This is a genomic window from Mycobacterium deserti (assembly GCF_025345615.1).
In the GTDB taxonomy this organism is placed as follows: Bacteria; Actinomycetota; Actinomycetes; order Mycobacteriales; family Mycobacteriaceae; genus Mycobacterium; species Mycobacterium deserti.
This window is the reverse complement of sequence record NZ_JAODWD010000005.1, coordinates 458,147-572,563: the sequence shown is the minus strand read 5'-3', so window position 1 is coordinate 572,563 and position 114,417 is coordinate 458,147. Positions and strand designations below refer to the sequence as shown.

Here is a 114,417-nt window from a genome sequence, read left to right as displayed (position 1 = left end):
ATTGAGCTTCTGGGTCTGAAGGTCTCGGTGTGACGCAGACGGCTTCGCCGACGGAGTATGCGGGAATCGCGGCCTTCGAGGCACACGTCGGGGAGCACCTCGGGTACAGCGGCTGGCGAGAGGTCACCCAGAAGGAGATCGACCTGTTCGCCGAGGCCACCGGCGATCACCAGTGGATCCACGTCGACACGGAGAAGTCCGCGAAGGGCCCGTACGGCAAGACGATCGCCCACGGCTATCTCACGCTGTCGCTGGTGCCGATTCTCGTCCAACAGATCTATCGGGTCACGGGCTTGTCGATGCAGGTCAATTACGGCGTGGACAAGCTGCGGTTCCCGGCGCCCGTTCCGGTCGACTCCCGCATCCGCGCGGGGGCCGAGCTGATCAGGGTGGACCGCACCGGTACCGGGGCAAGGGCCACGGTGCGGGTCACGGTCGAGGTCGAGGGCTCCGATCGGCCGGCGTGCGTAGTCGACACCATCGCCGCGATGGTCGATTAAGTCTTTGGGATCAGCTTCAGGGGCATCTCGATATTGACTGGCTTGTTCACCCCACACGCCCCGCTGGGGCCGAGCGTGTTGTCCCAGCCCCGCAGGTTGGGCAGGTCGAAGTGGTCCACGAAGAATTTGAAGGTCTGCTCTCCCGGCGCGGCGGTGCCGTCCGGACACTTGACCCAGTCCGGCAGAGTGCGCGTGACGTACCACAGCGGATCGGTGTAGGAGATGTCAGCGGTCCAGCCCTGATCACTGGTCATCTGCCCCGAACAGTCGATCGCCGTCCGACACGACGTGGTGATGGTCCATGTGCTGACCACCGTGGCCTGCCGCTGCCGTCGTTCGCTGGTCTTCGCAAACACGCCGTCGGAGATCACGGTGAACGTGCCGTTCAACGCGAACTGCTCGAGATCATCGGCGACCGCGATTCCCGGCTTGACCAGCCCGGGACCACAGATCATGACCAGGAGCGCGACGAGCGCCGCCCGGTTCTGCCGCGACATGCCAACCCCTTCCTACTTCTGCGGTGGAAACATCATGTCCTGCCAACGTTTTGGACCCGGGTTCTCGACCAGGTCGGACTGGGTGCGGGGGAACCCGTCGGGGCCGAGGTAGCGCCCGGTCCGCGGGTCGTAGGTGGTCACCGCCGCGGCCGGGTCGGGCGGCGGGGGTGCCTCAGGTGCCGGGCCAGGTGCCGGAGGCTGGGTTCCCTCAACGGGACCGAACAGCAGCGGATCCCGAGTCACCCGGTCATCGGGCGGAATCCCCTGTGCGATCAGATTGGGATCGAGCGGGTACGGACCCACGGCATGCTGCCGGAGCGCGAGCGGAACGAAAGGCTCATCACCGTCACACATCTGGACCGTGGGCGCCCGCTTGCCGGGATGCGCCATGCACGGCAGATTGCGAAGGCCACGCACCACGATCGGTGAGTCCTGCGGCAGTTTGCAGTACAACCCGTCCGGCGTGTCGATCGTTGTGGTGTCGGCCGGAGACCGCCACTGTGACGGCGGAAGAAACCCGACGGTGCACGCCGGCGGGTCTCCCATGCCGACGCGGAAGTTGCCCAGCGGTAGGCCGGTGGCGTTGGCGATGTGCGACAACGCGCCAAGGCCGGCGAAGAACGACGGGACGAGTACCAACAACTGCTCCAGCGACGGGTTGTAGGTCACCGCGACCTTGCCGAGGCTGGTCATGTTGGCCAGGAGCACCGGAAGCGTCGGCTTCACCTCGCTCATCAGCCGGCTGACCTCGTTGAGCGCCGCGGGGCCGTCCTGCAGCAACGTCCGTACCTGGGCGTCGTTGTCGACCAGTTGGTCGGTCACGCCGGCGAGGCTGCGCACCCAAGTCCGAGTCGCGTACGCCGATTGGGCGGCGCCATCGAGGAGCGGCACGCTGTCGTCGATGACCGCCCTGGACTCAGCCGACACGCCGACAAGGCCGTCGGTCAGTGTCGACCCCGAATCGATCAGCGACCCGAGGTCGTAGCCGGCGTCGTCGAGGGCCTTAGCCGATTCGTCGAGCAGTGCGGTGAGCCGTTCCCGCGGAATGGTGTTGAGCAGCGTGCTGGCTTTGTCCAGCATCGCCCCGGTCGCCGGGGGGACCGTCGCAGCCGCGATAACGGACCCGTCCCGCAGATACGGTGGCGACGACGTGCGCGGCAGCAGGTCGACGTACTGTTCACCGACGGCCGAGATGCTATGCACCTCGGCCACGAGGTCGGCCGGAATCTTGGGTGAAGTACCCAGCGAGAGCGTGGCTTTGGCCCCCGCTGAGGTCAGCGACACGTCGGTGACCTTGCCCACCTTCACCCCCCGGTAGGTGACGTTGGCGAACTTGTAGAGGCCGCCTCCCGCGGGCAGTTCCACCGTGACGGTGATCCGGCCGAGCCCCAGCAGCACCGGTGCTTGCAGGTATCCGAACGCCATCACCGTCACGCCGATGATGGATGCGATGGTGAAGATGACGAGCTGTACGCGGATCTGCCGGGTGAACATCAGCGTCCGCCTCCCGGGGGTGGCGGCGGCGGTACGATTCGCAGCGATTCCTCGTACGATGCGGGCGGCGGAGATATCGGTCCGCCCAGCGGGTTCCGGGAATAGTATGCGTCGTAGCCGATGTCGCCCGGCGCAGGTACCAGTTGCGCGTACTGATCCTCCCAACGGGTACCGGCCAGCAAGGTGCGTTTCAACCGCGCGGTGGTGAAGTCGAGGATGATGAACAGGTTCATGTAATCACCGCGGACACCGCGGTCGATGATGTTCTGGTTGAACGGCGCGGTGGGAAGGTACGCAAGGACTCGTGCGAGCTCGGGTCCGACGTCGGCCAGCGACTTGAGCGTCGGATCGAGATTCTTGAGGTTGGCCACCAGGTCGGCCCCGGACTCGTTGACCAGCGCCGTGGCCGTCTCACCGAACGTGCCGAGTTCCGTCAACGCCGCGGTCAGGTTGGGTCGCTCGGCGATCAGCACGTCGAGCGCCGGAGGAATGTCCCGCAGCGCCGACGACAACACCTCTCGCTGGTCGACCAGGGTGCCCGTGAGCCGACCGAGCGCCTTCATCGCCTCAACGAGCTCGCTGCGCTGGGTGTCGAAGACCCCGACGAATCGGTCCAGCCGGGTCAGCAGATCCCGCACCTGCGGCTCGCGGCCCGACAGCGCGGAGTTCATGCTGCGCACGACGTCGCCGATCTGGCCGAGATTGCCCCCGTTCACCAACGTCGACAGCGAGGTCAGCGTCTGTTCTGTCGACGGATAGGACGACGTCGACGCCAACGGAATTGTCGAGCCCGGCGGCAGAACGCCTCTCGGTGGTTCGTTCACCGGCGGGTCGAGGGCGATGTGCATCGACCCAAGCAGACTCGTTTGCCCCACTGTTGCTTCGGCGTTCGCGGGAACGGCGACGTCGGGTAGCACCGAGACCTCGACATTGGCGTGCCAGTCGTCGAACTGCATCCTGCCCACGCTGCCGACGACCACGTTGTCGATCATGACCGGCGAGTTCGACTCCAACGTCCCGACGTTGGCCAGTTCCAGGTGGTACACCGCGGCGTTGGGGCCGCGCCCTACGGCGCCCGGCAGGGACAGTGAGTTCAGCCCGGTGAAACTGCAGCCGGTGGCGATGAGGGCGATGCAACAAGCCACCGCAGCAACACTTTTCGCATTCCCGCGTCCGGTCATGACGGCGGACTCCCGTGCGGTGTCGGTGCCTCGGCGGGCAGCGGTGGACCGGGTGGCGTGATCGTGGGCGGAAGCATCAGGTCAGGAAGGGTCGTGGGCTGGAACGGTGGGGGCGCAGGCGGTCCGTATCCGGGTGGAGCGGGCACGTCGTTCTGGAACCCGGTGTACGCCGACACCGCGGGCGGTGCCTCTGGCGGCCCCGGCTCCGGGCCTTCCCCGCCGGGCGCCAGGCGCGGTTCGGTGTAGATGTAATCCTGCGGCGGCGGCACGGCGGCGAGGAACGGGTTCACTGGCAACGGAAGGTAGTTGAAGTTCATCGTGGCCAGCGCCGGACCGAGGTACTTAGCACACAGATTCGCCGACTCCGCGGAGGTGACGTTCTCGACCGCGGCGATCGCCCCGCAGACCAGGTGCATCGGATTGGCGAAGTTCGCGAACGCGAACGTGCCGACGATACCGCCGTCGCGGGGGTCGAAGAAGTTGAGCGTGTTCGCGATTCCCGTCGGCCCGACGTGCAGAAGCTGTTCGAGATCGCGCTGATGATCGACGATCACCTGCGTGACGTTCGTGAGCCGTTGAACCTGTTCGACGGTCTGATCGCGGCTTCCCCGCACGAACCGCTGCACGTCGTCCACGACCTCGGCGACGTTGGTCAGTGCGGCATCCAGGTCCGACCGGCTTCCGTCCAGGACACTGGTCAAGGTGGCGAACCGGTCCTGGAACTGCACGATCTGAGTGTTGCTGTCCCGTAGCGCACCGATGAATGTCGCCAGGTTCTCGATGATGTCGGTGATGTTGCCGCTGCCGTCGGCGAGAATTCGGCCGGCTTGCGACAACTGAGTCAACGTCGTGCGCAGTTTGGCGGCGTTGCCATCCATGGCGGTGGCGGCGCTGTCGATGAAGCGGGCCGCCGCGGTGCCCGACTCGTCGGTGCCGGTGCCGAGTTCGGTCGCCAGGCGGGTCAGCTGCTCTTTCACCTGGTCCCACTCCACCGGTATCGCGGTGCGGCCGATCGGGATCGCCGCCCCGGCCGGCATTGTCGGACCGCTGGTTTCGTAAGCCGGGGTCAACGCGACGTAGCGCGCCGCGATCAGGTTCGGCGCAACGATGACCGCCTTCGCGTCGGCCGGTATCGGGACGTCGCGGTCCACTGCCATGGTGACCTTCACCTGCGGACCGTCCGGTTCGATCGACTCGATCAGGCCAACCTTGACTCCGGCCACCCGTACTTCGTCGCCGGGATAGATCGCCGTGGCTTTCACGAAGTAGGCCGTCAGGGTGGCCGGTGCGAAGAACGCGCCGCGCACCAGTAGCGCCGAAGCCGCCAGCAAGAGGACCAGTAGAGTCGCGGTCAGTGCAACCCTACGATTGCGGGGTCTCATTGTGGCTCCAACGGAATGCCGTTGTACGGGAACGGAAGTTCAGCTCTCGGGCCGGCGTTGTCCGGCGGCTGGCCGGCGTTGGTGCCGCGTCGGAAGCCGAGCAGGTAGTCCAGGAACGGCTGGGTGAACTGACCGGGGATGAGGTTCGGCACAAACGCGGTGTAATACGGACCGCTGGAGACGATCTCACTCAGGGTGGAGAGGTATTTGGTCAGGCCCGGCAGACCTTTCGCGATGTTGTCACGGTTCTTCTCCAGCACCGCCATCACGGTGTTCAACTTCTCCAGCGCGGGCGCCAGCGCCTGCTCATTGTCGGCGATTACCCCCGACAGTTGTTCGGCGAGCGCCGATGTCGAGTTCAGCAGTGCGACGATGGCCTGCCGCCGCTCGACGAGAACGGCCGTCAGATCGTTGGCGTTGAGAAACAACTGGTTCACCTGCTGACTGCGCTCGGCGAGTATGTCGGTCACCTCACCGGTGTGGTCGAGCAGGTCGGCCACCGTGTCGTTGCGACTGTTGATCGATTTCGACAGCCGAGACAGTCCGTCGAACATCGGACCCAGTTGTGGTGCGATCTGGTCGATGGTGGCCGACAGCGTGTCCAGAGATTGGTTGAGCGAGCCGAAATCGGTGCCCGCGGTGTTCCTGGCCAGATCACCCACCGCCTCGCTGAGCGAGTAGGGCGAGGCGGTCCGCGACGCGGGGATGACGTCGAGTGCACTCATGGAGCCGGACCCGGCCGACTCCAGGGTCAGGATCCGCTCACCGAGCAAGGTTCCGGTCCGGATGTGTGCCGTCGTCTCCGAGCCGAGCACGACGCCGCTGTTCACCGTGAAGGCGACCAACGCCTTGCCGCGCTGCAGCGACACATCGGTCACCGAACCGACCTCGACGCCCGACACCTTCACCTCGTTGCCGGCGCTGAGGCCACCTGCTTCGGCGAAGAGTGCCTGGTAGCGGATTGCAGTTGCCCAGTTGATGATTCGTTCGGGCTTTAATCCCACCGCGATGATCAGCACGATGAGTACCGCGCCGATTATTCCGGCGCGGATCAGGTTCGACTCGCGATACTTGATCATGGCTCCTCGGCGCACCTACCGGTTTCCTGTTTGATCCATGGGAAAACCGCGGTACGGCCCTGCAGGTCAGTGACCCGGACCTGGATTCCGCACAAGTAGTAGTTGAGGAAGCTGCCGTAGGACCCGATGCGCGCCAGCTTGCGGTAGTTGTCCGGCGCCTTGCCGAGTGCGGCGTCGAGCTGCTCGCGGCCTGCCTCCAAATTCGGTGCCAGTCGGCCCAATTGAGCGATGGTGCCCGCTAGCGGCGAGCGGGCCTCGGTGAGCAGGTCGGCGAGTGAGGCGGTGCCGCCGGCGAGCCCGTCGATGGCGGTACCGATCGGGTCACGCTGGTCGGAAAGTTCACCGACCAGCCGATGGAGGCGGTCGATGTTGGCGGTGAACCGTTCGCCGTCTTGCTCGAGCGTGGCCATCGCGCTGTTCAGGTTGTCGATGAGTTCCTCGACGATCATGTGGTTGTCGGCCAGCGCATTGGTGAATGACGAGGTCCGTGAGAACAGCGACTCCACCGTGCCGCCCTGGCCCTGCATGATCTGAATCAGAGATGCCGTCAGAGCGTTGACATCGGCGGGATTGAGGCTCTGGATGACCGGTTTGAGCCCGCCGAGCAGGACGTCGAGATCGAGCGCCGGCGACGTGTGGTCGATCGGAATCTGGCTGCCCGTAGGAATCAGCCTTGTGGACCCGGGATGGTCGACCAGTTCCAGGTAGCGGTCACCGACCAGGTTGAGATAACGCACCGCGGCCCGGGTACCGGCGGTCAGCGGTACGGTGCGATCGGCATCGAAGCCCACGACCACGGTTTTGTCCGGTTTGAGCTCGACGGCTTTCACGGTGCCCACCCGCAGGCCTGCCGCCCTCACCGAATCGCCCACCTTGAGCCCGGACGCGTCACCGAAAACCGCCGTGTACCCGTTCGAGGCGCCGCCACGGTGCTCGCTGAAGACCATCAGCAGGATTCCGGTCAACAGCGTCATGATGACGGCGAAGATGCCGAATTTCGCGAATGTTACCCGCGTTGCGGTCATCCCGGCTGTCCGATCTGCATCGAGTTGCGCGGGGGACCGTCGATGGGACCGAACAGCAGTTGCTTGAGCCCGTCGGAGTTGAGGACTATTCCGGAGTTCCCGTACCGGTAGGGGTTGGCGCCGGTGTCGGCGACCAGATACGGTGGCCGCTTCTCGAACGGCACCGGCAACCCGGCGCATTGCGGCCCACCCTTGGCCGCGACCTTCGGCAAGTCCTGCGGGTAGCGGTAGCGTTCCACACCCCAGGTGAAGCCGGTGCTGACCTCGGCGCCGGGTAACCGCAACGGTGGTGCCTTCGTCAGCGGTATCAATCCCGACAGCAGGCAGTTCAGCGCGGGGTGGTACCTGTTGAGCAGATCGGTGGTAGGAACCAGCAGGCGCAGCGTGTCACTGAGGCCCTGGCGATTGCCGCCGATGACGTCGTTGGCGGTGCCGGAGACACCGATGACGCTCACCAGGAAGCGATCGAGGTTGGCCTGCTGATCGACGATGCTCTCGCTGAGTTTGGTCGAGTTGGCCAGCACCCGCATCAGGTCGGGCGTCACATCGGCGTAGGTGTTGAGCACCACTGGCGCCGCGGCGATGTCGCGACCTAGGTTCTGCAGGCTCGGATCGAGTTCAGCGAGAAAGCGTTCCATGTTTGTGAGGGCTTGGCCAAGCCGCTCCCCACGACCGCTCAGCGCCGTGGCCAACGCGGTGAGAGTGGTGTTCAACTTCGTCGGCTCGATCGCCGAGACCAGGGTGTTGAGTTGCTGGAACAGCGTGTTGATCTCGACGGTGACATGCTCGGCCGTGACGACCTGTCCGGCGCGCAGTCGCTGTCCTGACTCCTCGGCCGGCGGCAGCAACTGCACGTATTTGGCGCCGAAGACCGTACTTGCGGCGACGTTCACATCGACGTTGCCTGGAATCGAGTCGATCTCGGCGGGATCGAGCGCCAGATGGATGGCCGCCCTTCCATCGGGTAGTTCCTCGATCGAGGAGACCCGGCCGACTTCGACGTCGCGCATCTTCACCTTGGCGTCGGCGTTCATCACGAGTCCGGCGCGCTCGGCCACCACCGTGACAGGAACGGTGTCGCTGAACAGCTCCCCGCGGAACAGTTGGACGGCAAGCCCGAAGATCGCGGCGACCAGAGCGACCGTCAACAGTCCCGCCAGCGGCCGCTTGTAGCCGGCCGCGCCGAAGCTGCGCCCCGGTGTCGCTGCCGCGGGAGCCGCCGCACTGGCGGTCTCCGACCGGTGCATCGGCCCGGGCCCAGCGTTGCGCATCGTCGATGCGTCCCCTCGCAAATACTGACTCTCTCTTTCGAGAGTTTTGTTAGCGGTGTTTGAGAATGGTCATTTTCAGCTCCCGTGGGCTGACTCTACAGCACTCGCGCCTGTCCAACACCGAAACGAGATCTAAGCGTTCAGGAGGCGTTCGCCGACGACATGCTGCTCGCGCAGGGCCGAGATTTCCTCCCGCGTCAGGCCCAACGCACGCAAGACCCCGTCGTTGTGTTGACCAAGCGTCGGCGACGGGGTGCGGTGGTGCCGCGACGGTCCCGGCGAGATGCGGAACGGCCAGCCGGGGAAGCGCTGTCGGCCCGCGATCGGGTGGTCAAGATCTTCGTAGAATCCCCGTGCGTCCAGTTGGTCGACGTCGTACATCCGATCACCTGTCATCAGTCGCTGCGCGGGCACCCCGTGTCGAAGCAGGGACTCGGCGGCCTCCTCTGCTGACCGCGCGGCGGCGTATGCCCCGATCACCTCGTCGAACTCGTCGTGATGCAGCAAGCGTGCGTGCGCCGAAACGAATCGAGGGTCATCGCGCAGTTCGGGACGACCGATGATCTCGGTCACGGCAACCCAGTCGGTGTCATCTCGCACCGAAAGGGCCACCCAATCGTCGTCCCCCTGCGCGCGGTAGACGCCTTGTGCGTAGTGGCGGTGCCGATTGCCCTCACGTTCTCGCACGCGTTTGGTCATCGAATACTCAATGACCGGTTCGGCCGTGACCGCGGCGCCGACCTCGATCTGCGCAACTTCGATCAGCTGGCCCTCGCCGGTCCGGCGTCGGTGTTCGAGCGCGGCGAGCAACGCCACCGTCGCGTGCACGCCGGCGATCGGATCGGCCGGGCCCTGCAGATTGCACGGCGGCCCGTCGGCGAATCCGGTGACTGCCGACATCCCGGCCAGCTGTTCGATGTTCAAGGCCCAGCCGACGTAATCCCGCCACGGGCCCTCCAGCCCGAAGCCGGGCATGCGAACCATGACGACCCCCGGGTTGATCTTCACCAACGAGTCGTAATCCAAGCCGAATTGTTCGACCACCCGCGGCGAGAAGTTTTCGATCACCACGTCGGCATCGGCCGCCAGTCGCAGTGCCAGCTCCCGGCCTGCGTCGGTGCTGAGGTCGAGGGTGATGTCGCGCTTGTTGAGGTTGGTGCCCTGCCATAGTGGCCCGATCTCGTACCAGTCGTCGCTGCTGCGCAGCAGCGAGCCCGAGTAGCGGTGCCCGTCGGGTCGCTGAATCGACTCGACCTTGACCACGTCGGCCCCGAACGCGCCCAGGTAGCACGTGAGATAGGCGCCGGCCCAGAAGGTACTGAGATCGAAGACCTTCAGGCCGGCGAACGGACTTGCCGCGTCGGCGGTGTCCGACCCGTCCCGCTCCCGGCCGGTCGACCACTGCACGGCGTCGACCGCCCCGCGGGTCGGCGCGGGCCGCGGCGCGGCCGCCGGCGTCCTCGACAGGCGAAACGGCGCACCGGGGCGCCGGAATCGCGCGCTCTCGGGACCGCTCTCGACGAAGAAGTCGCGATCACGGTACTGCGGGCAGTCCAGGATCGAGGACCCGTCGTTGATCGACGCCGCCGGAATGCGCATCGCCTGGCTCAACTCCACCAGGTCGGCCACTGGCATCGAGTCCAGCCACGGCTGAGCCTTGGCGAAGAACTCGTCGCGCTCCGGGCCGCCCAGCATGATGGCCAGTTGATGTTCCCCGAACTCCGGCAGACCCATCATCGCGCAGACGTCCAACCAGTGCTGGCCGGTCAGGCAATTGATCCCGATCCAGCCGTCGGCAGCCCGGACGATGCCCAGCATCGGAGCAGCCTTCGAATTGGTCGGAAGCCCCATGCTTTTCAACCGCTCAGCCATCAACATCGGATACGGCAGGCTGCATATCAGGGACTCGAACGCCGACACGTCGGCCTCTACGACGCGGCCCCGCACCGCATCTCCGACGCGCAGCGCGGTCAACGCCGCGAGCGCCGCGTAGCCGCCCGCGATGTACTCGGGTATGCGCGCTCCCGCCTGCACCGGCGCCCGGCCGAATTCTCGGGTGTTGACCCAGCCCGAGGCCGCCTGCAGCGTCAGCGACGTCGACGGCTGCTCGCGCCGGGGACCCTCCTGGCCGTAGTCGCTCACCCGGACGACGACGAGATCGGGATTGATCCGTTCGAGAGAGGCGCGGTCGAGCCCCCAATCGAAACGGTCAACCGGCCCGGGAGGCAGGTCCTCCACCAGCACGTCGGCCCGCGCGACGAGCTCGTGAAGCTTCGCCAGACCGGCCTGCGTCCCGAGATCGACTGTCAGCCCGAGCTTTCCGGCGTTCAGATACTCGAACAGCGCGCCGTTATCCTGCGACTCATCGGCGAACGGACCCCACCCGCGCAGCGGATCACCCGCTGGCATCTCGACCTTGCACACCTCTGCGCCGAGGTCGGCCAGAAGCTTGGTGCAGTACGGCGCCGCGATCTCCGTGCCCAATTCGACGACGCGCAGCCCGGCCAGCGCGTCGCCCGTATTCATAGTTGGCTCGTCGCTCACGTGGGCACCCCGATGGCCTTTGGCTCCATGTAGGCACGCAACCCCATCACCCCGCCCTCACGTCCGATGCCGCTCTGTTTGAAGCCGCCGAACGGAGCATCACCGGGGGTGGTGCCGTTGACCGAGACCTGGCCCGTCCTGATACGGCGGGCGACTGCCACAGCACGGTCGACATCCCCGCTCCACACCGCTCCGCCCAGTCCGTAGGCCGAGTTGTTGGCGATGGCCACCGCCTCGTCGTCACCGCGGTACTTCAGGACTGTGAGCACCGGGCCGAAGACCTCCTCCTGCGCGATGTGCGAATCCGCGCTCACCTCGGCCATGATGGTCGGTTCGAAATAAAAGCCGGCGGAGTGGGTTTCGGGACGAACGCCGCCAGCCACCACCTTCGCGCCCTCGGACTCGGCACGCCGGACGAAACCTTCGACCCGCTCGAGATGCTGGCGGCTGATCAAAGGACCCATGCCGACTGCGTCGTCGACGGGGTCGCCGACGGTCACCGCGCGCGCGAGATCGGCGAGCCGGGCGACCACCTCGTCGTGCAGTTCTTCGGGCACCACGAGCCGGCTGTTGAGGATGCACGCCTGACCCGCGTGCAGCGTGCAACCCTCGAACAACAGCCGCTCGAGCAGCTCATCGGTCAGCTCGACGTCGTCGAGCAGCACGCACGCCGACTTGCCGCCGCATTCCAGCAGGACCCGCTTCATCGTCCCTGCGGCCCCGGCCATCACGTCGCGGCCGACCGACGAGCTGCCGGTGAAGCTCACCATGTCCACCCGCGGATCGAGGGTCAGGACCTTGCTCGCGTCGAGCCCGGTGGGAGTGACGACGTTGACGACGCCCGGCGGAATGTCGGTCTCCTCCTCGATGATTCGTGCCAACGCCAAGCCCGCCAGCGGCGTGAGGGGCGAGGGCTTGAGCACCAGCGTGTTCCCCGCGGCGAGCGCCGCCCCCACCTTCATCACGTTGAGCGTGTGCGGGAAGTTCCACGGTGTCATGACCGCGACCACACCGAGGGGCTCGTACCGCAACAGCGTCGTACCTGCCGCGCCCCACGCGTCCATGGGCGCCTCCGCCGGCTCGAGCGCGAGTTCTGCGGCGTGTCCGGTCATGAACGCGGGCCCGTCGACGTGGATAAGCCGTTCGTTTGCTGTGCATCCCCACTCGGCCTGTGCGAGCGCGTAGATCTCGTTGCCATGGTTGAGCAGCGCATCGCTCAACTGCTGCAGGCACTCCGACCGCTCCTCCGGCGCCGCCGTCGCCCACGGCCCGGTGTCGAACGCGGTTCGCGCAGCGGCGATCGCCTTTTCGACGTCTGCCACCCCGGCGTCGGGCGCGGACGCGATGACCGTCCCGGTCGCCGGATTGACGACGTCGTATCGGCCGCTGTCAGGCGCCACCCAACTGCCGTTGACGAAGAGGTCATAGTTGTCGACGAGGTTGGACGCGGCCATCAGATCACTGGACCTTCCTGGTTGTCCGACTGAGGGCGACCGACCGTCCCTCCCAGGCGAGCAGTCCGACATTTATGGCTTCTGTGTACACCCGCTCGTGGCGCCACGTCAACGGTCGAACTCTCGATTCTCCTGCGAACAATGCTGATTGACACGGCCGCATTTTTTGCTGTAGACACAGAGCAACCGGACAGTGCTCTGCTATTTGTCCGATGGCCGATGCGTTGAGGAGACCCGGGTGCCCACAGAGTCCACGTCCCGACCGACGTCCGCGCACCCATTGCATTCCCCGGACTTCTATGCCGGCGACCCGTACCCGGCCTATCGGGAACTGCGCGACGCCACCCCGGTGGTGTGGAACGACGTGACGAATTTCTGGGCGCTTACCAAGTACGAGGACGTCCGCTTCGTTTCCGGTCACCCCCTGTTGTTTTCGTCGACTCACGGCATCACGATCCCGGATCCCAGCCAGCCGGAACCCGTTCAAGAAGGCAACCTGATCTTCACGGATCCGCCTCGACACCGACAGCTGCGCAAACTCATCAACGCCGGGTTCACCCGCCGTCAAGTGTCGTTGCTAGAACCCACGATCCGCAGGGTCGTCGAGGACATCGTCAAAGGCATCGACCCCTCGCGTGAGTACGAGTTCGCCGAAGAGATCGCCGCGCCCCTGCCCACGAGGATGATCGCCGAGATGCTCGGCGCTCCACCAGAAGACTGGGAGAAGTTCCGCGCCTGGTCCGACGCGGCCGTTGGGACGGCGGACCCCGACATCGAGATGGATCACCTGGTTGCGCTCGGCGAGCTCTACGAGTACTTCACCGAGCTGATCCAAGCCCGGCGCTCCGGCGAAACCGCCGGACGGGCTGATCTGTTGAGCATCCTCGCGGCCGCAGATGTCGACGGAGAGCGCCTCACCGACGCAGACCTACTCAACTTCTCGTTCCTGCTTCTGGTGGCGGGCAACGAAACCACTCGTAACCTCATTGCACTCGGCACGGTGGCGCTGCTGGATCATCCCGAACAGTTCGCGATGCTTCGATCGAATCCGACACTGGTGACATGTGCCGTCGAGGAGATGCTGCGCTTTACCAGCCCGGTGACGCACATGGCACGGAAAGCCACCGCCGACATCGACATCCGCGGGCAGAAGATCAAGGCCGGTGACACGGTGGTGATGCTGTATGGCGCGGCCAACCGGGATGAGGAGATCTTCGGCCCGACCGCCGAAGAGTTCGACATCACCCGGAACCCGAACCCCCACATCGCCTTCGGCGCCGGTGAGCACGCATGCCTGGGTGCTCAGCTGGCACGACTGGAGGCCAGGGTCATGTTCGAAGTGCTCCTGGGCACCTACCCGAGCATCGAACTGACCGGTGACGTGACCCGCCTGCGCGCCACGATGGTGCCCGGAGTCAAACGCATGCCGGTGCGGCTGGGAGCGAACGCCTGATGGACTTCGACTACACCCCGGAGCAAGAACAGCTCCGCACAGAGTTTCGGGAGCGGCTGGCAGCCGTGATGACCCCCGACAGGCGCGCAGCCGTAGCGGGCCTGATGGAGGGCGGCGCCGCGATGACCGAGTGCAGGCGGGCGCTCGGTGAAGCCGGCCTGCTGGGCGTTGCGTGGCCTGTGGAGTACGGCGGACGCGGACTGACCGCGTTGGAGCAGTACATCTTCAACGAGGAGGCGCGTCGCGTGAATGCGCCGTTGCCGATGATCACGCTCAACACTGTCGGCCCCACCCTCATCCAGTACGGCACCGAGGAACAGAAGCAGAAGTTCCTTCCTGCGATTCTCAGAGGTGAGGTCGACTTCGCGATCGGATACTCCGAACCGGGAGCAGGCAGCGACCTGGCCTCACTGAGAACCAGCGCGGTGCGCGACGGTGACCAGTTCGTCATCAACGGCGCCAAAATGTTCACCAGTGGCGCGGAGTTTGCCGATTACATCTGGCTGGCGGCGCGGACGGACCCAGAAGCCAAGAAGCACAAGGGCATCACTGTGTTCATCGTGCCCACCGACTCGCCGGGCTTCTCGTGGAAACCCCTGCACACCATGCCTGGAGTGTCGACTTACTACACGTTTTTCGACGACGTGCGGGTTCCCGAGAACGCCATCGTGCTCGGCGAGAACCAAGGGTGGAAGCTGGTGACCAACCAGCTGAACCTCGAGCGGGCCGCACTGGGCAATCTGGGCGCGCTGGAACCGTTGTTCGCCAAGACTTTGGAGTGGGCCTTGACCACGCCACTCGACGACGGCCGTGTCATCGACCAGCCGTGGGTGCAGCAGGCCCTCGCGCGCGTGGAGGCGCAGGTCGCCGCCTACCGACTGCTCAACCTACGGGTCAACACGAACATGAGCTCCGGCGCACTTGGTATGGGAGAGGCCTCGGCGGCAAAGGTTTTCGGCACCGAACTGACCCAGCAGGTGGCTCGCGAACTGCTCGACGTCGTCGGGCAGGCCGGTACCCGCAAGGGGGCGACCGCGCCCTTGAAGGGCGATCTCGAGAGCGCCTACCGGCTGGCCGTCATCAACACCTTCGGTGGCGGAGCGAACGAACTGCAACGCGACATCATCGCGATGGCCGGCCTCGGGATGCCCCGTGCACCCCGCGACATGCGAGCGTCCTGAGAAAGGAAATCAGCAGTGACCGACACAGCCAAAGACGAACTGCGCGAGCGCCTCGACTCGCTCATCGGCACCCCCACCGACGGGGTCGGCAGGCCGGTGCGGGCGCCCGATCCGGTGAACACGGCGATGATCCGGCACTGGGCCTACGCCCTGGGTGACATGAACCCGGCCTACCTGGATCCCGAGTTCGCGGAGAACTCCCGCTACGGCGGGATCGTCTCGCCGCCGGTGATGCTGCAGAGCTGGACGATGCCGCCGCCGAAACTGGAAGGCATCCACGAGCGCGGCGGGGTGCCGATCGAGATCAAGACCAACCCGCTGCAGTTCCTCTCCGACGCCGGCTACACCGGCATCATCGCGACGAACTCCGAGTTCGAGATCGAGCGCTATCCCCGGGTCGGGGACGAGATCACATCCGAGACGGTCTTCGACTCGATCTCCGACGAGAAGAAGACGGCGATGGGCAACGGCTTCTTCGTCACCTGGGTCACCACCTACCGCGATCAGAACGGCGACGTCGTCGGGCGTCAATGGTTCCGTACCTTGCGATTCAAGACGGGTGGAGCCCCCGCTGGAACGGCTGGGGACTGATGGCCAGCAGACTCGCCCCCTCGATCAGTCCGGATACGGAGTTCTTCTGGTCGGGACTCAAGGAGCACGAGCTTCGCATCCAGCGCTGTACGGACTGCAAGACGTTGCGGGTTCCGCCGCGACCGATGTGCGGCAACTGCCAATCGCTGAACTGGGATTACGTCGCGTCCACCGGGCGTGGCACGGTCTATAGCTTCGTGATGCCGCAGTATCCGCCGCTGCCTTTCATCGAATACCCGTACGTCGTCGCGCTGATCGAGCTCGACGAGGGCGTGCGCATCGTGTCGAACCTGTGCGAGATCGAACCCGAGGCGATCGAGGTCGGGACGGCCGTCGAGGTCTTCTACGAGACCTTCGAGGCCCTGCCCAGCGGGGACGAGCTGGTGCTGCACCAATTTCGGCTGGCCCACTGAGTAGGGGAACGACGAATGGACTTCAGCTTCACCGACGAGCAGGAGACGGTCGCCAAGGTCGCCCGTCAGCTCTTCGAGCACCTCGCGACGCCCGAGCATCTGACCGAGCTCGAAACGGGGGGCCTGCGTTACGACACCGCACTGTGGGCCGAGTTGGCGGCGGCCGACCTGTTGGGGATCGCCCTGCCCGAGTCCGTCGGCGGCACCGGCGGCGGGTTCCTCGAGCTGGGTGTGCTGCTCAGCGAGGTCGGGTACAGCGTCGCGCCGGTTCCGGTGTACGCGACGCTCGCTCTGGGCGCCGATACCATTGCCCGGCACGGCGATTCCGATCTGCAGCGACGCTTCCTTCCCGGAGTGGTCGACGGCAGCATCCAATTGACCGCGGCGCTGGCCGAACCCGGAAGCTCGGATCCGACCGCACCGCGGACCATCGCACGGGCCGACGGTGACGGCTGGCGGATCACCGGCACCAAGGAGTTGGTGCCCGCCGCTCAACTCGCCGCGGCCATCGTCGTGTCGGCCACAACCGACGACGAGCCGGGTTTGTTCGTCGTCGAAACAGGCGGCGGCGGAGTCGATGTGAGGCCGGTGGCGACGACCAATGGCGAACCCTTCGCCGACGTCGCACTGACGGACGCGGTCGGCTGGCGGCTCACCGAGCACACCGGGGCCGACATCGTCGGCGCGCTGTACACCAGGGCATTGGTGGGCCTGTGCGCAATGCAGATCGGCGTCGTCGAACGCGCGCTGAAACTGGCCGCGTCCTACACCAGCGAGCGCGAGCAGTTCGGCCGTCCAATCGGGTCGTTCCAGGCCGTGCAACAGCGTCTGGCCGACGCATTCATCGATACCGAAGCGATCAGGTGGACCGCCTGGTATGCGGCCTGGCTGATCGCCGAGGGCAGGCCTGCCGAACGGGAAGCGGCGATCGCCAAGTTCTGGGCAGCCGAGGCCGGGGCACGCGTCACCGCATCCGCCCAACAGGTACACGGCGGCATGGGCATCGACATCACCTACCCCCTGTCCCGCTACTTCCTGTGGGCCAAGCAAATTGAACTCGCACTCGGATCGGCGTCTCAGCAGCTGGCCCGGCTGGGCAACACATACGCGGAAGGACTGAACCGATGACCTCTACCCTCAAGCACACCTCCACGCTGGCGTGGAACGACGTCAATGTCGGCGACGAGGTCACGCCGATGGATGTTCCCGTCACCACCACGCTGATCGTGGCCGGCGCCATTGCCTCCCGCGACTACATGCCGGTGCACCACGACCGTGACTTCGCCAATTCCCAGGGCTCGAAGGACATCTTCCTCAACATCCTGACGACCAATGGGCTGTGCGTGAGGTTCCTGCACGATTGGGCGGGGCCCGAAGCGATGGTCAAGAAGCTGTCCATCCGGCTCGGCGTTCCCGCATATCCCAACGATGCGTTGCGGTTCGAGGGCAGCGTCACCGACAAGTCGTCGGCCAACGGTGAGGGGTTCGTCGAAGTCACGTTCAGAGGCACCAACAGCCTCGGCGATCACGTCAGGGGCACTGCGGTGCTCAGCCTGCTCGATGGGGTCGATGCATGACCGGTATCGGAGGCAAGGCCGCGCTCGTCGGCATCGGTCAGACCGAGTTCTCGAAGGAATCGGGCCGAACCGAGATGCAGCTGGCCTGTGAGGCCGTCAAGGCCGCCATCGCCGACGCCGGCCTGCGCCCCAGCGACATCGACGGCATGGTGACCTTCACAGTCGACGAGAACGAAGAGATCGAGGTTGCCCGCAACGTCGGCATCGAGAACCTCACGTTCTTCACCAGGGTCCCACACGGTGGTGGCGCGGCCGCGGGCACCGTGATGCAGGCCGCGATGGCGGTCGCGACGGGTGCCGCCGAGGCGGTGGTGTGCTACCGGGCGTTCAACGAGCGCTCCGGGTTTCGGTTCGGCGGCGCCGGGCGCCAACCCGGGGTCACCCCGCTGTGGATGGCGCCGTATGCGCCCTTCGCGTTGATGACGCCCGCCGCGTGGGTCGCGCTGCACGCGCAGCGATACATGTCGACGTACGGGGTCACTAACGCGGACTTCGGCAAGATCTCGGTCATCGACCGCAAGCATGCGGCGAAGAACCCCGACGCCTGGTTCTACGAAAAGCCGATCACCATTGAGCAGCACCAGGAGTCACGCTGGATCGTCGAACCGGTGCTCCGCCTGCTCGACTGCTGCCAGGAGAGCGACGGCGGCGTCGCGATGGTGATCACCAGCGTCGAACGCGCTCGCGATCTACCCAATCGCGCTGCGGTGATCGCGGCGGCCGCGCAGGGCGCAGCCTACGACGGCGAGGTGATGACCAGCTACTACCGGGAAGAGATCACCGGACTGCCCGAGATGGGTGTCGTCGGCAACAAGCTGTGGCGCGACTCCAGATTGCAACCGGACGACATCTCGACCGCATTCCTCTACGACCACTTCACCCCATTCGTGTTCACACAACTCGAGGAACTCGGCTTCTGCGGACGCGGTGAGGCCAAGGACTTCGTGTCGGTCGAGGAGCTCTCGCTGGGTGGCAGGATGCCGATCAACACCAATGGCGGTCTGCTCGGCGAGGCCTACATCCACGGGATGAACGGCATCACCGAAGGCGTGCGCCAGGTCCGCGGTACGTCGTACAACCAGGTCGACAACGTCGAGCACGTCCTCGTCACGGCGGGTACCGGTGTTCCGACCAGCGGCCTCATCCTGGCGCCCGACCATTGAGAAGTTAATGTCGTGCGGTGGCATCTGACGTGACTCAATCCATGGCGGTCGACACCCGGGATGCCATCATCTCGGCGGCTTTCACCTGCTTCCGGACACGCGGGCTGGCCAAGACGACCATCGTCGACATCGCCCGCACGGCTGAGGTGTCGCGCAGCACGTTCTATGAGTACTTCCGCGACAAGGAGACGATCGTCGAGGCCTGCGCCGAGGCGGCTTCGCAGCGGTTCTACCGCAACATGGCAAAAGCCATCGACCGCCACGGAGGCAGCACCCTCGAAGGCCGGCTGGTGCGCGCCGCGATCTTCGTCACGCAGGCGCGTCGGGTCGTCGAACCGGAAGTGTACTTCGATCAGGACGAAGTCAACCTCATGATGACGAAGAACGCCGCCACACTGCTGAAGGAGTGCGCCGACTTCCTGGCCCCTTACGTAACGGCGGCCAGGCTGACCGGAGAGGTCCGTGCCGACCTGGATGTCCCCACAGCCACGGAGTGGTTTGCACGAATGTTGTTCTCGCTGTTCACTACTCCATCTCCGACCATCGACATGCGCAACGACGACGCGGTGGCCGAATTCGTCCGGGCCTACGTGGTGAACGGATTCGTCGACGGCGGCCCGCGGCGGCGGTAGCGCTCATGGCCTTGACTCTGGCCCGGGGTCTCGCGCAGGACGGTGAAAATGGTTATTCTCACAATATGATACGGCCATTTTCGGGGGGGTCCGGGTGAAAATCACTGCGGCATCGGCGGCGGAAACGTCGCGGCAGTCGAACCGGGGCCACGCGGCGCCCTACAAGCTAGTGGTACTCGCATCCGATACGACGGATGCCGTATCGGCGGCCGGCGGGCTCATCGCCGACACGCTCCGCGTCGGCTGGCACGTCGAGGTCTATCTGGAGACCGGGAAGTACCTGGAAACAGAGTCCGATGCCCGGGCGCTGCAGATTCTCGGCGTCGAGGGCCGTCTTCTGCCGACCAGTTTCGATTTCGAACTGCAGTGGCCGGACGCAGTCGTGTTCGCCGCACCGATCTACCACCGGCATCGCGGGGTGCGCCGCTTCACCGCCGATGCCACGCGGCGACACGGCGCCGACGTGGCCGCGTGGGGCGGAACCTGGCCGACCGCAGCCGCTTCCGCGTCCGACATCGAACACCGTGTCAGCTGTGCCGCGCAGGCATTCAAGTACCACGCAATGAAGGCGGTGAACGCGACGGCCCCGCCCTCCCCCGTCGAGTCGTTCCACGGCGGGTTTCACCGCCTTGCCGTCGCTGCACCGCCCGCGCCGTGCTGACGAGGTGCCTCAGACCGTCCTGTGCACCGGGACGTTGGAAAAGCCGCAGACGTTCGACATCGCCACGCGCCGTAAGCCGTCGCGGTCGACCTCGTACTCGGGAACGAGGTCGAGCAGCGCGTTAAGCGCGATGCGACTTTCCATCCGCGCCAACGCGGCTCCGAGGCAGCTGTGGATGCCGTAGCCGAAGGCGAGATTGAAGCCCATCTTGCGTTCCCGGTCGATGTCCAGGCGATCGGGGTCGTCGAACATCCGCTCGTCACGCGTGGCCGCGCCGGTGACGAGCAGCACCGCGGCGCCCTCAGGAATAGTGGTGCCGTAGTACGTTACATCCCGCGTCGCGGTGCGGACCTGATACTGCGACGGCGCTTCGTATCGCAGTAGTTCCTCAACCGCGGCCGGGATCTTGCTGCGGTCCTCGCGAAGTTTCCGCCACTGGTCGGGGAAGTCGGCGAACGCCACCATCGCATTGCCCACCAGCTTGGTAACCGTTTCCGCGCCCGCACCTCCGAGCATCGTCGCGAAGCCCGTGATGTCGACATCGGTGAGCTTCTCCACTACGCCGTCACGCTCGATCTCGGTCTCGATGAGACGGCTGATCATGTCGTCTTGTGGCGCTGCCCGGCGCTGCTGGACGAGGTCGTAATAGTACAGGCCGGTGTTCATTGAGGCCTCGTATCCCCGTCTGGGAACGGCGATCTCACCGGGACGACGTTCGAGCAGAAGGTCCAGCCAGCGCCGGATCTGGTCCCGATCCTCCTTGGGCACCCCCAGCATGGTCGTGATGACCTCGTTGGGGAACAGTGCCGAGAAGTCGGCGACGACGTCGAAACTGTCCGGGTTCAACGCGTCAACGCGCTCGTAGACCTTCTCGCACACCATGTCTTCCAGCGCGGCGATGGCGCGTGGCGTGAACACGTTGCTCACCAGCCGGCGCATCTTCTGGTGCTCCGGCGGATCCATCGAGATGATCACCTTCGGCACCGGGATCGCGCCGTCGTGGGCCTTGACCATGTCGAGCGTGGCGCCCTTGGCCGACGAGAAGGTTTCGTAATCCTTCGTCGCGGGTGCCACGTCGTCGTAACGGGTCAATGCCCAGAAATCCCACTGTGCGTTGTAATAGATGGGCGCTTCGTTGCGAAGACGACGGTAGGTGTCGTAGGCACCGTCGAAGAAGTCCTGTGAGAACGGGTCGAATTCGACGGCTCCGTTGCCCACGTCGGCCGACGTCGCGCTCACAGGATCGCCCCCGACTCCTTGAGCTTCTCGATAGTGTCCCAGTCCATTCCGGCGTCCATTAGTACTTCCTCGGTGTGCTGGCCGTGCTCGGGCGCGCCCGGTGGAGTCACCGAATGCTCGTCGAACTGCACGGGATTGGTGGGCAACGCGAACGGTACGCCGTTGACCGTTTCAGTATGGGCGACATAGCCGTTGGCGGTGACGGCCGGGTCTTCGCAGACTTCGGCTGGTGTCTGCACGATGCCCCACGCGCCGGACAGCGCGGCCAACGTTGTGCGCCACTCGGCCAGTGTGCGCTTAGCGAACGCCTCGTCGAGCAACGCGATCAGCGCGACCCGATTCTCGAACCGCGACGCGGGATCGGCGAATCGATGATCGTCGATCAGCTCGGGCAGGCCGATCACCCGCATCGCCTCGGCGTAGAACTTATCGAGTTGCAGCATCATCAGTTGGACGTAGCGACCGTCCTTGGTGCGGTACGTCCCCACCAACGGGTTGGGTGCGTCGGCGTGCCCGAACTTGGGAATGGCGCTGCCACCATGAATTTGGCTCACCGCGACATCAGGGCTGAGATTCCAGGTGGCGAGTCCGAGCAGCGACACGTCGACGACCGATCCCTTACCGGTCGTCGCCTTCTTGTACAGCGCCGCGGCGATACCGCCGGCGATGGTCATGCCGCCGAGCAGATCCCCGAAGGCCGGTCGGGAGCGAACGAGCTCATTGGCATCCTCAGTCAGGACGGTGGCGATGCCGCCGCGCGCCCAGTAGGACACTCCGTCGTAGCCCGGCTTGTCAGCGTCCGGTCCTTTGGGTCCGTGGCCGGAGCCGCGGACGTACACGATGGCCGGGTTCACTTCCCGGATGTCGTCGACGTCGATGCCGAACTTCTTTCGGCGGTCCGGAAGATAACTGGTCAAGAACACATCGCAGGTCTTGGCCAGTTCGCGAACCACGTCCCGACCGCCCGGTGTGCTCAGATCCACGCCGATCGACTTTTTACCGCGGTTGGGAATCTCAATCATGTAGTTGACCGAGCCACCCCCCTCGTCGACGATGCCCATGGTGACGAGGCCGCGCTGCGGATCACCTCCGTCTCGTGGCTCGACCTTGATCACCTCGGCGCCCCATTCGGCGAGGACGGCGCCGGCCGATGGCACGAATGTCCATGCGGCAACCTCGAGCACCCGAACCCCGCTGAGCACCTTGTCGACGGTAATGACGTCCTCCTACAAGCGTTAACGAGCATTTACGGAAACTGAGAATTGCACTATCGGGCCTGTTTGTAAACGTATTACGGCCGCCGGGACAGCCGCGCGGGGACGGCCGCGTCTCCCCTTTCCCAAAATGCCCGCCAGGTCGGCATCCGATGCGGCATGGCCGCACGCAGGGGCACGTCGGTGGGCCATCGGATGAACTCCGGTCCGGGACGCTCGGTCGCGTCCACGGAGTACCACGGATGCTCACGTCGCTTGACGAAGTACCAACGGCCGTCGCGCCGCTCGTAGACGTCGTCGTAGCGCATTGTAATGACGTACCACCCGTCACCGTCCTCGTGCTCGGCCCGGCAGTAGATAGACCCGGTTGCATGATCCGCATCGACGAAATCGACTATGTGGCCGCAGATCAGGTGAATGCTGCGATAAAACCTGCGCAGCACCCCGTCGTACCACCGCGTGAGGGCCTCCCTACCGCTGCCCTGGGTCCCAGCGTCGACGTCGTCCACGAACAGTGCGACCAGGGCGTCGAGATCGCGCGCATCGAGCGCCATGGCGTAGCGGCTGGGCAATTGGGCGATCTCGAATCGAGACTCAAGCCGATCGAGCTGCTCCGACGACGACATGGCTGAAGTGTAATGGCCGGCCGATTCTATGAGAACAGATATTCTCGTTTTTCGACAAGGTAGCTATCCTGTTGAGACCAGCCTGTTCGAGCGGAGAACTTCGTGCCATTCCCGACAATCACGCCCACGATCCCCGCCCTCGTCAGGTCGTGCGCAGTGCGCTTCGGGGACAAGCCGTTCCTGATTGCGGACGGTCGGGTGCTGACCTATTCCGACCTGGAGCTGCGGTCGGCACGATTGGCGACGGCACTGCTGGCCGCGGGCATCGGCAAGGGCGACCACGTCGGGATCCTGATGCCCAACGGTGTCGAGTGGGCGATCGCGTGGTTCGCCACGACGCGCATCGGCGCGGTCGCGGTGCCGCTGAACACGTTCTACAAGGCCTCTGAGCTGGCGTGGACCGCCCGACATGCCGATCTGCGCGCGATCCTCGCCCAGTCGGGCTTTCGCGGCCACGACTTCCTCGATCGCCTCGAGGAGGCGCTACCGGAGCTCGCCGACCAGGACACCCCCGGCAAGCTCACCGTCCGCCGAGCGCCGTATCTGCGCACGATCGCGGTGTGGGGAAGGTTTGACCGCGCATGGGCGACGACCCTTCCCGCCGACCTGGCGGCCGGACACGACGCCGAGTTCCTGGTGGATGTCGAATCCTGCGTGACGCCGGCCGACGACGTGATGATCATCTACACCTCGGGCAGCACCGGCGACCCGAAGGGCCCCGTGCACACCCACGGCACGTTGGTGCGCCACACCTACAACCTGACCTTTCACTACGGCGTCACGAACGACACGGTGATGTTCACCGCGATGCCGTTCTTCTGGGTCGGCGGCCTGATCACCGGCATCCATGCGGTGATCCACCACGGCGCAACGCTGGTCACCCAACCGGCGTTCGACGCGGCCGAGGCGCTCGAGCTGATCGAGCGTCATCGCGCCACCATCACGCTGGGTTGGCCCCAACAAGGAAAGTCGCTTGCCGAGCACCCCGACTTCGGGAACCGCGACCTCAGTTCGGTGCAGCGCACCAGCATGCCCGCGATGGTGCCCCCCGAACGCCGGCCGAAGGGTCCCAATGCGCTGGGCATGACCGAACTGTGCGGCAATCACATCGGCGTCGACCCGTATCCTGCGCAGCCCGCCGATCGCAGCGAGACGGGCGGGTACTCGATCGAGGGGCTGTCGCATCTGCTGGTCGATCCCGCGACGGGAGATCCCGTCCCGCCGGGCACCGACGGCGAGATATGGGTGCGCGGCTACTCGCTGATGCAGCGGCTCTACAAACGCGAGCGCGAGGAGGTGTTCACGCCGGACGGCTACTACCGAACCGGCGACTGCGGGGTCCAGTACGAGGACGGCTGGATCAAGTTCACCGGCCGATTGGGCGACCTGATCAAAACGGGTGGTGGAACGAACGTCACGCCCGGTGAGGTGGAGTTGGCCCTCTCCGGTTGCAACGGCGTCCTCGAGGCCTACGTCGTCGGCGCCGAGGACGGGCACAACGGAACGATCGTGGCCGCGGCGGTGGTACCGCGCGGGGACGCGCAACTGGATGCCAACGATTTGAAAGCGGACCTCCGTGGCCGCCTGTCAGCTTACAAGGTGCCGAAGTTCATCTGGATCACGGGCAAGGAGGCGTTGCCGTTCACGGCCACGGGCAAGGTCAAGAAGTCCGACCTCGCCAAGCAGCTCAGCGGCCTCCTGTCAGACAATTGAACGTCACGGCAGGTTGGTCTCCAGCAGGGTCAGCGGGATTCCGTACAGGGGCTCCAGTTTCACCTCTGTGACCTGGAATCCGTCGCCCTCGACATGCTGGCGGAAATCGGACTCGACGCCGTGACGCATCGCGATGTGCTCGCCCGCTTGACAATCGGCGGTCCGCACGACCACGGAGAACAACCCGTCGCCGTGGCGGGCCAGGAAGTCCGCCGCAGTTCCCGCCTCGGTCGGCGCACCGGGCAGCGGCGAGATGATTTCGAAACCGCGGTCCCAATCGAGCCTGATCGCCAGGCCGAGTTCGTCGTGGTCGAACGCCTGGAAGTGAAACCCGAGATCGGTCAGGTATGCGGCCGCCCGATCCAGGCGCTCCCGTGCGATCGCGAAGACCACGTGGTGCAGCAGGGGCAATGGTTCGGTCATGCCGGTACCTTAAGCCCGTCGAGAAATCGGGTTTCTTAATTTCGGAAACTCTCATTCTCGTTCCGGTACATTCGCGGCGTGGCGCTAGAACAGTTCCAGTTGGACGGGCAGGTGGCAATCGTCACAGGTGCCGGGCGCGGCGTGGGCGAAGGGATCGCGAAGGTGCTCGCCGAAGCGGGTGCAACGGTGGTGGGAACCGCGCGTACATCGTCCGAAATCGAGTCGACGATCGCGGACATCCACGCGGCGGGCGGCAACGGTCTCGCATTGACGGCCGATGCACTCAACCGCGACGACAGTGAGCGCGTGGTGCAAACCGCGGTCGACGAATTCGGCCGCATCGATATCCTGGTGAACAATGTGGGATTCGCGACCTACGGCCCGTTCCTCGGCCTCACCTCCGACAACCTGCGCGAGACGTTCGACTACTGCGTCACCACCGCGTTCGACATGAGCCAACTCGCCGTACCACACATGCTGAAGGTAAGTAGAGGGTCGATCGTCAACATCTCCTCAGGTGCAGGGCGGTTCGGCATTCGCGGACTGTTGCCGTACTCGGTGGCCAAGGGCGGGTTGGAGGCGCTGACCCGGGCCATGGCACAAGAACTCGCACCGAAGATCCGGGTGAACGCCATCGCACTGGGCGCATTCTTGACGACGGGGTTGCAGTCGAGCTTCGATCTGATGCCCGGCTCGGAGGAGAAGCTCAAGGAGCGGACGCCGTTGCATCGCATCGGCGACGTGGCCGACCTCGGACGGCTGACCGTCTACCTGTGCACCCGTGACTGCTATGCCACCAATTCGACCTTTGTCGTCGACGGTGGTCTTCAGGGGCCGAACTCGGAACTGCCGATCCCCGATCTATGACCGATAGGGGGCTTGATCGTTGACTGCCAAACCATTACGGATCGCCGTCATTTCCACCGGGTGGATCAGCAGCCTGGCGATCCGCGCCATCGTGCGCCGGCCGCACCTGGACCTGATCGGGGTGTGGGTGCACAGTGCAGAGAAGGTCGGCCGCGACGCCGGCGAGATCGTCGGACTGGGCCAGATCGGGGTGACCACCACCGGCGATCTCGACGACATCATCGCGCTGAAACCCGACTGTGTCGTCTACGGTGCGGCGAGCGCCGAGATGGACGCCGCGGCGGTGCGGGACTACGTCCGCCTGCTCAGCGGCGGGCTCAACGTGGTGACCACCAACACCCCGGGAATGATGTTCCCCGACAGATGGATTCCGCAGCTGGCCGAGCAAGTCCGTGCGGCGGCGTTGGCCGGTGGGGTCACGATCTACACCTCGGGCATCGAGCCGGGCTTCGCCGGTGACCAGTTCGCGGTGCTGCTGACCACGTTGTCGAACACCATCCGGTCCATCCGCGCGCAGGAGATCTTCGACTACTCGGCGTATCCCAACCGGGACCTCATGATCGATGCGATGGGCTTCGGCAAACCGCTCGATTTCACCCCGCTCCTGGAACTCGAAGGCGCACAACAATTCGCATGGGGCCCGCCGATCGGGCTCGTGGCCAAGGCCCTCGGCGTCGAACTCGAGAAGGTCACCGAATCCTACGAACGGGTGCTCACACCGCGGGATCTGCACGTCGCATGCGGCACCATTCCCGCCGGGACATGCGGTGCGGTCCGCGCCGAAACCACCGGAGTGGTCGACGGCCACCCGGTGATCACGATCGAGCACATCAACCGGATGGCGCCCAACCTGGCGCCGGAGTGGGCGTCGGCGCCCAACGGCACCTACCGCCTCATCATCGAGGGTCAACCACATATGCAATGCGACCTGCGGCTCGGTACCGAGGACACACCGGAGTCGGCCAACGGCAATGCGATGGAGGCGACTGCCATGCGCGTCGTCAACGCGATCCCGTACGTCGTCGACGCGGCGCCCGGCATCGCGACGTCGCTGGATCTCCCGATCACGGCGCCGCGCAACGCGCTTGACTTCGGGTAGCACGCACGTGCCCGACATGACCGACAGGGTTGCACTCATCACCGGCGCCGCTCGCGGACAAGGACGCGCCCACGCCGTTCGGCTCAGCGCCGAGCGCGCCGACGTCATACTCGTCGACATCGCCGGGCCGCTGCCCCCGAGTGCTCCGTACGATTCGGCCACACCCGAGGATCTGGCCGAGACGGCGGCGCTGGTACGGCCAACGGCCGGCGGGCGGTGACGGCGATCGTCGACACGCGGGATCACGACGGGTTGTGCACGGCCGTCGAGACCGCGGTTGCGGAACTGGGGCGGCTCGACGTCATCATCGCCAACGCGGGCATCTGCGTGCCCGCAACGTGGGATCAGGTGTCCCCGCGTGACTTTCAGGACACCATCGACATCAACCTTGTCGGCACGTGGAACACCGTGATGGCGGGGGCGAAGCACATCATCGCCGGCGGACGCGGCGGCTCGATCATCCTCATCGGTTCCGCGGCGGGCGTGACGATGGAGCCGTTCATGATCGCCTGCACCGCCAGTAAACACGCCGTGACCGGTCTGGCCCGCGCGTTCGCCGCCGAACTCGGCAAGTACAACATCCGGGTCAACAGCCTGCATCCCGGCTCGGTGGCGACGCCGATGGGAAGCGGTCGGATGATCGAGGCGATGACCGCAGCGGCGACGTCGAATCCCGGACTGCGGCACGGCTTCACGAAGCAGCTTCTGCCCGATGCGATCACCATGCCCGAGGACATCGCCAATGCGGTCGCGTGGTTGCGTCCGATGACTCGAGGTACGTCACGGCTGCCGCGATTCCGGTGGACGTCGGCGTGACGGGCGGTTAACCGCCGGATCGCCGGGTGACGACCGACGGTCCCGCCAACGGGCTGGCGATCACACCGGGCGACGCCTCGACGACAGTGGGTATCGCGTTGACCGCCGCCATCGCGGTGGCCGAGACGCCGGGGTTCACCCGGTCGGTGGCCGACTGATCCAAATGCAACTCGAGGCTCATGCTCGGAGAGCCGTTGACGCGGAACACCATTCCGCCTTCGCCCTCGCGGGCCGGCTTGGGCCAGCGCTTCGGCCACGGCGTGGCACTGACGGTCGCGAAGTACTGGACCGCGACGGCCGGTTGCCCGCCGACGATTCCGGCGAGTTGCCATCGATGCGCGCAGATCGTTCCTTGCGGTATCACCCCGATCGCCGTCGGCAGGTCGGTGGGCGCCAGCGGCGTCTCCCAGTCCAGTTCTATTCCGTCGAGTTCGAATCCGAGGATATCGGCGAGGTAGCGCACCACGGTGCCCCAGTCCTCGTCCACCTTGCCCGATGCGATGCGGACCGGCACGTGACCGTCCGGTTTTCCGAATCCCATGGACTCGTGTAGCACGTCCCAGATCGGGTAGGTCTTGTCCAGGTCGAGCGCGTACTCGTCCATTCGATACGAGTCGACGCGCCCCGCCCCCGCGAGCAGGGCGGTGGGAATATTCAGGCTGATGAATCCCGGCTCACTGCCGGTGGCGTAGAACGTCGAATTGCCCTTCACCGCCGCTCTTTCCAACGCTTCCCGCCATTCGACGGGAGCCGCCGCCGGGTAGACCATCGGGATCGTGGAGATCGTGACGACGTTGATGCCCGCCTCGAGGTATCCGGCGATGTCGGCGATCGCCTCCTCCTCACGCCGGACGGCGGTCGCACAGTAGGCCACACAGTCGGGTTTCAACGCCAGGACTGCCGCGACGTCATCCGTCGCGGCAACACCGGTATGCGCCCCACCGTACAGCTGGCCCGCATCCACGCCGACCTTCTCCTGCGTCGACACCTTCACCCCGACGAGATCCAGCGCGGGATCCTCGATGATCGCGCGCAACGCCTCGCGGCCGGTCAGCCCGGTCCCGACGTGGACGACGCGGTAGCGTCCATTGCGCTCATTCGTCATCGGTAGAACGGCCCCTTCTTTCCGGCGTCCTCCAGATGTCCGTACGGATCGTAGAGGTTCATCTCGGGATAGAGATTCTTGTCGAAGGAGGGCCGCGACAGATCCGCTTCGCGCAGGCCGGCGAGCGCCGCCAACGGCACCGCGAACGACACCAGGCCCACCGTCATGGATATCAGCAGCTGCCGGGTCAGCGTCAGCTTCGGTCGACACCCCCGCGCGGGGAACCACCGCGCAATGCGGTTGATCAGAACCAGTTCCCCGTCCTCGTCACGCACACACATGACGGCAACCATCGCGAAGATCACGGAATCGTAGACCGCCATGATCAGCGGGAAGTGGACATGGCCGATCTGCAATACCGGCCCGACGGCTTCGGTGTAGAAGAAGATGCCGGCCAGCATCCAACTGAACTGGATCATGCCGTTGATCGGGATCGCGATGATCGTCGCGCCGATGAACACCCGGACCAGCCGGTGTGGTGCCAACCAACCGGCGCGCCGCATCAATGGGTCGAGAAGCCGGTTGTGCATCTTCAGGAAGCCGAGCCCGTTGAGCAGATAGTAGGCTGCGTAGCCGCCCAGGAATGCCAGTGCCGGTTCGAGATTCGGTGAGATGTTGACGTATCGCCACGACAGCGGGAAGTGCAGCATGCGCGGATCGAAGATCGCGAACGTCGCCCAATTGGCGAGTGGGTCCAGCGCACCCGTGATGAGGCCGGCGAAGGCGATGATGACCGCCCAGTGCACCTTGCGTTGTCGCCAGGACAGCCATCCCAGCACACCGATCAGACCGACCGCCAGCGGAATCGAACTGAGCGCCACGGCGAGCGGCCAGTTGTCAAAACCGAGGAACGGTGGGTACGGAGCCGGACCGGGATTCGGGTTGGTCTTCGTCGGGTGCCCGTGCAGGCCGGTCTGAATGGTCGCGATGGTCACGATCGCGAAAACCAGGTAGCCGGCGAAGAACACACCCCACCCGATCCTGGCTGGCCACGGCGAAAACCTGGCTTCGTCCGATGCGGCCGCGCGAATATTCTGGTCGCTGTCAACGGTATTCGTCATCTCACACGCTCGCCGGAAGCGTCGCCCAACCCCGGACACTGGTGGTGTGTGCACGTTTGGCCGCCTGGTAGTCGACTTCCCAGTCGGGCCAGCGGGTGAGCACCTCCTCGAGCGCCACGCGTGCTTGCATCCGCGCCAGCGCGGCGCCGAGGCAGAAGTGAATGCCGTGCCCGAAGGACAGGTGGGTGGCCTGCCGATGAATGTCGAACCGGTCGGCTTCGGGGTACCGCCGCTCGTCGCGGTTGGCGGATCCATTGAGCAGCAGCATCACCGAGCCTTCGGCAACCCTCTGACCGTGGTGTTCGACGTCACGCGCGACGTAGCGTGCCTGCACGGGTGAGGGCGCCTCGTAGCGCAACACCTCCTCGATCGCGCCCGGGATGAGACTGAAATCCGCCGCGAGTTGGCGGCGCTGCTCTGGGTGGTCAGACAGGAGTTGTCCGGCGAAACCGATCAACCGCGTGGTGGTTTCGTTGCCCGCTCCGACGACCGTGCCCGTGTAGGTCAGCACCTCGCCGCGCGTGAGCCGGCGCCGCGTGCCGTCGGGTTCCTCCACTTCGGCCTTGACCAGGTCGGTCATCAGATCGTCGGAAGGATGGTCGTAACGCCAGTCGATGAACTCCTCGAGCATCGAGCCGGTGCTGGTAAGCATGTCGTCGGCCACCTCGACGGGCCCGCCGTCTTTTAGCTCCAGGATCCGGTCGGTGTTCTGGCGGATCGCGACCTGCCTGTCCTCCGGTATGCCGAGCAGGTAGCCGATGGTGCGCATCGGCATCCACGCCCCCAGGTCGGCGATGAAGTCGAAGGTGTGGGCGTCCGCGAACGGCTCCAGGGCGCGCTGACAGAACTCCCTGGCCAGCGGTTCGATGGCCGCCATCCGTCGCGGCGTGAAGACTCCAGACAACAGCCGCCGGTGCAGGTCGTGGATCGGAGGGTCTTCGAAAAGGATGATGCCCGGCGGCACGTCGACCCCGTTGAGGATGATCTCGATGGTGGTGCCCTTGCCGGACCGATAGTCCTTCCAGTTCACCAACTCGCGGGCGACGTCTGAGTACCTGCTCAACGCGTAGAAGCCGTACTTGTCGTTGTGGTAGAGCGGCGCGTCATCCCGCAGTTGCTTCCACACGGGGTAGGGATCGTCATCGATGTCGAAGTCGAACGGGTCGTAGTAGGGCCCAACCTTCACCCTGTACGTCACATGACGAGAATAGGCGTTCCCGGTGTGCGTGATGATGCTTTTCCGAACAGGATGCCTACCCGTCGCCGTCGGCACTCCCACACGGGTAATACTGGCCATGTGAGAATGTAGATTCTCGACTGTGGAAGTGTCGCCCACGCGGCGTACCTGGAAGCGAAGGAGGCGGCTCATGGCTAGTCCCGCCGTTCGCAGCTTCGTCTTCGCCGTGGAGTTTCGGATCGCCGAATCCGAGCGTGTCGGACCGGTACTCGCACGGCACGAGGAAAGCCTGCGCGATCTCGGCGCGCGATACGCCTTCGTCTACGAGTCGATCGTCGAGGCGGGAAGAGTACTGGTCGTCATCGGTGTTCGCAGCGAGCAACCGCTACTGAACCTGCTCCGCTCGCCGAACTTCTTCGAATGGTTCGATGCCGTGGGCGTTGACGACCTTCCTGCCGTCTTCGCTGGCGAGACCGTGGAGCGATTCGACCTCGGCGAACCTCCCACGCCGGGAACAGAGGTGGTGGTTGCCGCCGTCACCCGGGTTGAAGACGTCGAGGTCTTCCTGGCTCGGGTGCGGGAATCGCTCGGCGATTTCGCCCGGTCGGGGATTCGTCGAACGCTCGTCTACCGCGCCTTCGACACCCCTCGCGAGGTGCTGTTCCTTCAACAGCTCACGAGTGCGCGCACCGCATTGCAGTGGGTCGCACGGTCGGACATCACTGCGGAGTGGCTGGCCTCCGCCGGCGTCGGCGCCTATCCGCCGGTGTTCGTCGGCCGGTTCGTGCATGCGATGCGGCTGGCCGAGACGGCCGGGACGGATCTGCACTGATGTACGTGTGCCTGTGTCACGGCGTCACGATCGAAACGGTCGCCGCTGCGGTCGCCGCCGGCGCCACGACCTCCCGGCAGGTGTCCGAGGCGTGCGGCGCAGGATCAGAGTGCGGCAGGTGCCGGCGCACGATTCGCGCGATCATCGACTCTCATTCAGTGACAACGAAATCAGGCAGGGGAAGCAGACCGTGAGCGATCGGCACTCCAATATCGAGGGCGCACGGATGCTCGTCGTCGGCGCATCGTCGGGCATCGGTCACGCGCTGACACGGGCCGCCCACGCCAGGGGCGCCAAGGTCGCGCTCGCGGCCCGGCGCGTGGAGCTGCTGTCCGAACTCGCCGAACAGCTCGACGGGTCCGCTTACGAGCTCGACGTCGCCGATCCGCCTGCAATCGAGCGGGTCATCGACGAGGTGGTCGCCCGGTTCGGCCAGCTCGACGCCGTCGTGTTCACCAGCGCCGTGGTGCCGTTCGCGCTGATCGAAGAGACCGACGTGACGACGTGGTTGCACGCGTACGCCGTCAACGCCGTCGGTGCATCACACGTACTGCGCGCCGCGCTCCCCCACCTTGCCGATGACGCGGTCGCGCTCGTGGCATCGAGCCATGACGTCGGAAGGCCACGCGCCGGTGTCGCGGCCTATCACGCAAGTAAGGCCGCGCTGGACGAGATCCTGCGATCGTGGCGGGCCGAACATCCGGAACTGGCTGTCATCCGCGTCAGCGTCGGACCCACCGAGGGCACCGAGATTCTGCGCGGCGCGGACCGCGACCTCCTGGCCGACCTGTACCGGGCATGGGCACAGAAGGGCCAGATTCCGGCGGAGATGTCCGCCGTCAGCGACGTGGCAAATGCGATGCTGTCGTTGATCGCCATGTCCCGCGCGAACCCCACAGTCGTCAGCGACGTCGTGCATCTGGCACCTCGGATGACCAAGACCCGATAGGAGGATTGCGCAATGGATTTGGGCTTTGCCGGCGCGACCGCCGTCGTCACCGGAGGCAGTAAAGGGATGGGCCTGGCGATCGCCGAAACGCTTGGCGCCGAGGGCGCATCGGTGGCGATCATGGCGCGTGGACAGCAGGGGCTGGATGCGGCGGCCGACCGGATCCGCGGCGCCGGTGCACCCGAGGTGCTCGCGCTGAGCGTCGACATGTCCGACGCCGGATCGATCGCGGCGGGGTACGCCGCAGTGAACGAGGCCTGGGGCCGCCTCAATGTGTTGGTGCACACGGTTGGGCCTGGTGCGGGCACCTTCGACGAACTCGATGACGACGACTGGCATGCCGCCTTCGACCTGGGCACCATGTCCGTGGTCCGGTCGGTGCGCGCGGCGCTGCCGATGCTGCGCGCCGCCGAATGGGCACGTATCGTCACCTTGTCCGCACACTCGATTCAACGCCAGAGCCCGCGACTCGTCGCCTACACCGCGACGAAGGCGGCGCTGTCGAGCTTCACCAAGAATCTCTCGAAGAGCCTTGGGCCCGAAGGCATCCTCGTCAACTGCGTATGCCCGGGCACCATCGTGACCGCGAGCTTCACCGAGATCCTCAAGGACGTGCTCGCTGCCGACGGACTGGACTCCGCGGACCCGCACGATGTGATGACATGGGTGGAGCGGACCTACGGCCATCCCTCTGACATCGGCCGGGCCGGACTGCCCGAGGAGATAGCTTCGGCCACTGCGTATCTCGCGTCACGCCGGAACGGCTACGTCACCGGAGCCACCGTCAACGTCGACGGCGGCTCCGACTTCATCTGACGATCGTCAGCGTTTCTCGGACATGATCCGTTCGGTGTCCTGAGCCCACTGCGCTTGGTGACGGCCCATCGTCATGGCGCCGTTCCAGCCGCCATCGGTCCACAGCACCTCACCTCCGACATAACTGAAGCGCGGGCTACCGAGGCAGACCAGGGGCCAGGCTTGTTCCTCCGGAGTCGAATACCGCCCGACCGGTCCGATGGCCTGATCCACGGTGTCCTTACCCATCAAGTCCTGAAAGGCCGGCATCATCGCCGTCTCGGTGGGGCCCGGGTTGATGCAGTTGATCCGGATGCCGCGGCGACCGAGTTCGGGATACCACCAGCCCACCCATGCGTCGATGATGTACTTCGAGTAGGCGTAACCGCTCCACGACCACTTCTTCTCGTTCGCCGTCAGCCACTCGACGGCCGCATCGAACCCCTTGGTCTCGAGCAGGCCGGTGATGACCTTGATGTGGTCCTGCCAGCCGATCGCCGCCGACGACGAGATGACGCTGATGGCCGACCCCTCGGGCATCTTCGGCACCAAACTCTCGGCCAGGTGGCGCGCTCCCACAAAGTTCACCAGGATCGTGTCCCATTCGCTGAACGGCGGACCGGGTAACCCCGCACAGCTGAAGAGCCCGTCGACGGGGCCGTCGATGGACGCCGTGACCTCCTCGATGCTGGCGCGGTCGCGTAGATCGATCTGCAGCGCACGCGCGACGGGAACCGTCGTCGGTTTGATGTCGAGTGCGGTGACCGTCGCACCGAGGTCGACGAGGATCTGTGTGGTCGCCTGCCCCATACCGGACGCCGCGCCCGTCACGACGACCGCCTTGCCCTGGTACCCGAGCACATCGTCCATGGCACACTCCTGTCGAGAACTTCATTTGCCGAATATGAGAACACACGTTATCACCGGTGTTACCGTGACATCGTGATCGCCCGGAAACCGGCCGCGTGACTGCAGGTACCCGTCCACTGCGGATCATCCAGTGGGCCACCGGCGGCGTCGGCACCGAGATGCTCACCGCTATCCTCGACCACCGTCCCGACCTCGAGTTGGTCGGCGCACGCGTGTACTCCGACGCCAAGAACGGGGTTGACGTCGGAACGCTCGTCAACAGGTCGCCGATCGGCGTCACCGCCACCACCGACGTGGACGCGATCCTCGCGCTCGACGCCGATCTCGTGTTGTACGCTCCGTCGTTCACCGACCTCGACGACGTCTGCACGCTGCTCGAGAGCGGCAAGAACGTAGCGACGCCGTCGTTCTTGTTCCATCCACGCCGCATTCCGGAGGCCGACCGCGAGAGGTTGATGGCGGCGTGCATGAAGGGCGACAGCACCATTCATGGCAGCGGCCTCAATCCGGGCAATCTTTCGGGCGTACTGCCTCTCGCGCTGTCGGGCATGAGCCGCACGATCGAGCGAGTCACCCTGCAGGAGAGGGCCGACTGGACGCTGTGGGAGAGCACCGAGATCACCTTCGACGGTATGTGGTTCGGCCGGCCGACCGATGAGGTGACGCCCACCGCCAACGCCTACCTGGGGTTCCTGACGAAGCTGTTCGTCGAGCAGACCTGGTTCCTCTCCGACACCTTGACCGCGGACATCGACGACGTCTCGGTGACCCTAGAGACCGTGCCGGCGAGCAAGGACCTCCAGATCTTCGATCACGTGGTTCGGCAGGGCACGACCGCGGGACAGCGCTGGAACTTCGTCGGCCATCGCGACGGGGTGCCGCTGATCGAGTTCGAGACGCTCTGGACCGTCGGTGGTGAGTATCCCCGCCACTGGCCCAAGCCGTTGGATGGTTGGACGTTGACCATCGAAGGCGATCCGTCCATGCGTACACATTTCTTTCCGCTGGCCAGCTTCTCGCGCGAGGCGTCGATCTCCGAACATGTTCGGGCCGGCCTCATCACGGTGGCGATGCAGGTAGTCAACGCCATCCCGGCCGTCTGCGCGGCGCCCGCCGGCTTCGCGACCATGGCGGATCTCCCCCTCGTCCGCAGCTATACCGGCTTCGGAAACGTCAGGTAGCCGTGCGGTTCGTCCAGTGCGCGACGAACGGCGCAATGGTGGACAGGTCGTAGAGTCCCGGTTCCACCGCGACGACGACAGGTATCGCGTTGATCGCATGCATGGCGGTGGCCAGGCAACCCTGTTCGGCGTGATCCTCTCCGTGAGACCCGATCGCGAGGTGAATCCGCAGATTCGGTTCGCCTTCGAAGGCTACCTCGTACCCGATCTCGGTCGGCCAGTCCGGAGCGAGATCGTCGGCCATGCGGGTGAGATGCTCGACCGACATCGTGGTCTCGCCGCAGTCGAGGGCGACACCGAATCGCATGGCACCGACGGTGCCCGCGGGGATCTCGCCCGCGGCGACGGTTAAGGCGCGCGGAGTCGTGACGACCTCGCGAAACCCGTTCACCGAACGAATCTTCAGTCCAAGCGCCACGGCGAGCACGGTCGCGCTGCCGATCCACGCGCTCGCCGCATACTCCGTGTTGCTCAGCAGCGGCGTGGTGTCGTCGGATGCATGCCCGAAGCCCATGGCATTGAAGATCAGATCGTGACTGGCGTACGTCGAGTAGTTGAGCACCTCGCGGACACTGATGCGGCTCGTCCGCTGCGTCAGCCGTGACAGCAGCGGCGCCAGCATCTCCCCCACGAAACCTGGGTACAGACCAAGCCCGAGAAACGATGATTCCCCCGCCGTGCAGGCGCTTTCGATGCCGTCGGCGAGCGATTCGTGCAATGACCGCGGGTGGATGAACCTGCTGCCGGTCGCGACCACGTTCTTACCCGATGCGAGCAGGTCGCAGACGTCGGCGAAGCAACCGGGCGTATCGGTTTCCACCTTGCCCATGTAGAGCACCACGTCGGCGTCGGTGTTGATGATCTCTTCGCGATCGGCGGTCGCGCGCAGCCCCGTCTCGCCCAACCCGCACAGCGTGCCCGCGTCCACGCCGGTTTTGGCGTTGTCGTAAACCCGCACACCCACGAGTTCGAGATCTTGGCGGCCGAGGACGTGGCGCAGCGACATCATTCCGGTGACGCCGGTCGCCCACTGGATAACTCGTGTCATGTCAAAGCTTCCTCAATCCCACACCACTTCGAGGCGTGGCGGCGATCGGAACATGGAGCCGGTGATGTAGGGCGGCGGCGCGTCGGGGTCGAGGCGCAGCCCCGGCAACTCGTCGAACAGCGCGTTGAAGATCTTCGTGGTTTCGAGGCGAGCCAGATGCATGCCCAGGCAGACGTGGGCGCCGTGGGCGAATCCGATGTGCGGCTTGCGTTCGCGAAAGATGTCGAACTTCTCCGGTTCGGTCCACCGCGCTTCGTCGTGGTTGGCGCTTCCGAGGCTGAGCATCATCGTCGCGCCCTTGGGCACCTGGACGTCGGCGATCTCGGTGTCACGGGTGACCTCCCGCATGAAGTTGAGCAGCGGGGTTTCCCACCGGATGCCTTCCTCAATGGCATGTGGCAGCAGTCCACGGTCATCGCGCACGGCGTCGAGCTGATCAGGATGTATGAGCAACGCATACGCCAGGCTGGCGGTCGAGCGCGATGTGGTCTCGGCGCCTGCCGGAAGCAGGTTTCGCATGAAACCGTAGATCTGCTCGTCGGACATCTTCACGCCGTTGATCTCGGCGCCGGCGAGGATCGACACCATGTCGTCCTTGGGTGCTTTCCGCTTCTCGGCGAGGATCCCGACGAAGTACTCCTTCATCGTCGCCGATGCCCGCAGCGCGCATTCCATGTCGCCGCGGAAGCCCAGCAGGTCGATCGCGAGCCGATGGAAATGCAGCACATCGGAATCGGGAAGGCCGAGCAGAGCGGCGATCACCCGCACCGGGATCGGCATGAACACCGCATCGACCAGATCGGCCCGCTTGGCGTCCTTGAGCTTCGCAATGGTCTGGTCCACCAGTGGGCCGACCAGTTCGTTGTCCCACCGCTTCATCGACGAACGCGCGAACGCGAACTCGTGCAGCCTGCGGTATACGGCGTGTTCGGGATCCTGCATCTCGAGGATCGTCGGGCCCTGCAGTGGCCGGACGACGTCTTCGTAGCAGCGAGTGCTGAAGGTGACGTTGTCGGTGAAAATCGCCTTGACGGCATCGAACGTGTACGCCGTGAAGGTCGGCGGCCCATCGCCGGAATTGCCGATCATGCCCATCTCGGGCCACCCCGCGTGCACCGGCGCCTGCGCGCGCAGTTCCTTGAGCAACGAATACGGGCTGGCGTCACCGTCGGCGCCCATGCCCTCGTTGAATTTGTCCTGCGCGTCGCGAATGCTCTGTTCGAGTTCCTCGACGCTCGCCGGCTCGAACATGTCACGACTCCTCACCGTCGGTCGGCAGGGTATCAACATACACTCTGGTGGTTGCAACCTCCATACTGTAGGTTGTGCCTGGTATCGGGCTACGGCCTTCGCGAAAGATGAACCGGGAGCGTTTGATTGGCAACTCGAGTGGTGCAGTGGGCAACCGGCGCGGTCGGCCGCGCCGCGCTCGCCGAACTCATCGAGAATCCGAATTTCCAGCTGGTCGGCGTCCTGGTGTATGACCCGGCCAAGGCGGGTCGGGACGCCGGAGCGCTGTGCGGTTTGCCCCCGACCACCGGGGTGCTCGCCACCGCGGACAAGGAAGAGATCTTCGCGCTCGGTGCCGACGTCGTCATCCATGCCGCCAGCAAGGCGCACGCCGTCGACACCAACGCCGACGACATCTGCCGACTACTGGCGTCGGGCACCAACGTCGTCACCACGACGTCGTACAACCACCTGCCCACCTACGGCGCCGCGACCGAAGCCGCATTCGTGGCGGCTTGTCGGGCAGGGCAGTCGCGCTTCCACGCTGCCGGCGAGAATCCAGGATTCATGTTCGAACGCCTGGTGGCGACAGTGACGGGGCTGAGCAAGACTATCGACCGCATCGATCTCTACGAGGCCACCGATGTGTCGGCCGTCGACAGTCGTCCGATGCTCGTAGATCTCATGGGGATGGGCCGACCACCCGAAGACGTCAGCGTCGACTCGCCGATCATCAAGAAGCTCGACATGGCGTACCGGCAGGCGCTCAACGCGACAGCCGATGTCCTCGGCGTCACCCTGGACCACGTCGAGGTGTCGGTCGACGCCACCACGCTGCCGCACGATATCGAGGTGCTCGCGGGCACCATCGAGGCGGGAACGGTCGTCGGACAACGGTTCTCGTGGGTCGGCCATTGGTCGGGGCGGCCGCTGCTCGCCATTCACGAGGAATGGGTGCTCACCCGCGATCTACCCCAGTGGGACCTCAAGCCGCTCGCTCCCGGCGAGAAGTCGCCGTTGATACGCGCAGTCATCAAGGGCGTGCCGAGTTTCGAGCTCGCCCTCGACGTCGGATGGGACGGCCGGTTCCCGACCGGACAACATGCCCAGCCGGGCCATCTGATGATTGCGATGGGTGCCGTGCGCGCGATCCCCTACGTCATGGCGCAGCCGCCGGGCATCGTCACGGCGCCGGTGTTCGGGGCGATCCAGCTGGCGTCATCGTGAACCCGCCCGTAAGTTCCGCTCCTCTGGTCACAGCGATCGACGCTTTGTCGGCACCTTCTCGAACTTCGTCTGCCAAGGTTGATCGGTGTGACTCTGCGGGCGGCCGAGATTCAGCGCGCGGCAAAAACACCTACCGCGCGTGAGATGTTGTCGCTCGGCGCCGCGTGGAAGACATGTCCGCTTCCGTCCGGCAGCACTCGACGCGCGATCAGGTAATCGGATCCCAGCCAGCCCTGCCTGATGTAGCGGCCGAACCGCAGGAACGTCCCCGGCGCTCCGCTCGCCGACGGTACGAGCTTCACCTGCTCGATTCCGTCCTTGACCCCCTCTCCGGTCAACGGTCGTGCCGCCCCCAGACCCCGCGCGATCACGGTCGCCACGTCGTGGCAGAGCCCCGGCATCGAGTGTCCCGGCCGGCGACCGTAGCGCGCCTCGAACCGGTCGAGGAAGGCCTGGCCGACGAGGTTGCGCTCGTCATAGCTGTCCAAACCGATCCAGCCGCGCAACTGCCGCATCCATTCGGCGTTGATGTGCGCCATCTCGAATGCGGTGGTGGTGTAGCGCGGCGGGTCCCAGCCTGCGGCCAGCAGTGCGTCGGAAAAACCCCACAGCCCGTGGCCGAAGCCGACATGCACGAGGGAGTCGGGTTCGGCGGCGCGAAGTTCGGCGACCGCCGCCGCCTTGTCCGCCTCCACCTGGGGAATGGCGGCCGTCGTCACGATCTTCAAACCCGCAGCAGAGTAGGCCTTTTCGGCGAAGGCGAGATACTCCTTGCCGATCAACGACGCCTCGTAGGCGATGGCGATACGCGACCGTCCGTCGCCAAGCAGCACCGCGGCCAGCATCACCGGCTCCTCGGGCATTGACCCGTTGTTGAGGGCGAACGTCCACTCGCCCAGCGCACCCTCCGACCCCGACAGGATGATGTTCGCAACCTTGGCCACCCGGTTGGCGTGCGCGGTCAGCGGCACCGCATTGTCTGAGACGTATGGGCCGAAGATCGCCAGGCAGCCTTCGGCGACCAGCTCGTCGTATCCGCGTTCGACGGCGTGGTACGTGCCGTTGGGCAAGCCGATGACGTGGCGCTCCACCACCTCGATGGGCCGGTCGATTACGCCGGCCGCGACCGCTTCGTCGAACACCAGCCGCAGCGTGTCCAGCGTGTCGTCATCGGTTCCGGTCCCGGTCGGATAGTCGTTGAGCATGCCGACTTTCAGCGGGGCCACCGAGCCGTACGCGCGAGCATGTTCGTCTGCCATACCGGCAACATACAACACGAAGGTTGCTATGCGGGCGACGGAAATCTACGTTTCCTAAACCGCATATCTCCGTTATCGCCGGTTGGTAGCGTCGCCGCCATGTCCGTCGAATCGACAACCGAAAAAAAGTACCGCGTGATCCAGTGGGGCATGGGCAACGTGGGTACGCTCGCGCTGAGCCACTTCGCCAATAACCCTGTCTTCGAAATCGTCGGCGTCCTGTGCAACCGTCCGGAAAAGATCGGCAGAGATGCGGGCGACCTCGTCGGGGTCGGACCGATCGGTGTACTGGCCACGACCGATAAGGACGCCCTCGAAGCATTGGATGCGGACTGTGTCTTCTACGCCCCGCTGTGGTCCGACGTCGACGAAGTATGCCGGCTACTGCGCGGCGGAAAAAGCGTCGTCGCCTCGGGCGGCGCGTGGTGGCACCGGACCGAAACCAACAGCGCCGACATCGACAAGATCGAGGCAGCATGCCAGGAAGGAGGTACGTCATTTCACGGCGGCGGCATTCATCCCGGCTATGCCGCGGATCTGCTGGTACTCACCCTGGCCCGGATCGCCGGCAAGACCGACCATATCCACATCTACGAGGCGGTGAACTTCAACAAGGACACCCTGAAGTATCTGGACGAGATGGGATTTGGCAAGACGCCTGCCGAATTCGCGAAGGGCAATCTGTTCGCCGACGCCTGGTCGCTGTTCGCACAGTCGTTGACCATGGTGGTGGAAGGACTGGGCAAGACCGTCGAGAAGTTCACGACAGACGTCGAGGTCGGCCTCGCCACCCGTGACATCCCGTATGAAGGCTCAGCGGACATGGACATGCCCGGCCTGAAGGGCGTGATCGAGCAGGGCACCATCGCCTCCCAGCATCACCTGTGGACGGCGTGGGTCGAAGGCAGGCCCTTCATCACTCTGCACGAGCTGTACTCGTTCATCGAACACGACTCCATCGAACCCAGACCCGACTGGGAGCCCTATTACCACTACCGAATAGTGATCGAAGGCGATCCCGGTACCGAACTGATCCTGCGTGGCAACGAGCATGCGCGCGAGACAGCCAAGCCCGGCTACGTGGGATACGCGTGGACGGCGATGGAGCCGGTGAACACGATTCCTGCCATCTGTGACGCGCCGCCGGGGTTCAAGACTCATAACGAACTCGGGTTGATGCCGGTGATCGGCATCGTCCGCAGAGGACGCGCGCCGCAACCTTCAGCCTGAATGTTGCTACGATGCGACCATGGCCAATCGTGGCGGCACGGACTCCGAGCGGCGGGCTCGCGGCGACCGGACCCGGCGCGACCTCATCGAAGCCGGCCGCACCTTGTTTGTGGAGAAGGGCTACTTCAACACCAGCATCGGCGATCTGGTCACCACGTCGGGTGTCGGCACCCGCGGCGCTTTCTATCACCACTTCAAGGACAAAGCCGAGCTTTTCCGAGCGGTATTCGAAGAGGTCGAGCGCGACCTCACCTTGCGGTCGTTGGCCTCGCCACCGCCCGGTGCGGACTCCTGGGAGCGGCTTTGCGCCGGGCTTCACGGTTTCCTCGAGTCGGCGTTGGAGCCCGAGGTGCAGCGCATCATGCTGCTCGACGGCCCTGTCGTGTTGGGCTGGCAGACACTGCGCGCGATCCAGGAGGGCAACAGCATCGCGCTGATCAACGAGATGGTTCGCAATGCCATCGCTGAGGGCATCATCGACGACCTGCCCGTTGTCGAGCTGACGCACATGCTGGTCGCGGCGCTCGAGGAGGGCGCGGTTCTGGTGGCGCATGCCAAAAGCCCGGGCCGGGCTCGTGGTCGAGCGGCGAAAATACTCGACCGGCTGCTGCTCAGCTTCGCCACAGAACCCCGAAAAGTACTAAGGCCGTGACGCTTTGCCCAGCATCAGTCCGTTGCCGCTACCCATACGGAAATCTTAGTTTCCGCTTTCTGATTATTACTCTTCTCTCAATCTGATAATGTGTCTTCGCCCTCTTCCCAAGGAGATCTGATGCCAGATGCGCCGCCACCGCGAGTAGCCGTCGTCGGAGCGTCCGCGGGCCTGGGCCGCTGCATCGGAATGGGATTGGCAAAAAGGGGAGCGCGCGTCGCCTTCCTTGCAAGACGTCATGATCGTCTGGTCAACGCCGCGAAGGCAGCGGGCAACGGCGCGGCAGCGGTCGCGTGCGACGTCACCGACAGCGATGCCTGCCAGCGGGCCATGGCAGAGGTCGCCGAAGACTTCGGCGGCCTGGACGCACTCGTCTATACCACCGGTGTCGGCGTGCTCGCGCCGCTCACCGACGTGACCGCCGAGCAGTGGGAAAAGCTGTTCGCCACCAACGTCACCGGCGCCTCCCTGATTACCGCGGCGGCCGCACCTCACCTGGCCGCGGCTTCCGGTTCGGCGGTCTACCTATCGTCATTGAGCGCGTCATACTCCGCGCCATGGCCGCTCCTCGGCGCCTACGCGGTGTCCAAGGCGGCCCTGGACAAGCTCGTCGAGGCGTGGCGCATCGAGCACCCCAACATCGGCTTCACCCGACTCGCGGTCGGGGACTGCTTCGGCGGTGAAGGTGATTCCCAGACCGAGTTCAACAAGACCTGGGACCCCGAAGCGATGGAGAACGCGATCCGGTACTGGATGGAGCATGGCTACATGCGGGGCGGCCTCGTCGAGGCCGAGCATCTCGTCGAGACGGTGCACTCCGTACTCGCCTGCGGGAATAGCAGTTTCATTCCCTACCTGACATTGGCTCCTCGACCGTCCGGCGCGGTGGCCGAACTTCGACAGGGGTGAAGGAATTTCGGTGACACACGAATCGCGCATGCTCATCGACGGCAAGCTCGTCGAATCCGAAACGGGCCGCCAGTTCGACAACATCAACCCGGCGACCGAGGAGGTGCTCGGCGGCACCGCCGACGGCACCCGCGCCGATATGGAACGTGCGGTCGCAGCGGCCCGGCATGCCTTCGACCACACCGATTGGTCCCGAGATCCCGAGGCCCGAGCCGCCGGCCTGCGCCAACTGCAAGCGGCCCTGGAGGCCGAACGCGAGGAGATCCGCAGCGAGCTCATCGCGGAGGCCGGGTGCCCGCTGCTGAGCACCTACGGGCCACAGCTCGACGTGCCGCTCAAGGAAGCACTCAGTTGGCCGGCCGACATGATCGACCAATTCGCCTGGAAGCGCCAGCTTCCCGACAAGGACGCCTTCGGCATGGGCATGCTGGCCGAACGCGAAGTGTGGAAGGAACCCGTTGGCGTCGTCGGGGTCGTCACGCCGTGGAACTTCCCGTTCGAGATCATCCTCAACAAGATCGGGCCGATTCTGGCCATGGGCAACACGATGGTGCTCAAGCCCGCGCCCGACACGCCGTGGAACGCGACCCGCATCGGCCGGATCGTCGCCGAGCAGACCGACATCCCGCCCGGCGTCATCAACATCGTCACCTCTTCGGACCACCTGGTCGGCGAGGTGCTGTCGACGTCACCTCTGGTCGACATGGTGGCGTTCACCGGGTCCACGGCGACCGGGCGGCGCATCATGAAGGCGGCCGCCGACACCGTGAAGCCGACGTTCCTGGAACTCGGCGGCAAGTCGGTGTACCTGGTGCTCGACGACGACGGTGACATCAGCGCATCCGTTGGCGGTAGCGCGTTCATCTCTATGCACGCGGGTCAGGGTTGTGCGATGCCGACCCGCCTGCTGGTTCCGAATTCCCGCTACGCCGAGGCGGTGGAGATCGCCAAGGTGGCGATGGAGAAGAACAAATACGGCGACCCCACCGATCCCTCCGTGCTGCAGGGCCCTCAGGTGTCCAAACGCCAGCAGGACCGTGTGATGGGCTACATCGAGAAGGGCAGACAGGAAGGTGCGCGGCTGGTCACCGGTGGCAATGTGCCCAGCCAGTTGGTGAAGGGATTCTTCGTCGAGCCAACAGTTTTCGCAGATGTCGACAACCGGATGACGATCGCGCAGGAGGAGATTTTCGGTCCGGTGTTGTCGGTCATCGGGTTCGACGACGACGACGAGGCGGTGCGGATCGCAAACGATTCCATCTACGGCTTGTCGGGTGTCGTGTTCGCCAGTGACCTCGATCGGGCCAAGGCTGTGGCGAGCCGGATCCGTACCGGCACCTTGGGTATCAACGGCGGGTTGTGGTACGGCGCGGATGCACCGTTCGGCGGCTACAAGCAGTCGGGCATCGGCCGCCAGTGCGGTATCGAGGGACTCGAGATCTTCACGGAAACCAAGACCGTGGGCTGGCCGAAGGAGTCGCGATGAAGTCGAAAGCGGCAGTGCTGCGCGGCGTCGGCATCGACTGGGAGGTGACCGAGGTCGAACTCGACCCGCCGCACGCCGGCGAGGTGCTCGTGAAGATGGCCTACGCGGGCATATGCCACTCTGACGAGCATTTCTACACCGGCGACAGTGTGCCCAGTCCGGAGATGGAGGAGATGATGCGGGCCTCCGGCGTGCCGGTGCCCGAGTGGTTCCCCATGCTCGGTGGACACGAGGGCTCCGGTGTCGTCGAGGAGGTTGGCCCCGAGGTCAAGACGCTCAAACCCGGGGATCACGTCGCCATCTCGTTCTTTCCGTCGTGTGGTGACTGCCGCTGGTGCGCGACAGGACATACATACCTCTGCGACGTCGGTGCTGACATCTACAGCAAGGCGATGACCACCGACGGCACCCGTCGGCGCCACCTCGGCGACGAGGATCTGATGGCGATGATGCAAGTCGGCACCTTCTCCGAATATGTCGTCGCATCGGAGCGGTCTCTGGTGAAAATTCATGACTGGATTCCGTTGGAGGCTGCGTCGCTCGTTTCCTGCGGTGTGACAACGGGATTCGGCTCGGGATCGGTGGCGGCCGGTACCGAGGTCGGTGACACCGTCGTCGTCGTCGGCGTCGGCGGTATCGGCATGAACGCCGTGCAAGGCGCCAAAGCGGCAGGCGCCAAGCACATCGTGGCCGTCGACCCCAACGAGTTCAAACGCGAGATCGCACCCGTCTTCGGCGCCACGCACACCGCCGTTGACGCGGGCGCGGCGCTGGAAGTCGTCAAGGAGATCACCTGGGGTGTGATGGCCGACCGTGTCGTGCTGACACCCGGCGTGGTCCCACCGGATCTGGTCATGGTGGCGATGATGCTCCTGCGCAAGGGCGGAACGTGTGTACTGACCGGCATGGCCAAGGTCAGTGACCTCATGGTGCCGCTGATCCTGCCCGACATGGTTTCGTCCTGTAAGACGCTCAAAGGCGTGCTCTACGGTGAAATGAACCCGCGCGAAGCCATGCCGCGGCTGCTTTCGATGTACGAGGCGGGCACGCTGAAACTCGACGAGCTCGTCACGCAGAGATACAAGCTGGACGACATCAATGAGGCAATGAAGGATCTTCGCTCGGGAAGTAACATCCGCGGCGTGATCGCGTTCGAGTGACGAAGCGTTACCTCGCCCGCGCCATGTGCAGCGCCGCGAGGTGACTGAACAGCAGCGATGCCCCGATGGGGTTGCCCCCGCCCGGATAGGTCTGGCCGGACACCGCGGCCATCGTGTTGCCCGCGGCGTAGAGGCCGTCGATCGGCTGATCGTTCTCATCGAGCACGCGAGCGTCGACGTCGGTGCGTAGCCCACCCTTGGTGCCCAGGTCCGACAGCCCGAACGCGGCCGCGCGGTAGGGCGGCGTGTCGATCGGCACCAGCGGTGACTGACCACCGGTGAAAGCCCGGTCGAAATGCTCGCGACCCCGTCCGAAGTCCTCGTCGTCGCCGCGCCGCGCGAACTCGTTGAATCGATGCACGGTTTCTTCGAGATCGCCAGGGGGAACGCCGATCTCGCCTGCGAGCCCGGCGATCGTGTCGGCGTGGACCCACAGGCGCGCCGCCTCGTATTCGGCGGTCGCCGAGAAGGACACATTGGTCGCCATCACCGGCGGTTGCTCACCGCTTCGGCTGTCGTAGACCATCCAGTACCGCGTGCCGACGCAACCCTCGCTCATGGCGCGCAGAATCTCGCGTCCCAGCCGGTCGTAGGGCGCCGACTCGTTGACGAACCGGTGGCCCGCTTTGTCGACGAAGATGCCGCCGGTGAAACACAGGGCAAACGCTGCGCGTCCGTCGGGATGGATCAGCCCAGGTGACCACCAGGCCTGGTCCATGAGGTCGGTACTCGCGCCGACAGCGAGCGCCGCCCGGTGCGCCAGGCCGACGTTGCCTGGCGCACCCATGGTGTCGAGCGCCCGACCGGGGACGCCGAACTGCTCACGCATCTCAGTGCTGTGCTCGAAGCCGCCGGCTGCCAGCAGGACACCACGACGCGCGGAGATCGAACGCCGCCTCCCGTCGTGCTCCACCACGGCCCCGACGACCCGGCCGTCGTCGACAACGAGTTCGACCAAACTGGTTTCGAGGTATGCCGCCACACGAGGGTTGTCTGCCATCGCGGCAAGGAACCGCCCGACGAGAGCCCGGCCGCCGGTGAGCAGATCGGGCTTCGCAGCGCCGAGGCGCTCGTGGTCCAGCGGTCCGCGGACCAGTCCCTGGAACCGGCCAAGCCGGCTGTCGGGCACCGCCTTCGAGACGATATGGCGCAGGCCGTCGTTACGTGCCCCGGCGACCGAACTGTAGTAGTCCGGCCACGGCAGGATCTTGAACGCGAAGTGCTCGTCGTGTTCGAGGTAAGCGATGAGCGCTGCACCGCCTCGCACATACGTTTCCTGGAGGTCAGCCGGTGTGCGCTCGCCGACGACCGCGCGGTAGTAGCGCAGCGCGTCGTCGATCGTGTCGTCGCAGCCTGCGCGGGCCAGTACCGGGTTGCAGGGGTACCACATGCCGCCGCCGCCGGAGTAGGCGAACGTGCCGCCAAACTGGTCGGTCGCTTCGACGAGCGCCACAGAAAGTCCCTCGCGCGCAGCGGTATAGGCGCCGGCGAGCGCTCCGGCGGAGCCGGCGACCAGCACGTCCACCGTTTCGTCCGCCATAGCGGCACCCTAAGCACCGGCCCGCTCCGCGGAAGTGAATCGCCGCTCCCATTGACTGTGAAGTGAGTCACATTAGAGTCGGCGCCATGACGCGAACACGACTCGGCTCGCTCGGCGCGGGCGGACTCAATTGGGACAGCCTGCCGCTACGACTCTTCGCCGGGGGCAACGCGAAATTCTGGGACCCCGCCGACATCGACTTCTCGCGGGACAGGGCCGACTGGGAAGGGCTGTCCGAGCGGGAGCGCGACTCGGCCACCCGGTTGTGCGCGCAGTTCATCGCCGGCGAGGAGGCAGTGACTCAGGACATCCAACCGTTCATGGCGGCGATGCGCGCCGAGGGACGACTTGGCGACGAGATGTATCTGACGCAGTTCGCGTTCGAGGAGGCCAAGCACACTCAGGTGTTTCGGATGTGGCTCGACGCGGTGGGCCTCACCGACGATCTGCACGGTTACCTCGACCCACTGCCGGCCTACCGGCAGATCTTCTATGAGGAGCTTCCGGAGTCCCTCGGGGCCTTGGCGTCGGACCCGTCGCCCATCGCCCAGGTCCGCGCCTCGGTCACGTACAACCACGTGATCGAGGGCATGATGGCGCTCACCGGCTACTACGCCTGGAACAAGATCTGCGTGGAGCGCGGCATTCTGCCCGGAATGCAGGAGTTGATCCGGCGCATCGGCGACGACGAACGACGCCACATGGCGTGGGGCACGTTCACCTGCCGTCGCCACGTGGCCGCCGACGACGCCAACTGGGCGGTGTTCGAGACCCGGATGAACGAGTTGATCCCGTTGGTGCTGGCCAACAACGACGACACCTTCGCCCTCTACCCAGACGGCGCGCCGTTCGACTTCGACCAGGACGAGTTCGCGCAGTACGCGACCGACAAGGGCATGCGCCGGTTCGGCACGATCGGCAGTGCGCGCGGCAGGCCGCTGAGCGAGATCGACGTCGACTACTCTCCGCTGCACCTGGAGGACACCTTCGCCGACGAGGATCGGCACGCGCTGGCCACCGCCTAGCTCGGATCACGCCTCGATACGTGGTGCGAAAACGGGAACGAACACGCTTTCGTCCTCGAGCTCGTGTCTCTCGAATCGGACGTGCACCTTCATCCCGACATGAATCGAATCAGGCTCGCAGTCAACGATATTCGTCGCGATTCGCAGATCAGCCTGCTCGTCCAGTTTGACGATCGCGATGACGTACGGCACCGGGACGGCGGGGTTGAAGGGTTGGTGGTTGACCGTATAGGTCAGCACCTCTGCCCTACCGGACACTGGGCGCGCAGCGAGTGTGGCTCCGCAGTCCGGACAATCCGCCGCCGGAGGGCTCACCCACAGCGCGCACTCGGTGCACTGCTGTATCAGTAACAGTCCGTCGGCGCCACCTGTCCAGAATGGGCGGTTCTCGGTGGAGAGCGGTGGCAGCATCCGTTTTGGAATGGCCTGCGAGGCGTCGTCTGCCATGATCATAAAAATAGACTTTCACCCCAAGACGCGAGATGGAACCGGTGGTCGCCGATGAGTTACTTCGAGAAGGACGCGATCATCAGCGGCCTCGGAATCTCCCGGATAGGTCGCCGCTTGGGGGTCCCGGGTTTGGAGCTGACGACCGACGCCGCGCGCGCGGCGATCGCGGACGCCGGCCTCACCACCGACGACATCGATGCGATTCTGACCTTCGGCGACACACCGCCCGAGGAGGTCAGTCAGGCGCTGGGCATCCGTATGCCCGAGCAGACGTTCGGGTTCGGCACCGGCGGCGTGCTGACGCCCGTCATGTCGGCCTTTCACTCCGTGTCGCAACGACGAGCCCGGCACGTACTGGTCTACCGCACAGTGCAGATGCTGGGCGGAGCAATGACGGACGCGCCCGCCTCGCCGATGCTCAACCCCTTGGCGAACCCGCCCGTCGAACCTCGGCGTCCTGGAACGCGCAGGAAGCTCGCGCCGTTCGCCGACATCGAAGAACTGCTGTCCGCCCATTCGTACTCGGCGGCCAATTGGCTGGCGATGCACGCTCAGCGCCATATGGCGCTCTACGGGACGACGAAGGAACACCTGGGCTGGTTGGCTCTCAACAGCCGACGCAACGCCGCCCTCAATCCGCGGGCGGCGTTCCGTGAACCGATGACCATGGACGACTATCTTTCGGCGCGCCCGATCTCGACGCCGTTCGGCCTATTCGACTGCGATGTGCCGGTGGACGGATCGGTGGCACTTGTGGTTTCGCATGCCGACTTCGCGGTGGACTGCCCGAATCCGGCGGTGAAGGTGGAGGCGATCGGCGGCGCATACGGTTCGGGAGGGTGGTTCCATCGCGACGATTTCCCGAAGATGGCGTCGAGCGAAGCGGCGGCAGAGATGTGGTCGCGTACCGATCTCAAGCCCACGGATGTCGACGTCGCCGAACTCTACGACGGCTTCACCTATCTCACGTTCGCGTGGTTGGAGGCGTTGGGCTTCTGCGGCGACGGCGAGAGCGGCCCGTTCGTCGAAGGGGCGACGCGGATCGCGCTCGACGGGTCGCTACCGCTCAATACCTACGGTGGCCAGTTGTCTGCCGGGCGAATGCACGGCTACTGGCTGTTGCACGAGGCGTGCCTGCAATTGCGGGGCCAGGCCGGCCAGCGTCAAGTGTCGCGACGGCCCGAGGTGGCGGTTGCCGCGGCCGGCGGCGGCCCGATCGCGGGGTGCATGGTCCTGACCGCCTTTTAAGCAGAAGGTCTAAACAGCCCAACCGTCGTCGACCGCTGACAAACTGACCGGGTGCGAGGTGAGCCATGACGATCGACGCCGACAGCGACGTCTACTACGACCCCTATGACGTCGACCTCAACGCTGATCCCTACCCCATGTTCCGACGGCTGCGCGAAAGCGAGCCGCTGTACTACAACGCCGAGCACGACTTCTACGCGCTCAGCCGTTACGACGACGTCGATGCCGCGTACATCGATCACGTCACCTTCAGCTCGGCGCGCGGAGCCGTGCTGGAAATTATCAAGTCCGGCATGGACATTCCGCCGGGAACGCTGATTTTCGAAGATCCGCCGATCCACAACATCCACCGCAAACTGCTGTCGCGGATCTTCACCCCGCGCAAAGTCACCGCGCTGGAGCCGAAGATCCGCGAGTTCACCGCGCGTTGCCTCGATCCCCTGGTCGGCACGGGACACTTCGACTTCGTCAAGGACCTCGGGGCGCAGATGCCCATGCGGGTGATCGGCATGCTGCTGGGCATTCCGGAGGCCGATCAGGCGCACGTGGTCGAGCACGGCGACTCCACCCTGCGCACCGAACGCGGCGGCAAGATGACCGAGAACCCCAACGGCGCGATCGCCACGGGTGAGGTGTTCGCCGAGTACATCGACTGGCGCGCCGACCACCCGTCCGACGACATCATGACCGAACTGCTGACGGCCGAGTTCGCCGACGAGACGGGTGCCACGCGGCGGCTCGGCCGCGACGAACTATTGCTGTATCTGCAGGTGATCGCCACCGCGGGCAGCGAAACCACGACCCGACTGCTGGGCTGGGCGGGCAAGGTGCTGGCCGAACACCCCGACCAGCGTCGCGACCTGGTGACCAACCGAACACTGCTACCCGCGGCGATCGAGGAGTTGGTGCGCTTCGAGCCACCGGCCCCACATGTCAGCCGCTACGTCGCCCGCGACGTGTCGTACTACGGGCGGACGGTGCCCGCGGGCAGCGCCATGATGCTGCTCGTCGGCGCGGCCAACCGCGACCCGCGCAGGTTCGGCCACGACAGCGAGGAGTTCAACATCCACCGCGAACCGCACCAGCATCTCGGGTTCGGCGTCGGGACGCACTTCTGCCTCGGCAACGCGCTGGCCCGACTCGAGGGGCGGATCGCGCTCGACGAGATCCTCGACCGCTTTCCGGAATGGGAGGTCGACCTCACCGACGCCGAGCTCAGCCCGACTTCGACGGTGCGCGGCTGGGAGTCGATGCCGGCGGTGCTGCCGTGACCGGACGGGTCGGGGGCAAGGTCGCCTTCATCACCGGTGCGGCCCGCGGGCAGGGGCGCAGCCATGCCGTGCGTCTCGCGCAGGAGGGCGCCGACATCATCGCCGTCGACATCTGCGAGCCTATCCGGGACGTGGTCTACCCGGCGTCGACGCCGGAGGACCTCGCCGAAACGGCCGATCTGGTCAAAGCGCTCGACCGACGCATCGTCACCGCCGAGGTCGATGTCCGCGACTACCAGGCCCTCAAAACCGCGCTGGACAGCGGCGTCGAGCAGTTGGGCCGGCTCGACATCGTGGTGGCCAATGCCGGCATCGGCAACGCAGGCAACAAGCTGCACAAGGTCCGCGAACACATCTGGCGCGACATGATCGACATCAACCTCACCGGTGTCTGGAAGTCGGTCAAAGCCGCTGTACCGCATTTACTTTCAGGCGGTCGCGGTGGCTCGATCATTCTGACCAGCTCGGTCGGCGGGATGAAGGCGCTCCCCCACACCGGTCACTACATCGCCGCCAAACACGGCGTCGTCGGGTTGATGCGGACGTTCGCGGTCGAACTGGGCCCGCACATGATCCGGGTGAACTCGGTGCATCCGACGCAGGTCAACACTCCCATGGCGATGAACGACGTCACCTTTCGGCTCTTCGCGCCGGACAAGGAGAACCCGGGGCCTGAGGACTTCGCGCCGATTTCGCAGATGGGCCACACATTACCGGTGCCCTGGGTCGAGCCTGAAGACATCAGCAACGCCGTATTGTTCCTCGCCTCTGACGAATCTCGTTATGTCACAGGCGTACAGCTGCCCGTCGACGCGGGCAGCCTGCTGAAGTAACCCAATGATGCGCACGAAAGAGCGGAGACACGCATGCCTGAATACGACTACGAAGAGATGAAGGCCGAAGCGGAGCAGTACATCAAATTCGAGAAGGACCGCAAGAACCGGATCGCGACCATCACCTTTGATCGACCGGATGCGCAGAACTCGACGACGCTTGGGATGCGGCAGGTTTACGCGGACCTGATCCACAAGTGCAACGTCGACGACGACGTCAAGGTCGTCGTGATTCGAGGCGAGGGCCAAGATTTCGGCAGCGGGGGTGATCTTCCCGAACAGCGGGGCATGCTGGAGAACCCGGGTATGCCACTGCTGCACGAGTTGGCCATCAACGACGACGACGTCAAGTATCCCCCCGGCGGCTCCTACCGCTACCTTTCGACGGTCACCGACTTCTACGCCAAGGCGCGCGCGGGCAACCGTCCGCTGCAGGAACTGCGCAAGATCAGCATCATCGAGGCCAAGGGCTATTGCTACGGCTGGCACTTCTACCAGGCCGGCGACGCCGATCTGGTGATCTCCTCCGACGACGCGCTGTTCGGCCACCCAGCGTTCCGCTATGTCGGCTGGGGCCCGCGCCTGTGGTGGTGGGCCGAGACCATGGGTCTGCGCAAGTTCTCCGAGATGCTCTTCACCGGAAGGCCTTTCAGCGCAAAGGAGATGTACGACTGCGGATTCATCAACAGTGTGGTGGCCCGCGACGACCTGGAGGCGGAAACCGAGAAGTACGCACTGGCGTGCTCGAAGACCAGGCCGACCGACACCGTCGCGGTGCAGAAGACGTTTCTCGAGCTCTACAAGCAGCACAAGGGCGAGTACTTCGGCAGCCTGTTGACCGGCATGGTCGAAGGTATGTTGCCGCTGATCCAGAACGACCAGCAGAACGACGTCGACCTGACCGAGGGCACGTTCAGCAAGGGACTCAACAACGTCGTCAAGGACAACGACATGAATTTCCCGCCGGAGTGGCGGCTGTCTCGGTCGGGACGTAACAAGCCCTGACCATGTCCGCACTGACCGGGCACCGGATCATCGAGCTGGCCGAATCGGTGGCTGGCGAGTATTGCGGCAAGCTGCTCGCCGATCTCGGCGCGGACGTCATCAAGGTCGAACGGCCCGGGTGGGGTAGCCCCACCCGGGCGATGGCGCCGTTCGCCGATGGCGACGGGCACCCCGGCAGTGTGCTGTTCGAATACCTCAACACCAACAAGCGCTCGGTGGCGCTCGACGCCGTTCGCGACCGCGCGGTTCTCGACGAGCTGATCGCCTCCGCGCAGGCCGTCATCGATGACGGCATATCCGCCGTGGAGCGGTCGAGCCTCCCTGATGTCGTGCACTGCTCGATTACGCCGTACGGCCGAGACGCCCCAGCTGAGCTGCGGAACGACAAGAGCCTCAATGTGTTCCACAGCAGCGGCTGGGGGTACCACACACCGAGCCACGCCGACACCGCGCTTGCGCCGCTGAAAGGCCCCGGCCGTTTCCTGGCCGACTACGAGGCCGGCATGGACGCGGCGCTGTGCGTCGCCTCGGCGTTGTTCAGCCAGATGAACAGTGGCCGGGGCGAAAGCATCGACATCTCACAGCAAGCCGTCCTGGTGTCGCGCGCGGACTGCATCCTGGGCCGATTCATCACCGGCGAGGTCGCACCGGAATGCACCCGCGACGACTACGACCAGGCCGGCCCGGCCTCCTTCTTCGCCTGCGGCGATGGTTTCGTCTACCTGTACATGACGAGCGGGGCGCACTGGGCGGCGCTCAAAACGCTTCTTGGACGCCCCGACTGGCTCGACGACTTCGATGACGACTGGCTGGAGTTCGGTGTGACGGCGGAGCGGGTGGCGGCGTTTCGCCAGGGCTTCGCGGCCTGGATGCGCAACCGGCCCGCAGAAGCCACCGCCGAGGAGGCGCAGCGGCTCGGCCTCCCGCTGGTTCCGGTCAACGGCGCGTCGGACCTGGCGCGCTCACCGCAATACCGTCATCGCGGATTCTTTCAGACCCTCGGAAACACCACCTACCCCACCGTGGGATACCGCATGAGCGCGACTCCCGTCCAGATCACCAGCGCAGCACCATCTCTCGGCGGGCACACCGCCGACGTCCTGCAGGGCCTGCGAACATCACGGCCCCGGCCGCAGGTCAGATCATCGCAATTGAAGACGCCGAAGGCGCCGCGCGGCGGACCGCTGCAGGGCGTACGGGTCGTCGAACTCACCAAGGTATGGGCCGGACCGTATACCGGAAAGCTGTTGGCCTTCCTGGGTGCCGAAGTCATCAAGGTCGAAACGGCCGACCGCCCGGAGGAGATGCGCGCCTACGGCGGCACTGACATCAACCACGCGCCCTATTTCCTGAGCATTAACCCCGAGATCCTCAGCGTCGACCTCGACATCAAGAACAGCGCGGGCCGCGACCGGCTGCACGAGCTCATCGCGCGCTGCGACATCGTCGTCAACAACCTGCGACCGGGCGCGATGGAACGCCAAGGGCTCGGCTATCCCCAGCTCGCCGCAATCAAACCCGACATCATCTCCGTGTCGATCAAGATGTGGGGTAACGACGGTCCGTTGGGATACCAGACCGGGTACGCACCATGCTTCGCCGCGCTGGCCGGTGTCGCGTCCCTGGTGGGGTACCGCCATGGTGCACCGCTCGGCGCGAGTATGCGTTATGGGGACTCGACCGTCGGCGCTGCGGCCGCCTATGCGGCGGTGGCAGCGCTGCTGCACAGGGAGCGGACCGGCGAAGGCCAGTTCGTCGACGTCTCTGCGGTCGAGGTGTTGTCCTCGATGGTTGGCGACCGTCTGCTGGAGCACGATGTGATCGGCACCCCGCTGGTGCCCGACGGCAATTACCACCCCGATATGGCGCCACACGGGTGCTACCCCTGCACCGGCGCGGACTGGATCAGCATCGCCGTCGCCGGCCAGGTCGAGTGGCGCGCTCTGTGCGATGTGCTCGGTGCATCCGCCCTGGCGAGCGATTTCCGTTACGCGACAACGGCTGACCGGCACCGGCACGCGGATGCCCTTGACGCCGACCTGTCCGCGCTCACCCGCACGCACGAGGCCACGGCGCTGGCGCACCGACTACGCGGCGCAGGGGTGGGCGCGGCTAAGAGCGCAACGGCACTGGACGTGATCGGTGACGAGTTGTTGTGGCAACGTGGGGCGTACCGCTTCGTCTCCGACCACCGCGAAGGGCAGCGACCGGTGCTCGGACCGTCGTGGCGCATGACCCGATCCCCGGTCCGAATCGAACGCGGCGCCCCCGATCTGGGTGAAGACAATGACTACGTGCTCGGCGACATCCTCGGGCAGACAGGAGCGGTGAACACGTGACGGCCGTGCTGTCGGGAACCGTGGCCTTGGTGACGGGCGCCAGCAGCGGCATCGGGGCCGCCACCGCACGGGCACTGGCCGCCCACGGCGCCACGGTCGCCTTGGTTGCGCGCCGCGTGGAGCGACTGCGCAGGCTGGCAGATGACATCGAGTCCGCGGGTGGAACAGCGTTGGTGGTGCCCGCCGACGTCACCGACGCGCAGCAGGCAGCTGACGCGGTCACGGCCGTGATCGGCGCCGGGGGTCGGCTCGACACGGTGGTCAACAACGCGGGTCTGATGCGGATGGGCGCGGCGGCCCAGGCGCCGCTGACGGATTGGGACGACATGGTCGCGGTCAACGTCATGGGTGTACTCCATGTGACGCGTGCCGCGCTCGAGCACCTGACCGCCGCCGCCGCCGACTCCCCGCGCGGCGTAGCCGATGTGGTGACAATCAGTTCCACGGGTGGGCGGGTGGCTCGACCGGGGACAGCGGTGTATTCGCTGACCAAGTTCGGGGTCAACGCGTTCTCCGAAGGCATCCGCCAGGAGCTGATCGGCAGCCGGGTGCGGGTCGGCATCGTCGAGCCGGGCACGGTCGACACCGAGATCAGCGACCAACTCTCCCCCGCCGCCAGGGAGGCGTTCGACCGCAACACCGCGGGCATGGTCAAGCTGATGCCAGAGGACGTCGCGGACGCCGTCGCCTACATGGTCACCCGCGACCGGCGGGTGGCCGTCAACGAGATCCTGGTTCGCGCCGCTGAACAGACATGGTGACGGTGGACTGGGTCCGCGGCGGCGATACCGGTCTGCCGATTCCCGCCCATATCGGCGCGCTGCGGCAAGATCCGACAACGTTTCTCACCAACGCTTTTCACGCTTTCGGGACCTTGACCCCCGATAACGCGGTAGAACGAGTGGTGCGACTCGGCGAGGTGGCGGGCGGAAGTACCGGCCGCAAGGCGGTCCTCACCGTCGAATACACACATCCGCAGCCGGGCCTGCACACCGAGCTGTTCGTGAAATTCTCCAGAGACTTCGACAATGCCATCCGCGACGTCGGACGGACGCAGATGGAACCGGAGGTGCGGTTCGCTGCTCTGGCGCGGACTCCCGGCTTCCCGATCGACGTGCCTGCCACCCAGTTCGCCGACTATCACCGCGAATCCGGAACGGGCATTCTCATCAGTGCACGAATCCCGTTCGGCGTCAACGGTATCGAGCGGCAGTATCACAAGTGCCTCGACTACGAGATGCCAGAACAGGTCCAACACTATCGCGCGCTGATCACCGCAGTGGCACGGCTGGCGGGCACCCAGCGGTCGGGCCGACTGCCCGATCACCTCGTCGATCTGTTCCCCGTCGATCTGCAGGCCGCCACCGTCGGGGAACGACGGGTCTTGTCGCCTGAGCAGCTGGACCGGCGGCTAACCCGCCTCGCCGAATTCGTCGAACTACACCCCGGGCTGTTTCCCGCCGCTGTCCGTTGCCGGCAGTTCCTCTCGCGAATGGCGCCCGAGGCAGTCGAAGTTCTCGGGCACGAACCCGCGGTGTGGCGCCACCTTGCCGAGGCCGACGACTACATCGCCTTGTGCCACTGGAACGCCAACGTCGACAACGCGTGGTTCTGGCGCGACGGCGACGGTGAACTGCGCTGCGGGCTGATGGACTGGGGCTGCGTGAGCCGGATGAACGTGGCGATGGCGCTCTGGGGGGCTCTATCAGGCGCCGAAACCGACTTGTGGAACGACCATGTGAACGATCTGCTCGCGTTGTTCTGCGACGAGGTGCGGCGCAGCGGAGGGCCGAAGCTGGATGCGGCGGTGTTGGCGCGTCACCTTGTGCTCTACGCGACGCTGATGGGTGTCACATGGCTGCTGGATGTGCCTGCGCTCGTCCGCGCCCGTGTACCAGGCGCGGGCCCGTCGTTGGCCCGCACCGATCGCGGTATCAGGGACGACGAGGCTGTGCGGGCACCGTTGCAGATGCTCATCAACGTGTTGAATCTCTGGGCGACAAGGGATCTCGCGCGAGCTTTGCGCGGGATCGGCTAGTCGAGCAGCGCCCGCACCTGCTCGCGCGCGAAGAACTCTTGATCTTCGCCCCACCCTTGCAGCCCGTCCCAGCGCCAATCGGTCAGCGTCCAGAACGTCAGCCGTCCCGGCCAGCCCAGCCAGCGCAGCGCGGTGCGTACTCCGCCCTCGGCATGCAACGTCCGGCCGCGATCGTCGCGAGCGTCGAGAATCACCCGCGCCGGCGCGCCTCCTCGACGCTGCATGACCTGGCGTCGCCCGGCGACCAATTCGCCGAGTTCACCGTCGCGCATGAGATACCCGCCGATCACCGTGTCGACGCCGGGATCCTTGCTCGCCATCGTGATGGTCTGCCAGTGCGCCTCGGGGCCCGCGATGGCCCAAAGGTAGTCGCCCGACCGCCGGGCGCCCGGCCTGTGCGGACCCCAGGTACGGTCGCGCATCGAATAGCAGTCGACATCGATTCGCTCGCCGTTGAGCGTCACCCGTCCCCGCATACGGCCAGGTTGATCAAAGTGACAGTGCTGCGGTGACGCCTGCCCGAGGACGTGCGGCGCCATCAGCGCGGTCCACTCCAGATCCAGGTCGAGCCCGAGATTGGAATACGACAGCCGGTAGCGCCGCATCGGTTCAACGACCTGATGGTGAAGCGAGTTGGGTAGCGCGAAATCGGTGAACTCGAGCGCGCCGGTGGGGGGTTGAGTCCACCGCCAGTCGTAGAACAAGCAGTCGTACACCTGCTCCCCGGTGGGATCCCACAGCGCAGGTCCCCCACCGGAGACTCCGGTCCGGACATCATGGAAGTAGTACAAGAAGCCGTTGATGTTTCGATCAGGAACCGCGAAGCCGAACCAGCCGCTCTCGTTCCAGAGAGCGTCCTCGGATGCGGCGTGAAAGGTTTCGTCGGACGCGCCGATGGTGTGCATGACCATGGGCCGTCAGTCCACATAAGTGGTGCCGGTGAGGTCTTCGGACAGTTGCCACAGCGCCCGGTTGGCTTCCTGGTCCCCCACCAGCGCGGGCACCGCGGCGAATGTCACTCCGCCGCCCGCGGTCTCGTACAGGCCGCGCGGACCGTAGTACGCGCCGCCGCATGCGCCCGGCGATACCGCCGCATACAGCGTGGGCTTGATGCCCTCGTCGACGTCGAGCCACATGAACGGCATCAGTCGCCAGGTGAGTCGAGTGAGCCTGCCGTAGGACGCCCCACTGAGCAGGTTGGTCTTGGTCAGGCCCGGATGCGCGGCGTTGGACATCACCGTCCATCCGTGGGCACGGCTTCGACGGTCCAGTTCGGACGCGAACATCAGCTGGGCCAGCTTGGCGATTCCGTACGACCGCATCGGGCGGTAGCCCTTCTCGGCGTTGACGTCGTCGAGGGTCAGGCCGCGCTGCGTGGCCGCGATGCTGCTTACCGTCACGACCCGCGCGTTCGGCGCGGCGCGCAGCAACGGCAGCAACTGGCCTGTCAGCGCGAAGTGCCCGAGGTGGTTGGTGCCGAACTGCAACTCGAATCCGTCCGCGGTGGTTTCGCGTCGCGGCGGTGTCATCACGCCGGCGTTGTTGATCAGGATGTCGATTGGGCGCCCTTCGGCCGCAAGCTCCTCACCCAGCGCCACAACGCTTTTCAGCGAGGCGAGATCGAGGTTTTTGACGACGGGTCTGGCCGCGGGAACGGCGTCTCGGATCTGGCGGCTCGCCACCTCGCCCCTGCCGCGGTCACGGACCGCGATGATCACGTCGGCGCCGGCGGCGGACAGCGCACATGCCAGGCCGTAACCGAGACCGCTGTTGGCGCCCGTGACGACCGCCAGCTTGCCGGTGAGATCCGGCATCGACAGTGTCAACCCGCGAGGTCCCGGCACCGGGCTACCAGGTCACTGGAAGCTCGTAGAGACCGTAAGCCAGCGCATCGTGCTTGAACGGCAGCTGGTCGAGTGGTACGGCGAGCCGCATGGTTGGGATACGGCGCAGCAGTGTCGGCAAGACGATCTGTAATTCCATGCGCGCCAACTGCTGTCCCACACACTGGTGTCTGCCGTATCCGAAGCCGACGTGCGGGCCGTCCTGGCGGTTCAGATCGAGCCGGTCTGGCTCGGGGAACTGCCGGGGATCCCAGTTGGCCGGTGCGACGTCGAGGATGATGCCTTCTCCGGCGCGGATCAACTCGCCGTCGATCTCGATGTCTTCGACGGCGATCCGGCGCTGGCCCGTCTGGATGATGCTGACGAAGCGCATCAGCTCTTCGACCGCGTTCGCGATCACCTTCGGATCGTCGGCATCCCGCAGCAGCGCCAATTGATCGGGATGTTCGAGCAGAGCCACGATGCTGACACCGAGCTGACCTGCAGTGGTTTCGTGGCCGGCGATGAGCACGCCGGTGGCCAGCTGCGCGACCTCCCGGACGCTGATCTCCTCGTTCTTCACTCGTTCAGCCAGATCGGACACGAGATCCTCACTGGGGTCGTCGATCTTGGCGCGCACCAGCTTGGCGAGGTACTTCGCCAGTGCCCCGGCGCCCGCCGCGGCATCCTCCGCCGATGCGTAGCGGCTCATGCCCTTGTTCGCCTGCTCTTGGAAAAATTCGGCGTCTTCGTATGGCACACCAAGCATTTCGCTGATCACCAGCGACGGAACCGCCAGTGCAAGGCTTTCGACGAGGTCGGCCGGTCGTGGTCCTGCCAGGATCGCGTCGATGTGCTCGTCGGTGATCCGTTGCACCGCGGGGCGCAGCGCCTCGACCCGCTTGTAGGTGAACGGCCGCGAGAGCATCCGTCGAAATCGCGTGTGTTCCTCGGCATCCGAGGTAAAAACAGAGCGCGGCCGCTTGTGCACCGTCGCCAGCATTCCCTCGTTCCAGTGCGGATATCCTGGCTTGCGGTCATCCACGCTGGCCCGCCCGTCGGCGAACAGTGCCCGAGTGGCTTCATAGCCGGTGACCAGCCAGGGTGTGCTGCCATCCCAAATCCTGACCCGGCTCAGTTGTCGAGCCTCGTTGAGCTCCAACGCCTTCGGCGGCGGTGCGAACGGGCAGCCTGGCGCCCGCATCATGGGGAAGTCGGGCTCGGGCGCTGTGTCGTTCGAGCTATCGGTCAGCGTGTCGGTCATGGCGCGCTCCTTTGCGTTCGCCGTGCTTTTCCGGTTGGCCTAAACGGCACGCACCGGCGCCTGCCACAGGCCGGTGATCGCGTCGACGAGTCCGTCGGCCGCCAGCGGCCAGGGTGACCGCGCCCGTGGGCCATGTTGTGCCAGCGCGCCTTCGTGTTCGGCGCAGGTGTGCATGAGCAGGTTGCGCGCCATCACCAGCCGCTCGTAGCGCACACGCTTGGGGAGGTCGGGCAGGCACCGGTTGATTCCGCGGACGGTCTGCATCAACTGCGGCGACGACAACGCGTCCTTTGTCACCACATCGCGATACGTCGGGTCAGCCATGGCTTGAGCGGCGAAACGCGCGTAGCAGCTTGCGCTTCCGAGCTCGTCGAGATGATCGGTGAGCGGGCGCACCAGGCACGCCACCCAATCGCGCAACTCGGCGGAGTGGCCGATGTCGCCGAGCATCCTGTCCCGAAGTGCCTCGATCGGTTCGCGGTGCTTCTTCTCGATCGCGCGCAGCAGATCGGTCCTGGAGCCGAAGTGGTAACAGACCGCGGCGTTGTTGCCCTGGCCGGCCGCATCGCTGATCTGCCGATTCGACACCGCGTACATGCCGCGCTCGGCGAACAGCCGCTCGGCGGCCGCGAGCAACACCAGACGTGTGCCCTCTGACCGGTTGCTGCTGAGGGGCCGGGCTGCGGTCACGATCCCCAGTGAACACCGCGCCTTCGATTAAATCAAGCGGTTTATTTAGTTGTGACGGCAGCCTGCAACCGCGGTCCCGCGACCGGAGTCAGATCGCGGCGACGAACTGCTGCCGAATCAACTCTGCACCTGACCGCGGCGACGCGTCGCACCCCACAGGCCGACGCCGATCCCGACGACCGCGCCGCCGAGTCCGATCAGCCGTTGCGATCGAGTCATGTCGTGGTGCGCGCCCACCCCTCCAAGCAGATCCGCCGCGTCCGCGCCGCCGGATGCGAGGAACCAGCCGCGCGTGTCCTGGCCCCGAACTGCTGATGTGACCAGCAGCCCACCGATGAGTGCGTCGCGATAACCCATCGAGCGCAACAGAAGTCGGGTGGTTCCTACCGGCTTGTCTGAATCCCCCCACACGCGGTTCGCGCGGACGGGGTCGACGAGGAAGGAGATTCCGGAGGCGAGTCGGATGCTGCCCGCGGCCAGCGCGGCACGGTCGATCGGCATGGCAAGCAGGATAGTAAGCCTAGTGGCCCGATGCCTCGAATCGCCGTGCCGAACCCGCCTGACCCTAACGTCCGTGCGTGGCGAAGAACTGTCCACTGGCCGGCGAGGCGTCGAGCCAAGTGTGACCGCCGTCGTCGACCTGAACGAAGGTGACCTCGGTGCCGTTGGCACACCCGGCAGCCGTGAAGCGACGAACAGCTCCCATCACGTCCTCGACGGGTGGGTTCGGGCAGGCGTTCAGCTCCCGCCACCGCTGGGCCATCGCCGCTGCGGGCACGACGTCGCTGTAGCCGCCGCGACCGAGCATGGTGCCCCCGTTGAACGGGACGACCGAATCCGCGGTGCCGTGCACTTGGAAGACCGAGACCGGCTGCGACGGCGCGCACGGGACGGCGGCGCCCAACGTTCCGGCGATGGGGGCGATGGCGGCCACGACGTCGGCTCGCTCGCACGCCAGCCGGGTCGCCATGAACGCCCCGGCCGACATGCCGGTGGCGAACACTCTGCCGGGGTCGATGCCGTACTCGCTGGTCAACCTGTCGACCAGGGAGACCAGGAAGCCGACGTCGTCGACGCCTTGCCGGTCCGGTGTCGACGCCCCGCGACCGTCAGCCCAGCTCAGATCGACGCCGTCGGGGTAGGCGACGACGAAACCATGCTGGTCGGCGATCGCGTTGTAGTTGGTCGTGGCAGCCTGGGCGGCGCCCGTCATCCCCGCGCCGTGCATATTGATCACCAGTCCGGTCGGCTGCTGCGGTGGAGCGTGCACCAGATACGTGCGCGGCAGCCCGTTCACGACGAGTTCACCGGGTAGATCGCCGCCAGGGAACGCCGCCACCTGCGCGCCGCCGCCGAACTGGATGAGACCCAACAGCACGGCAGCCACGGCCGTCATACGTACGACGGCTTTCACCGTCACCACCCCCAGGAACGAATTGCAGAAAATCGGTAATGCCGAACCAATCTAACCGGCACGCGCAATCGACCGGTTGGCGGCGGTGAAGCGGACACCGACACCGCGATGAGGCGCGTCACGTTCGGCCCGCTGCGTGCCCGATCTCATGGCCGTTATGGCTCAACTCACGCCGCCACTCGAAGCGGAAGTTCCGGCTCCCCGCGTTGAATGGGATGAACGAAACCGCACACAGGAGAGGTTGTGAACCAGTGACACGCTGGGCACGCATTCGTAGCGCCATAAACGAGTTCCGCGACATCGCCGCGATCGGCCACGCGCTGGCCGACCGACGGATCACCCCGGAACGGGCCTCCGAACTCGTCAGCCGGGTTGGCACCCGCTAGACCTTCAGGGCGGCCGCGAGTCCGTCACAGTCGGCGACGGTGACGGTCAAGTTGGGATGGCGGATCAGGCCGGTCGGGTCGATACCTGGCACCGGCCGGCGAAACTCCATGCATACGCCGCGTTCCCCGTTGGACGCGAAGGTCAGCCCGCGGTCGGCGAATGACAGATGCGCCGGCCCTGCCGTCTTGACGAAACTGTAGGGCCCGGTGATCGCGACATCGACGATGTTGTCGCGCGTCGTCTCGACTCGCCACCAGCCGAAGCGGACCCCGATGCGGCCGTCGTCGATGCACACTTCACATCTCGACGGTGCGACGCCGAACGGCAGCGCCGCAAGCCGATACGCCTGGGAGAACCTAAAAACGAATCGCTGAGTGGTCATCCGCGGCGGCTACCCACGCACAGCACCAGCAAACAGGCCCGTTCTTGGGATCGGTAGCCTGCAGCGCTTTGTGTACTTGCGTCATGACGCGGCCAGACAGGCAGCGCATGACGACAAGGAATCACCAATGAACACCGTTCTCTCCCGCATTCAGGAACAGGTCAGCCGTGTCGATCGCACGCGCAGCCTGATGATCGGAATCTCCGCCGGCTTGACCGCTCTGTGGTCGCTGTACCGCGTGTTCTGGCTGTTCTACGCGACGGCTACGTTCTCCAGCGTGGGCTGGTCTCCGGTCTCGCTGGTGTTCCCCCTGGTTCTCTGGGGTGCGATCGCGATCGCCACGGGGGCCGTGTCGGCCGCCTTCCTGCTGCGCTACGCGAAACAACCATGACCTGACACCCGAGAAGGGGCCGCGGGTACCCGCGGCCCCTTCGTCGTTGCGCCTCAGCGTTCGGACGCCGGCGGCGCGGAGTGCACGTCGACCACGTCGGCAAGGCCGCTGATCTTCAGGACGGGAAGAAGAATCGGGTTGACCACCAATTCGATGTGCTCGGTGTGGGCGAACAGCAGGTTGATCGCGGCGCTGTCGAGATACTCGACGCCACTGAAATCGACGGTGACCATCGCGCCGTCGGTCGCCTCAGCCAGCGCCCGGCCGAAGGCGTCCACATTGCTCAGGTCGAGTTCGCCGACAGCGCTCAGCACGACTCTGCCGTCGTCGCGGCGGCGCGTAGTCACGTTCAACGGTGTCGGCATCAGGCGATCCTCGCGTGCATTTGCACCGTGGTGCCGGTGCCGTCCGACTCGATCGTTACGTCGTGCATCAGTGATTGTATAAGCGAAATACCGCGTCCCCGCGTGGTATTCGGATCCGGCATGCTCTTCTTCCACGATCCGCTGTCGGTGACGGTCACATGCACCCGGTCGGTCAGCGCGATCACGCGCAGGTTGACCGCGCCTTCGGGACTGTCCCGATGACCGTGCTCGATGGCGTTGGCGAGCGCTTCACCGGCGGCAATCAGCACATTGATGATCTGGTCCGGGCTCATCCCGGCCTGCTCCAGCCAACTTCGCATCGCGGCCCGGGTTGCCGCGAGTTGATGCGCATCGGCGGGCAGGGTGAGCTCCAGCGGCACCGGCTGCCGATAGAGCAGCAGCGCAACGTCATCCTGGTAGCCGGCGTCGGGTTTCAGTCGAGACATGACGCGATCGGCCAAGTCGTCCAGGGTGACTGCGCCGCTGTCGGTGATCAGATCCGCGGCGCGGTCAATGCCCTTGTCCAGTGGCTCACGTCGCCGCTCCACGAGACCGTCGGTGTAGAGCAGCAGGGTTGCCCGCGACGGCAGAACGAACCGGGTTTCAGGACGAACCTGTTGAAACGGAAGCCCGAGCGGTGTGCCACTGGCACTGTCGAGCAACTCGACCGCGCCGTCGGCAGTGACGACGACCGGCGGTGGATGGCCGGCACTGGAGTACACCAGTTCCCCGGTCTCGGGCGACAGCACCGCGCAGAAGGCGGTGGCACCGCGCGCGCCCGGCAAGCGCACCGCGAAGCTGTCCATGCCGGCGAACACCGCGCTGGGACTGGGGTTTTCGAGCAGCAGGGCCCGGCAGGCACTTCTCAGCTGCCCCATGATCGCCGCGGCATTCAGGCCGTGGCCGACGCAGTCGCCGACCACGAGGGCGATTCTTCCGTCGTCGAGGTTGACCAGGTCGTACCAGTCACCCCCGACCTGCAGCGGCAGGGCAGCCGGCTGATAGCGCGCCACGAACCCGGACGGCAGATATGCCGGCCCCAGGATCGCCTCTTGAAGGGCCAGCGCCGTCTCCCGCTGCTGGTCGATCTGATGTACCCGCTGCAGGCCCTGGCCGAGGCGGCCGGCCAGCACGGTGAACAGCGTGAGCTCCTCCGGTGAGAAGTGCCGCTGTTCGGCCAGTTCGACGCAGACCACCAACACCCCGAGCGGATGTTGCAGGGCGATGCCCGCAATTGCGGGTTCGGCGGCGTGCGTCGTGAGCACATTGCCGTGTCGTAAGCGATCGACGAGCCTGCGGGTTCGCATCGGCAGCTCTGCCCAGCGCACGGGATCGCCGACGCATAGGAGTCGCGGTTCGACGTCGGGCATGTCGGCGGCGTCGCCGGTGAACGTTGCAGCCAGCACGCGTCGCGCCCGCCACAGTGTGCGAAGTTCCCCGGCCGCGGCGCGAAGCGCCTCGTCAAGCGTATCCGCCTGAGCCAGTTGCTGATTCAACGCTGCGAGCGCCGCCTCGCGTTGCACCGTGTAATGTTCGGCGGTCACATCGCGGAAGGTGCCGACCATCACCCGGCGGCCCGTCTCCGGGTCTTCGGCATGGTTGAAGGTGACGGCGACCCACAATCGGTGCCCGTCACGATGCCGGACGGGGGCGGTGAAACTGCCGTGCCCTTCGCGCAGCATCGACTCGAACGATTCCGCGACCTCCCGGTACGCCTCCGGCTCGGTGTCCGCCGATGGCCACCACGGTTGAACGGCCTCGTACGGCAACCCTTCGGGGCCATAGCCCAGGATGTCGACGAACGCGTCGTTGACCTCGATGACCGCACCGCGCTCGTCAGTGACGAAGAACGCTTCCTGTAGTGACTCCACCAGTGCGGTACGCCAGCGTGCGTGGTGGACGCGCAGTCTCGCCAGCTCGACGTTGGCGCGCACCCGAGCAAGCAGTTCCGCGGCGGCGAACGGTTTGACGAGGTAGTCGTCGGCACCGGACTGCAACCCTTCGATGGACGCCTCCTGGCCGGCGCGGGCCGACAAAAGCAGTACCGGTACGGCAGCGGTGCGCGGATCCGTGCGCAACGCCGCCACTAATGCGAGGCCGTCCAGCCGTGGCATCATCACGTCGCTGACCACGAGATCGGGCACATCGGCGCGGATGGCGTTCAACGCCTGCTGCCCGTCGTGCACGGTCTGGACCAGATAACCGGCTGTCTCGAGTAAGCGGGCAAGGTACTCGCGCATGTCGGCGTTGTCGTCGGCGATCAGCACCCGCGTCGGTGCCGAAGCCCCGGACGCTGACCGGACCGAGCTGGACGTGAAATCCGCGTCGGAGACTTCGACCGGCGAGACCTCTTCGGGCATCCAGCGCAGGGCCTCCTGCACGAAGGGTTCGGCGGCGCCGGATCCGACACGGTCGCGCCCGGCCGCCGCGACCGAGTCAGCGGGCAGATGCGCGGCGCCGAGCGGCAGTCGAATGGTGAAGGTGGTGCCCGCGCCTTCGGTGCTCTCAGCGGTGATGTCGCCGCCGTGCAAAGCAACGAGCTCCTTGACCAGCGCCAGACCGATTCCACTGCCCTCGTTGGATCGCGCGCGGGAGTTCTCGATCCGGTGGAATCGTTCGAACAAGCGCGGCATCTCGTGGGCCGGCACCCCGATTCCGGTGTCGGCGACTTCGACCACAGCGCCGTCGTCCACGCGGCGCACCGCGACCGAGATCGTGCCGTCGAAGGTGAACTTCAGCGCGTTCGACAGCAGGTTCAGGATGACCTTCTCCCACATGTCCGGGTCGACGTACACCGGCTCGTCGATTGTCGGACAGTCGACAAGGAATTCGAGACCGGCCCGGTCGATCGCGGAGCGGAACACGCTTGCCAGCTCGGCGGTGACGGCGGCCAGGTCGACCGGCTCGTAGCGTGCTCGGGTGCGGTTGGCCTCGATGCGCGAGAAGTCGAGCAGGGTGTTGACCAGCTTGTTGAGCCGTAATCCGTTGCGCCAGACGACGTCCAGTTCAGCGCGAGTAGCTTCGTCGACACCGGTCGTCCGGCCGCGCAACTCCGCCACCGGATCCAGGATCAGTGTCAGCGGGGTGCGGAACTCGTGGCTGATGTTGGAGAAGAAAGTCGTTTTCGCGCGGTCGAGCTCGGCGAGTTCTTCAGCCCGCTGCTGCTGGTCTCGGTAACTTCGGGCGCTGCCAATGCCCGCTGCGATATGGGTGGCGACCAGCTGCACGAAGGCTCGGTAGTCGTCGTCGAGAGCCCGATAACGGTTCAGCGCCGCAACCAGGAATCCGCTCGGCGACCCGCCCTGCTGCACCAGCGGCACGATGAGCGCCTGGACGGGGGGATCAGGCCAGTCCCCTGTCGGAAGGCGGGGAAAGTCGGAGAGATCCACCAACTCCGAATCGCCGTGTGCTGCACGCTCGACGGGCCACATCGCGGCGCCGGGTGTCAGCTCCTCGGGAGCGGCCGGGTGCGTCACGTCGATTCCGCTCGTGCCCGCCAGGCGAGCGTCGCCTTGTTCGTCGAACAGGTAGGTCAACGTGAAGGGCAGATCGCGCTTGTTGTGGCCGAGCTGCCGGTCGACGAAGGCCAGGATCTGCTGCTCGGTGCGCACGACGCTCGGGTCGGACCCCAGGTCTCGCAACGTCGCCATGCGCCGCTCGCTGATCACACGCTGGGTGTCTTCGCTGACCACACAGAGCATGCCGGCCACGTCGCCCTCGTCGTCGTGCAGCGGGCTGTAGGAGAACGTGTGGTAGCTCTCCTCCACGTAGCCTGAGCGCTCGACGAACAACAGCAGCGCCACGTCCCATGTGGCATTGTCCGTCGCCAGGACGCGCTCGATCCGCGGGCCGATGTCGTTCCAGATTTCGGCCCACACTTCACGCGCGGGTCGCCCGAGCGCCCACGGATACTTTCGGCCGAGGGTGTCGCGGCGGTACGCGGCGTTGCAGAAGAACGTCAGCTCAGGTCCCCAGGCCATCCACATCGGGAAGCGTGACGACAGCAGGATGTTGATGGCGGTCTGCAAACTCTGCGGCCACCCCTCCGGCGATCCGAGCGGTGTGGCCTGCCAGTCCACCCGCGTCAGGTCGCGACCGACCTCGATGTCCGCGCCGAAGACGGCGGGCACCGAACCGCTGTCAACGTCGCCGGCACTCAACGGTCATCTCCTCGGCGAGCTGTCATCAACGGCGTCGGCCACTGTTGGATACGGCCGCAGCACATCGTCGAGCTTGGTCACCTCGATGGGGCGGATGACCTCGGCCGTGCTGGCAACCAGACGAACCACCACCCCGTCCGCGCGACCGCGCTCGTGACAGTCGAGGATGCTGTTCAGCCCGGCGCTACCGAAGTAGGTGACGTGCCCCAACTCGACGACTAACAGTCGAGCCGAGTGTTCCGACGCCACCTCGAACGCGGCGTCGAGTTGGCCTCTGAGGTGATCGATTGTGCTGGAGTCGATCTCCCCCGCGGCCGACAGGATCACCGCGCTGTCGCGCACATCCTGCGAGACTTCCAGTAACGCCACCTGAGCTACTCCGTTAGACGCCGAGCCCGGCCCGGCAATCCCTGATTTGCCGGCTGCTGAGCCTCAATTCGCTGTGTCTTGATTCCCTACATTAACGCCGTTGAATCCCCATGCATCGATTCTGCAGCGTTACTGGGTGCGGTTGTCACCGACCCGCTCATGGACGGTGAGCAAGAGGTGGTCGAACTGGTGCCGCAGACCGTCCGGCTGAAACTGCAGCCCATCGAGCTCGGCTACCACCTGAGTGGCCAGGGCCCGCAGCTTGGTGTTGGTCTGTTGCGAACGCCATAACAGCAGGTTGAAGGCCGTTTCGGCGTCGACGCCGTACACGAGCATCAGAGCGCCCTTGGCCTGCTCGATCGCGGCGCGGGACGCGAACAATTCCGGTAGCGACTCATCGAGGGCCTCGCGGCGCGTCCGCGTGAACGTGTCAGTGAGGTCCACGTAGTAGCCCTCCGTTCCGACGACGGCCCCGTCCCCATCGACCATGCGGTCCGCCAGGACGATGACGGTGTGCTCGGCGCCCGAGGTGTCGATGAACCGGTGGCGGCTCGAGAACGAGCCGCCCTGGTGCAGGAGGTGATCGAGCAGATCCTGCACATGCTGGCGGTCGTCGGGATGTTTGTGGGACAACAGCAGCTCAGTGGTGGGCTCGACCTCGCCCGGCTCGTACCCGTGCATTCGGGCGACCTCGTCGGACCACTCCCATCGCTGGCCGACAAACCAGAACCGGAAGCTACCGGCGTCGAGGCGGGGCGCGGGCTGGGATGGAATGCCATCGTCTAGCTGACGGGCCCGTTCCGGGTTCGACATCGCCCTATTGTTTCATCGCGGTGCGTGCGCAACCGACTGTTCGAGCAAGTGCGCCCACCGCCGACGTCGGTTCAGCTGGATTCGGTGAGCACGAACGGCGCGCCGCTTCGGGCGGCGATGTCGGCGACCTGCCGAATCAAGGTGTCGGGCAGAGGAATACCGCGGCGCCCCCGTTCGGAGCGGGCCTCGCGCTCCGGGTCGCCGGGGATTCTGACCTCCTGCTCGTCGCGCTGCATCGCCGTGAGCGTGTCTTCCACGATGCCGGCGACGGAACCGGATGAATTGACCATGGCGGTGTCGATGACGAGAAAGAAGTGGCCGATGTTGTCGCGGTCCCGTGTGTCCAGCGGGGTCGCCGCGTTGGACAGTGCCGTGCTCAGTATCTGCACCATGAGACTCAAGCCGAAGCCCTTGTGCGCGCCGGTTTCCAGGGCGGCGCCACCGAGCGGGCTCAGCGTCGCTTCCTGCGAGGTGAGCATCGCGTACGCGGCGGCGCTGTCGGTCACCGGCCGGCCGGTGCGGTCATAGACCCATCCGACGGGGAGGACATCGCCCTTAAGGGCATAGGCCTTCACCTTGTTCATCGCGACGACACTGGTCGAGATGTCGACGACCAGCGGTTCGCCGTCGGCACGCGGCGCCGCGAATGCGATCGGGTTGGTGCCCAGGACAGGCGAAGTCCCACCCGCGGCAAAGGTGACCGGTATTCGTGTCGACGTGGTGATCAGCGCGATGCAACCACGCTCCGATGCGAGACGCGCGTAGTAGCCCGCCGCACCGAAGTGGCGTGAGTTGCGGACCGCTACTGCGCCGATGCCCGCGTATGCGGCCTTGGCGATGGCCAATTCCACCGCATACACGGCCGTTGCATGCCCCAACCCGTGGTCGCCGTCAACGACGCCGAACGCGGGTCCTTCCTCGGCTATCGCGGGGACGGCGTTGGCGTTGAGGCGTCCCTCATTGAGCAACGTCTCGTACATCAGCAGCATCGACACACCGTGCGAATCGATGCCCGAAAGGTCGGCGTCGACCATCACTGTGGCGGTCGTGTCGGCAATCGGCGCTGCCATGCCCCACTGGATAAGAATGCGCACGATCTGATCCCGAAGCGAGTCTGGCACGAATCGACGCGTTGTCATGCTTGCACCGTGGCGCGCTGAGCGCGCAAGCACAAGTGGACCAACGATCGGCGCTCTTTCGGTTCGTTACTTGCGCGGCAGACCGAGAATCATCTGAGCGATGATGTTCAGCTGGATCTCTTTGGTTCCGCCACCGAGCAGCTCGGCAGGCACCCGCAGATACGGCTGCGCCACCGACGGATCGGAATCGGCGGTCATCGCCAATCTGCCCGTCGATCCCAGCGTGGCGGTGAACGTCCGGCGCAGCAGCACATTCATCGCCACCTTGGCGATGCTCGACGCAGGCCCCGAAGCCTGGCCGTCCAGCAGCCTGATCGTTTCTCGGACACCGAGCGCCTTGATCGCGTTCGCATACGCGTCCAGCTCACCGAGTTCGCGGACGACGTCGTCGCGCTCGTCGCTGCGTGTCGCGGCAAGCCTGCGCAGGGCTGCCGCCCTGTCGAATTGGACGTAACCGCTGATGGCCGAACGTTCTTCGGACATCGTGGCGATGGCCAGCCCCCAGCCGCCGGTCGGTTCGCCGAGCAGCATGCCGTCGGGCACGAAGACATCGGTGAGGAATACCTCGTTGAACTCCGACTCGCCACTGGCCTGCTTGATGGGCTGCACTTCGATTCCGGCCGAACGCATGTCCAGGATGAAGTAGCCGATGCCGCGGTGCTTGGAGGCGGTGTGGTCGGTGCGGGCCAGCAGCGCGCCGTAGTCTGCACGCTGCGCCGACGACGTCCAGATCTTGTGGCCGTTGATTCGCCAACCGCCGTCGACCTTGGTCGCCCGGGTCGTGAGTGCCGCGAGATCCGATCCGGCGCCCGGCTCGCTGAAGAGCTGGCACCAGGCGAGCTCACCGCGTTGGGTGGGCGGGATGAGCTGCTCCTGAAGGTCGGACGAGCCGGCCTTGATCAGCGATGGCAGAATCCATTCGGCGATGCCGAGGGACGGGCGTACCAGCTCGGGCCGTCTACCGAACTCCTCGTCGATGATGAGCTGCTGCAATGGGCTGGCTTCGATGCCCCATGGCCGGGGCCAGTGCGGCGCGATCAGGCCCGTGTCCGCGATGTGGGTGCGCTGCGGCCCGGTCGCGAAGTGCTCGTAGTCCCCCTGCCGACCCGGTGCGTCGTTACGTAACGCCGCTGCGGCGTCGAGCTTTTCGGCCACAAGTGCGCGGAAGTCCGATTCGGCGTCGCCGAGGTCGACGGAGAAGTCCCGATCCTGGGTGGTCGTCACCTCACCCAACGTCCGAGCCCACCGACTCCTGGCACCGATCGACGCGGCCAGGCTGGTCGCCCGCCGCCAGTACAGGTGCAGATCGTGCTCCCACGTGAACCCGATGGCGCCGAACATCGTCAGCGTGTCGAGCACGAGGTCGGGGCAAGGCAGCACCGCCGTCAGCGCGGCTCCCGCCGCGGCAACCCTGTGCTGATCCGGTGGATCAGCCGCCGCGCGCACTGCGTCCCAGGCTGCGGCGCTGGCCAGTTCGCTGTTGACCAACAGCATGGCGGCGTTGTGTTGCAGCGCCTGAAAGGTACCGATCAGCGTGCCGAACTGCTCCCTGGTTCGTAGGTGCGCAGTGGCCGCCTCGACGCACCACTCAACGATGCCCGCGGAGACGCTGGCGGTCAGGGCGAGCGCAACGCATTCGGCGCGATCGGTGTCGATACCGGCGAGGACGTCAGGGGCGGAGATCGGATAGTCGGTGAGGCGGATGAGTCCCAGATCGGTGAGCAGGTCGGTGCCGGCGACGGGTTCGACCTCGGCAGCGGCATGCGCTGTGTCGATCGCCAACCAGAGTTCGTCACCGCCTCCGGCAATGGCAGGAATCAACGCTATTGCCGCCGAACACATTCCGGCTATGACTTCGGACGCGCCGGTGACGAGCCACCGGTCGCCGTCGGCGCGTGCGCGAAAGTCCGAGTTCTGCGGAAGGACCAGCGTGGCCGCCTCCCCGTCGGCGAGTCGGCGCAGTACCGCCTCGACCCGCGGCGACGGTTCGGCCAGCACGGCGACCGCCCCTGCCGCGACGGTGGGCAGCAGCGGACCGGCCAACGACGCCTTACCCGCCGCCTCGAGCACACACGCAGCGTCCATTAACTCCCCACCCTGACCGCCGTAACAGTCCGGCAGGTGTACGGCGTGAAATCCGCTGTCGGTCAGTTCTTTCCACCACAAGGGAAGGTCGCCCCGCGCCAATGCGTCGAACGTGTCGCGCGTCGACGAGATCGGCGCCCGACGCGCCGCGAATCGGCCGACCGAGTCGGCCAACTCGCGCTGTTCGGGTGTCAGTGCAAGCGTCACAGCGGCTCCTCGCAGCGTCGACGTGCCTCCCGGAAGAAGTGCGCTGCAGCGACGATCGCCTCGGGCGTCGGCGACGGGTCCCAGCCCAGTTCGCGTACGGCCTTCGAGTGATCCAGCGGCGTCATGATGTTCATCAACCGAATGTTCAGCGGGGTCAGCTTGGTGTCCTTACCGCGAAGCCTGGCCAGCCAGCTGCCGGGGTAGCTCATCGCCGACAAAAGCCGTATCGGGATCCGCAGTCGTGGCGGCGTGACCCCGACTGCCTCACAACCGATCTGATGAATCTCCCGAGTACTCATCCACCGCTCGGAAACGATGTAGCGTTCACCCACCCGGCCGCGCTCGGCCGCCAACACCATGGCGCGCGCAGCGTCCTCGATGCCCACGACCTCCGCCTCGTACCCGTCGATGTAGAACGGCAGCTTGCCGCGCACGGCGGCGGACAGCAGCCCGCCGTGCGGAGTGGGCTGCCAGTCCCCTGGCCCGAACGTGTTCGCCACACACATCGCCACCGCGGGCAGACCCATCTCCGCGCTGTACCGCAGAACCATCTCTTCGCCCAGCACGCGACTGCGGATGTACTCCCCGCCGATGTCGAGCCAGTTGTGGGCGGTGGTTTCGTCGGCCAGGCCGCTCGTCGACCTGCCGATCGTTCCGATCGAACTGGTGAATACGAACCGCTGCAGGTCGGCCTCGACAGCCACGTCGAGGACGCCCCGCAACCCGTCCACGTTGGTGCGCCACATCGGCGTCGGGTCGAGCAACCAGGGTCGGGCGTCGACGACGCAGTAGTAGACGACATCGCAATCGCGCATCGCCGAGCGCACGCTCTCCAGATCGAAGATGTCGCCGCGGCGGATCTCGACGGCCAAGCCGTCGATGCCGCGTGTCGAACTCGTTGGGCGAACCAGTGTCCGGACGTCATCGCCGCGGGCGACCAACTGCTTGGCGACGTGGGAGCCGAGGAATCCGCTGGCGCCGATGACGAGCTTCTTCGATGCCATTGCCCGCCGAGAGCCCTCGCCTTCCCCTCGCACCCTTACGAGACGCAACGTCTCGTATTGCCAAGAGTAGGCGGCGCTGTCACCATCTGTAAAGACGGTCCCCGTCGGATGCGGAGGCAGGCCTTGACCACTGGAGTGAACGCGCCGCGCCGTCGCAGCGAGCGGTCGCGGATGGCGATCGTCAATGCCACCAAGGAACTGCTGCTGGAGCGCGGATTCGACGGGCTCAGTATCGAAGCCGTGGCCGCGCGCGCCGGGGTCGGAAAGCAGACCATCTACCGCTGGTGGCCGAGTCGGCCCGCCCTCGTCGCCGACGTCCTCCTCGAAGACTCGGACAAGATCCTCAAACCCGTGCCCAGCACCGGCGACCTCGTAGCCGACCTGATTCGGTGGTCGTCCAACCTCGCCGCGACGCTGACCACCGCACGCGGCAACGCGATGCTGACCATTCTCACCGTGGCCGGAATGGAACACGAGGACACCAAGGCACGGATGTACGCCGGGTTCAGCGTGCCGTTGCATGACGGGGTCAAGACGAGATTGGCGGCGTGCGGTCTGGACGATGTCATATCGGCGGCGGCCGCCGATGCGATCGTCGGCGGCATCGTGTATTCGATCCTGACCGAGGGGCGGTCGTTCTCCCGCAGCCGAGCCGAGACCATCACCCGGACGGTCCTCGGCGGTGTCGCACCGTGACGCTCCCGCCCACCACCTTCACGACGACCGGTGCCGACGGCCTCACCATCGTCGCCGACCGCGTCGGTGACCCCGCCGCGCCGGCTGTGGTGTTTCTGCACGGAGGCGGCCAGACGCGTCGTTCCTGGGGCCGGGCGGCCGCGGCGGTGGCCCAGCGCGGTTGGCAGGCGGTGACTGTCGACTTCCGTGGACACGGCGACTCGGACTGGTCCGCCGATGGTGACTATCGCGTCGCCACGTTCGCCGGCGATGTCCTCGAGGTGCTGCGGCATCTCCCCGCGCGACCGGTGATCGTCGGCGCGTCGCTCGGCGGATTCACCGCGATGCTCCTTGCCGGCGAGCTCGCTCCGGGCACGGTCCGCGCCGTGGTCCTTGTCGACATCGTGCCCGACATGAACCAGTCGGGCGCATCGCGGATCCACGACTTCATGGCCGACCGGATGGTGTCGGGGTTCGAGTCGTTGGACGAGGTGGCCGACATGATCCAGAAGTACAACCCGCACCGTCCGCGACCGACCGATCTCGACGGGCTGCGCCCCAATCTGCGTCAGCGAGACGGCCGCTGGTACTGGCATTGGGACCCGAAGTTCATCGACGGCACCGCGGCACGCCCGCCTATCGAGGTGACCGAGGTCGAGCGCATGCATGCGTCGGTGGCCCGGATTCTTCGCGACGGTGTGCCGGTGCTGCTCGTCCGCGGCCAGATGAGTGACCTGGTCACCGAGGAGCGCGCCGAGCAATTCCTCGCCCGCTTCCCCGCCGTGGACTTCGTCGACGTGGGCGGAGCCGGGCACATGGTCGCCGGAGATCGCAACGACTTGTTCGCCGACGCGGTGGTGGACTTCCTCACCCGTCATGCGCGCTGAGCGCGAGCCGTTACTTCTCCAGTTCGCCGGCGATGCCACGTTCGATCGCCGCCCGCGTCGCCTTCGGCAGCACGATCAGCCCGTCGAGTTCGCGGTGCGCCAGTTCATAGGCACGCTGGCGTTCGTCCGGTGTCGCCGCGTCGTCGAAGGCCACCCGCAGCAGCGACTGCCCGCGTCCGAGACGCTGCTGCTCGTCTGACGAGAAATCGCTGCGGCGCCGACGAATCGCCTCGGTCTCCGCAGCATCGAACGCGGTCGAGTACTCCTCGACCGCGGCAAGGTACTGCGCGGCTGACTCGCGGTCGTCGAGCAGATCCTCGGCCCGGACCGGGCGCAACAGGTCCGCGCGGCGCTTGGCCTGGTGGAATCGCATGGTCAGCGGCTCTCGCATATCGGTCATCAGCGGGAAGTCGAGCAGCCGAACCGGGTCCAGTTCGTAGTCCAGCCATCGTGAGTTCGTCTGCGCGTGTTCGTCGACCACCCGGGTGATGGTCTGCCACAGCACCGCGGCGGAGTTCGGCGTGCCCCGGACGTCGTCGGGTGCGGATTCCACGAGCTGTTCGGGTGGGGCTCCGCGGCGCCTTCCGTAGGCCCTCAACGCCGCGATGAGACCACCGACGATCGGGACTACCACGATGAGCAGCTCGATGAGGCGGATGACGAGTCCCACACCTCCACCATGCCATCCGCGGGTCAGCGTCTGAGGCCCTCGATGAACCGCGCCACGCTCCGGGTCAGCGATCGCGGGACATGGTCGGGGTCCATCAAGTCGTTCTCCGCCAGCGGCCCGGCCTCGTCGGCCACCGTCTCCTCGGTGAACGGTTGCAGCGTTTTGCCCTCACCTCGAAGCGCTTCGACGGCCGCTAGGAGGGACCCGCTGCTGCGCATCGCCTCGTCCAACTCGTCGACGGCCACTCCAAGGTGCTCGGCCACGAGTTGATTCCGTACCGACGTGACCTCGCAGCGGATCTCGTCGTGCTCGGCGCGGTCCTGATCGGCCTCGATGACCACGTCGCATTCGCTGTCGAATCCCAACGACCGGTTGTTGAAATTCGACGAGCCGATACGCAGGAGCCTGTCGTCGATCACCATGACCTTCGAATGGACGTAGATCGGCGCACCGCCGTCGGTTTCGGGCCAGTAGACGCCGAGACGCCCGTGCTGATCGGCCTCCCACAACTCGTGCAGGAGCAAGTGCCGCGCGCTGTCCATCGTCTCCTGTTCGAGGCGGTTGTTGCCGCGACGGGGAAGGACGATCACGACCTCCGGACCGTCTGCTTCCCGAAGCCGGGCAGCCAGCGCGTCGGCGATACGGCGCGCAGCCATGTACTGGTTCTCCAGATAGATGGTGTGGCGGGCTGCGGCAATCGCAGCGAGGTTGAGCGCCTCGACCTCACGTACCTCCTCGCGATCGTCGAGTTCGGGTAGTGTGCGCGCGATTCCGACGTCGACGTGGCGCAGCGTCGGCTCCAGCTTGCTGGGCCAGGCGACGTGCTTGGCTTCCACCGGTTCCACGTTTTCACCTGTCGCCGTGTGCCATCGCGCTCGCGCCTGCTCGCTGAGTGCACGCGCGGCCGCCCCGTCGACGGCCGCCATGACGTCGTGTCGCGGCCCGTAGGGCCGGCGCACGGTACGACGGATTCGAGTGTCGTGCTCGTGCTCGCGGGTGTCCCACCGGTCGACGGTGAGGTCGATGCCGCCGCAGAACGCCACCGCGTCGTCGACGACGGTGATCTTCTGGTGATGCACGCTGCCGATCGGATGGGCTCCGTCGACGGCGAAGTGGATTCGCTTACTACTGATTTGGTTCACGACCGACACGGGCGTGAACCCGTACCAGATGCCGTCGAACGCCGGAAGCAATCGCAGATTGGACCGCAGCAGATAAACCTCGAGTGCGGGTCGTTTCCACAGCATCCAGTAGAGGAAGGCGCCTAGCTGGTTGGGGCCGGGCAGCGTTTTCACGCCCCGCTCGAAGTTCATCCTCGCGTCGAGATCCCACGCGATCAACATGATTCGGTGCTGGGCACGCAGCATCGCCGCCTTGGCGTGCAGGAAATAGTCGGCTGCATCGATGATCGGGGCGAACTGGTCGGCGCACGTCACCTGCCAGCACGTCTGGCCTTCAGTCAGCAGTCGATCGTCGGTCACGTTGGGGCTCTCAACGAATGTGACGGCGCAGCGCGGACATGCCGCAGTGGTTACCACGTTTGACCTCGGGTTAACCGTGCGGGAAGCGATCTTGACGTCGCCACCTTTCCGTCGCAGCCATAATCATCCGAACGACACAACTGGAAGAGGTCGCAATGGCAGACACCAACGTCGGCAGGGTCGCCGGCAAGGTCGCGTTCATCACCGGCGCCGCGCGCGGCCAGGGGCGCGAGCACGCCATCCGACTCGCCGAGGAGGGTGCCGACATCATCGCCGTCGATGTGTGCGACGACATCGAGGGCTTGGGTTACCCGATGGCTACCGATGACGACCTCGCCGACACGGCGAGGTTCGTCGAGAAGTCCGGCAGGCGGATCGTCACGGCCAAGGCCGACGTGCGCGACGTCGACAGCCTTCGTGCCGCGCTCGAACGCGGCGTGGCCGAGTTGGGCGCCGTCGACATCGTGGTGGCCAATGCGGGCATCAGCGGCACCCCCGCTCCTGCCGCGATGATCGAACAATCGGCATGGCAGACGATGCTCGACATCAACCTGACGGGCGTGTGGCACACCGTGAAGGCGGCGCTGCCGCACATGACCAACGGTGGCGGGTCGATCATCCTGGTCAGCTCGATGCTCGGCCTCCGCGGCGGCGGCTACATGGCTCACTACGCATCGGCCAAGCACGCCGTCGTCGGCCTCATGCACTCGTTGGCCAATGAGCTTGCTCCGCAATGGATCCGAGTCAATTCCATTCACCCGGGCAACATCCGGACACCGATGCTCGATAACGAGCAGTTCATACGCACCCTGCGGCCGGACCTCGCCGATCCCACCCTGGACGACGCAGCACAGATCATCGGGAGCTTTCACATGTTGCCCCAGCCGTTGATCGAACCGCGCGCCGTCAGCAATGCCATCTTGTTCCTCGCCTCGGACGAGGCGCAGTACATCACCGGGGCGGCGCTCCCGATCGACGCGGGCGCCGTCGCGAAGTTCTGAACCGATGACGGACAAGCCCGTGCTCACCGTGTGTGCCGGTGATGTCCGGCACGTGTTCGCGCCGGGCCGCGAGGTGGTCATCGGGCGTGACGTCCGCGCCGACCTTCGTATACCCGACCCCCTCATCTCGCGCGCACACGCGATCCTGCGCTGCTGCGAGGGACAATGGGTCGCGGTCGACAACGACAGCCTCAACGGCATGTACGTTGACGCGCAACGGGTTCCGTCCCTCGCGTTGCGCGATGGCTCCTCGCTGCACCTCGGCGTCCCAGACGGTCCCAGGCTGGCATTCCAACTCGGCCCCCCACCCGATGAGCGGCCGACGGTGGAGACGACGCGACCAACCCGGCCCATCACGATCGGACGGGCGCCCGACAACGACATCGGCGTCTCCGACGTGCTGGCATCACGCCACCACGCCAGGCTGATTGCGACACCGTCGGGGATGCAGATCCAGGATGCGCACAGCGTCAACGGCACATTCGTCAACGGCACGCGGATCAAAAACGCGACGCTCGTGGAAAGCGACGTCGTCACGATCGGCAATGTCGACTTCGTCTACGCCGGAGGCACTCTCGTCCGCCGCCGCGAACCCGCCCCTACGACAGGTGGACTGAAAGTCCGCGACGTCAGCGTCACCCTCGAAAGTCCAAACGTGACACTGCTGAACAAGGTGTCCTTCGACGCAGCGCCGGGCACGCTGACGGCGGTGATCGGGCCCTCGGGCTCGGGTAAGTCGACCTTGTTGAAGGTGCTGTTCGGGGCGTGGCAGCCGACCGGCGGGGTGGTGTCGTTCGACGGGCACCTTCTGCATGCCGAGTACGCGTCGCTACGCGGCCGAATCGGCATGGTGCCGCAGGACGACGTCGTGCACCGCGGACTCACCGTCAACCAGGCGCTGAACATCGCCGCGCAATTGCGAATGCCACCGGACACCGGGGAAGGTGAACGGCAGCAGGTGATTTCGCGCGTGCTCTCAGAACTCGGCATGGCGCCGCAGGCGCAAACGCGGGTCGACAGGCTCTCGGGCGGGCAGCGCAAGCGAGTCTCGGTCGCCTTGGAGCTGCTGACCGAGCCCTCGCTGCTGATGCTCGACGAACCGACCACAGGTCTGGACCCGGCGCTGGACCGCCAGGTGATGGCGTTGCTGCGGGAGCTCGCCGACGCCGGTCGCGTGATCGTGGTGGTGACGCACTCGTTGGCGTTCCTCGACATGTGCGACCAGGTCCTGCTCCTAGCCCCCGGCGGCAAGACCGCATATCTCGGCCCTGCCGACGACATCGGTACGGCGATGGGGTCGTCCGACTGGGCCGATATCTACCACGAGATCAGCGCAGATCCCGACGCCGCGCAACGGCGCTTCGTCGAGCGCCGCGGCCCGGTCAGCGATCCCGGTCGGCCCACCCCCGGGCCGCCGGCGCCCAGGAGCACGTCGGCTCGAACCAGCCACTGGCGGCAATTCCGGGCCATCGCCCGTCGCCAAGTGCAGCTTCTCCTCGCCAGCCGCCGTTATCTCGTCTTCCTCGTCGTGGCGCCGTTCGTCGTCGGTCTGCTGCCGATGGCGGTGGGCGGCGACGCCGGGTTCAACGCACCGCCCGCAGGCTCGACCGCACCTTTCGAGCCCCGGCAGATCGTGTCACTGCTCGGCTTCGCCGCGATCCTGCTGGGCACCACGCTGACGGTTCGCGACCTGATCGCCGAACGGGCGACGTACCGCCACGAACAGGCCGCCGGGCTCTCACCATCGGCGTACCTGCTGGCCAAGATCGTCGTGTTCGCTGCGGTGGCGGTGCTGCAGTCGGCGGTGCTGGTGCTCGTCGTCACCGCCCCGGGCCTCGGAAAGCGGGCACCGTCGACCGCGTCAGTCCTCGGCATCCCCGTACTCGAGTTGTTCGTCGACGTCGCGGCAACGGCGGTCGTGGCCGCGATCCTCGGCCTGGTCGTCTCATCGGTCTCACGCTCCAGCGACCAGTACATTCCCCTGCTCGCGGTCACCTGCACGGCGCAACTGGTGCTCGCGGGAAGCTTCATCCCGATCACGGGCCGCCCCGCATTGGAGGCCTTCGCCGCGCTCACCCCGGCGCGCTGGGGCTTCGCCGCCACGGCATCGACGATCGATCTGACCAACCTCGTTCCGACCGTGCGCGATGCGCACTGGCTGCACACCGCGTCGGCGTGGTGGTTCGACATGGCGATGCTCACGGCGCTCGGCTTGATGTTCACCGGGTTCGTGCGGTGGCGGCTGCGACGCCGAAATGGGGTCCGTTCGCGCGTCGCTCCTCGACGCCCGATGTGATAATCGAGGTTGTGACCCGCACGGACGACCACCAGATGTCGGAATTGGACACCGGCACCGACGGTGTCGCACCGGGAGTTTTGGACAAGGCGCTGCTCGGTGGCGCTCCCCAGCGAGTGGGCAGATTCGAATACCGCTACGACACCGACACCTGGACCTGGTCGGCCGCGGTCGCCCGCATGCACGGGTACGACGAGCACGTCGAGCCCACGACGGAGTTGATCCTGCGTCACAAGCACCCTGACGATCTCGGAATGGTGAAAGCGCTGTTGAAACGCTCGTCGGCGCCGTTCAGTAGTCGGCACCGGATACGCACCGTTTCCGGCGAAATCCGCAGCGTCGTCGTCGTCGGCGAAATCGTCACCGACGACGCCGGTGAGGTGATCGCCACCCGCGGGTTCTATATCGACGTCACCAAGTCGGTCAGCGACGAGGTCCAGCACGAACTCGGGGCGAAGCTCAACGCGGTCGTCGCCGACCGCGCCGTCATCGAGCAAGCCAAGGGCATGTTGATGGCCACCTACGACGTCGACGCGGACGCGGCTTTCGAGATTCTTCGCTGGCGGTCACAAGAGCTCAACATCAAGCTGCACGACATCGCGAAGGAATTGGTCACCACGCTGCCTTCGTTGCTGAGTTGTTCGCGGGGGCCGGTGGATCATTTTCTGATGACCCTGGTTGCAGACTGACCCCTCGTACTGCCTCGACCCTCATGCGTCGGATCGCTGACGTTCGCGTCAGACTTTTGCCCAGCCAGTTTCCGATTTCGCAGGTCGGGCATGCTGTTGGAAGCCAGCTCTGGGTCGGGTCGCGACCCGTGCTGGTGTTGAGGCGTTCGGCGGGGTGACCCAATGGAGTTCAGCAGCGAGCCTGCCCGCCGAGCGCCGCCTCTCTTCAGCCGCGACGCAGCACCAGCAATTCGCCGGTCAATGTCCCGTCTTCGAGGAGCCGCGCGATCCTCTTGCTCTGGCGCTCGGCCAGCTGCCAGGCGCGTGTGTCGCCGTGTCGGTCGGCGAGCGCCTCTGTCACCGCCTCCTCGCGCTCGGTCCATTCTGGGGGAATCGCAGGTAGATCGACCGTGCACAACCAGTGCTCCACTTCGAGCGCGGCGTCTTTCACCAGCTCGACGAGACGGCTGGGCGTCGGAAAGTTGTTGTCTTCGAGTTGATTCGGTGGTACGTCGCGGTGCGCGACGAAGGCGAGCAAGCCGATGCGTCCGTCAGGTCGCACGGTGCGCCGTAGTTCATCAAGCAGCGTCTGTTGATCCGCTGTCGTGCACAGCACGCCCAGCGCCCACGCGGCGTCGAAACGTTCGTCGGCCAGCGGAAGTGCCCCCCCGGCAGCCTGAATCACCGGATAGTCGAACAATGTCCTCGCGGCACGGCACGCGCCGAGTTCCGGTTCCACAAGCACCGGCAGCACGGATCGCGACATCGCGGCATATGCCGCGGGACCGCCGACGCCCGCCCCGCAATCGAGCAACACCTGCCCGGGCGCCAGTCGCATCTGATCGATCAGCCAGTCCAGGGCGGCGGGACTTCCGCTGCCCCGACACGCCGCAGGGATATGGAATTCCGGGCCCAGGTCAGCGGCCACTTGTGCCGTCCACTGCGCGACCGTGTCGAACTCGGCCTCCATCGCCTCGCTCACAGAACCTCCGCTCTGATCCGGCGGCCGACCTCGGCCTTGATTTCGGCGCCCACCCGAGCGCCTGACGCCGACGCCAGCCCGGAGATGTTCACGCCCTCGATGCCCTCGATCGACAGCAGAGCGCGCGCTTCGTCGACGGCTGCATCGATGCCTGCCGCCACCGGATCGGCGGCGCTGAGCACCCCGTCCGTCACGGCCGGGTCGAGTTCGAGTCCGGGCAGGCCCTGCAGCACAGCGGCGGACACGCTGTCGGTGAAGACCGCGACAGCGGCCAGCACTGGGATGGTGAGCCCGACCGACCGCCCGATCTTCATGAAATCGGCGACCATGTCGGGATACGGCACGTGGTTGAGCACCGCCACACTCGCGCCGGCACGCTGCTTTTCGGCCAATCGCGTCGGTCGGGCGTGCACGGGAGGCGCGGTGGGTGTCTCGGGCGCTGCCGCGACCATCCCGATCGACGCGGCCAGCGATATCAGGCGCGGGCCGTCGAGGTCGAATGTCTGCGTGACGTCCGGTCGGACGTCGTAGCCGCGGCCGTCGCCGGTCACACAGAAGACGGTGGAGGCACCGATACTGCGCAGCCCGCGCAACTCCTGCTCGAGCACCACTCGATTGCGATCCCGGCACGACAGCGTGATCCACGGGTTGACGCCCGCCTCGAGCAGCAACCCGGCCATCAGCGTCGGCGGGAAGTCGGGCTTGTTCTGATGCTCGCCGACGAGGACGGCATCACAGGCGGGAGCGAGGATGGCGGCCGTCGCCGCGACGTCGGCCCTGTCGAACGGCGCGCAACTGAAATCGGTGAGCACCCTGGGGGCGCCGGCCGGGCGTGGAGTCGACGCCGCCCCCGCCCACGGCACCACATCGGGGAAGGCGCAGTCACCCGCGCGCATCTCGCACTGACCGTCGGGCCGCACCCCACCGCACGGCCCGAATTCCATCTTCTTCGGACAGCTCTGCCCTGGCACCTCCACCCCCTCACGCCAGCCGTTGCGCAGGCAATACCCAACCGACCTGCGATTCAAGCGTCGCGGACCTTCATATGCAGCGAAACGGGAGCGGCGCAGGTCGGGCCGGTGCGACCCCTTCCGTTCCGCACCCGGTCACCGGGTCGTCATGGTTCCCGCGGCCGCGAATGTCGAAGTTCGAGCGGCCCTCGGGTTACGCTGCGGGCATCGGCCATCTGGGGGCATCTCGGCCGCGAGTGATTCGGAGACGTTTTGAGCGAACGCTCACTGGGGGTACAGGCACCGTGATCATCGGAGATACCGAGGCCGTACTGGCACCTCTGAGGGGCCCGCAGGAAGTCGCGGACGTCGAGGAGGACCTGCCTCAGATACTTGGCGACGCCGTCACCGAAGTCCTCGGCGTTCCGCGGGCGCGCGGCTGGATCCATGTTTGCTCGGCTGCGGTGTTCATCGTGACCGGCGCGGCCCTGGTGCCCATCGCCTGGTTCACCAATTCTTCGACCGCCGGCTGGGCGGCGTTGATCTACAGCGCGACGATCATCGCGATGTTCAGCGTCAGCGCGACCTACCACCGCGTGCAGTGGCGTTCCCCTACCGCCGAGCAGTGGATGAAGCGCGCCGACCACTCGCTGATCTTCGTGTTCATCGCCGGCAGCTATACCCCGTTCGCACTGCTCGCGATGCCCGGCTCAACCGGCAGGCAGCTGTTGATCATGGTCTATACGGGCGCGCTTGCTGGCGTCGCGCTCAAGGTGCTGTGGCCCTCGGCCCCCAGAACCGTCGGTGTGCCGCTGTATCTGTTGCTCGGCTGGGCGGCGATCTTGTACGCCCCGGCGCTGTTGGAAGGCGCCGGCGTGCTCGCCGTAGGGCTACTCCTCGCCGGGGCCGTGTTGTACAACATCGGGGCGATTTTCTACGCCCTGTGCTGGCCCAATCCGTGGCCGCAGACGTTCGGCTATCACGAGTTCTTTCACGCTTTCACCGCGGTGGCGGCGGTCTGCCACTTCGTCGCCGTCTGCCTTGTCGTTCTGTAGCCGACTCAGACTTTGATGCCGACGGCCCGCTCCAGGTCGGTCAACGAGTCCTCGAGGTGCATGAGCAGTCGCTGCAGGTGCGGAACGCTGCGACGGCATCCCACGAGGCCGAAGTCGAGATTGTCGGCGTTGTTCGTCATGGTGATGTTCAAGGCCTGACCGTCCAACGCGATCGACAGCGGGTAGTTGCCGCCGAGCCGAGCGCCGTTCCAGTACATCGGTTCACGCGCGCCGGGAACGTTGGAAATCACGATGTTGAACGGCGGCGGGGCCGACGACACGAATCCGGGCACCAAGCCAAATGCAATGCCCGACATCAAAAAAGCCGACAACGCTTGCGCTTGAGTTCGGGGCAGCTCGGCGAACACCTTCTTGTTGTCGCGCATCGACATGCTGATCGCGTCGAGACGCTTGGCGGGGTCCGTCGTGTCTGTCGCCAGGTTGCACAGGATCGTGCCGACCATGTTGCCGCCCGCATCCTGCTCGTCCTCGGCTCGAAGGCTGACCGGAACCATCGCTACCAACGGCGTGTCCGGGAGCGCGTCGGCTTCGATGAGGTAGGCCCTTAATGCGCCTGCGCACATGGCCAGCACGACGTCGTTGACGGTGACGCCGGAAGCGGACTTGATGGCCCGGATCCTCGCCAGCGGCCACGACTGTGCTGCTGCACGCCGCGCTCCACCGATCGGCACGTTGAACATCGTCCTTGGTGCGCGGAACGGCAGTGTCAGCTGCTGTTCGACCAGCGCCGCTCTGGCCACCGACAGTGTCGAGGGAGCAAGCGCGGCAACGGACCCGACGGTGTCGGTGAGCTGTCCCAGTACCGACCTCGACGGTCTTGATTCCTTGCTCCTGCGCTTGGGACCGAGAGTCCACGGCACCCGGATCTCGCGATCGTCGGGGTCCGGCGACATCGATCGCATCATCAGGCGCTGAGCCGAGACACCGTCGAGCAGCGAGTGATGGATCTTCGTGTAGATCGCGAAGCGACCGTCCCCGAGTCCCTCGACGAGGCTGGCCTCCCATAGTGGTCGGTGCCGGTCGAGCAACGTGCCGTGCAGCCGTGATGTCAACTCGAGCAGCTCACGAACCCGTCCAGGGCGCGGCAACGCCGACCGTCGCAAGTGGTAGTCGATGTCGACGTCGTTGTCGAACGCCCACGCGAGATTGCTGATGCCACCCAACAACCGGCCGGGATGCTTCCTGAACGTCGGCTGGAAATCGTCGTTCTTGACGATGGTCTCGTGCAAATCGCGGACGAAGTCCTCGCCGCTGCCCTCGGGCGGCTCGAAGAGTTGTAGGCCCGCGACATGCATCGGGTGCTCACGCGATTCGCCGATGAGAAACATGGAATCGGTCGGCGAGATCAGCTTCATCGACGAAACGGTACCCACCTCGCCTGTGATTTACGCAACCCACCGACGGATGTGCATCCAATCGTCACAGCGGCAGCCGCGCACTTCTTGGGATCGGTAGCCCCCCGGCCTCGATTGACTCGGCGAAATCGCACGCCACCTAGGTGGCGCAGTCCCCGTAGAAAACGGCACACCACGAAAGGAGCCGGCCATGACCTCGTACGTCGCAACTCGGAATTCCCTCCAGTCGACGACTCCGTCGCGAGCGCGGATGGCTGGCCTGTACGCGCTCAAGCCCTGGTTCACCGGACGGTTGACGCCCATCGTCGACGCGGCCGCGGCCCGTCGGGTGTCCCCGGACGTCTTCACTGGCGTCGGCGTCGCCGCGGCTGCGGCCGCCGGAGCCGCAGTTGCGTTCGGCTGCTGGCCGCTGGCGGCGCTTTTCATGGTGCTGCGGTTGGCGGGCGCCAACCTCGACGGCGCAGTGGCCCGCGCCCGCGGAGTGAGCCGGCCCTGGGGTTTCGTCGTCAATGAGATCGGCGACCGTGCCGCGGACCTGCTGGCTTTCGCCGGCCTTGCGGTGTGGGCCGCGCGCCAGGGCGGTGCCGGCCTGGATTGGCTGTCCTGGCCGGTGGTGCAGGTACTGCTGGCCGCGCTCGCCGCGACGCTGCCGACGTTCGCGTCACTGGCCGCGGCTGCCGCGGGCGCGACGCGCCGCAACGGCGGTCCGCTCGGCAAGACCGAACGCTGCCTGTTCGTCGTGCTGGCCACCGCATTCCCGGTCATCATGCCCGTGCTGCTGGTGCAAATGGTGAACGGATCGCTGCTCACCACGGTGCTGCGGTTGCGGGCCGCGCACCGCGAGGTGAACGCGCAGCGCGCGACAGCGGCTCGCAGGCAACGGATCACGCCGCAGCGCGTCGTCCTCATCGAGCAGTTCGATGCGGTCACCCAGCCGCTCAACGCGGTCACCCAACCGCTCAATGCGATCACGCGGCCCCTCACCGGGGTGGCGGCATGACCGCCAATCAGCTCGCGAGCGTGCTTCGGCACTGGCTCTGGCGGACGGTGTGCGCCGTCTCGGGCGGGTTGACCGTGACCGGCCGGTGGCGCGCTGCGGGCGGCTGCGTCGTCGTGGCCAACCACGCCTCGCACGCGGACACCGCGGCACTGTTGGCAGCACTCCCACCCGCGGCGCGGCCGGTGTTCGGCGCGGCCGCAGACTACTGGTTCGAAGTGCCCGTTCGGCGCTTCATCGCCACCTCGTTGGCCGGCATTCTGCCGGTCCGGCGATCCGGCGACGGTGGCTATGCCGCGCTGCTTGCCGCTGCGGGCCCAGCCCTGCGAGCCGGACGCACCGTGGTGATCTATCCCGAGGGAACCCGGTCCACAGACGGCACAGTCGGCGAATTCCGTTTCGGTGCAATACGGTTGGCGCGCGACTGCGGCGTGCCGATCGTCCCCGTTGCGGTAGAGGGGACAGCCGACGTGCTTCCCAAAGACGGCCGCTACTCCCCTTCGCCAATGCGGATCTACATCGGGGAACCCGTCGACCCCGGCAACGTCGCGCCGTCTCAGTTGCGTGACCAGGTGATTGCGATGCGGGCCGGCGCGCAGGTCGGTGACCGGTATGCCCTCGCTTCTTGAGCCGCTGACCGCGATCGCGGAGCAATACGTGTGGTTCCTTCACCTCGAACGGCGGATGTCGCTCGACATCGACCTGGGCCCTCTGCAGGTTCACCTGTACTCGCGCGCGGTGTTCCTGACCTATGTCACTGCCGCGATCCTGGGGCTGGCCGGCATCGCAGTTCTGGTCTCGCGCAAGCGGGAACTGATCCAGAAGTGGCGAACATGGGTGCTGATCGCTCCGGCGGCCGGCCTCCCAATGCTGATCGGGCAAGGCACCACCGCCGCACTGGCCGCGGCGCTCGCCGTCGTCGCGGTATTCGAGTACGCGCGACTGGTGAAACTGCGCCGGGCAGACACCTGTGTCCTTGTCACGCTGGCCGCGCTGTATCCGCTCGCCGCCTGGCTGCGTCCCTCGTTGTTGCACGTCGCGCCGATCGTCGTCCTGCTGTGCGCGGTTCCCTCGGTTCTCGGTGGCGACGTCGAAAACGGTGCGACGCGTGCCGCATTCACCGCGTTCGGGTCGGTGTGGATCTGCTGGTCCCTGTCACATCTCGTGATGGTCTGGCCTGGCGCGTTTCTGCTGTGTTTTGCTGTCGCGGCGACCGACGTCGCGGCGTGGTGCGGCGGAAAAGGGTTGCGGCACATGGCATGGGCCCGCAGACCGCTTTCACCGCTGAGTCCGAACAAGACGGTCGGCGGGCTCGTCGGCGCCATCATCGGGGCGTTCCTGATTCTCACGCTGCTGGGCACCGTGTCGATCGGACTGCTCTTTGCCGTCTCCATCGGCGGTGTCTTCGGTGACCTGCTGGAGTCGATGCTCAAGCGGCAGGCTCAGGTGAAAGACGCCGGCGACTGGCTGCCTGGCTTCGGCGGCTTGCTGGACCGAATCGATTCGCTGTTGCTCGTCCTCCCACTGGCCTACTTCCTCGGATGAGAGATGTCATGAACCAGTCCCACTCCCAACTCGCCGAAGTCGACGTCTCTATGATAGGCGGGCTCGAGGTGCGTGGCATGAGCATTGCGATGGAGCGCAATACGGTTCTGCTGGACCGGGTCTCGTTCACTGCCCGTCCAGGCACTCTGACGGCAGTGATCGGCCCGTCAGGCTCCGGCAAGTCCACGCTGTCGCGAGCTGTCGCCGGCATCGAGCGACCGACCATCGGCACGGTGTCCTTCGAGGGACGCGACGTGCACACCCAGAACGTGTTGGTAGGCAATCGGATCGGCATGGTGCCCCAGGACGACGTCGTGCACGGCCAGCTCACCGTCGCGCAGGCGCTGGAGTTCGCCGCGGAACTGCGGATGTCCGCTGACTCCACCACGATCGAGCGCCGACAGGTAATCGCCTCGGTGCTCGAAGAGCTCGGGCTGACGGCCCTCAGCAACACCCGCATCGACGTACTGTCAGGCGGGCAGCGTAAACGGGTATCGGTCGGGGTGGAACTCTTGACCAGTCCCTCGCTGCTCGTGCTCGACGAACCGACGACCGGGTTGGACCCTGCCCTGGACCGTGCGGTGATGGCCATGCTTCGCCGACTCGCCGACGCGGGCCGGGTCATCGTGGTGGTGACGCATTCGTTGACGTTCCTCGACATGTGCGATCAGGTACTGCTGCTCGCGCCCGGCGGTAAGACCGCCTACTGCGGACCGCCCGGCGAGCTCAAATCGACCATGCAGGCTGCTGATTGGGCCGACGTCTTCGACACTGTGTGCGCCGACCCCGACGGTGCGCAACGCCGGTTCGTGGCGAGCAGGGAACCGCAGCCGGACATCGTGGTGCGCCACGCGCCCGTTCCAGTAGCGGGGCAGCGCGAATCGACGCACGCCCCAGTGTGGCGTCAGGTGTCGACAATCGCGCGCCGCCAGGTACAGCTGCTCTCGGCCAACCGCCCTTATCTTCTGTTCCTCGCGGTCCTGCCGTTCATCGTTGGTTTGCTCCCGCTGACGGTGATTGGGCAGGCAGGTCTCGGCCAACCGCCCGCCGACGGCGCACCGCCCTTCGAGGCGAAACACATCGTCGCGTTGACGAGCTTCGCCGCGATCCTGATGGGCACCACGCTGACGGTGCGCGACCTTGTCGGTGAACGCGCAATCTTTCAACGCGAGCAGGCGGCAGGACTGTCGGCAACGGCGTATCTGTTGGCGAAGATCGCGGTGTTCGGTGCGGTCGCGGTGCTTCAGTCGGCGATTCTGGTCGCGGTCGTCATGGCACCCGTGTTCGGCAAGCCCGGCCCGGCTGATGCAGCGGCGCTGGGCGGACCGCTGTTCGAGCTGTTCGTCGGCGTCGCGGCGACGTGTGTCGTGGCGGCGGTGCTGGGGCTCGCAATGTCGGCGTTGGCGCGGACCGGCGATCAGGTGATCGTGCTGTTGGCCATCGCTTTGATCACCCAGCTGGTGTTCGCCGGCGGATATATCCCGGTGACGGACCGGCCGTTGTTCGAGACCATCGCCTGGCTCATGCCGGGGCGATGGGGCTTCGCTGCTACTGCGTCGACGGCCGATCTCACCAACCTGGTGGCCGGAATCGCCGACGACTCGCACTGGCAGCACACCACGTCGGCTTGGATGTTCGACATGGCGATGCTGGGGGCGTTGGCTTTCGGTTTCGCCGCTATCGCGCTGTGGCGGGTCCGGCCGAGGCAGCGCCGCTGAGCGCGAATTATCGCACGTTGCCAAGAGCCTTGACGCAACGCCGTTTTCGCGACATCGATCTCGGAAGGCCGCTGACACATCGGCGTTTGCGACGTACCGACACGGGTACCACTGCTGAACACAGGCCGCATCACCGCGATGCCGCCTGTGCGTTGGCACTGGTGGCAACGGCACAACGACGCCAGCCGGCCTAGAGCGTTTCACACCGAGCCGCTCGGTTCACGCATCTGACGATTCGAGGGAAGACACGATGTACTTACACACCCAGCAATTCATCAACGAGATTGCCGTTGACGAGCCGGATCCCGCTGCCGCGAACGCCCTGCAGGAGGGCCTCGGGGGACAGTTCGGCGAGATGCGCACGATGATGCAGTACCTGTTCCAGAGCATGAACTTCCGAGGCGATCCGACCTCCAAGCCCTACAAAGACCTGCTCCAGGGCGTCGGCACCGAAGAGATCAGCCATGTCGAACTGATCGGGACAACCATCTCCCGGCTGCTTGACGGATCGCCGGATTACAACGGCAAGAAGACCGATCCGGTCGATCAGCCCGGCGCCAACGGGGCCACGCCGTTGAAGATCGCATTGGACCACAGCAACATCCATCACTATCTTGTGGGCGCGCAGGGAGCCATGCCGGTCGACGCGGCAGGCAACCCGTGGCTGGGGTCGTATGTCTACAACAGCGGAAATCTGGTGCTCGACCTGCTGTACAACCTGATGCTCGAGTCGACCGGCCGCCTGCAGAAGTGCCGGATCTATGAGATGACGGACAACAAGACCGCACGCTCCACAATCTCCTACCTGATCGTCCGCGACCAGGCTCACGAGAACGCGTTCGCCAAGGCGCTGGAGAGTCTGGGCGTCAACTGGGGTGCGGTCCTGCCGATTCCCAAGACGAGCGCCGAGCAGTTCCCCGAGGTGAAGAACCTCCTCGACAAGGGGCTGCAGAGCATCCAGTACACATTCAGCGCCGACGACCAGAGTCAGGCAGCCAAGCTGTACCGGGGTGCGTCCCCGTCGAACGACGGCACCGAGTTGAGCACAGCCGTCATGCCTGAGGGTTTCCCGATGACCATCGCCCCCGAGCGTCGCGAAGAATTTGCGCCCGGATTGGACAAGGAGCTGTTGGCGCTCATCCAGGCCACTGCCGAGGTCGAGATCGCGTCGAACGAGAAGTAGCGGGTACCGCTGCCGCGGAGGGTCCGCCCCATCACTGCCGACGTACGGTTTCGCGACGTCCGGATTGGTGCGGGCGGGCCCCCCGCGATCGCTCCCACGGCCAGGTCATCAGTGTCCAGATGACGAAAACGATGGCGATCTCAGCCATGAGGTACACCGGCCACGGGCCGAGGAGGTCGAGCACCGAGGCGGTGGGCGGCTTCCTGTTCAGGTAGCCGTAGTTGGTTCCGGTTATCGCGTTGAAGGTGAACGTGAATGCCATCCACCCGAGCGTGACGATGACCGCGAAACGGTGATCGCGCCACCGCGGCCGCTGCCTTCGTCCCCATGTGAGATAGATGGCGGCCCACACGGCGAGGACGTGAAGGGTGAAGAACGTAAGGAACAGGTGATGGGGGAAATCCGGCGCACCCTCCTCGGGTGTGCCGATGTCTGGGGTGATCAACGCTTGCGAACTGAGAAGCAGGCACCAGTAGTACGTGAGCACGAAAGCCCAATGCCGTTGCGACCACAGGGCGTAGGCGGCGGTGAGCTCGGCGATGTCGCACAACTGCAGCGGCACGGATGTCGCAAGGTCCGGGCGAATCAGTTTGTAGACCAGCGCCACCAGAAACGCCCCGACGATCAACAGTGCGAAAACTCGGGCGAACCGGCGCGCCTGCTCGTCGGTCTGTCGACGGCCCGCCCACACCAACAATGCCGCGCCGATCGCGAAAATCGTCAGCACTGCCACATGTGACGGCCCGTAAGCCGAGAACTCCCGTTGCGCAGAGAACACTCGTTCAACTCCCCGTCGGATCGGAACTCCGAAAGACTTACCCATGATCTCAAGTTGCGCTCGTTACAGCGCCGAAGGCCGAGGGAGTGTCGAGTTTGTCGCCGGGCGCCGCGGGTACCTCCGGGCGACACGACCTACGGCGGACGGAAATGCTGAAATGCCCTACGGAATCTCGGCCACGTCCGGTTGGCCCGAACCGTGACCACCCCGGGCCGGGTGGTCGTGACCGGCGCGTCGGGAAACGTGGGCACCGGCGTTCTGCGCGAGCTCGCCCGACAGTTGCCGGAAACTCACGTGATCGGTGTGTGCCGTCGGCCTCCTGAGCACGGAGAGGTCTACGAACGGGTGCATTGGCACGCAGTCGACCTGTCATGCCCTGACGCCGCCGCGCAATTGACGTCGGTCATGCGTGATGCCGACGTCGTCATTCATCTTGCGCTGGCGGTTCAGCCAGTCCGCGATGAGGACTACCTCTACCGGGCAAACGTGCTCGGCTCGGCGGCGGTATTCGAGGCCATGGTCGCCGCGGGCGTCGGGCAATTGGTGTACGCGTCCAGCCTCGGCATCTACGCTCCGGGAGCGTCGGCACCCGTCACAGAAGAGTGGCCCGACACGGGTCAAGCCACGTCGACGTACAGCAGACACAAGGTGATGGTCGAGCGGATCCTCGACGACTTCGTCAACGAGCATCGCGACGTCGTGGTGGCGCGGTTTCGGCCCACCGTCGTGGTCCAACGCGAAGCGGCCTGGTTGATCAAGACGCTTTACCTCGGTCCGCTGGTGCCGCAGGCCGCGCTGGAGATGCTTCGTCGTCGGCGGCTTCCGATCCTGCCCCTGCCAGCGGGCGTCGAACTGCAGTTCGTGCACGCCGACGACGTCGGTGACCTGGTGGTCCGGTTGATGCGGCAACGGGCCCGCGGTTCGTTCAATGTCGCGGCCGACGTCCTGAACGCCGACGCCTTGGCCCGCCTGGTCGGCGCCCGCGCCGTCGCGATCAGTCCGCGCGTCGTACGGGCGGTGATCTCGGCTCTCAGCGCCGCCCGCCTGATCGCGCTCACTCCAGGGTGGTACGACGTGGCCACCAACACCCCGCTGATGGACACCTCCAAGGCACGGCGCGAAGTCGGCTGGGCGCCGAAGCACTCGTCAACCGTTAGCGCGCGGGAACTGATCGAGGGCATGGCCGACGAGACCGTCGGGGCCAGCGCCGCTATGGGATACACGAGCCGACGCGACAAGGTTCTTCGGACCACTGTCGACAGGGTCCATGACGTCTCCCTGGTCTCGTGGAGCCTGTTGACGGTCGGGCGAGCCGCAGGCATCCGTCGTGCCGGTCTCGTGGACGGTGTGGTCGTGGCCGCCAACCTGGTTTCGGGCACTCCGATGGCGCTGGACAGAATGCTCGAAAGTCGACGAGATCCGGTCGCGCTCCTGGCGCCGGTCACGGTCGTCGCGGCGTTGGCCGCAACCGTGCGGGGCGGCTGGACCCCCGTCGTCGCCACTGCCGCACTTCATTTGCTGAACGCGATGGAGCGCAAGCGACGCAAAACCAAACCGCGTTTGTGACAAGTTGTTTCCGGCGCTCGCCAGCGGGTAGCTCAGGCAGGTGACGAAACATGAGTAGCTCGCAGCCGCGCCCGGCCACTGAAGTTGTGGTGATCATGGGCGCGTCCAGCGGGATCGGCAAGGAAACCGCGTTGCGCTACGCGCACCGGCGGGCGCGCCTGGCTTTGGCGGCACGATCGGAGGAGACGTTGCGCCAGGTGGCCGCCGAATGCCGTGACGCGGGTGCGGTCGATGTGGTCGTTCAGGGCACCGACATCGCCGACGCCGACCAGGTGCAGCGGTTGTTCGACATGGCCATCGCCCGATACGGGCGAGTGGACGTCGTCGTGCAGTGCGCGGCGATCACGACCTTCGGCCGATTCGAGGATGTGCCGGTCGAGGTGTTCGACGGCGTGATCCGCACCAACCTGCTCGGAGCTGCCAACGTGGCGCGAAGCGCCCTGAACCACTTCCAGCAGCAGCAATCCGGACACCTGGTGTTGATCGGGTCACTGCTGGGCGTCACCGCTGTTCCCTACCAATCAGCCTATGTGGCAAGCAAATTCGCGCTGTGCGGCCTGGTTCGTTCGTTGCGTCAGGAAAATCGACAAGTGCCAGGGGTCAAAGTGCACGGGATATACCCGGGGCCTGTCGACACCGGCGTCTACGCGACCGCGAGCAATTTCTACGGGCGCACGCCCCGCGTGCCACCGACCGCGGTCTCGCCGTCGACCATCGTCGAGGCGATCGTGCGTGCCACCGACCGTCAGACCTCCAGTGAACGTCAGGTCGGATGGATGAACCGGCCCGCGATCATGGCGTACCGGCTCCTACCGTCGTTGTACGACGCGATGGTCGGACCGTTTCTGCGGGCAGTGGCGTTCACCGACGAGCCGACAGAGGCGTCCAACGGCAACGCTTTCGAGGCACAGCCCGCCTCACATACCGCCAGGTGACGCGCCTGCCGTAGGCGGGGAGGGTTGTACTTGCCGGGCAATGGGTAGTCCCTGACTACGGGTTCAGCTTCGAGCCGCGTTGTCACCACTGCGGAACGGACGGGTCAGTAATGACGCCCAGATCAAGCTCGGAATATGCCGATGTCGCCATGATGTTTCGGCGACTCCAAAGTCTGGACCCGGAGTCGGCGGCATTCCACCGCCAGCGCGACGAGATCATCGCGAGAACTCTCCCCCTTGCCAACCACATCGCGCGCCGCTTCCGGAACCGGGGTGAGCCGCTCGATGACCTCGTGCAGGCTGCACGAGTCGGCTTGGTCAACGCGGTCAACCGTTTCGACATCGATAACGGCGCCGATTTTCTCGGATTCGCAGTGCCCACCATGATGGGCGAGGTGCGCAGACACTTCCGCGACTACAGCTGGGCGGTCAAGGTGCCGCGTCGACTGAAAGACCTTCAGGCGCAAAAGAATCGGTCTCGTAGCGAGCTCACCCAGCAGATCGGCCGCGCACCCACCGCCGCCGAACTTGCGGCCCACATGGGTGTCGACCGCCAGACGATCATCGATCTCGAGATCGCCAGCAGCAACTATTCGACTCTGTCAACCGATCAAAGCATGGGCTCCGACGACGATCGCCCGTCCATCGGCGAGGGTCTGGGCAGCGACGATCCCGGCCTCGACAAGGTCGTCGACGTCGAAACGGTGCGGCCGCTGATAGCCGCGCTCCCTCAACGGTTGCGCACCGTGCTGACGCTGCGATTCTTTGAAGAGATGACCCAATCTCAGATCGCCGACCAGATTGGTTGCTCGCAGATGCACGTCTCCCGGCTGCTCGCGCAGGCGCTCAACGTTTTGCGGGCCCAATCCGAAGGCGACGTAAAATCGGCGACAAGTCTCGCCGCCACGGCTTGATTGCAGCGCCCACCTCGTGCTTGCGCCTTCCTCCTGAGCCGTTAACGGTTCGTGCTCGCTTCGATCACGAACAACCAACGGCAAGGCCGTAACGGGAAAACGATGGTTTGATCGGTTCAGCGCCTGCCTGGGCCGTTCGGAGGTTGCCCCGTGGGGATGCTTGGACCGACGTCCCTGGCGTGTCTTGTGCTCGCCGTCGCCACCATCGCTGCGATAGGCGGATACGTCGCATCGACGTTCGCTCGAAGAAGTAAGCGGCGTGCACGCGGCTACCTCATTCTCGGATTCTGCTGCGGATTGCTGACCGGCGGGATGCTGCGCGGACGGCGCCGCCGCCTGCGCGCTCTGAAAACCGTGCTCCGCAGCGGCGAGACGCGTTTGGCCGCTCTCACCACCACGGTCGCGGCATCGCGCGCCATATTGAGAGCGCGGCTTCCTTCGCGGTAGTTCGGCCGCAGGACGCGGGCGCGATAGCCTCACGAGGTTCGGTGTACATCCGTACACTCAATGCTTCGGAACTCACCGAACCTGGAGGATTGATGAGCGACTACAACGTCGTGGTGGTCGGCACCGACGGCTCGGAGTCTTCGTTTCGCGCAGTTGATCAAGCGGCGGCGATCGCGGCCAAGGCGAACGCCAAACTCATTGTGGCGACCGCATATCTGCCGAAGGTAGAGCTTCGTTCCGGCGAGCCCGATCAGGTCAACGACGAGAACTACCGAACGCAGGGGAACGCACCGGTTTACGGGATGCTGCGGGAGGCCAGCGATCGAGCGCGTGCGGCCGGCGTGACGGACGTCGAAGAACGGGCCATCGAGGGAGCCCCTGTCGATGCGCTTGTGGCGCTGGTGGATGAGGTGAACGCCGACCTCTTGGTCGTCGGGAACGTCGGCCTCGACTCGATCGCAGGCCGATTGGTCGGTTCTGTTCCCCGAGCGGTGCGACGGCGCGCGAAAACCGAGGTCCTGGTCGCGGAAACCAAAGACTGATCGGTCTGCGTCACGGCTTGATCCATCGCCACTGCGTCGACCACCACCGCTGCGCGTCCGGCAACGCGTCGCTGACGGCACCGACGACGCCAGGCCACTGGTAATCGTCGTAATCGTCGCCGGACAACCAGCCACCGCGCCGCACCTTCGGCGCCCAAGCGGCGATATCGGCGCAGACGCTCGGATAATCGTGACGTGCGTCGATGTGAATCCACGCGAACGACTCGTCGTCGAACAGTCGAGCCGCCGCGACCGAATCGCTGATGAGTAGCTGTACCGAGTCGGCTAAACCGCACGAGATCACGTTGCGGTGCAGTGTTCCGGCGAACGTCCCCCCACCGTGCTCCACCGCTGGGCCGTGTGCGTTGGTGGCGCCACGTCCTTCCGGACCGCTCCCCTGCGCGGTGTCAACCCCGAGGATCGCGATGTCACGCCCGCCCACCCGGACGGCCTCGGCCAGCGAACAAATGCTCTTGCCCAGATAACAACCGACCTCGACGAATCTCGCACCGTCACCGAAGTGCGCCACGGCCTCCTCCTGGGCCGACCGCCACTGGAACCACCCGGGGATGTCCTGCCACCGGCGTACCGGTGCGTCGAAGCCCGACATCGCATGGCCACTCATACCGCTCCTCGGTTGACGTTCGTGACGATGATGTCATCCCCGCGCCGGGCCAACGCCCCGTTCTGTTCGAACGCGTCCAGCCAACCCGGCATCGGCCATCGACCCCAGCGATTGTGGAAGGTCCTGGCGTTGGCCACGATGGCTTCCAGGTGTTCGATAGGCGGGCTCGACACCGGATGGTATTGATGATATGCGTCCGCGCCGCCCACCCAGATGAGCGGAATATTAAGTGCCGCAGCGTTTGCTGCGAAATCGGTGTCTTCGGCGCCATAGCCGACATAGACCTCGTCGAACCCACCGATACGCCGCCACGCCGTCGCCGAGACAGCGAACGACAGGGACCAGAAGAGGTCGTGGTTGGGCTCGGTGAGCAGGACGCCGGACGCGGGCGCGGGCCGCGCGGGATGCGGATTCGTCATGGACTCCAACGACTCCAGTCGGTATCGGTTCGGCGACGGCGGTAGGTATGTCACCGGCCCCGCCAACAACGCGTCTCCGTCTACGCGTCGATAAGCGTCCACATAGCGACCGATCATCTCCGCGCCAGGGATGCAATCCACGTCGAGGAACACCAGCAACTCCGCGCCAAGATCCAATGCACACCGAGCCCCGAGGTTGCGAGCTCGAGCCAACGGCAGATCGCCTGTCGCCGAGTCGCATTCGACTACTCTCGCGGCGGCTGGGGCAAGCGCCTTGATCTGCGGGTCCGACATTGCGACCACGCAGCGGATATCCGCCCTGATTTCAGAGCGGACGAGGCCGGCCTCCTGCAACGCCAGGTGATCGTGCCGCCGGTGCACGACCGTGATCACCGCCGTGCGCACACCGGTCATTCCGCAATCACCGCCGCCGCACGGGCCGCGGCGCCCTCGACCGCCGCCTTCGCCCATCTGCCGGAGTCGAGCGAGACGGCCGACTCGGCCAACGCGGGCCAATCCTGTGAGCTCGGCCAGCGGTCGACAACGACGGCCATGCCGGCGTTGGCCAGCGCCGCCGCTGTCGCGTGCTGTTCGTCGAACGGTCGATCCTGCGGTATCACTACCGCCGGGGTATCGGACAGCGCCACATCGGCAATCGCGTTCTGCCCGGCGTGGCTGACGACCAGATCGGCAGCGGCAAGTGTCGGCCAGAGGTCATCGACCCATGCGGCGCCGCCGCCCGCTGCCGACCATTGATACTGCGGTAGCGCTGCCTGCAACTGCTCGAGCGCGTCGGTCGGAAGCTTCGCACCACCTGCTCCGGCCAGCAACAGCGCTCTCGGACCACCGGCGCGCTGCGGTGCTGGACGTCGCCTACCCTCGAATCGGCTTATGGCACCGACGAAATGGGATCGATCTGCGTGGTCGGCCAACCAGTTCGGTTGGTGCAGATCGGCCGACCACGGAACGATGATGCTGTCGGCGATGTCGTACGCCAGTTGATGCGCGGCATCGTTTCGCTCGCCGGGCATCGCCATGACGGTGACCGGCAACCCGGCAAGACGGGCGAGCAACGCGATCTCGACGGAGACATCGACGACGACTCGTCGCACCGGGGTTGCGGCCAAGGTCTGTAGCAGTGTGGCTGACCGGCGGGCCAAGCCGTCGACGTGCAGAGGCGCCCAATGCAGCCGTCCGTGTGCCGTGACATCCACGACGCCGCTCGGTCCGACCGGGACGTCCATCGCCAGCCGAACCCACACGTCGCCGTCACGGACACACGCCGGAGGAGGCAACGACGAGAAGAAGGTCACCGGTTCGTCTAGTTGCGCGCAGATCGCCAACGCTCGATTGAGATGACCCCGCCCCTGATGATGGATGTAATAGCCGATCACGCCGAAACATCCTCTGCCTCTGCGTAGACCATCTCTGCATAGTGGTGCAGGTATCGCTGCACCATCGCTTCTTGTGAGCAGCATCTCTCGGCGCGCGATCTCGCGTCGGAACGCGACAGTGTCGCCGATTCGCTCATGGCGGCACTCAACCCATCGACGTCGCCCGGCCGCGCCAGCCGCCCGCATCGCACGTCCACGATCTCGGGTATCCCACCTCGGGCGAATGCCGCTACCGGTGTTCCGCTTGCCAGCGCTTCGGCGACCACCAAACCGTAGGGCTCCTCCCACTCGGGCGTCACCAACGCGACGGCGGAATGGCCAACCAACGCGCTGACCTCATCGCGGCGGAGGTGCCCCTCATAGGTCACCGAACCGCCCAGCAACGGTCGCACCTGCTCGTCGAAGTATTCCTGGTTTCCGACCGGCCCAGCGATTCGCAGTGCAAAGCCGGCTTGACGTGCCGCCAAAATTGCTGCGGTGACACCCTTTTCGGGGACAAGACGCCCGGTCCAGACCGCGTCCTCACCACCGGGGCCTGGTTGCCACTGGCGGAGGTTGACTCCATTTCGGATGACTTTCACGGGTCCGTTGATCGGCTGCCACTGTCTCGCGGTGAAGGCGCTTACGGCGACGAATTCGCTTGCCACTCCGCCTGGAAGCGCCACCGCCTGCTCCAGCCACTTCAGGGGTGGGGTATGCAGCGTCGTCACCATGGGCGGGGCAATGGTGCGCGCCATCGCCAGCGGAAGGTAATGCAAGCTGTGGTTGTGCACCACGTCGAAGGAATCGCCCAATGCGCCGGCGAGTTCCAGCATGACCGAAAGGTAGGCATGGGTTTCGTGCACCACCCAGTCCGCTGCGGATGGGTCTAGCCGCGCCTGCTCGCTCATCTCGTATGTGTGCAGCGGCAGCACCTCCCACGGCAGATCCGTGTCCGAGCCGGGGGCGGCGAACATCGTGACGCGATGTCCGGCCGCGGTCAGGGCATGGGCGAATTCGAAGACGAACGCCTCGAGCCCGCCTGCATACGGCTGTCGGACTGGATAGCGCGAGGACGCGAGCAACGCTATGCGAAGCGGGCGGGCGGTCATGCGGCATCCTTCTCGACGATCAGCCGACGGTAGATTCTTACAGTTTCGTGACGAACCTGATGGCGCTGCGCTTTTCGTCGTTGGCGGCGCTCATGGTCGACCGCCCCGGCGCTCCCCGACGTTTGTCGAACCGCGGTCTCGACGGCGCGGTGGAGGCTCGGCTCGTCAAGCCGGTTCCGATCGAAACCGAACGTCACGTCGGCGTGCTGTTCGTGGAAGAAACCGCAGTCCGGCACCACGGCACGGACTCCAGCATCGTGACATGCTTCCACCCAGCCCGAGTGAGAGCCGAACCGGTACGGCAGCACCAGCACATCGATCTCGTTGAGGTAGTCGACCAGTTGGGCGTCATTGAAGCGTGGGTGTACGCGGACGTCCACACCGGCGGCCGCGTAGTGGGCCAGCCGATCCCGGGCACCGTCGGCTCGCGGTGAGGACAGCGCATCGTCGTCGAGGTCGAGTCGAATGGTGAAGGCACCGCTGAGCGCTGTGAGGCTGTCGAGGATCGGCCACGGATCGACGTTGGCGCGCAGGTGCTTGGCGTGGACGCCCACCACCGGCCGCGGGCGCAGCGCCCGCTCCGCTCCGACGGTATCGATCGGCAACACGTGCGGGTGGTGCAGCACCGCCGCCTGACGCTGCCAACGACCTGCGATGGCGTCGGCTGCGCCTGCCGTGAGCGTGATCACCGTCGCTGCTTCCCGAATGAGCACATCAAGCCGCGCCCGGTGCTGCCCTTCGTCGGTCAGGTGCGGGTTGCACAGGTCGTGGACCGTCACGACGAGCGGCACCCGATGTGCGGCCAGGGTGCTGCACACGTCCGACAACACCATCGGTGGAGTGCTGTCGAAGCCGAAATGCACATGCAGCACGTCGATGTCGGCGATGCGGCTGCGCAGGTAATCCGGTTCCAGCCAGCGCGGCGGCCACCACTGACCGGCGACCGTCACGTGGCGTGGAACAGGATCATTGAGCAGCGCAACACGATCGGTATCCGACACGGCCACCACATAGGGGTGACCAGCAGGAACCGAGGCAACACGAATCAATGCTCACAACCTCCGACGCACGCAGATACGCTCGGCCTGCCCCGGACTGGGGCGATCGAGACCAAAGACATACCCGCTTCTCCGCCAACTACGCTCGCGGGAGTGGACGAGAACGCCGGGCGGATTCAGCACTACCGCGACTTTTACCGGCCCGCAGGCACGCCAGCACCGGAGGACAAGCCGCTGTGGCTGGTGTGGGGGAATTGCCAGGCCGAGGCGTTGCGCCGCGTTCTCGATGCAGTGCCCGACCGCCCGTTCCGGACTGCACGGATCCCACCGGTGCATGAGCTGGAGAGTTCGGACCTCGGCCATCTCGACGACCTGCTGGCACACACCGCGGTGTTGCTCAGCCAGCCGGTCAGGCCGGGTTACCGCGACCTTCCCCTCGGGACCGCCGACATTGCGTCGCGCCTGCCCGCCTGCGCCGACGTGGTCCGCTGGCCCGTCATCCGATATTCCGGGCTCTACCCGTTCCAGGTGATCGTCCGTGACCCGGCGGCGCCGTCAGTGGACCCTCCCGGTGTGCCTTACCACGACCTGCGTACCGTCGCGGCTGCGCGCGCCACCCGGTCAACGAGTGGGTGCTGGGATGTCGAGGTGGCCCCAGACCAACTGCGTGCTGCCGCCTCGGCCAGCATCGACGAGCTCGCCCGTCGCGAGCGGCGCGACTGCGACGTCGGGGTTTCTGACGTGCTTGCCGGTCACGGTGTCGACGCTGCACACGCGATCAACCATCCCGGCAATCCGGTGTTCTACGATCTGGTCCGGCGAATTCTCGGCCACCTGGATGTAGATCAGGCGATATCGCCGATCACCGGCCCGCTACTCGGATCCGTTTTCGCTCCGCTGGAGCGGCGGGTGCTCGACGCGCTGGCACTGGACGGCCCAGTGAGGCGCGACTGGCTCTTTCACGGAGCCACTTTGACCGCGGACGAGGTGCACCACATTCAAATGGTCTGGTACGAACGAAATCCGGAGTACGTCGAACTGACCATCGCACGACACGGTTCGACCATGCGCCTTCTCGGTCTCATCTCAGGTCCGAATACCTGATGACGTCGCAGATAACCCACCTCGTCGCGGGACCTCGTCGGCACGGCGTCGTGCGATTCGGCCTCGAACTGCAAGCGAATCTGCGCCGCGCCGGTTGTGACGTGTCGCTATGCCGGCTGTTGAAGGCGGACGCACTGCACCGCACCGTCGTGACTTCGAGGAACGGTCTGCATGTCCAATTCACCGACCGGCTGTTCGGGGCCGACCCGGCGGCCGCCGGCGAAACGTTCAGTGCGCTCGCCGCGGACGCCCATATCCGAGGCGCTCGCGTGACCGCCACGCTGCACGATCTCCCCCAACTCTCTGATGGCTCGAACCTCCGGCGGCGAACACTTGCCTACCGTCGCGTGACGGAAGCTTGCGATGCGATTGTTGTGAGCAGCGGCCACGAACGGGATTTGTTGCACGACAGCCGAATCGAGGTCGCCGACGTCACTGTGATTCCGTTGCCCATCCACGTCCGCGACCTCGACCTGCCCCCGCCTCGGGCAGCGGGCCCGCGGTCGCTCGGCGTGCTCGGCTTTCTCTATCCAGGCAAGGGACACGACGACGTGATCGCCGCAGCCGCCGACCTGCCGTCAGACGTAGAGGTCGTCGCCATCGGCACCCCGTCCGCCGGGCACGACGATCTGGTAGCAGACCTGCGCCACGCGGCCGCCCGTCAAGGTCGCCGTTTCGAGGTCACGGGTCACATCCGAGATTCTGAACTCACAAAAGTCCTGCAGCGGGTCACCGTTCCCATCGCCGCGCACCGCCACGTGTCGGCCTCCGGATCGCTGAATGCGTGGTTGGCTGCCGGCCGCCGACCACTGGCTCCTGTGAACAGATACACAGCAGAGGTCGTTCGCCGCAACCCAGGAACCCTGACGCTCTACCCCGATACGCCTGCCGGCCTCCGATCGGCCGTCACCACGGCATTGGAGCGGCCCGAGGTTACGTGGCTGGCGGCCGATGTGATCGCTGGACCCAGCCCGGGCCACGCCGCCGCCGCCTACCTGGACTTCTTCGAGAGGCCGAGAACATAACAGAGTCAGCGCCGATACCGCTTACCGACGACCGGTTCACCGTTCCCGGCAATCGCTGGGACCTGGTGAACGACATGCCTCTTCGCGAGGCGTCGGTGGCCATTGTCATTCCCTATTACGAGCAACAGGCCGACTTGGACCGGGTACTCGCCGCGCTCGAGCGCCAGGACTATCCGAACCACCTGCTCGAGGTGATCGTCGCCGATGACGGCTCGTCGCAGCCACCGGTCGTCGACGCCGCTCAGCTGCGCTGCACCGTTGTGCGGCAGGCAAACCAAGGTTTCCGGGCGGCGGCAGCGCGCAATCTCGGCGCTGCCGCTTCGACCGCTGAGGTTCTCTGCTTCCTCGACGCCGACACCGTCCCCGAACGCGAGTACATCAGCAATCTGGTGCGATTGCCGTCTCTGGTTCCCGACGCCGTAGCCGTCGGACGGCGACGCCACGCCGATTTGGATGGATGGGCACCTTCGCAGTTGTCGCATTGGTGGTCCGGCGGACCTGCACCTCGCGAACTTCCGGAACCGCGTTGGCTGGTGGACGGCTACGCGGCCAGCGCCGACCTGCTGAAGCTAGACCATCGCTCTTACCGCTACGTGATCAGCTCCGTGATGTGCTGCAGTAGAGAACTCTTCGACGACATCGGCGGGTTCGACGAATCCTTCGTCGGTTACGGGGGCGAGGATTGGGAGTTCGCTCACCGCGCTTTGGCCGGCGGGGCGGTGCTTCACCACGCCCGTCACGCGGTCGCCTGGCACAACGGCCCGGACTGGGCGCTGCGCCCGGTGGCCGAGCGGACCGCGGGCAAGAACGCCGAGGCGCTGGCGCTGGTCCGCCTCATCACCGATCCCGATGCCCGCAGGCATGGCTTCAGGTACGACGTCCCCGATGTAGCCGTGGAGATCGACGTCGGATGTCACGCATCGGGTTCCCTGATCTCCACGATGTCCTGCTTCCTGGACCTGGACGTCGGAATCTGGGTGAGCGGCGCGGGTGCGGATCGACTGTTGACCTCTCTGCGACTCGAGGACGCCCGCATTCGTACCGGCCGCGTCCCCGACCGGGTGCGCCGCCGCTGCCGATTTGTGATCACCGTCGCGGGACGGGTGTCACTGCCGCGTTCGGACGTCGGTTTAATCCTCGAGCGATGCGCCGAAGAGGGAGTCGGCACGGTCGAGGCAGGCGCTGGCGACATCGGCGTGCGATGTCGCTCATCGTGGGCTCTGAACCGCGAACGGCGTTGGGCCACTGGAGGTGTGCGGCTACGAGAGCAGGCTGCAACCGACTGCCTGAGCACCACGCTGACACTGCCCAACGGCGCGCTCGACCTGGTCGAGGTCGACCGGGACGCAGATCTCAGCTGGTAGCTCCACTGGGTGCCGTCCGCGAGTGGCTCCAACGTCACCGTTTGGAAACGTTGTGACGCGGTGGGTTTCGAAATCACATGGACGTTGTTTCAATTGAAGCGGCCGTTAATTGACGGCTGCGAGGCTGGAACTTCAGCTTGCATCACCTGATGCGTCTGAGCGTGATTGAGGAGTGGGCGTTGATAACGATCATGGATCGGTTCAACATCAAAGTGGTTGCCGCCGTGGGGCTATGCGGAGCCGCAATAGCATTGAGCCCCGGCGCCGCAGCCGCCCCGTTCAAGATGGGCGGCTATGAGTGCATCGACTCGGCGGCGGGCAGCGAAGCGCCGGTAGCTGCTGCAGCACCGTGCAGCGCTGCGGTGGACAGCATGGCCGGGGTTCCGCTGGCCTTGCCGGGTCCCGCCCCCGTTCCAGTTGCCCCGCCCGTTCCAATCGCTCCGCCTGTCCCGCTCGCTCCGCCCGTCCCGGTCGCCCCGCCTGTCCCGCTCGCTCCGCCCGTTCCTGTCGTCCCGCCCGTTCCGGCAGGTGCGCCCGTTCCGGTAGGCGCGCCGGCCGCGGGCGGAGCGCCGCTCTTCGATATGTCAGGCACGGCTGCCGGCAAGGGTGCCCCCACCGGTCCGCTGCCTGCGGGCGCGCCGGTGCCGGGTCAACCCGCTCTGCCCGGTCCTTCGGCTGCCGGCTGAGGCCGACTCATCGGGGCTGAGCGGACCGTGTCAACGCACGCCCGCAGTTCCGGTCCTCACGTCTCAACGACATCAAAGGGGTAGGAGCAGGAGTCATGCGTGCGGTTATTCGGTGCGCACTCACCGTGATCGGGATCGCAGCGAGCGTTGTCCCGGCGCCGACCGGTGTAGACCTGGCGGCAAGCAGCCAGTCGTACGGGCTCGCCATCGCGTCGGTTCTGCCCACGGGGGGCGAGAAGGTGGGTGTGGCGCACCCCGTGGTGGTGACGTTCGACGCACCCGTACCCAGTCGGCGGGCAGCCGAGCGCGCAGTCAACGTCACGTCGACGCCGCCGATGACCGGCAGTTTCGAATGGCTCGATGACAACGTCGTGCAGTGGGTTCCCGACCGGTTCTGGCCGGCGCACAGCACGGTGGCACTTTCGGTTGGCAGCCTGTCGACGAATTTCCAAACGGGCCCTGCCGTCATCGGGGTGGCCAACATCTCCGAGCACACGTTCACCGTGAGCATCGACGGCGCGCACGCAGGCCCGCGACCTCCACTGCCCTCGCCACACCATCGACCCCACTGGGGGAAAGAGGGAGTAATGCCGGCGTCGATGGGGCGACCGGAATATCCGACGCCGGTCGGCACGTACACCGTGCTGGCCAAAGAACGCGACGTGGTGATGGATTCGAGCAGCGTCGGCATCCCCGTGGACGCTCCTGACGGTTACCTGCTCGATGTGGAATACGCCGTCCGAATCACTAGCCGCGGCCTTTTCGTGCACTCGGCGCCGTGGGCGGAGAATTCGCTCGGATTCGAGAATGTGAGCCATGGCTGCATCAGCCTGAGCTCGGCCGACGCGGAATGGTACTTCAACACTGTCAACGTCGGCGACCCGGTGATCGTGCAGGAGAACAGTCTCGAAGTGCCTCGACCGGTATCGCCGGAGCCGCGAAGGATCTCGTAGCGGCGACTGTGCCAGGACTGACCGACCTTGCCTATCCTGGCACGGCGATGAGTCAGATCCGGATCACTCTCTTCGGCCCGATGACGGTCCGTGTCGCAGGTGACCTGGTCGAGCTTCGCGGCTCGCAGCCTCGCGCCATCCTGGCCCGTCTTGCGCTCGCCGGAGGCCAGACCGTCTCGACCGACCGGATCATCGACGACATCTGGGCGGGTGAACCTCCGCCGAAGGCGCTGGGTGCCCTACAGGTGCACGTCTCCAACCTGCGCCGCGTGCTCGAACCCGACCGCCCGCGTCGCACCCCGGCCAGGGTGCTGGTCAGCTCCCCACCCGGATACGCTTTGCGCCTGCCCGACGATGCGGTCGATACGTGGCAGTTCGAAGCAAAGCTTCGAAGCGCCGATGCCGATTCCGATTCCGCGGTTCGGGCCGACCTCCTGCGCGCGGCCCTCGACTGTTGGGCCGGCGCGCCGCTGCCCGAGTTCGCCGACACGAACTGGGCGAAGCCCGAACTCGCTCGGCTCAACGGTTTACGTGCGACGGCGCTCGAGCAGTATGCAGCCCTGGCGCTGAACCTCGGCCGGGAGGCCGCGACGATCCCGGAACTCGAGCGACACCTGGCCGCCGATCCGTTGCGCGAGGAGGCCATCCGCCTTCTGGCGATCGCCCTGTACCGGGTCGGACGGCAGAGCGAAGCGTTGACACATCTACGCGACGCACGTCGTCGGTTGGCGGACGAACTGGGCCTCGAACCCGGTCCGGCCCTGCGCGCGTTGGAAGCCGACATCTTGGCGCACTCGGACAGCCTCCTGCATCGGCCTTCGCCACCGCACGTGAAGATCGCTCCCGTGGGGCGCGACGCGTCGCCGCCGCCATCGGAGGACCGCCACCGCGCCACCGTCATCGGCCGAACCGTGGAACTCCAGCGGATCGCCACCGCCGCCGAGATCGCTACAAACCGCGGATTGCGCACCGTCTGGGTCGAAGCCGAAGCAGGCGTCGGCAAGACAACGTTCGCCGATGTGGTGGCGCGACGCCTGTCGCGCGGTGGATGGTCCACGACACGTGGCCGCTGCCCGGAGGTCGACGGCGCTCCCCCGGCGTGGGCTTGGATCGAGGTGGCGCAGTCACTCGGCGATCCGATACCGACACCCGAAACGGCTTTCGAACTCGCCGCCGTAGTCCGCGACAGAGTGCAGGCCGCGACCGCGAACGGCCCGCTGCTCGTGGTGCTCGACGACCTGCATCGTGCCGACGGGGCGACTTTGCAATTGTTGCGCAGCCTCGCGCACGATCTCGCCGAGAGGCCGGTCCTGATACTCGCCGCGTGCCGCGGCACGGAGGCCGGACCCGACCTGGCGGCCACCTCGGCGGCGCTTACGGCGGTCACAGCAGAACGGTTGAAGCTGGGCGGGCTGAACAGGGACGGCGTGGTAGCGCTGGTCGACGAGTTCGCACCGGACGGTGGATTCGGCCGCGACGCGAACGTCATCGACCGCCTCATCGACCGCACCGACGGCAATCCACTGTTCGTCACGGAGTTCGCCCGACTGATCGCTGCCGAGGGCCGGTCCACGGCCACTGCGGAGCTGCCGGCAGGCGTGCGGGATGTGTTGCGCCGCAGACTTTCCCGGCTACCCGGCACGGCGCGTACTGTGCTGCAGCAGGCAGCGGTCCTGGGGCGCGAATTCGATGTCGATCAGCTGTTGGTCGTGGCCCGACGTGACGAGGACGAGGTACTCGACGGTCTCGAGGCGGCGGTGCTGGCCGGGCTGCTGAGCGAGCCCGTCCCGGGACGCGTGCGCTTCACCCACGCCCTCGTGCGCGACACGCTGTACGAGGACACCCCGGCGCTACGACGGACTCGTTGGCACGCAGCGGCATTGGCGCAACTGCAGACCACGTCAAGTCCCGACATCGCCACCCTGGCCCATCACGCCCTGGCCGCGGCGACTCCGGCGACGGCGCCCGAAGCAGCCGGGCTGGCGTGGGCGGCAGCTCGGCAAGCGATGGAGATGAATGCGCCGTTGGAGGCGATTCAATTGGCCGAGGCCGCGGTGCGGATGACCGACCTCGCGCAGGACGGCGCGATACCGATCTCCGATCGGGTGGGCATGCTGGTTGACCTGACTCGCGCCGCCGCGCAGGCCGGTGCGGCGGCCAAAGCCCGCCCGGCGCGGTCGCGTGCGGTCGAATTGGCCACCGTCGCAGGTGACGAAGGCCTGCTGCTGGCGGCGCTCACCGCATACCGTGCGCCGATCTCGTGGACAGTCTCTGGTATCGGTTCCGACAGCACCAGCGTCGAGCAGCCCCTGCGCCGCGCCCTGGCCGAATACCCCGACGCCGATCCCGTCACGCGGGTGTGGCTACTCGTCGCCCTGATCTTCGAGACCGAGAACGACGCCGCCGCGTACGGTATGACCGAGGTGCTCGCCTGGTCCGAGGAGGCCGTAGAAACCGCCCGGCGCTCAGGAGACCCCGTCGCGGTGTGCGCCGCCCTCAACGCCCGCGTTTATCTATCGCTCGGACCCGACCTGGCCGACGAACGCGAAGAGCTTGCCGGTCAACTTCTTTCGCTCGCTCAAGATCACAACCTGCTCGGCTACGAGGCCTTGGCTCACTGGCTGCTTTTCCTCTGCGCCTCGGGTCGCACCGACATCACCGAAGCGATCCGTCAGGCCGATCTCGCAGTGGAACGGTCCACCAGCGGACAGCTTGCGGCGCTGGTTCAGGTGGTCGAGGTGTACCACGCGGTGCTCTGCGTGCTCGCCGGCCGGATCGACGAGGCGGCATCGGAGTATCGTCGCCTGGCCCGACAAATGGCCGAAACCGGGATGTCGAGCGCTGCCGAGGCGGCGCTGGTGTTCGAACTGGTCCTGGCGTTCGCGCATGGCGACATGGCTGGGCTGGCCGACATCATGATCGAATTACACGACGTCCATCCCGATGCGATGAACGAGGCCCTTGTGCTGTGCCTGCTCGACGCGGGCCGCATCGACGAGGCTCGAATCCGATGGGCGGCCCGGACGCCGTTGCGCCGCAACTACTACTGGCTCGGACGCATGGCGCTCTTCGCGAGGGCGGCTGCCCGCCTTGGCGATCTCGACGAATGCGCGGGGGCCTACGAAGAACTGCTACCGTGGGCCGGCCGAGTCGCAGGAATCGATTCAGGCTCAGTGGCTTTCGGTGTTGTCGACGACGCCTTGGCAATACTCGCCGACGCACTCGACCGCCCGGCCGATGGAGATCGGCACCGCAGTGACGCCGACACGGTCCGAGCCCGGCTCGCGACTCACCTCTCCGCGGCGGGGCTCATCCCCAGATAGCCTTCTCCATCCGGCGGTACCTCGGCTTGACCAGCAGCAGCAAGATTTCGATAACCGGCCCGGCCTGCTCCTTCAGACGCGCCAGCTCCGTCGGTGTGACCGCGGCGGCGATGCGGGGAAGCTCGAACGTCAAGCGCGCGGTCTTCCGGATCTGGGCCTCCACGTCCTGCCAGTCCCCGACTGACAGGTAGCGCTCGATCACTGGGAACGTATCCCGCTCCTCCTCGGCGATGTGTTCGGTGAGCATGGCGCGGATGTCAACCAGTCGGGCCGCGATGACGGCGGCCGTGCGGCGCGACGGATCGGCGGCGTACTGCCTGACGGCGGCCGCGAGCCCGCCGAGCTTCGGCTCGAGCGCGGCGTGGTCCTCAGTGAGTGGAGCGAGGTCGATGTGCGTGCCGGCGCGACGCTCGATCACAGGCCAGAGGATGTGGTCTTCGGCACGGTGGTGATGGTGGATGGATTCCACCATCAGAGTCAGGTATCCGACCAACGCGCGGGTGCGCCGCCGTGTCGCGGGCACTTCGCCGTCGGCGATCGCCATCGCGACACCGGTGGTGCGGTCGAGGTCGCGCAGCATCACCCGGTGGGCGATCTTCATTCCGGAGACATCCGGGACTTCGGAAGGCATGGTTTCAGGGGCGGCGGAGTCTGTGGTCATCGTGGGCCTCTCGTCGGTGGTGGGCTGACGAGGTCCACCGTGCCGGGAGCCTCTTGTGACCGACTTGTCGGCGACTTGTCCGCGGTCCGACTCAAGGAGTGAAGAGGCGATGGCAGACACCGTATTGCAGGAGATGATCGACGAGTTTGAGCTGCGACGACTCGTCCATACCTACTGCCGCGCCGTCGATCGAGGCGACATCGAAGTACTGCGGGATCTCTATTACCCCGACGCGGTGGACGCCCACGGCGGATTCTCGGCGGGTGCGGTGGACCAGTTCCTCCAGCAGATCAGCGCAGCGCGTCCCTACATCCGGTCGATGCAGCACCACATCACCACGGTGAACTTCACCATCACCGGAACCACGGCCGAGGGCGAGATCTACACGATTGCGGTACACACGCTCGCCGGCGGCGGTCGCGACGTCGATGTCGTCGTCGGCGGCCGGTACCTCGACAAATACGAGAAGCGCGACGGTACGTGGAAGATCGTCGAGCGCACGATCGTCACCGACTGGGCCCGGGTGGACGACCCCTCCACAATGGATCTGAGCCATCCGATCACCAAGGACACCCTCAAAGGCGCCCCCGACGCCACCGACCCCTCCTTCGATTTCCTTTCGTCATGGGCGGTGAATCGCGAACAGCGCTGAGCCACAGACGATATGGGCCCGCCCGGGGCGCGGTCCGACGACAATCAGGCGCTGGTGCGTCGGTGTGGCTCGGCGACGGGCTTGGATTCGGCAGAACCTCTCTGCCGCAGAAAAATTGACAAGCCGACAATCGCTGCGACAGCGATGAATTCGCTCTGCCAGTTCTGCATCGACTCGAACCAGAACTGCGACGTCGTCACATAGCGCCATACCGAGATTGCAGCTTGACCGTGCTGCACCTGCTCCTCGTTGAACGCCTTCACGCCACCTACGGCGTGCAGGGCCCAGGAGGCGAAGAACAACACGAAAAGCGTTATGGCTAGCGAGTGTTCGTACACGGTGAGAACCAGTCCGCCCCTGCGGACCGGCCAGGGGGTGTGCTGGTTGGCGTGCACGTCGCGCGGATCCTGATCCTGCGGCGCCGGCTTGTCTATCGGCTTCGACTCCGATGAACCTCGCTGAAACAACAGCGCGGTCAGCACGACGTACATACCCATTTGCAGGAACTCCGACTCCCAGTTCTCAAAGGTCGCCTCGACGAAATCGCCTGTGCGGAGGTACTGGACGACTGAGACCTGCTCGTGTGAGCCGTGCTCCTGCTGCTCCTGGTTGTAGGTCGCCGCCCCGGACAGCACCATGCCGATGAAGAACACAGCGAACAACCCGAGGCAGGCCAACAGTAGGGCGTTGTCGTGCAGGACGGTGCCTATGCGGCGTTTCGGCGACATGACGGGCCTTCCGTTCAGGCACTTGCAGTTCGGCTGCGACCAATCATGGCACCACCGCCGGCCGGAGGCAGGATGACGCCGGGCCGGTGCGGGCAAGGTCAGATCGAGGAACCTCTTTCGGTGTCGAGGCCGAACATCTGCACAGCGGTCGACTTTCCCTTCAGAGCGTGCGATCCGCGATCGATGAGTGCCGACGGCGGGGCGCCGAGCGCATCGACGGTCTGCTGGGTCAGAAGAATCGCGTCGCTCGTGGTCTTGGTGAGCTGCTCGACCCGGGCGGCGACGTTGACGGTGTCGCCGATGAGCGTGAACTCGAGCTTGCCTCCCCCGCCAATGGTGCCCGCGATCACTGGGCCGGTGTTGACCCCGATACCGATTCGAAGCGCGTCGCCGAACCGCTGCGAGACGAGGCGGTGGATGAGCACAGAGGCGTTGACAGCGGCGTCGGCGTGATTTGCAAGGTCATTCGGGGCTCCGAAGACGGCCAGGGCGCCGTCACCGAGAAACTTGTTGACATGGCCGCCGGCGTCGACGATGGCGGGCACCACGATCTCGAAGAGCGCATTTAGCCGGGCGACAGTGTCCTCGGCCGAATTCGTCTCGGCGAACGGGGTGAAGTCGCGGATGTCGATGAACACGACGCTCACCTCACGACGCTCACCGGTAAAGACATCGTCACCCTGCTTCAGCAGCCGCGCGGCCAGCGCCGGGTCGACGTAGGTGCCGAACGCCCCTTGAAGCCGCTGGCGCTCAGCCAGACCGGTCTGCATGCGGTTGAACGACGCGGCCAGTGCACCGAGGTCGTCGTCCTGCACGACGGGAAGGCGTTGGCTGTAGTCCCCCGCCGCAACGCGTTCGGCTCCTGCGGCGAGATCGCGAATGGGTTGCATGGACGGCGAGAACCCCAGGCCGACGCTGATCGGAACCGCCAGCCCAAGCGCTAACGCACATCCGATCACGACGCAGAGAACGGGAACGTCGCCGGCGCGGTCGACGACGGCGCCAAGCGATGCTCCGACAACGGCGAACACGAAAGCGACCGCAACCATCGACAGGTTCGACCGGCCGGCAAACGTCGGGTGAGCACGGGGTAGCTCGTCACCGATTCCGGTGGCGCCCGCGAGGGCTAGCCTGACCGGTCGCCACGCTGACTCTGCGATGCTGTGGAAAGCGACCAGCTGGACCCCTGTTCCGTAAACCACGCCGAGGATCCCGTACTGAACGAGCCGCGTCCCTGTCCCTCCTGCGATGGCGCCGATGACGGCCGCCATGACGGCGGCCCAGACGCCGGTGGCCCACACCGCTCGGAAAGACGCCTTTCTGGTGTAGCGATAGGTGCCCTCCAGCGCAGCCGCTCGGTCGATGTCGTGGCCTGCTGCCCACAGCTCAGCGGGGCGAATCAGCTTGCGATTGGGCAAGACCAGTAAGAAGTCGAGCACAAGCACAGCCGCTACCGCCACGATCGCCGCCTCCACGAATTGACCCGACTTCTCGAAAGCCACGATCAGAAACGACAGAGGCAGGTATACCGCCAACATCACGGGAAAAGCCATCAAGCAAAGTGTCCACGTGTATCGCGCTGCGTACCGATCCCACGCCCACTGCCAAATGCGGTCCATTGCCGCAGATTAGGGCTTGCGATCCTTACGCGCGGATAGACGCCAAACTTATGACCCGCCGAATGTCCGTTTCTCCCACCACGTGACGAATCGTGAGTGGGAACGCGGAAGCAACCGCACCAACAGGTCGACGCCTTTCGCGTCCTTGCCCACCAGGATTCGACTGCGATTGGCCTCTACTCCGGCCACGATGATGCGCGCGGCCTGCATCGGGGACATCTTGAGCAACTTCTTGTTGTAGGCCTCCGCGCGCTGTCTCTGATGATCGGTGATCTCGCGTCCGGCCCGCTCCGCTTCGTCCAATGCCGATGAGGCGATGTTGGTGGCAATGCCACCAGGGTGCACGAGTGTCACCCGTACTGGCTTTTTCAACGAAAGCATCTCCGCACGAAGGGATTCAGTGAAACCTCGAACCGCGAACTTGGTGGTGCAGTAACCGGTCATCGAGGCCTGCCCCATCAGGCCGTTGAGGCTGGAGATGTTGATGACATGGCCGTCACCGGACTCGATGAGATACGGCAGGAATTCCTTTGTGCCGTTGATGACACCCCACAGATTGATGGCGATGATGCGTTCGTAGGTCTCGTAGTCGCAATCGACC

109 protein-coding genes and 1 pseudogene (2 of these 110 only partly in view) are annotated in these 114,417 nt (G+C 65.8%); 59 read left to right on the top strand and 51 right to left on the bottom strand.

Translation table 11 applies throughout. The features are described 5' to 3' along the window. Positions 1-33 carry the 3' portion of an amidohydrolase family protein gene (locus tag N4S67_RS22605; RefSeq protein WP_260995242.1) on the top strand. Its footprint begins 1,161 nt before the window's first position, so only the last 33 of its 1,194 coding nucleotides appear in the window; the start codon falls outside the window, past its left edge; the stop codon is at positions 31-33. After that, positions 30-500 (top strand): MaoC family dehydratase, encoded by a 471-nt coding sequence (locus N4S67_RS22600; protein ID WP_260995241.1) that lies wholly within the window; start codon positions 30-32, stop codon positions 498-500. The genes N4S67_RS22605 and N4S67_RS22600 overlap by 4 nt, the downstream gene beginning before the upstream one ends. Here N4S67_RS22600 and N4S67_RS22595 read toward each other — a convergent pair. The 9 genes from N4S67_RS22595 to N4S67_RS22555 form a co-directional block, all read right to left on the bottom strand. Further along, entirely contained in the window at positions 497-997 is a 501-nt protein-coding gene (locus N4S67_RS22595; RefSeq protein WP_260995240.1) for an Rv2253/PknI dimerization domain-containing protein, read from the bottom strand. The genes N4S67_RS22600 and N4S67_RS22595 overlap by 4 nt on opposite strands. 12 nt (positions 998-1,009) lie before the next feature. After that, complete coding sequence (locus N4S67_RS22590) at positions 1,010-2,491, bottom strand: MCE family protein (RefSeq protein WP_260995239.1); 1,482 nt, start codon at positions 2,489-2,491, stop codon at positions 1,010-1,012. Then, positions 2,491-3,672, bottom strand: a complete 1,182-nt coding sequence (locus N4S67_RS22585; protein ID WP_260995238.1) for an MCE family protein — start codon at positions 3,670-3,672, stop codon at positions 2,491-2,493. Before N4S67_RS22585 ends, N4S67_RS22590 begins: the two co-directional genes overlap by 1 nt. Next, positions 3,669-5,054 (bottom strand): MCE family protein, encoded by a 1,386-nt coding sequence (locus N4S67_RS22580; RefSeq protein WP_260995237.1) that lies wholly within the window; start codon positions 5,052-5,054, stop codon positions 3,669-3,671. Before N4S67_RS22580 ends, N4S67_RS22585 begins: the two co-directional genes overlap by 4 nt. Then, positions 5,051-6,133, bottom strand: coding sequence for an MCE family protein (locus N4S67_RS22575; RefSeq protein WP_260995236.1), 1,083 nt, complete (start codon positions 6,131-6,133; stop codon positions 5,051-5,053). Before N4S67_RS22575 ends, N4S67_RS22580 begins: the two co-directional genes overlap by 4 nt. Next, positions 6,130-7,158: an MCE family protein gene (locus tag N4S67_RS22570; protein ID WP_260995235.1), complete on the bottom strand. Its 1,029-nt coding sequence runs from the start codon at positions 7,156-7,158 to the stop codon at positions 6,130-6,132. The genes N4S67_RS22575 and N4S67_RS22570 overlap by 4 nt, the downstream gene beginning before the upstream one ends. Then, positions 7,155-8,429, bottom strand: a complete 1,275-nt coding sequence (locus N4S67_RS22565) for an MCE family protein (protein ID WP_260995234.1) — start codon at positions 8,427-8,429, stop codon at positions 7,155-7,157. The genes N4S67_RS22570 and N4S67_RS22565 overlap by 4 nt, the downstream gene beginning before the upstream one ends. 132 nt (positions 8,430-8,561) lie before the next feature. Next, positions 8,562-10,955, bottom strand: a complete 2,394-nt coding sequence (locus tag N4S67_RS22560; RefSeq protein ID WP_260995233.1) for a CaiB/BaiF CoA transferase family protein — start codon at positions 10,953-10,955, stop codon at positions 8,562-8,564. A gap of 14 nt (positions 10,956-10,969) precedes the next feature. Further along, a complete protein-coding gene (locus N4S67_RS22555) occupies positions 10,970-12,427 on the bottom strand; it encodes an aldehyde dehydrogenase family protein (protein WP_260995232.1) in 1,458 nt (485 codons plus the stop codon). A 280-nt stretch (positions 12,428-12,707) separates the two neighbouring features. Here N4S67_RS22555 and N4S67_RS22550 point away from each other — a divergent pair, with 280 nt between their 5' ends. The 9 genes from N4S67_RS22550 (at position 12,708) to N4S67_RS22510 (ending at position 20,098) form a co-directional block, all read left to right on the top strand. After that, positions 12,708-13,880 (top strand): cytochrome P450, encoded by a 1,173-nt coding sequence (locus tag N4S67_RS22550; protein WP_260995304.1) that lies wholly within the window; start codon positions 12,708-12,710, stop codon positions 13,878-13,880. Continuing rightward, positions 13,880-15,061 (top strand): acyl-CoA dehydrogenase family protein, encoded by a 1,182-nt coding sequence (locus N4S67_RS22545; RefSeq protein WP_260995231.1) that lies wholly within the window; start codon positions 13,880-13,882, stop codon positions 15,059-15,061. Before N4S67_RS22550 ends, N4S67_RS22545 begins: the two co-directional genes overlap by 1 nt. A gap of 15 nt (positions 15,062-15,076) precedes the next feature. Next, a complete protein-coding gene (locus tag N4S67_RS22540) occupies positions 15,077-15,652 on the top strand; it encodes a MaoC family dehydratase N-terminal domain-containing protein (protein WP_260995230.1) in 576 nt (191 codons plus the stop codon). Then, positions 15,652-16,065, top strand: a complete 414-nt coding sequence (locus N4S67_RS22535) for a Zn-ribbon domain-containing OB-fold protein (protein WP_260995229.1) — start codon at positions 15,652-15,654, stop codon at positions 16,063-16,065. Before N4S67_RS22540 ends, N4S67_RS22535 begins: the two co-directional genes overlap by 1 nt. 15 nt (positions 16,066-16,080) lie before the next feature. Continuing rightward, positions 16,081-17,193 carry an acyl-CoA dehydrogenase family protein gene (locus N4S67_RS22530; protein ID WP_260995228.1) on the top strand — a complete coding sequence of 371 codons (1,113 nt, stop codon included), beginning with the start codon at positions 16,081-16,083 and terminating at the stop codon, positions 17,191-17,193. After that, positions 17,190-17,642, top strand: coding sequence for a MaoC family dehydratase (locus tag N4S67_RS22525; protein ID WP_260995227.1), 453 nt, complete (start codon positions 17,190-17,192; stop codon positions 17,640-17,642). Before N4S67_RS22530 ends, N4S67_RS22525 begins: the two co-directional genes overlap by 4 nt. Beyond that, the gene (locus N4S67_RS22520; RefSeq protein ID WP_260995226.1) at positions 17,639-18,805 is read left to right on the top strand and encodes a lipid-transfer protein; all 1,167 of its coding nucleotides are present in this window, start codon (positions 17,639-17,641) and stop codon (positions 18,803-18,805) included. The genes N4S67_RS22525 and N4S67_RS22520 overlap by 4 nt, the downstream gene beginning before the upstream one ends. Before the next feature lie 41 nt (positions 18,806-18,846). Continuing rightward, entirely contained in the window at positions 18,847-19,437 is a 591-nt protein-coding gene (locus N4S67_RS22515) for a TetR/AcrR family transcriptional regulator (RefSeq protein ID WP_390893487.1), read from the top strand. A 94-nt stretch (positions 19,438-19,531) separates the two neighbouring features. Then, complete coding sequence (locus tag N4S67_RS22510) at positions 19,532-20,098, top strand: hypothetical protein (protein WP_260995224.1); 567 nt, start codon at positions 19,532-19,534, stop codon at positions 20,096-20,098. A gap of 9 nt (positions 20,099-20,107) precedes the next feature. On the opposite strand, the gene N4S67_RS22505 is transcribed toward N4S67_RS22510, so the two are convergent. From N4S67_RS22505 to N4S67_RS22495, 3 genes are all read right to left on the bottom strand, one after another. Then, positions 20,108-21,337 carry a cytochrome P450 gene (locus N4S67_RS22505; protein ID WP_260995223.1) on the bottom strand — a complete coding sequence of 410 codons (1,230 nt, stop codon included), beginning with the start codon at positions 21,335-21,337 and terminating at the stop codon, positions 20,108-20,110. Beyond that, positions 21,334-22,539 (bottom strand): CaiB/BaiF CoA transferase family protein, encoded by a 1,206-nt coding sequence (locus N4S67_RS22500; protein WP_260995222.1) that lies wholly within the window; start codon positions 22,537-22,539, stop codon positions 21,334-21,336. Before N4S67_RS22500 ends, N4S67_RS22505 begins: the two co-directional genes overlap by 4 nt. A gap of 89 nt (positions 22,540-22,628) precedes the next feature. Beyond that, a complete protein-coding gene (locus tag N4S67_RS22495) occupies positions 22,629-23,177 on the bottom strand; it encodes a nuclear transport factor 2 family protein (protein WP_260995221.1) in 549 nt (182 codons plus the stop codon). A 102-nt stretch (positions 23,178-23,279) separates the two neighbouring features. Between N4S67_RS22495 and N4S67_RS22490 the strand changes: the two genes are divergently transcribed. Beyond that, positions 23,280-24,890 (top strand): class I adenylate-forming enzyme family protein, encoded by a 1,611-nt coding sequence (locus N4S67_RS22490; protein WP_260995220.1) that lies wholly within the window; start codon positions 23,280-23,282, stop codon positions 24,888-24,890. A 3-nt stretch (positions 24,891-24,893) separates the two neighbouring features. On the opposite strand, the gene N4S67_RS22485 is transcribed toward N4S67_RS22490, so the two are convergent. Beyond that, entirely contained in the window at positions 24,894-25,313 is a 420-nt protein-coding gene (locus N4S67_RS22485) for a VOC family protein (RefSeq protein ID WP_260995219.1), read from the bottom strand. A gap of 78 nt (positions 25,314-25,391) precedes the next feature. On the opposite strand from N4S67_RS22485, the gene N4S67_RS22480 reads away from it, so the two are divergent. The 3 genes and pseudogenes from N4S67_RS22480 (at position 25,392) to N4S67_RS22470 (ending at position 28,106) form a co-directional block, all read left to right on the top strand. Further along, positions 25,392-26,180, top strand: coding sequence for an SDR family NAD(P)-dependent oxidoreductase (locus N4S67_RS22480; protein WP_260995218.1), 789 nt, complete (start codon positions 25,392-25,394; stop codon positions 26,178-26,180). Between the two features lie 64 nt (positions 26,181-26,244). After that, on the top strand, positions 26,245-27,279 hold the full coding sequence (locus N4S67_RS22475) for an NAD(P)H-dependent amine dehydrogenase family protein (RefSeq protein ID WP_260995303.1): 1,035 nt from the start codon (positions 26,245-26,247) through the stop codon (positions 27,277-27,279). 16 nt (positions 27,280-27,295) lie between these two features. Further along, a pseudogene (locus N4S67_RS22470) lies at positions 27,296-28,106 on the top strand (mycofactocin-coupled SDR family oxidoreductase). On the opposite strand, the gene N4S67_RS22465 reads toward N4S67_RS22470, so the two are convergent. From N4S67_RS22465 to N4S67_RS22455, 3 genes are read right to left on the bottom strand one after another with little or no spacing between them, the layout of a single operon-like run. Next, positions 28,103-29,200 (bottom strand): NAD(P)H-dependent amine dehydrogenase family protein, encoded by a 1,098-nt coding sequence (locus N4S67_RS22465; protein ID WP_260995217.1) that lies wholly within the window; start codon positions 29,198-29,200, stop codon positions 28,103-28,105. The pseudogene N4S67_RS22470 and the gene N4S67_RS22465 sit on opposite strands and share 4 nt — an antisense overlap. Then, complete coding sequence (locus N4S67_RS22460; protein ID WP_260995216.1) at positions 29,197-30,261, bottom strand: hypothetical protein; 1,065 nt, start codon at positions 30,259-30,261, stop codon at positions 29,197-29,199. Before N4S67_RS22460 ends, N4S67_RS22465 begins: the two co-directional genes overlap by 4 nt. Position 30,262: 1 nt before the next feature. After that, the gene (locus tag N4S67_RS22455) at positions 30,263-31,459 is read right to left on the bottom strand and encodes a cytochrome P450 (protein WP_260995215.1); all 1,197 of its coding nucleotides are present in this window, start codon (positions 31,457-31,459) and stop codon (positions 30,263-30,265) included. A 169-nt stretch (positions 31,460-31,628) separates the two neighbouring features. Here N4S67_RS22455 and N4S67_RS22450 point away from each other — a divergent pair, with 169 nt between their 5' ends. From N4S67_RS22450 to N4S67_RS22435, 4 genes are read left to right on the top strand one after another with little or no spacing between them, the layout of a single operon-like run. After that, a complete protein-coding gene (locus N4S67_RS22450) occupies positions 31,629-32,270 on the top strand; it encodes a fatty-acid--CoA ligase (protein ID WP_260995214.1) in 642 nt (213 codons plus the stop codon). After that, positions 32,270-32,464, top strand: coding sequence for a (2Fe-2S)-binding protein (locus N4S67_RS22445; RefSeq protein ID WP_260995213.1), 195 nt, complete (start codon positions 32,270-32,272; stop codon positions 32,462-32,464). Before N4S67_RS22450 ends, N4S67_RS22445 begins: the two co-directional genes overlap by 1 nt. After that, positions 32,461-33,219 (top strand): SDR family oxidoreductase, encoded by a 759-nt coding sequence (locus N4S67_RS22440; RefSeq protein ID WP_260995212.1) that lies wholly within the window; start codon positions 32,461-32,463, stop codon positions 33,217-33,219. Before N4S67_RS22445 ends, N4S67_RS22440 begins: the two co-directional genes overlap by 4 nt. Before the next feature lie 12 nt (positions 33,220-33,231). After that, positions 33,232-34,035 carry an SDR family NAD(P)-dependent oxidoreductase gene (locus tag N4S67_RS22435; RefSeq protein WP_260995211.1) on the top strand — a complete coding sequence of 268 codons (804 nt, stop codon included), beginning with the start codon at positions 33,232-33,234 and terminating at the stop codon, positions 34,033-34,035. 6 nt (positions 34,036-34,041) lie between these two features. Here N4S67_RS22435 and N4S67_RS22430 read toward each other — a convergent pair whose 3' ends face one another. After that, a complete protein-coding gene (locus N4S67_RS22430; protein ID WP_260995210.1) occupies positions 34,042-34,884 on the bottom strand; it encodes an SDR family oxidoreductase in 843 nt (280 codons plus the stop codon). 158 nt (positions 34,885-35,042) lie between these two features. Between N4S67_RS22430 and N4S67_RS22425 the strand changes: the two genes are divergently transcribed. Further along, positions 35,043-36,065, top strand: a complete 1,023-nt coding sequence (locus N4S67_RS22425; protein ID WP_260995302.1) for an NAD(P)H-dependent amine dehydrogenase family protein — start codon at positions 35,043-35,045, stop codon at positions 36,063-36,065. Here N4S67_RS22425 and N4S67_RS22420 read toward each other — a convergent pair. Both N4S67_RS22420 and N4S67_RS22415 read right to left on the bottom strand, forming a co-directional pair. After that, on the bottom strand, positions 36,058-37,113 hold the full coding sequence (locus N4S67_RS22420; RefSeq protein WP_260995209.1) for an NAD(P)H-dependent amine dehydrogenase family protein: 1,056 nt from the start codon (positions 37,111-37,113) through the stop codon (positions 36,058-36,060). The genes N4S67_RS22425 and N4S67_RS22420 overlap by 8 nt on opposite strands. Before the next feature lie 12 nt (positions 37,114-37,125). Next, entirely contained in the window at positions 37,126-38,364 is a 1,239-nt protein-coding gene (locus N4S67_RS22415; RefSeq protein ID WP_260995208.1) for a cytochrome P450, read from the bottom strand. 141 nt (positions 38,365-38,505) lie between these two features. Here N4S67_RS22415 and N4S67_RS22410 point away from each other — a divergent pair, with 141 nt between their 5' ends. Next, positions 38,506-39,570 carry an NAD(P)H-dependent amine dehydrogenase family protein gene (locus N4S67_RS22410; protein WP_313959979.1) on the top strand — a complete coding sequence of 355 codons (1,065 nt, stop codon included), beginning with the start codon at positions 38,506-38,508 and terminating at the stop codon, positions 39,568-39,570. Between the two features lie 110 nt (positions 39,571-39,680). On the opposite strand, the gene N4S67_RS22405 is transcribed toward N4S67_RS22410, so the two are convergent. Further along, positions 39,681-40,829 carry an ABC transporter substrate-binding protein gene (locus N4S67_RS22405; RefSeq protein WP_260995206.1) on the bottom strand — a complete coding sequence of 383 codons (1,149 nt, stop codon included), beginning with the start codon at positions 40,827-40,829 and terminating at the stop codon, positions 39,681-39,683. Between the two features lie 99 nt (positions 40,830-40,928). Here N4S67_RS22405 and N4S67_RS22400 point away from each other — a divergent pair, with 99 nt between their 5' ends. The 5 genes from N4S67_RS22400 (at position 40,929) to N4S67_RS22380 (ending at position 46,266) form a co-directional block, all read left to right on the top strand. Next, positions 40,929-42,059: an NAD(P)H-dependent amine dehydrogenase family protein gene (locus N4S67_RS22400; protein WP_260995205.1), complete on the top strand. Its 1,131-nt coding sequence runs from the start codon at positions 40,929-40,931 to the stop codon at positions 42,057-42,059. Positions 42,060-42,078: 19 nt separating this feature from the next. Beyond that, positions 42,079-42,711 (top strand): TetR/AcrR family transcriptional regulator, encoded by a 633-nt coding sequence (locus N4S67_RS22395; protein WP_260995204.1) that lies wholly within the window; start codon positions 42,079-42,081, stop codon positions 42,709-42,711. A gap of 120 nt (positions 42,712-42,831) precedes the next feature. Further along, positions 42,832-43,620, top strand: a complete 789-nt coding sequence (locus tag N4S67_RS22390) for an SDR family oxidoreductase (protein WP_260995203.1) — start codon at positions 42,832-42,834, stop codon at positions 43,618-43,620. Between the two features lie 28 nt (positions 43,621-43,648). After that, positions 43,649-45,106 (top strand): aldehyde dehydrogenase family protein, encoded by a 1,458-nt coding sequence (locus N4S67_RS22385; protein ID WP_260995301.1) that lies wholly within the window; start codon positions 43,649-43,651, stop codon positions 45,104-45,106. Next, on the top strand, positions 45,103-46,266 hold the full coding sequence (locus tag N4S67_RS22380; RefSeq protein ID WP_260995202.1) for an NDMA-dependent alcohol dehydrogenase: 1,164 nt from the start codon (positions 45,103-45,105) through the stop codon (positions 46,264-46,266). Before N4S67_RS22385 ends, N4S67_RS22380 begins: the two co-directional genes overlap by 4 nt. Before the next feature lie 7 nt (positions 46,267-46,273). Here the strand turns inward: N4S67_RS22380 and N4S67_RS22375 are convergent, their stop codons facing one another. After that, positions 46,274-47,806 (bottom strand): FAD-binding protein, encoded by a 1,533-nt coding sequence (locus tag N4S67_RS22375; RefSeq protein ID WP_260995201.1) that lies wholly within the window; start codon positions 47,804-47,806, stop codon positions 46,274-46,276. An 86-nt stretch (positions 47,807-47,892) separates the two neighbouring features. On the opposite strand from N4S67_RS22375, the gene N4S67_RS22370 reads away from it, so the two are divergent. Continuing rightward, positions 47,893-48,831 (top strand): R2-like ligand-binding oxidase, encoded by a 939-nt coding sequence (locus tag N4S67_RS22370; RefSeq protein WP_260995200.1) that lies wholly within the window; start codon positions 47,893-47,895, stop codon positions 48,829-48,831. 6 nt (positions 48,832-48,837) lie between these two features. Here the strand turns inward: N4S67_RS22370 and N4S67_RS22365 are convergent, their stop codons facing one another. Continuing rightward, positions 48,838-49,278: a Zn-ribbon domain-containing OB-fold protein gene (locus N4S67_RS22365; RefSeq protein ID WP_260995199.1), complete on the bottom strand. Its 441-nt coding sequence runs from the start codon at positions 49,276-49,278 to the stop codon at positions 48,838-48,840. A gap of 54 nt (positions 49,279-49,332) precedes the next feature. Here N4S67_RS22365 and N4S67_RS22360 point away from each other — a divergent pair, with 54 nt between their 5' ends. From N4S67_RS22360 to N4S67_RS22330, 7 genes are all read left to right on the top strand, one after another. Continuing rightward, positions 49,333-50,529, top strand: a complete 1,197-nt coding sequence (locus tag N4S67_RS22360; RefSeq protein WP_260995198.1) for a thiolase family protein — start codon at positions 49,333-49,335, stop codon at positions 50,527-50,529. 65 nt (positions 50,530-50,594) lie between these two features. Further along, complete coding sequence (locus N4S67_RS22355) at positions 50,595-51,800, top strand: cytochrome P450 (RefSeq protein WP_260995197.1); 1,206 nt, start codon at positions 50,595-50,597, stop codon at positions 51,798-51,800. Beyond that, positions 51,797-52,633, top strand: a complete 837-nt coding sequence (locus tag N4S67_RS22350) for a mycofactocin-coupled SDR family oxidoreductase (RefSeq protein ID WP_260995196.1) — start codon at positions 51,797-51,799, stop codon at positions 52,631-52,633. The genes N4S67_RS22355 and N4S67_RS22350 overlap by 4 nt, the downstream gene beginning before the upstream one ends. Positions 52,634-52,666: 33 nt before the next feature. Continuing rightward, a complete protein-coding gene (locus N4S67_RS22345; protein ID WP_260995195.1) occupies positions 52,667-53,638 on the top strand; it encodes an enoyl-CoA hydratase/isomerase family protein in 972 nt (323 codons plus the stop codon). Between the two features lie 2 nt (positions 53,639-53,640). Next, positions 53,641-55,977 carry a CaiB/BaiF CoA transferase family protein gene (locus N4S67_RS22340; protein ID WP_260995194.1) on the top strand — a complete coding sequence of 779 codons (2,337 nt, stop codon included), beginning with the start codon at positions 53,641-53,643 and terminating at the stop codon, positions 55,975-55,977. Further along, positions 55,974-56,738 (top strand): SDR family NAD(P)-dependent oxidoreductase, encoded by a 765-nt coding sequence (locus tag N4S67_RS22335; RefSeq protein WP_260995193.1) that lies wholly within the window; start codon positions 55,974-55,976, stop codon positions 56,736-56,738. The genes N4S67_RS22340 and N4S67_RS22335 overlap by 4 nt, the downstream gene beginning before the upstream one ends. Then, entirely contained in the window at positions 56,732-58,015 is a 1,284-nt protein-coding gene (locus tag N4S67_RS22330) for a hypothetical protein (RefSeq protein ID WP_390893476.1), read from the top strand. The genes N4S67_RS22335 and N4S67_RS22330 overlap by 7 nt, the downstream gene beginning before the upstream one ends. On the opposite strand, the gene N4S67_RS22325 is transcribed toward N4S67_RS22330, so the two are convergent. The 6 genes from N4S67_RS22325 to N4S67_RS22300 all read right to left on the bottom strand — a co-directional run bounded on the left by N4S67_RS22325 (position 58,012) and on the right by N4S67_RS22300 (position 63,188). Continuing rightward, positions 58,012-58,926, bottom strand: a complete 915-nt coding sequence (locus tag N4S67_RS22325; RefSeq protein ID WP_260995191.1) for a DUF7065 domain-containing protein — start codon at positions 58,924-58,926, stop codon at positions 58,012-58,014. The genes N4S67_RS22330 and N4S67_RS22325 overlap by 4 nt on opposite strands. Before the next feature lie 6 nt (positions 58,927-58,932). Continuing rightward, positions 58,933-59,829: an SDR family oxidoreductase gene (locus N4S67_RS22320; protein ID WP_260995190.1), complete on the bottom strand. Its 897-nt coding sequence runs from the start codon at positions 59,827-59,829 to the stop codon at positions 58,933-58,935. A gap of 34 nt (positions 59,830-59,863) precedes the next feature. Continuing rightward, positions 59,864-61,102 carry a cytochrome P450 gene (locus N4S67_RS22315; RefSeq protein WP_260995189.1) on the bottom strand — a complete coding sequence of 413 codons (1,239 nt, stop codon included), beginning with the start codon at positions 61,100-61,102 and terminating at the stop codon, positions 59,864-59,866. A gap of 39 nt (positions 61,103-61,141) precedes the next feature. Next, complete coding sequence (locus N4S67_RS22310; protein ID WP_260995300.1) at positions 61,142-61,795, bottom strand: TetR/AcrR family transcriptional regulator; 654 nt, start codon at positions 61,793-61,795, stop codon at positions 61,142-61,144. A gap of 114 nt (positions 61,796-61,909) precedes the next feature. Further along, entirely contained in the window at positions 61,910-62,293 is a 384-nt protein-coding gene (locus tag N4S67_RS22305) for a DUF4267 domain-containing protein (protein ID WP_260995188.1), read from the bottom strand. Positions 62,294-62,357: 64 nt separating this feature from the next. Then, a complete protein-coding gene (locus N4S67_RS22300; RefSeq protein ID WP_260995187.1) occupies positions 62,358-63,188 on the bottom strand; it encodes an alpha/beta hydrolase family esterase in 831 nt (276 codons plus the stop codon). A 269-nt stretch (positions 63,189-63,457) separates the two neighbouring features. On the opposite strand from N4S67_RS22300, the gene N4S67_RS22295 reads away from it, so the two are divergent. Next, complete coding sequence (locus N4S67_RS22295; protein ID WP_260995186.1) at positions 63,458-63,592, top strand: hypothetical protein; 135 nt, start codon at positions 63,458-63,460, stop codon at positions 63,590-63,592. Here the strand turns inward: N4S67_RS22295 and N4S67_RS22290 are convergent. After that, positions 63,589-63,975, bottom strand: a complete 387-nt coding sequence (locus N4S67_RS22290; RefSeq protein ID WP_260995185.1) for a hypothetical protein — start codon at positions 63,973-63,975, stop codon at positions 63,589-63,591. The genes N4S67_RS22295 and N4S67_RS22290 overlap by 4 nt on opposite strands. A 127-nt stretch (positions 63,976-64,102) precedes the next feature. Here N4S67_RS22290 and N4S67_RS22285 point away from each other — a divergent pair, with 127 nt between their 5' ends. Then, complete coding sequence (locus N4S67_RS22285) at positions 64,103-64,366, top strand: hypothetical protein (RefSeq protein WP_260995184.1); 264 nt, start codon at positions 64,103-64,105, stop codon at positions 64,364-64,366. Positions 64,367-64,419: 53 nt separating this feature from the next. On the opposite strand, the gene N4S67_RS22280 is transcribed toward N4S67_RS22285, so the two are convergent. From N4S67_RS22280 to N4S67_RS22250, 7 genes are all read right to left on the bottom strand, one after another. Continuing rightward, complete coding sequence (locus tag N4S67_RS22280; protein WP_260995183.1) at positions 64,420-64,731, bottom strand: STAS domain-containing protein; 312 nt, start codon at positions 64,729-64,731, stop codon at positions 64,420-64,422. After that, positions 64,731-68,891, bottom strand: coding sequence for a SpoIIE family protein phosphatase (locus N4S67_RS22275; RefSeq protein WP_260995182.1), 4,161 nt, complete (start codon positions 68,889-68,891; stop codon positions 64,731-64,733). Before N4S67_RS22275 ends, N4S67_RS22280 begins: the two co-directional genes overlap by 1 nt. A 3-nt stretch (positions 68,892-68,894) precedes the next feature. Beyond that, on the bottom strand, positions 68,895-69,260 hold the full coding sequence (locus N4S67_RS22270) for an STAS domain-containing protein (RefSeq protein WP_260995181.1): 366 nt from the start codon (positions 69,258-69,260) through the stop codon (positions 68,895-68,897). Between the two features lie 129 nt (positions 69,261-69,389). Continuing rightward, positions 69,390-70,073: a PAS and ANTAR domain-containing protein gene (locus N4S67_RS22265; protein ID WP_260995180.1), complete on the bottom strand. Its 684-nt coding sequence runs from the start codon at positions 70,071-70,073 to the stop codon at positions 69,390-69,392. A 71-nt stretch (positions 70,074-70,144) separates the two neighbouring features. After that, positions 70,145-71,212, bottom strand: coding sequence for an Ldh family oxidoreductase (locus N4S67_RS22260; RefSeq protein WP_260995179.1), 1,068 nt, complete (start codon positions 71,210-71,212; stop codon positions 70,145-70,147). A 66-nt stretch (positions 71,213-71,278) separates the two neighbouring features. Further along, positions 71,279-73,504, bottom strand: coding sequence for an acyl-CoA dehydrogenase (locus tag N4S67_RS22255; RefSeq protein ID WP_260995178.1), 2,226 nt, complete (start codon positions 73,502-73,504; stop codon positions 71,279-71,281). Then, positions 73,501-74,508 (bottom strand): NAD-dependent epimerase/dehydratase family protein, encoded by a 1,008-nt coding sequence (locus N4S67_RS22250; RefSeq protein ID WP_260995177.1) that lies wholly within the window; start codon positions 74,506-74,508, stop codon positions 73,501-73,503. The genes N4S67_RS22255 and N4S67_RS22250 overlap by 4 nt, the downstream gene beginning before the upstream one ends. Positions 74,509-74,631: 123 nt before the next feature. Here N4S67_RS22250 and N4S67_RS22245 point away from each other — a divergent pair, with 123 nt between their 5' ends. Both N4S67_RS22245 and N4S67_RS22240 read left to right on the top strand, forming a co-directional pair. Beyond that, positions 74,632-75,204 (top strand): TetR/AcrR family transcriptional regulator, encoded by a 573-nt coding sequence (locus N4S67_RS22245; RefSeq protein WP_260995176.1) that lies wholly within the window; start codon positions 74,632-74,634, stop codon positions 75,202-75,204. Continuing rightward, positions 75,201-76,070 carry an alpha/beta fold hydrolase gene (locus tag N4S67_RS22240; protein WP_260995175.1) on the top strand — a complete coding sequence of 290 codons (870 nt, stop codon included), beginning with the start codon at positions 75,201-75,203 and terminating at the stop codon, positions 76,068-76,070. The genes N4S67_RS22245 and N4S67_RS22240 overlap by 4 nt, the downstream gene beginning before the upstream one ends. A 10-nt stretch (positions 76,071-76,080) precedes the next feature. Here N4S67_RS22240 and N4S67_RS22235 read toward each other — a convergent pair whose 3' ends face one another. Beyond that, entirely contained in the window at positions 76,081-76,740 is a 660-nt protein-coding gene (locus N4S67_RS22235) for a hypothetical protein (RefSeq protein WP_260995174.1), read from the bottom strand. 23 nt (positions 76,741-76,763) lie between these two features. Further along, positions 76,764-78,221, bottom strand: a complete 1,458-nt coding sequence (locus tag N4S67_RS22230) for a phospholipase D-like domain-containing protein (RefSeq protein WP_260995173.1) — start codon at positions 78,219-78,221, stop codon at positions 76,764-76,766. A 155-nt stretch (positions 78,222-78,376) separates the two neighbouring features. On the opposite strand from N4S67_RS22230, the gene N4S67_RS22225 reads away from it, so the two are divergent. The 3 genes from N4S67_RS22225 to N4S67_RS22215 are packed head-to-tail and all read left to right on the top strand — an operon-like array spanning position 78,377 to position 82,207. Next, positions 78,377-79,222 carry a mycofactocin-coupled SDR family oxidoreductase gene (locus tag N4S67_RS22225; RefSeq protein WP_260995172.1) on the top strand — a complete coding sequence of 282 codons (846 nt, stop codon included), beginning with the start codon at positions 78,377-78,379 and terminating at the stop codon, positions 79,220-79,222. A 4-nt stretch (positions 79,223-79,226) separates the two neighbouring features. Next, positions 79,227-81,518, top strand: a complete 2,292-nt coding sequence (locus N4S67_RS22220) for an ATP-binding cassette domain-containing protein (RefSeq protein WP_260995171.1) — start codon at positions 79,227-79,229, stop codon at positions 81,516-81,518. Positions 81,519-81,529: 11 nt separating this feature from the next. Beyond that, entirely contained in the window at positions 81,530-82,207 is a 678-nt protein-coding gene (locus N4S67_RS22215; protein WP_260995170.1) for a PAS and ANTAR domain-containing protein, read from the top strand. A 205-nt stretch (positions 82,208-82,412) separates the two neighbouring features. Here the strand turns inward: N4S67_RS22215 and N4S67_RS22210 are convergent, their stop codons facing one another. Both N4S67_RS22210 and N4S67_RS22205 read right to left on the bottom strand, forming a co-directional pair. Next, positions 82,413-83,168, bottom strand: coding sequence for a class I SAM-dependent methyltransferase (locus tag N4S67_RS22210; protein ID WP_260995169.1), 756 nt, complete (start codon positions 83,166-83,168; stop codon positions 82,413-82,415). Further along, complete coding sequence (locus tag N4S67_RS22205) at positions 83,165-84,139, bottom strand: methylenetetrahydrofolate reductase C-terminal domain-containing protein (protein WP_260995168.1); 975 nt, start codon at positions 84,137-84,139, stop codon at positions 83,165-83,167. Before N4S67_RS22205 ends, N4S67_RS22210 begins: the two co-directional genes overlap by 4 nt. Positions 84,140-84,450: 311 nt before the next feature. Between N4S67_RS22205 and trhA the strand changes: the two genes are divergently transcribed. Further along, complete coding sequence (gene trhA / locus N4S67_RS22200) at positions 84,451-85,173, top strand: PAQR family membrane homeostasis protein TrhA (RefSeq protein ID WP_390893486.1); 723 nt, start codon at positions 84,451-84,453, stop codon at positions 85,171-85,173. A 5-nt stretch (positions 85,174-85,178) separates the two neighbouring features. Here trhA and N4S67_RS22195 read toward each other — a convergent pair whose 3' ends face one another. After that, on the bottom strand, positions 85,179-86,549 hold the full coding sequence (locus N4S67_RS22195) for a WS/DGAT/MGAT family O-acyltransferase (protein WP_260995167.1): 1,371 nt from the start codon (positions 86,547-86,549) through the stop codon (positions 85,179-85,181). A gap of 190 nt (positions 86,550-86,739) precedes the next feature. Between N4S67_RS22195 and N4S67_RS22190 the strand changes: the two genes are divergently transcribed. The 5 genes from N4S67_RS22190 (at position 86,740) to N4S67_RS22170 (ending at position 91,992) form a co-directional block, all read left to right on the top strand. Further along, a complete protein-coding gene (locus N4S67_RS22190) occupies positions 86,740-87,549 on the top strand; it encodes a CDP-alcohol phosphatidyltransferase family protein (protein ID WP_260995166.1) in 810 nt (269 codons plus the stop codon). After that, entirely contained in the window at positions 87,546-88,175 is a 630-nt protein-coding gene (locus N4S67_RS22185) for a lysophospholipid acyltransferase family protein (protein ID WP_260995165.1), read from the top strand. Before N4S67_RS22190 ends, N4S67_RS22185 begins: the two co-directional genes overlap by 4 nt. Then, entirely contained in the window at positions 88,159-89,091 is a 933-nt protein-coding gene (locus N4S67_RS22180; protein ID WP_260995164.1) for a phosphatidate cytidylyltransferase, read from the top strand. Before N4S67_RS22185 ends, N4S67_RS22180 begins: the two co-directional genes overlap by 17 nt. A gap of 77 nt (positions 89,092-89,168) precedes the next feature. Further along, entirely contained in the window at positions 89,169-90,809 is a 1,641-nt protein-coding gene (locus N4S67_RS22175; RefSeq protein ID WP_260995163.1) for an ABC transporter ATP-binding protein/permease, read from the top strand. 250 nt (positions 90,810-91,059) lie between these two features. Beyond that, positions 91,060-91,992, top strand: coding sequence for a manganese catalase family protein (locus tag N4S67_RS22170; RefSeq protein WP_260995162.1), 933 nt, complete (start codon positions 91,060-91,062; stop codon positions 91,990-91,992). Positions 91,993-92,023: 31 nt separating this feature from the next. Here N4S67_RS22170 and N4S67_RS22165 read toward each other — a convergent pair whose 3' ends face one another. Beyond that, a complete protein-coding gene (locus tag N4S67_RS22165) occupies positions 92,024-92,770 on the bottom strand; it encodes a YwaF family protein (RefSeq protein ID WP_260995298.1) in 747 nt (248 codons plus the stop codon). Positions 92,771-92,968: 198 nt separating this feature from the next. On the opposite strand from N4S67_RS22165, the gene N4S67_RS22160 reads away from it, so the two are divergent. The 5 genes from N4S67_RS22160 (at position 92,969) to N4S67_RS22140 (ending at position 97,174) form a co-directional block, all read left to right on the top strand. Continuing rightward, positions 92,969-94,336, top strand: a complete 1,368-nt coding sequence (locus N4S67_RS22160; RefSeq protein WP_260995161.1) for an NAD-dependent epimerase/dehydratase family protein — start codon at positions 92,969-92,971, stop codon at positions 94,334-94,336. A 50-nt stretch (positions 94,337-94,386) separates the two neighbouring features. After that, on the top strand, positions 94,387-95,271 hold the full coding sequence (locus tag N4S67_RS22155; RefSeq protein ID WP_260995160.1) for an SDR family NAD(P)-dependent oxidoreductase: 885 nt from the start codon (positions 94,387-94,389) through the stop codon (positions 95,269-95,271). 110 nt (positions 95,272-95,381) lie between these two features. After that, positions 95,382-96,185, top strand: a complete 804-nt coding sequence (locus N4S67_RS22150) for a SigB/SigF/SigG family RNA polymerase sigma factor (protein ID WP_260995159.1) — start codon at positions 95,382-95,384, stop codon at positions 96,183-96,185. Between the two features lie 150 nt (positions 96,186-96,335). Next, positions 96,336-96,632, top strand: coding sequence for a hypothetical protein (locus N4S67_RS22145; protein ID WP_260995158.1), 297 nt, complete (start codon positions 96,336-96,338; stop codon positions 96,630-96,632). A 92-nt stretch (positions 96,633-96,724) separates the two neighbouring features. After that, complete coding sequence (locus N4S67_RS22140) at positions 96,725-97,174, top strand: universal stress protein (protein WP_260995157.1); 450 nt, start codon at positions 96,725-96,727, stop codon at positions 97,172-97,174. A 10-nt stretch (positions 97,175-97,184) separates the two neighbouring features. On the opposite strand, the gene N4S67_RS22135 is transcribed toward N4S67_RS22140, so the two are convergent. From N4S67_RS22135 to N4S67_RS22115, 5 genes are read right to left on the bottom strand one after another with little or no spacing between them, the layout of a single operon-like run. Beyond that, the gene (locus N4S67_RS22135; RefSeq protein ID WP_260995156.1) at positions 97,185-97,799 is read right to left on the bottom strand and encodes a class I SAM-dependent methyltransferase; all 615 of its coding nucleotides are present in this window, start codon (positions 97,797-97,799) and stop codon (positions 97,185-97,187) included. Next, positions 97,796-98,623: a glycosyltransferase family 2 protein gene (locus tag N4S67_RS22130; protein ID WP_390893485.1), complete on the bottom strand. Its 828-nt coding sequence runs from the start codon at positions 98,621-98,623 to the stop codon at positions 97,796-97,798. Before N4S67_RS22130 ends, N4S67_RS22135 begins: the two co-directional genes overlap by 4 nt. Before the next feature lie 5 nt (positions 98,624-98,628). Then, entirely contained in the window at positions 98,629-99,612 is a 984-nt protein-coding gene (locus N4S67_RS22125) for a glycosyltransferase (RefSeq protein WP_260995154.1), read from the bottom strand. Then, positions 99,609-100,703, bottom strand: a complete 1,095-nt coding sequence (locus N4S67_RS22120) for a glycosyltransferase (protein ID WP_260995153.1) — start codon at positions 100,701-100,703, stop codon at positions 99,609-99,611. The genes N4S67_RS22125 and N4S67_RS22120 overlap by 4 nt, the downstream gene beginning before the upstream one ends. Then, complete coding sequence (locus tag N4S67_RS22115) at positions 100,700-101,704, bottom strand: hypothetical protein (protein ID WP_260995152.1); 1,005 nt, start codon at positions 101,702-101,704, stop codon at positions 100,700-100,702. Before N4S67_RS22115 ends, N4S67_RS22120 begins: the two co-directional genes overlap by 4 nt. Positions 101,705-101,854: 150 nt before the next feature. Here N4S67_RS22115 and N4S67_RS22110 point away from each other — a divergent pair, with 150 nt between their 5' ends. The 6 genes from N4S67_RS22110 to N4S67_RS22085 all read left to right on the top strand — a co-directional run bounded on the left by N4S67_RS22110 (position 101,855) and on the right by N4S67_RS22085 (position 110,156). Further along, positions 101,855-102,805: a WcbI family polysaccharide biosynthesis putative acetyltransferase gene (locus N4S67_RS22110; RefSeq protein ID WP_260995151.1), complete on the top strand. Its 951-nt coding sequence runs from the start codon at positions 101,855-101,857 to the stop codon at positions 102,803-102,805. Continuing rightward, a complete protein-coding gene (locus N4S67_RS22105; RefSeq protein WP_260995150.1) occupies positions 102,805-103,830 on the top strand; it encodes a hypothetical protein in 1,026 nt (341 codons plus the stop codon). Before N4S67_RS22110 ends, N4S67_RS22105 begins: the two co-directional genes overlap by 1 nt. A gap of 74 nt (positions 103,831-103,904) precedes the next feature. Further along, positions 103,905-105,194, top strand: coding sequence for a glycosyltransferase (locus tag N4S67_RS22100; RefSeq protein WP_260995149.1), 1,290 nt, complete (start codon positions 103,905-103,907; stop codon positions 105,192-105,194). A 149-nt stretch (positions 105,195-105,343) separates the two neighbouring features. Beyond that, positions 105,344-105,880 (top strand): hypothetical protein, encoded by a 537-nt coding sequence (locus N4S67_RS22095; RefSeq protein ID WP_260995148.1) that lies wholly within the window; start codon positions 105,344-105,346, stop codon positions 105,878-105,880. 95 nt (positions 105,881-105,975) lie between these two features. Beyond that, positions 105,976-106,833: a L,D-transpeptidase gene (locus tag N4S67_RS22090; RefSeq protein WP_260995147.1), complete on the top strand. Its 858-nt coding sequence runs from the start codon at positions 105,976-105,978 to the stop codon at positions 106,831-106,833. 47 nt (positions 106,834-106,880) lie between these two features. After that, on the top strand, positions 106,881-110,156 hold the full coding sequence (locus N4S67_RS22085; RefSeq protein WP_260995146.1) for a BTAD domain-containing putative transcriptional regulator: 3,276 nt from the start codon (positions 106,881-106,883) through the stop codon (positions 110,154-110,156). Here the strand turns inward: N4S67_RS22085 and N4S67_RS22080 are convergent. Then, on the bottom strand, positions 110,143-110,817 hold the full coding sequence (locus N4S67_RS22080) for a hemerythrin domain-containing protein (RefSeq protein WP_260995145.1): 675 nt from the start codon (positions 110,815-110,817) through the stop codon (positions 110,143-110,145). The genes N4S67_RS22085 and N4S67_RS22080 overlap by 14 nt on opposite strands. 109 nt (positions 110,818-110,926) lie before the next feature. Here N4S67_RS22080 and N4S67_RS22075 point away from each other — a divergent pair, with 109 nt between their 5' ends. Then, positions 110,927-111,469, top strand: coding sequence for a nuclear transport factor 2 family protein (locus N4S67_RS22075; protein ID WP_260995144.1), 543 nt, complete (start codon positions 110,927-110,929; stop codon positions 111,467-111,469). Between the two features lie 44 nt (positions 111,470-111,513). Here the strand turns inward: N4S67_RS22075 and N4S67_RS22070 are convergent, their stop codons facing one another. The 3 genes from N4S67_RS22070 to N4S67_RS22060 form a co-directional block, all read right to left on the bottom strand. Further along, entirely contained in the window at positions 111,514-112,197 is a 684-nt protein-coding gene (locus N4S67_RS22070) for a DUF6766 family protein (protein ID WP_260995143.1), read from the bottom strand. A 98-nt stretch (positions 112,198-112,295) separates the two neighbouring features. Next, a complete protein-coding gene (locus tag N4S67_RS22065) occupies positions 112,296-113,816 on the bottom strand; it encodes an adenylate/guanylate cyclase domain-containing protein (RefSeq protein ID WP_260995142.1) in 1,521 nt (506 codons plus the stop codon). 48 nt (positions 113,817-113,864) lie between these two features. Further along, positions 113,865-114,417 carry the 3' portion of an SDR family NAD(P)-dependent oxidoreductase gene (locus N4S67_RS22060; RefSeq protein WP_260995141.1) on the bottom strand. Its footprint extends 302 nt past the window's final position, so the window shows 553 of its 855 coding nt (coding positions 303-855); the start codon falls outside the window, past its right edge; its stop codon occupies positions 113,865-113,867.

What these genes read in the sequence shown, in the direction of transcription:
- N4S67_RS22525 (WP_260995227.1), top strand. Translation starts at nt 17,190, where the DNA reads ATGACCTCTACCCTCAAGCACACCTCCACGCTGGCGTGGAACGACGTC.
- N4S67_RS22260 (WP_260995179.1), bottom strand. Translation starts at nt 71,212, where the DNA reads ATGACAACGCGTCGATTCGTGCCAGACTCGCTTCGGGATCAGATCGTG.
- N4S67_RS22590 (WP_260995239.1), bottom strand. Translation starts at nt 2,491, where the DNA reads ATGTTCACCCGGCAGATCCGCGTACAGCTCGTCATCTTCACCATCGCA.
- N4S67_RS22105 (WP_260995150.1), top strand. Translation starts at nt 102,805, where the DNA reads ATGACGTCGCAGATAACCCACCTCGTCGCGGGACCTCGTCGGCACGGC.
- N4S67_RS22180 (WP_260995164.1), top strand. Translation starts at nt 88,159, where the DNA reads ATGCCCTCGCTTCTTGAGCCGCTGACCGCGATCGCGGAGCAATACGTG.
- N4S67_RS22380 (WP_260995202.1), top strand. Translation starts at nt 45,103, where the DNA reads ATGAAGTCGAAAGCGGCAGTGCTGCGCGGCGTCGGCATCGACTGGGAG.
- N4S67_RS22460 (WP_260995216.1), bottom strand. Translation starts at nt 30,261, where the DNA reads ATGACGAATACCGTTGACAGCGACCAGAATATTCGCGCGGCCGCATCG.
- N4S67_RS22375 (WP_260995201.1), bottom strand. Translation starts at nt 47,806, where the DNA reads ATGGCGGACGAAACGGTGGACGTGCTGGTCGCCGGCTCCGCCGGAGCG.
- N4S67_RS22560 (WP_260995233.1), bottom strand. Translation starts at nt 10,955, where the DNA reads ATGAATACGGGCGACGCGCTGGCCGGGCTGCGCGTCGTCGAATTGGGC.
- N4S67_RS22415 (WP_260995208.1), bottom strand. Translation starts at nt 38,364, where the DNA reads ATGTTCGAGCCGGCGAGCGTCGAGGAACTCGAACAGAGCATTCGCGAC.
- N4S67_RS22075 (WP_260995144.1), top strand. Translation starts at nt 110,927, where the DNA reads ATGGCAGACACCGTATTGCAGGAGATGATCGACGAGTTTGAGCTGCGA.
- N4S67_RS22585 (WP_260995238.1), bottom strand. Translation starts at nt 3,672, where the DNA reads ATGACCGGACGCGGGAATGCGAAAAGTGTTGCTGCGGTGGCTTGTTGC.
- N4S67_RS22265 (WP_260995180.1), bottom strand. Translation starts at nt 70,073, where the DNA reads ATGTCGAACCCGGAACGGGCCCGTCAGCTAGACGATGGCATTCCATCC.
- N4S67_RS22185 (WP_260995165.1), top strand. Translation starts at nt 87,546, where the DNA reads ATGACCGCCAATCAGCTCGCGAGCGTGCTTCGGCACTGGCTCTGGCGG.
- N4S67_RS22095 (WP_260995148.1), top strand. Translation starts at nt 105,344, where the DNA reads ATGCGTCTGAGCGTGATTGAGGAGTGGGCGTTGATAACGATCATGGAT.
- N4S67_RS22100 (WP_260995149.1), top strand. Translation starts at nt 103,905, where the DNA reads ATGCCTCTTCGCGAGGCGTCGGTGGCCATTGTCATTCCCTATTACGAG.
- N4S67_RS22085 (WP_260995146.1), top strand. Translation starts at nt 106,881, where the DNA reads ATGAGTCAGATCCGGATCACTCTCTTCGGCCCGATGACGGTCCGTGTC.
- N4S67_RS22530 (WP_260995228.1), top strand. Translation starts at nt 16,081, where the DNA reads ATGGACTTCAGCTTCACCGACGAGCAGGAGACGGTCGCCAAGGTCGCC.
- N4S67_RS22390 (WP_260995203.1), top strand. Translation starts at nt 42,832, where the DNA reads ATGCCAGATGCGCCGCCACCGCGAGTAGCCGTCGTCGGAGCGTCCGCG.
- N4S67_RS22430 (WP_260995210.1), bottom strand. Translation starts at nt 34,884, where the DNA reads ATGGACGATGTGCTCGGGTACCAGGGCAAGGCGGTCGTCGTGACGGGC.
- N4S67_RS22140 (WP_260995157.1), top strand. Translation starts at nt 96,725, where the DNA reads ATGAGCGACTACAACGTCGTGGTGGTCGGCACCGACGGCTCGGAGTCT.
- N4S67_RS22170 (WP_260995162.1), top strand. Translation starts at nt 91,060, where the DNA reads ATGTACTTACACACCCAGCAATTCATCAACGAGATTGCCGTTGACGAG.
- N4S67_RS22090 (WP_260995147.1), top strand. Translation starts at nt 105,976, where the DNA reads ATGCGTGCGGTTATTCGGTGCGCACTCACCGTGATCGGGATCGCAGCG.
- N4S67_RS22150 (WP_260995159.1), top strand. Translation starts at nt 95,382, where the DNA reads ATGACGCCCAGATCAAGCTCGGAATATGCCGATGTCGCCATGATGTTT.
- N4S67_RS22300 (WP_260995187.1), bottom strand. Translation starts at nt 63,188, where the DNA reads ATGACGGCCGTGGCTGCCGTGCTGTTGGGTCTCATCCAGTTCGGCGGC.
- N4S67_RS22360 (WP_260995198.1), top strand. Translation starts at nt 49,333, where the DNA reads ATGAGTTACTTCGAGAAGGACGCGATCATCAGCGGCCTCGGAATCTCC.
- N4S67_RS22385 (WP_260995301.1), top strand. Translation starts at nt 43,649, where the DNA reads ATGCTCATCGACGGCAAGCTCGTCGAATCCGAAACGGGCCGCCAGTTC.
- N4S67_RS22465 (WP_260995217.1), bottom strand. Translation starts at nt 29,200, where the DNA reads ATGACGAATGAGCGCAATGGACGCTACCGCGTCGTCCACGTCGGGACC.
- N4S67_RS22555 (WP_260995232.1), bottom strand. Translation starts at nt 12,427, where the DNA reads ATGGCCGCGTCCAACCTCGTCGACAACTATGACCTCTTCGTCAACGGC.
- N4S67_RS22065 (WP_260995142.1), bottom strand. Translation starts at nt 113,816, where the DNA reads ATGGACCGCATTTGGCAGTGGGCGTGGGATCGGTACGCAGCGCGATAC.
- N4S67_RS22285 (WP_260995184.1), top strand. Translation starts at nt 64,103, where the DNA reads ATGAACACCGTTCTCTCCCGCATTCAGGAACAGGTCAGCCGTGTCGAT.
- N4S67_RS22365 (WP_260995199.1), bottom strand. Translation starts at nt 49,278, where the DNA reads ATGGCAGACGACGCCTCGCAGGCCATTCCAAAACGGATGCTGCCACCG.
- N4S67_RS22445 (WP_260995213.1), top strand. Translation starts at nt 32,270, where the DNA reads ATGTACGTGTGCCTGTGTCACGGCGTCACGATCGAAACGGTCGCCGCT.
- N4S67_RS22520 (WP_260995226.1), top strand. Translation starts at nt 17,639, where the DNA reads ATGACCGGTATCGGAGGCAAGGCCGCGCTCGTCGGCATCGGTCAGACC.
- N4S67_RS22280 (WP_260995183.1), bottom strand. Translation starts at nt 64,731, where the DNA reads ATGCCGACACCGTTGAACGTGACTACGCGCCGCCGCGACGACGGCAGA.
- N4S67_RS22305 (WP_260995188.1), bottom strand. Translation starts at nt 62,293, where the DNA reads ATGCCGATCGACCGTGCCGCGCTGGCCGCGGGCAGCATCCGACTCGCC.
- N4S67_RS22595 (WP_260995240.1), bottom strand. Translation starts at nt 997, where the DNA reads ATGTCGCGGCAGAACCGGGCGGCGCTCGTCGCGCTCCTGGTCATGATC.
- N4S67_RS22290 (WP_260995185.1), bottom strand. Translation starts at nt 63,975, where the DNA reads ATGACCACTCAGCGATTCGTTTTTAGGTTCTCCCAGGCGTATCGGCTT.
- N4S67_RS22330 (WP_390893476.1), top strand. Translation starts at nt 56,732, where the DNA reads ATGGTGACGGTGGACTGGGTCCGCGGCGGCGATACCGGTCTGCCGATT.
- N4S67_RS22565 (WP_260995234.1), bottom strand. Translation starts at nt 8,429, where the DNA reads ATGCGCAACGCTGGGCCCGGGCCGATGCACCGGTCGGAGACCGCCAGT.
- N4S67_RS22195 (WP_260995167.1), bottom strand. Translation starts at nt 86,549, where the DNA reads ATGAAGCTGATCTCGCCGACCGATTCCATGTTTCTCATCGGCGAATCG.
- N4S67_RS22425 (WP_260995302.1), top strand. Translation starts at nt 35,043, where the DNA reads ATGCTCACCGCTATCCTCGACCACCGTCCCGACCTCGAGTTGGTCGGC.
- N4S67_RS22580 (WP_260995237.1), bottom strand. Translation starts at nt 5,054, where the DNA reads ATGAGACCCCGCAATCGTAGGGTTGCACTGACCGCGACTCTACTGGTC.
- N4S67_RS22405 (WP_260995206.1), bottom strand. Translation starts at nt 40,829, where the DNA reads ATGGCAGACGAACATGCTCGCGCGTACGGCTCGGTGGCCCCGCTGAAA.
- N4S67_RS22435 (WP_260995211.1), top strand. Translation starts at nt 33,232, where the DNA reads ATGGATTTGGGCTTTGCCGGCGCGACCGCCGTCGTCACCGGAGGCAGT.
- N4S67_RS22575 (WP_260995236.1), bottom strand. Translation starts at nt 6,133, where the DNA reads ATGATCAAGTATCGCGAGTCGAACCTGATCCGCGCCGGAATAATCGGC.
- N4S67_RS22355 (WP_260995197.1), top strand. Translation starts at nt 50,595, where the DNA reads ATGACGATCGACGCCGACAGCGACGTCTACTACGACCCCTATGACGTC.
- N4S67_RS22545 (WP_260995231.1), top strand. Translation starts at nt 13,880, where the DNA reads ATGGACTTCGACTACACCCCGGAGCAAGAACAGCTCCGCACAGAGTTT.
- N4S67_RS22250 (WP_260995177.1), bottom strand. Translation starts at nt 74,508, where the DNA reads ATGGCATCGAAGAAGCTCGTCATCGGCGCCAGCGGATTCCTCGGCTCC.
- N4S67_RS22315 (WP_260995189.1), bottom strand. Translation starts at nt 61,102, where the DNA reads ATGACCGACACGCTGACCGATAGCTCGAACGACACAGCGCCCGAGCCC.
- N4S67_RS22400 (WP_260995205.1), top strand. Translation starts at nt 40,929, where the DNA reads ATGTCCGTCGAATCGACAACCGAAAAAAAGTACCGCGTGATCCAGTGG.
- N4S67_RS22135 (WP_260995156.1), bottom strand. Translation starts at nt 97,799, where the DNA reads ATGAGTGGCCATGCGATGTCGGGCTTCGACGCACCGGTACGCCGGTGG.
- N4S67_RS22450 (WP_260995214.1), top strand. Translation starts at nt 31,629, where the DNA reads ATGGCTAGTCCCGCCGTTCGCAGCTTCGTCTTCGCCGTGGAGTTTCGG.
- N4S67_RS22345 (WP_260995195.1), top strand. Translation starts at nt 52,667, where the DNA reads ATGCCTGAATACGACTACGAAGAGATGAAGGCCGAAGCGGAGCAGTAC.
- N4S67_RS22225 (WP_260995172.1), top strand. Translation starts at nt 78,377, where the DNA reads ATGGCAGACACCAACGTCGGCAGGGTCGCCGGCAAGGTCGCGTTCATC.
- N4S67_RS22570 (WP_260995235.1), bottom strand. Translation starts at nt 7,158, where the DNA reads ATGACCGCAACGCGGGTAACATTCGCGAAATTCGGCATCTTCGCCGTC.
- N4S67_RS22535 (WP_260995229.1), top strand. Translation starts at nt 15,652, where the DNA reads ATGGCCAGCAGACTCGCCCCCTCGATCAGTCCGGATACGGAGTTCTTC.
- N4S67_RS22325 (WP_260995191.1), bottom strand. Translation starts at nt 58,926, where the DNA reads ATGGTCATGCACACCATCGGCGCGTCCGACGAAACCTTTCACGCCGCA.
- N4S67_RS22495 (WP_260995221.1), bottom strand. Translation starts at nt 23,177, where the DNA reads ATGTCGTCGTCGGAGCAGCTCGATCGGCTTGAGTCTCGATTCGAGATC.
- N4S67_RS22515 (WP_390893487.1), top strand. Translation starts at nt 18,847, where the DNA reads ATGGCGGTCGACACCCGGGATGCCATCATCTCGGCGGCTTTCACCTGC.
- N4S67_RS22080 (WP_260995145.1), bottom strand. Translation starts at nt 110,817, where the DNA reads ATGACCACAGACTCCGCCGCCCCTGAAACCATGCCTTCCGAAGTCCCG.
- N4S67_RS22120 (WP_260995153.1), bottom strand. Translation starts at nt 100,703, where the DNA reads ATGACCGCCCGCCCGCTTCGCATAGCGTTGCTCGCGTCCTCGCGCTAT.
- N4S67_RS22340 (WP_260995194.1), top strand. Translation starts at nt 53,641, where the DNA reads ATGTCCGCACTGACCGGGCACCGGATCATCGAGCTGGCCGAATCGGTG.
- N4S67_RS22190 (WP_260995166.1), top strand. Translation starts at nt 86,740, where the DNA reads ATGACCTCGTACGTCGCAACTCGGAATTCCCTCCAGTCGACGACTCCG.
- N4S67_RS22175 (WP_260995163.1), top strand. Translation starts at nt 89,169, where the DNA reads ATGAGCATTGCGATGGAGCGCAATACGGTTCTGCTGGACCGGGTCTCG.
- N4S67_RS22485 (WP_260995219.1), bottom strand. Translation starts at nt 25,313, where the DNA reads ATGACCGAACCATTGCCCCTGCTGCACCACGTGGTCTTCGCGATCGCA.
- N4S67_RS22370 (WP_260995200.1), top strand. Translation starts at nt 47,893, where the DNA reads ATGACGCGAACACGACTCGGCTCGCTCGGCGCGGGCGGACTCAATTGG.
- N4S67_RS22155 (WP_260995160.1), top strand. Translation starts at nt 94,387, where the DNA reads ATGAGTAGCTCGCAGCCGCGCCCGGCCACTGAAGTTGTGGTGATCATG.
- N4S67_RS22070 (WP_260995143.1), bottom strand. Translation starts at nt 112,197, where the DNA reads ATGTCGCCGAAACGCCGCATAGGCACCGTCCTGCACGACAACGCCCTA.
- N4S67_RS22395 (WP_260995204.1), top strand. Translation starts at nt 42,079, where the DNA reads ATGGCCAATCGTGGCGGCACGGACTCCGAGCGGCGGGCTCGCGGCGAC.
- N4S67_RS22320 (WP_260995190.1), bottom strand. Translation starts at nt 59,829, where the DNA reads ATGCCGGATCTCACCGGCAAGCTGGCGGTCGTCACGGGCGCCAACAGC.
- N4S67_RS22220 (WP_260995171.1), top strand. Translation starts at nt 79,227, where the DNA reads ATGACGGACAAGCCCGTGCTCACCGTGTGTGCCGGTGATGTCCGGCAC.
- N4S67_RS22420 (WP_260995209.1), bottom strand. Translation starts at nt 37,113, where the DNA reads ATGACACGAGTTATCCAGTGGGCGACCGGCGTCACCGGAATGATGTCG.